Annotated in this window: 72 protein-coding genes, 1 pseudogene and 1 CRISPR repeat array (1 of these 74 running past the window's edge); of the genes and pseudogenes, 29 read left to right on the plus strand and 44 right to left on the minus strand. The window is 53.6% G+C overall.

Translation table 11 applies throughout. The annotated features are described in order from the left end of the window. The 5 genes from ABD931_RS22780 to ABD931_RS22800 form a co-directional block, all read left to right on the plus strand. Nucleotides 1–730: the 3' portion of a helix-turn-helix domain-containing protein gene (locus tag ABD931_RS22780; protein ID WP_345270301.1), read on the plus strand. 1,244 nt of this gene lie to the left of the window's left edge; the window shows 730 of its 1,974 coding nt (coding positions 1,245–1,974); its start codon lies off the left edge, out of view; the stop codon is at nucleotides 728–730. Nucleotides 731–954: 224 nt separating this feature from the next. Next, nucleotides 955–1,935: a right-handed parallel beta-helix repeat-containing protein gene (locus tag ABD931_RS22785; protein ID WP_345270302.1), complete on the plus strand. Its 981-nt coding sequence runs from the start codon at nucleotides 955–957 to the stop codon at nucleotides 1,933–1,935. A gap of 121 nt (nucleotides 1,936–2,056) precedes the next feature. Further along, on the plus strand, nucleotides 2,057–2,494 hold the full coding sequence (locus ABD931_RS22790; protein ID WP_345270303.1) for a nuclear transport factor 2 family protein: 438 nt from the start codon (nucleotides 2,057–2,059) through the stop codon (nucleotides 2,492–2,494). A 118-nt stretch (nucleotides 2,495–2,612) separates the two neighbouring features. After that, nucleotides 2,613–6,299: a choice-of-anchor Q domain-containing protein gene (locus ABD931_RS22795; RefSeq protein ID WP_345270304.1), complete on the plus strand. Its 3,687-nt coding sequence runs from the start codon at nucleotides 2,613–2,615 to the stop codon at nucleotides 6,297–6,299. Nucleotides 6,300–6,410: 111 nt separating this feature from the next. Next, nucleotides 6,411–7,049, plus strand: a complete 639-nt coding sequence (locus tag ABD931_RS22800; protein ID WP_345270306.1) for a TlpA family protein disulfide reductase — start codon at nucleotides 6,411–6,413, stop codon at nucleotides 7,047–7,049. A 68-nt stretch (nucleotides 7,050–7,117) separates the two neighbouring features. Here the strand turns inward: ABD931_RS22800 and ABD931_RS22805 are convergent, their stop codons facing one another. Both ABD931_RS22805 and ABD931_RS22810 read right to left on the minus strand, forming a co-directional pair. Continuing rightward, on the minus strand, nucleotides 7,118–7,825 hold the full coding sequence (locus ABD931_RS22805) for a 3-keto-disaccharide hydrolase (RefSeq protein ID WP_345270307.1): 708 nt from the start codon (nucleotides 7,823–7,825) through the stop codon (nucleotides 7,118–7,120). Between the two features lie 51 nt (nucleotides 7,826–7,876). Beyond that, nucleotides 7,877–10,357 (minus strand): TonB-dependent receptor domain-containing protein, encoded by a 2,481-nt coding sequence (locus ABD931_RS22810; RefSeq protein ID WP_345270308.1) that lies wholly within the window; start codon nucleotides 10,355–10,357, stop codon nucleotides 7,877–7,879. 99 nt (nucleotides 10,358–10,456) lie between these two features. Between ABD931_RS22810 and ABD931_RS22815 the strand changes: the two genes are divergently transcribed. Both ABD931_RS22815 and ABD931_RS22820 read left to right on the plus strand, forming a co-directional pair. Further along, nucleotides 10,457–11,503, plus strand: a complete 1,047-nt coding sequence (locus tag ABD931_RS22815; RefSeq protein ID WP_345270309.1) for an aminopeptidase — start codon at nucleotides 10,457–10,459, stop codon at nucleotides 11,501–11,503. A gap of 30 nt (nucleotides 11,504–11,533) precedes the next feature. Further along, nucleotides 11,534–12,325, plus strand: a complete 792-nt coding sequence (locus ABD931_RS22820; protein WP_345270311.1) for a DUF3108 domain-containing protein — start codon at nucleotides 11,534–11,536, stop codon at nucleotides 12,323–12,325. Between the two features lie 107 nt (nucleotides 12,326–12,432). Here ABD931_RS22820 and ABD931_RS22825 read toward each other — a convergent pair whose 3' ends face one another. The 3 genes from ABD931_RS22825 to ABD931_RS22835 form a co-directional block, all read right to left on the minus strand. Further along, complete coding sequence (locus ABD931_RS22825) at nucleotides 12,433–13,335, minus strand: PorP/SprF family type IX secretion system membrane protein (protein WP_345270312.1); 903 nt, start codon at nucleotides 13,333–13,335, stop codon at nucleotides 12,433–12,435. A gap of 76 nt (nucleotides 13,336–13,411) precedes the next feature. Next, entirely contained in the window at nucleotides 13,412–15,922 is a 2,511-nt protein-coding gene (locus tag ABD931_RS22830; RefSeq protein ID WP_345270386.1) for an ABC transporter permease, read from the minus strand. A gap of 185 nt (nucleotides 15,923–16,107) precedes the next feature. Next, complete coding sequence (locus ABD931_RS22835; protein ID WP_345270313.1) at nucleotides 16,108–16,809, minus strand: ABC transporter ATP-binding protein; 702 nt, start codon at nucleotides 16,807–16,809, stop codon at nucleotides 16,108–16,110. 227 nt (nucleotides 16,810–17,036) lie between these two features. On the opposite strand from ABD931_RS22835, the gene ABD931_RS22840 reads away from it, so the two are divergent. Continuing rightward, complete coding sequence (locus tag ABD931_RS22840; protein WP_345270314.1) at nucleotides 17,037–17,786, plus strand: arylesterase; 750 nt, start codon at nucleotides 17,037–17,039, stop codon at nucleotides 17,784–17,786. A gap of 89 nt (nucleotides 17,787–17,875) precedes the next feature. Here the strand turns inward: ABD931_RS22840 and ABD931_RS22845 are convergent, their stop codons facing one another. From ABD931_RS22845 to ABD931_RS22935, 19 genes are all read right to left on the minus strand, one after another. Next, nucleotides 17,876–18,847 (minus strand): PorP/SprF family type IX secretion system membrane protein, encoded by a 972-nt coding sequence (locus tag ABD931_RS22845; protein ID WP_345270316.1) that lies wholly within the window; start codon nucleotides 18,845–18,847, stop codon nucleotides 17,876–17,878. A gap of 12 nt (nucleotides 18,848–18,859) precedes the next feature. Further along, nucleotides 18,860–24,997: an SdrD B-like domain-containing protein gene (locus tag ABD931_RS22850; protein ID WP_345270317.1), complete on the minus strand. Its 6,138-nt coding sequence runs from the start codon at nucleotides 24,995–24,997 to the stop codon at nucleotides 18,860–18,862. A gap of 441 nt (nucleotides 24,998–25,438) precedes the next feature. Next, nucleotides 25,439–28,666 carry a hypothetical protein gene (locus ABD931_RS22855; RefSeq protein WP_345270318.1) on the minus strand — a complete coding sequence of 1,076 codons (3,228 nt, stop codon included), beginning with the start codon at nucleotides 28,664–28,666 and terminating at the stop codon, nucleotides 25,439–25,441. A 35-nt stretch (nucleotides 28,667–28,701) separates the two neighbouring features. Continuing rightward, nucleotides 28,702–29,769 carry an NAD(P)/FAD-dependent oxidoreductase gene (locus tag ABD931_RS22860; RefSeq protein WP_345270319.1) on the minus strand — a complete coding sequence of 356 codons (1,068 nt, stop codon included), beginning with the start codon at nucleotides 29,767–29,769 and terminating at the stop codon, nucleotides 28,702–28,704. Further along, the gene (gene cmk, locus ABD931_RS22865) at nucleotides 29,766–30,482 is read right to left on the minus strand and encodes a (d)CMP kinase (protein ID WP_345270320.1); all 717 of its coding nucleotides are present in this window, start codon (nucleotides 30,480–30,482) and stop codon (nucleotides 29,766–29,768) included. The genes ABD931_RS22860 and cmk overlap by 4 nt, the downstream gene beginning before the upstream one ends. A 60-nt stretch (nucleotides 30,483–30,542) precedes the next feature. Then, on the minus strand, nucleotides 30,543–31,085 hold the full coding sequence (locus ABD931_RS22870; protein WP_345270322.1) for a GNAT family N-acetyltransferase: 543 nt from the start codon (nucleotides 31,083–31,085) through the stop codon (nucleotides 30,543–30,545). A gap of 66 nt (nucleotides 31,086–31,151) precedes the next feature. Further along, entirely contained in the window at nucleotides 31,152–31,733 is a 582-nt protein-coding gene (locus ABD931_RS22875) for a LutC/YkgG family protein (protein WP_345270323.1), read from the minus strand. 43 nt (nucleotides 31,734–31,776) lie between these two features. After that, on the minus strand, nucleotides 31,777–33,189 hold the full coding sequence (locus ABD931_RS22880) for a lactate utilization protein B (RefSeq protein ID WP_345270324.1): 1,413 nt from the start codon (nucleotides 33,187–33,189) through the stop codon (nucleotides 31,777–31,779). Nucleotides 33,190–33,209: 20 nt separating this feature from the next. Next, nucleotides 33,210–33,410 carry a helix-turn-helix transcriptional regulator gene (locus ABD931_RS22885; RefSeq protein ID WP_345270325.1) on the minus strand — a complete coding sequence of 67 codons (201 nt, stop codon included), beginning with the start codon at nucleotides 33,408–33,410 and terminating at the stop codon, nucleotides 33,210–33,212. Then, the gene (locus ABD931_RS22890) at nucleotides 33,407–33,856 is read right to left on the minus strand and encodes a hypothetical protein (protein ID WP_345270326.1); all 450 of its coding nucleotides are present in this window, start codon (nucleotides 33,854–33,856) and stop codon (nucleotides 33,407–33,409) included. Before ABD931_RS22890 ends, ABD931_RS22885 begins: the two co-directional genes overlap by 4 nt. 75 nt (nucleotides 33,857–33,931) lie before the next feature. After that, on the minus strand, nucleotides 33,932–34,669 hold the full coding sequence (locus tag ABD931_RS22895) for a (Fe-S)-binding protein (protein WP_345270328.1): 738 nt from the start codon (nucleotides 34,667–34,669) through the stop codon (nucleotides 33,932–33,934). Nucleotides 34,670–35,044: 375 nt separating this feature from the next. Continuing rightward, nucleotides 35,045–35,371 (minus strand): L-rhamnose mutarotase, encoded by a 327-nt coding sequence (locus ABD931_RS22900; RefSeq protein WP_345270329.1) that lies wholly within the window; start codon nucleotides 35,369–35,371, stop codon nucleotides 35,045–35,047. Between the two features lie 3 nt (nucleotides 35,372–35,374). After that, complete coding sequence (fucP, locus tag ABD931_RS22905) at nucleotides 35,375–36,661, minus strand: L-fucose:H+ symporter permease (RefSeq protein WP_345270330.1); 1,287 nt, start codon at nucleotides 36,659–36,661, stop codon at nucleotides 35,375–35,377. Between the two features lie 72 nt (nucleotides 36,662–36,733). Continuing rightward, on the minus strand, nucleotides 36,734–37,516 hold the full coding sequence (locus tag ABD931_RS22910; RefSeq protein WP_345270387.1) for an L-fucose dehydrogenase: 783 nt from the start codon (nucleotides 37,514–37,516) through the stop codon (nucleotides 36,734–36,736). 85 nt (nucleotides 37,517–37,601) lie between these two features. After that, nucleotides 37,602–38,426 (minus strand): amidohydrolase family protein, encoded by an 825-nt coding sequence (locus ABD931_RS22915; RefSeq protein WP_345270331.1) that lies wholly within the window; start codon nucleotides 38,424–38,426, stop codon nucleotides 37,602–37,604. A 25-nt stretch (nucleotides 38,427–38,451) separates the two neighbouring features. Further along, a complete protein-coding gene (locus tag ABD931_RS22920; protein WP_345270332.1) occupies nucleotides 38,452–38,859 on the minus strand; it encodes a four helix bundle protein in 408 nt (135 codons plus the stop codon). A 32-nt stretch (nucleotides 38,860–38,891) separates the two neighbouring features. Further along, the gene (locus ABD931_RS22925) at nucleotides 38,892–39,746 is read right to left on the minus strand and encodes a fumarylacetoacetate hydrolase family protein (protein WP_345270333.1); all 855 of its coding nucleotides are present in this window, start codon (nucleotides 39,744–39,746) and stop codon (nucleotides 38,892–38,894) included. Nucleotides 39,747–39,800: 54 nt separating this feature from the next. Next, nucleotides 39,801–40,574: an SDR family NAD(P)-dependent oxidoreductase gene (locus ABD931_RS22930; protein ID WP_345270335.1), complete on the minus strand. Its 774-nt coding sequence runs from the start codon at nucleotides 40,572–40,574 to the stop codon at nucleotides 39,801–39,803. 122 nt (nucleotides 40,575–40,696) lie between these two features. Next, nucleotides 40,697–42,361, minus strand: coding sequence for a UxaA family hydrolase (locus tag ABD931_RS22935; protein WP_345270336.1), 1,665 nt, complete (start codon nucleotides 42,359–42,361; stop codon nucleotides 40,697–40,699). 162 nt (nucleotides 42,362–42,523) lie between these two features. Between ABD931_RS22935 and ade the strand changes: the two genes are divergently transcribed. The 3 genes from ade to ABD931_RS22950 all read left to right on the plus strand — a co-directional run bounded on the left by ade (nucleotide 42,524) and on the right by ABD931_RS22950 (nucleotide 46,275). Next, nucleotides 42,524–44,161: an adenine deaminase gene (gene ade / locus ABD931_RS22940; RefSeq protein ID WP_345270337.1), complete on the plus strand. Its 1,638-nt coding sequence runs from the start codon at nucleotides 42,524–42,526 to the stop codon at nucleotides 44,159–44,161. A 150-nt stretch (nucleotides 44,162–44,311) separates the two neighbouring features. Further along, nucleotides 44,312–44,932 carry an RNA polymerase sigma factor gene (locus ABD931_RS22945; protein ID WP_345270338.1) on the plus strand — a complete coding sequence of 207 codons (621 nt, stop codon included), beginning with the start codon at nucleotides 44,312–44,314 and terminating at the stop codon, nucleotides 44,930–44,932. A gap of 71 nt (nucleotides 44,933–45,003) precedes the next feature. Beyond that, nucleotides 45,004–46,275: a replication-associated recombination protein A gene (locus ABD931_RS22950; RefSeq protein ID WP_345270339.1), complete on the plus strand. Its 1,272-nt coding sequence runs from the start codon at nucleotides 45,004–45,006 to the stop codon at nucleotides 46,273–46,275. On the opposite strand, the gene argC is transcribed toward ABD931_RS22950, so the two are convergent. The 4 genes from argC to ABD931_RS22970 form a co-directional block, all read right to left on the minus strand. Next, nucleotides 46,272–47,258: an N-acetyl-gamma-glutamyl-phosphate reductase gene (gene argC, locus ABD931_RS22955; protein ID WP_345270341.1), complete on the minus strand. Its 987-nt coding sequence runs from the start codon at nucleotides 47,256–47,258 to the stop codon at nucleotides 46,272–46,274. The genes ABD931_RS22950 and argC overlap by 4 nt on opposite strands. After that, on the minus strand, nucleotides 47,251–48,531 hold the full coding sequence (locus ABD931_RS22960) for a glycosyltransferase family 4 protein (RefSeq protein WP_345270342.1): 1,281 nt from the start codon (nucleotides 48,529–48,531) through the stop codon (nucleotides 47,251–47,253). Before ABD931_RS22960 ends, argC begins: the two co-directional genes overlap by 8 nt. Nucleotides 48,532–48,551: 20 nt before the next feature. Next, nucleotides 48,552–49,778 carry an argininosuccinate synthase gene (locus ABD931_RS22965; protein WP_345270343.1) on the minus strand — a complete coding sequence of 409 codons (1,227 nt, stop codon included), beginning with the start codon at nucleotides 49,776–49,778 and terminating at the stop codon, nucleotides 48,552–48,554. A gap of 143 nt (nucleotides 49,779–49,921) precedes the next feature. Further along, nucleotides 49,922–50,626: a GNAT family N-acetyltransferase gene (locus tag ABD931_RS22970; protein WP_345270345.1), complete on the minus strand. Its 705-nt coding sequence runs from the start codon at nucleotides 50,624–50,626 to the stop codon at nucleotides 49,922–49,924. 413 nt (nucleotides 50,627–51,039) lie between these two features. On the opposite strand from ABD931_RS22970, the gene aat reads away from it, so the two are divergent. From aat to ABD931_RS22985, 3 genes are all read left to right on the plus strand, one after another. Beyond that, nucleotides 51,040–51,669: a leucyl/phenylalanyl-tRNA--protein transferase gene (aat, locus tag ABD931_RS22975; protein WP_345270346.1), complete on the plus strand. Its 630-nt coding sequence runs from the start codon at nucleotides 51,040–51,042 to the stop codon at nucleotides 51,667–51,669. 93 nt (nucleotides 51,670–51,762) lie between these two features. Beyond that, the gene (proB, locus tag ABD931_RS22980; protein ID WP_345270347.1) at nucleotides 51,763–52,797 is read left to right on the plus strand and encodes a glutamate 5-kinase; all 1,035 of its coding nucleotides are present in this window, start codon (nucleotides 51,763–51,765) and stop codon (nucleotides 52,795–52,797) included. Nucleotides 52,798–52,809: 12 nt separating this feature from the next. Further along, a complete protein-coding gene (locus ABD931_RS22985) occupies nucleotides 52,810–54,063 on the plus strand; it encodes a glutamate-5-semialdehyde dehydrogenase (RefSeq protein ID WP_345270348.1) in 1,254 nt (417 codons plus the stop codon). An 86-nt stretch (nucleotides 54,064–54,149) separates the two neighbouring features. Here the strand turns inward: ABD931_RS22985 and ABD931_RS22990 are convergent, their stop codons facing one another. After that, nucleotides 54,150–55,658: a gluconokinase gene (locus ABD931_RS22990; RefSeq protein ID WP_345270349.1), complete on the minus strand. Its 1,509-nt coding sequence runs from the start codon at nucleotides 55,656–55,658 to the stop codon at nucleotides 54,150–54,152. A gap of 130 nt (nucleotides 55,659–55,788) precedes the next feature. After that, nucleotides 55,789–56,781 (minus strand): type I phosphomannose isomerase catalytic subunit, encoded by a 993-nt coding sequence (locus ABD931_RS22995; RefSeq protein WP_345270350.1) that lies wholly within the window; start codon nucleotides 56,779–56,781, stop codon nucleotides 55,789–55,791. A 214-nt stretch (nucleotides 56,782–56,995) separates the two neighbouring features. Here ABD931_RS22995 and ABD931_RS23000 point away from each other — a divergent pair, with 214 nt between their 5' ends. Continuing rightward, nucleotides 56,996–57,931: a helix-turn-helix transcriptional regulator gene (locus ABD931_RS23000; protein WP_345270351.1), complete on the plus strand. Its 936-nt coding sequence runs from the start codon at nucleotides 56,996–56,998 to the stop codon at nucleotides 57,929–57,931. A 142-nt stretch (nucleotides 57,932–58,073) separates the two neighbouring features. Here ABD931_RS23000 and ABD931_RS23005 read toward each other — a convergent pair whose 3' ends face one another. Next, nucleotides 58,074–58,379 carry a hypothetical protein gene (locus ABD931_RS23005; protein ID WP_345270352.1) on the minus strand — a complete coding sequence of 102 codons (306 nt, stop codon included), beginning with the start codon at nucleotides 58,377–58,379 and terminating at the stop codon, nucleotides 58,074–58,076. A gap of 377 nt (nucleotides 58,380–58,756) precedes the next feature. Here ABD931_RS23005 and ABD931_RS23010 point away from each other — a divergent pair, with 377 nt between their 5' ends. The 9 genes from ABD931_RS23010 to ABD931_RS23050 all read left to right on the plus strand — a co-directional run bounded on the left by ABD931_RS23010 (nucleotide 58,757) and on the right by ABD931_RS23050 (nucleotide 72,072). Continuing rightward, complete coding sequence (locus ABD931_RS23010) at nucleotides 58,757–59,428, plus strand: CRISPR-associated endoribonuclease Cas6 (RefSeq protein ID WP_345270354.1); 672 nt, start codon at nucleotides 58,757–58,759, stop codon at nucleotides 59,426–59,428. A 12-nt stretch (nucleotides 59,429–59,440) separates the two neighbouring features. Next, a complete protein-coding gene (cas3, locus tag ABD931_RS23015; protein ID WP_345270355.1) occupies nucleotides 59,441–61,702 on the plus strand; it encodes a CRISPR-associated helicase Cas3' in 2,262 nt (753 codons plus the stop codon). Continuing rightward, complete coding sequence (locus tag ABD931_RS23020; RefSeq protein WP_345270356.1) at nucleotides 61,699–62,331, plus strand: hypothetical protein; 633 nt, start codon at nucleotides 61,699–61,701, stop codon at nucleotides 62,329–62,331. The genes cas3 and ABD931_RS23020 overlap by 4 nt, the downstream gene beginning before the upstream one ends. Nucleotides 62,332–62,333: 2 nt before the next feature. After that, nucleotides 62,334–64,055, plus strand: a complete 1,722-nt coding sequence (locus ABD931_RS23025) for a hypothetical protein (RefSeq protein ID WP_345270357.1) — start codon at nucleotides 62,334–62,336, stop codon at nucleotides 64,053–64,055. A 16-nt stretch (nucleotides 64,056–64,071) separates the two neighbouring features. Next, entirely contained in the window at nucleotides 64,072–65,160 is a 1,089-nt protein-coding gene (locus ABD931_RS23030; protein WP_345270358.1) for a DevR family CRISPR-associated autoregulator, read from the plus strand. Continuing rightward, nucleotides 65,157–65,723 (plus strand): CRISPR-associated protein Cas4, encoded by a 567-nt coding sequence (gene cas4, locus ABD931_RS23035; RefSeq protein ID WP_345270359.1) that lies wholly within the window; start codon nucleotides 65,157–65,159, stop codon nucleotides 65,721–65,723. The genes ABD931_RS23030 and cas4 overlap by 4 nt, the downstream gene beginning before the upstream one ends. Before the next feature lie 3 nt (nucleotides 65,724–65,726). Beyond that, the gene (cas1b, locus tag ABD931_RS23040; protein ID WP_345270360.1) at nucleotides 65,727–66,827 is read left to right on the plus strand and encodes a type I-B CRISPR-associated endonuclease Cas1b; all 1,101 of its coding nucleotides are present in this window, start codon (nucleotides 65,727–65,729) and stop codon (nucleotides 66,825–66,827) included. Between the two features lie 23 nt (nucleotides 66,828–66,850). Next, on the plus strand, nucleotides 66,851–67,114 hold the full coding sequence (gene cas2 / locus ABD931_RS23045) for a CRISPR-associated endonuclease Cas2 (RefSeq protein ID WP_345270361.1): 264 nt from the start codon (nucleotides 66,851–66,853) through the stop codon (nucleotides 67,112–67,114). Nucleotides 67,115–67,321: 207 nt separating this feature from the next. Next, nucleotides 67,322–71,728: a CRISPR direct-repeat array (repeat unit 29 nt; unit sequence GTATCAATCGGACCTGCGGGTATTGAAAT). 80 nt (nucleotides 71,729–71,808) lie between these two features. Further along, a complete protein-coding gene (locus ABD931_RS23050; protein ID WP_345270362.1) occupies nucleotides 71,809–72,072 on the plus strand; it encodes a hypothetical protein in 264 nt (87 codons plus the stop codon). 16 nt (nucleotides 72,073–72,088) lie between these two features. Here the strand turns inward: ABD931_RS23050 and ABD931_RS23055 are convergent, their stop codons facing one another. The 11 genes and pseudogenes from ABD931_RS23055 to ABD931_RS23100 form a co-directional block, all read right to left on the minus strand. Beyond that, on the minus strand, nucleotides 72,089–73,168 hold the full coding sequence (locus ABD931_RS23055; protein WP_345270364.1) for a M20 family metallo-hydrolase: 1,080 nt from the start codon (nucleotides 73,166–73,168) through the stop codon (nucleotides 72,089–72,091). Nucleotides 73,169–73,252: 84 nt separating this feature from the next. Next, on the minus strand, nucleotides 73,253–74,146 hold the full coding sequence (locus tag ABD931_RS23060; RefSeq protein ID WP_345270365.1) for a S1 family peptidase: 894 nt from the start codon (nucleotides 74,144–74,146) through the stop codon (nucleotides 73,253–73,255). Nucleotides 74,147–74,357: 211 nt separating this feature from the next. Next, nucleotides 74,358–75,239 (minus strand): DUF937 domain-containing protein, encoded by an 882-nt coding sequence (locus tag ABD931_RS23065; RefSeq protein WP_345270366.1) that lies wholly within the window; start codon nucleotides 75,237–75,239, stop codon nucleotides 74,358–74,360. Between the two features lie 128 nt (nucleotides 75,240–75,367). After that, nucleotides 75,368–76,471: a spore photoproduct lyase family protein gene (locus ABD931_RS23070; RefSeq protein WP_345270367.1), complete on the minus strand. Its 1,104-nt coding sequence runs from the start codon at nucleotides 76,469–76,471 to the stop codon at nucleotides 75,368–75,370. A 570-nt stretch (nucleotides 76,472–77,041) separates the two neighbouring features. Next, complete coding sequence (locus ABD931_RS23075) at nucleotides 77,042–77,932, minus strand: hypothetical protein (RefSeq protein WP_345270369.1); 891 nt, start codon at nucleotides 77,930–77,932, stop codon at nucleotides 77,042–77,044. A gap of 167 nt (nucleotides 77,933–78,099) precedes the next feature. Continuing rightward, nucleotides 78,100–79,182 (minus strand): aminotransferase class V-fold PLP-dependent enzyme, encoded by a 1,083-nt coding sequence (locus ABD931_RS23080; RefSeq protein ID WP_345270370.1) that lies wholly within the window; start codon nucleotides 79,180–79,182, stop codon nucleotides 78,100–78,102. Then, nucleotides 79,179–79,532: pseudogene (locus tag ABD931_RS29295) on the minus strand (DUF5615 family PIN-like protein). Before ABD931_RS29295 ends, ABD931_RS23080 begins: the two are co-directional and overlap by 4 nt. Next, nucleotides 79,529–79,750, minus strand: a complete 222-nt coding sequence (locus tag ABD931_RS23085) for a DUF433 domain-containing protein (RefSeq protein WP_345270371.1) — start codon at nucleotides 79,748–79,750, stop codon at nucleotides 79,529–79,531. The pseudogene ABD931_RS29295 and the gene ABD931_RS23085 overlap by 4 nt, the downstream one beginning before the upstream one ends. Nucleotides 79,751–79,756: 6 nt before the next feature. Beyond that, the gene (gene serA / locus ABD931_RS23090) at nucleotides 79,757–81,661 is read right to left on the minus strand and encodes a phosphoglycerate dehydrogenase (RefSeq protein WP_345270372.1); all 1,905 of its coding nucleotides are present in this window, start codon (nucleotides 81,659–81,661) and stop codon (nucleotides 79,757–79,759) included. An 81-nt stretch (nucleotides 81,662–81,742) separates the two neighbouring features. Beyond that, entirely contained in the window at nucleotides 81,743–82,834 is a 1,092-nt protein-coding gene (locus tag ABD931_RS23095) for a YheT family hydrolase (protein WP_345270373.1), read from the minus strand. A gap of 80 nt (nucleotides 82,835–82,914) precedes the next feature. Then, entirely contained in the window at nucleotides 82,915–84,720 is a 1,806-nt protein-coding gene (locus tag ABD931_RS23100; protein WP_345270374.1) for an acyl-CoA dehydrogenase, read from the minus strand. 148 nt (nucleotides 84,721–84,868) lie between these two features. Between ABD931_RS23100 and ABD931_RS23105 the strand changes: the two genes are divergently transcribed. Together ABD931_RS23105 and ABD931_RS23110 are read left to right on the plus strand one after the other, a co-directional pair. Then, nucleotides 84,869–85,384, plus strand: a complete 516-nt coding sequence (locus tag ABD931_RS23105; RefSeq protein WP_345270376.1) for a DUF2911 domain-containing protein — start codon at nucleotides 84,869–84,871, stop codon at nucleotides 85,382–85,384. A 231-nt stretch (nucleotides 85,385–85,615) separates the two neighbouring features. Beyond that, nucleotides 85,616–88,381 carry an alkaline phosphatase family protein gene (locus tag ABD931_RS23110; protein ID WP_345270377.1) on the plus strand — a complete coding sequence of 922 codons (2,766 nt, stop codon included), beginning with the start codon at nucleotides 85,616–85,618 and terminating at the stop codon, nucleotides 88,379–88,381. Between the two features lie 168 nt (nucleotides 88,382–88,549). Here the strand turns inward: ABD931_RS23110 and ABD931_RS23115 are convergent, their stop codons facing one another. Together ABD931_RS23115 and ABD931_RS23120 are read right to left on the minus strand one after the other, a co-directional pair. Then, the gene (locus tag ABD931_RS23115; RefSeq protein ID WP_345270388.1) at nucleotides 88,550–89,197 is read right to left on the minus strand and encodes an IS630 family transposase; all 648 of its coding nucleotides are present in this window, start codon (nucleotides 89,195–89,197) and stop codon (nucleotides 88,550–88,552) included. A gap of 42 nt (nucleotides 89,198–89,239) precedes the next feature. After that, nucleotides 89,240–89,674, minus strand: a complete 435-nt coding sequence (locus ABD931_RS23120; RefSeq protein WP_345270378.1) for a helix-turn-helix domain-containing protein — start codon at nucleotides 89,672–89,674, stop codon at nucleotides 89,240–89,242. Between the two features lie 174 nt (nucleotides 89,675–89,848). Here ABD931_RS23120 and ABD931_RS23125 point away from each other — a divergent pair, with 174 nt between their 5' ends. The 3 genes from ABD931_RS23125 to ABD931_RS23135 all read left to right on the plus strand — a co-directional run bounded on the left by ABD931_RS23125 (nucleotide 89,849) and on the right by ABD931_RS23135 (nucleotide 91,272). Next, complete coding sequence (locus ABD931_RS23125; protein ID WP_345270379.1) at nucleotides 89,849–90,034, plus strand: hypothetical protein; 186 nt, start codon at nucleotides 89,849–89,851, stop codon at nucleotides 90,032–90,034. Nucleotides 90,035–90,624: 590 nt separating this feature from the next. Continuing rightward, nucleotides 90,625–91,053, plus strand: a complete 429-nt coding sequence (locus tag ABD931_RS23130; protein ID WP_345270380.1) for a hypothetical protein — start codon at nucleotides 90,625–90,627, stop codon at nucleotides 91,051–91,053. Between the two features lie 90 nt (nucleotides 91,054–91,143). Further along, nucleotides 91,144–91,272 carry a hypothetical protein gene (locus ABD931_RS23135; protein ID WP_345270381.1) on the plus strand — a complete coding sequence of 43 codons (129 nt, stop codon included), beginning with the start codon at nucleotides 91,144–91,146 and terminating at the stop codon, nucleotides 91,270–91,272. Nucleotides 91,273–91,381 lie beyond the last annotated feature (109 nt).

Raw genomic sequence — 91,381 nt, forward strand, 5'->3', positions numbered from 1 at the left:
CGCGCAGCAGGCTATCCGGCTCGACAGCACCAACAGCATGGCGTACGGAGCCCTCGGCAGTCTGTATGGCGATCTGTATCAGTGGACACTGGCCGATGCCGCGTTCCGGCAGGCCCTGCTCTACAATCCCAACGATGCCCAGGCCAATTACTGGTACAGTCTGCTGCTGCGGGCGCTGGGCCGTCCCGCTGAAGCCATCCCCTACAGCACCAGAGCCCTTGAACTCGACCCGCTCATGCCGGTCATCGTGGCCGGGCATGTTATCAACTGCGCCTATGCCGGCCGCTTTGACCTGGCCGAACAATGTCTCAACACCAGTAAACCTCTGTTTAACGACTCCTTTCTGTTTCACTTCAGCCAGGGTATCTGCGCCATGATTAAAGGAGACTACCCGCTGGGCGAAACCACGATGCGGCACGCGATACAACTGAATCCCCAATACACCAACCATGTGCCTTCCCTGCTCTACTGCGCAGCCCGACAGGGCAAGACCGACGACGCCCGCGCGTACCTGGCCGCTACGCCCGACACCCCGGCCCGGAACCTGTACCTGAAAGCCGTGGTGTATGCCGGCCTGAACGACCGCGCCAACTGCCTTCGCTCCCTTAAACAGGCCGCCGACGAAGGTTACATCTACAAAGACCTACTGCTGTTTCCGCCCTTCCGGCCCTACCACCGCGAGCCGGTGTTCCAGGATATTCTGCGCCGGTACGGCCTGCCGGTGAGGTAGCCGGAACATTAGACCAACTCTTTGGAACAATAAACTAAGTCCGGAAACAATACGCCAAGTTATTGGCACAATAGACCAACAGCTTTTTTGGACCAGGGACGAAGTTTGTGACAACCAATCAAGTTGTTACAAACACATTTATGTCGCTACGTCTCGCTGCCTTCTTCTTTTTGCTGTTTACCGGCACATTTTTCCAAACGTTGGCCCAACCTAACCCTACACCTATGATCCGGTACGTAAAACCCGGCGGTACCGGCGACGGTAGCAACTGGACCCAAGCCGCCGGTAACCTCCAGCACACCATCAATGCCGTGGCTGCGGCCGGGGGTGGTCAGGTCTGGGTAGCCGCCGGCACCTACATTCCGGCCGGTGCGCCGGCCGACCGGACCGACCGGACCGTGAGCTTCCGGATGCAAAACGGTGTAGCCATTTATGGTGGTTTTGCCGGAACCGAAACCAGCCTGACCGAACGTCCGTTGATTGATCCGCTGATGGGTCGGCCTTCCTCGACTACCCTCAGCGGGGATATCGACGGCGACGGCACGCCGGCCGGCAACAGTTACCATGTCTTTTACCACCCCATCGGCACCGGTCTGGACCATACGGCCGTGCTCGACGGCTTTGTCATCACCGGCGGCCATGCCTGCGACAGTAGCCAGGTTGATGCCACTATGGGCGGAGGCATGTATAACCACGGTTCCAGCCCCGAATTGGTCAACTGTATCTTTGTGGGGAACACGGCGGCCGGCGCGGGCGGAGGCCTCTACAACGACTACTACGCCAGCCCCACGCTGGTCAACTGCCGCATCACGGCGAACTCCGCTTTTGCCGGTGGAGGCATCTATAACCTTTCGTCCTGTAACCCGTCGCTGCTGAGCTGTAGCTTTCTGGCCAATACGGCCACCCTGGGTGCCGGTATGTTCAACAACACCAACGCCAGTCCGGGGCTGACCGACTGCCTTTTCCGGGCCAACTCGGCGCAGACCGGTGGTGGTGTCTATAACCTCAACGGATGTAGCCCCACGCTGGTCAACTGCCGCTTTGTAGGCAACTCGGCCAAAGGTGCCGCCCTGGTCAGCCTCTTTTCTTCCCAACCCAACCTGCTGCACTGCCAGTTCAGCGATAATCAGGGTAAGCACATCATTTTTACCGACGAAACCAGTTCGGTAGGAATATTAAGCCAAGTTTTTGGAACAATAGACTAACTATCCGGAACAATAGACTAAATCCGTGTGGCCGGCACGGGCTATTTTTGGCTGTTGATCAGGTGTCTTTGTTCATTCGTCCATTGGTTAATTGGCTGGCTACGCCTAAACCCTGTCTGCTATGAAACATTCCGTCCTGCTTCTTCCGGCCGGGCCACGCTTGGCCGGGCCACGCCTGGCCGGTATGGTGCTGGCCGGCCTGCTCACGGCCTGTGTGCCCACCGGACCCGCCGATCTCGAAGCGGTTCAGCAGCAAAACATCCGGGTGGTACGGCAACTCGAGGCCGGCCTCAACCGCCAGGACTGGGCGGGTGTGGCCCGGCTCTACGCCGAACGGGTGCGCTACAAAGGACCCCATACCCGCTACCGGGAGGTAGAGCAGACGCCCGGCCAGGTGGTGGCGGCTTACCGGGGCTATCACCTGGAGATTACCCAGCTCTACGCGGCCTATGAACACCATGTAGTAGTGGAGGGGCAGCTCAGCCACGGGCCACCCCAGCCGGTCTGTCTGATTTACACCATCGAAAATGGCCGCATTACCAGGCAATTCACGTATTAACCAACTGAGCACGCTTCATCCATGACTATACCCTTTGGCTTACCAAGTGATGAGGCCGCCTGAATGACCGGCCTCCTGCCCCTGCTATTCTACGTTCATCCGTAAAACCAAAATGATTATGCCCTTTCTTTTCTACGTGCTTACTCTCCTGCTGCTCGGTTCCGCTACGACCCAGGCAGCGGTACCACCCACCACCCAAAACCCTTTGCGGCAACTCATACTGGGCAAACTTGGCCACCAGCCAACCGTCACCCTCGACCTGTATGTGATGAGCCAGTGCCCCTATGGCGTGCAGGCCGAACAAACCCTGATCCCGCTGGTCAAAGAACTTGGTCCCAAAGTCAGTTTCCGGCTGCACTACATTGTAGCCCCCGCTGCGGGTCAGGGCGCTTTCCGCAGCCTGCACGGACCAGCCGAAGTAGCCGAAAATATCCGGCAACTCGTCATTGCCGAACGCTTTCCGGCCCGGTGGCTCGACTATCTGCTGGCCCGAGCCGATAATTACCGGAGCGACGACTGGCAGGCGGCCGCCCGGCGGGTCGGCATTGATGTGGGTGACGTGCAACGCCTGACGCAACTGCCCACGGCCAGCGCCCGCCTGTACCCCCACAGCCGGCAAACGGCGGAACGCCGCATTCGCAGTTCGCCCACGGTGCTGGTCGATGGGGAGCTTTACCGGGATGCCCTGAAGGCCCCGACCGCCAGGGTGGGTGCCAGTTGCACCACCGATGCCGAATGTAACGACGATAACGCCTGTACGAGTGACCGCTGCGATCTGGAGCTAGGAAAATGCACCAATACCCCCATCAACTGCGACGACAGCAATGCCTGTACGCTGGATCGCTGCGATCCATTAACGGAATGCTCATATGAACCCCTGAACTGTGATGATAATAATTCGGCAACCCTCGATAGCTGTGATCCGAAAAAGGGCTGTTTAAATACCCTTGTGAGCCGGGTTTACGTGAATCAGGCCGTTACCGCGAGCGGAGACGGAACAAGCTGGGGGCAGGCCTTCAAAACCCTGACCGAAGCACTAACAGCGGCCAATACCTACGCCAGCATCACCGAAATTTGGGTAGCGAAGGGCCTCTACAAGCCCACCTCCAACACGGCCAACCGGGGGGCCAGCTTCTCGATGAAAAACAACGTAGCCATCTACGGCGGCTTCAACGGTGATGAGAAGAGTCTGGCTGCCCGCCCGGCCATCAACCCCGTAACAGGCAGCCCTAGCAGCACCACCCTCAGTGGCGACATTGATGACGATAGGACACTCAATGGAAATAGTTACCATCTGTTCTACAATGATGGCGTGGACAACACAGCCCTCCTGGATGGCTTTGTCATCACCGGCGGCAATGCGGATGATAGTGGCATCATCAACTCCGGCGGGGGCATCTTCAACTCAAAAAGCAGTAATCCTAGCCTGACCAACTGTAGCTTTGTGGGCAATCAGGCTACTTATAGGGGCGGGGCCATTTACAACCAGGGTATCGGTCTGAAGCTGACCAACTGTAGCTTTGTAGGCAATCAGGCTATCGGTATCAGTAGCAGCACCAACGAAGGCGGGGCCATCTTCAGCGGGGGCAGCCTGAGCCTGATCAACTGTAGTTTTGTGAATAATCAGACCACCGGTAGCAGCAACAGCAACGCCAGCCGGGGTGGGGCTATATTCAACATAAGTAGCCTGAGCCTAATCAACTGCAGTTTTGTGAATAATCAGGTTTCCGGTAGCAGAATCATGCGGGGCGGGGCCATCTACAACCAGAGCGGCAGCAGCAAGCCCAGCCTGATCAACTGTAGCTTTTTGGGCAATCTGGCCACCGGAAGCAGTAGCAGCACCAACGAAGGCGGGGCCATCTACAACGATATCTTTAGCAGCCTGGGCCTAACCAATTGTAGCTTCCAAAATAATTCGGCTAGTGGGGGCGGGGCCATCTACAACAATGGCAGCAGTCTGAGCTTGACCAACTGTATAGTCTGGAACAATGGCGGCAGCAAAGCCTTTTTCAGTAACGGCGGCAGCAGCACGGTCACCTACTCACTTTTTGACAACACCACCAATGTAGGCATTAGCGAACCGGGTAACCTGACCACCGCCGTCTCGCCCTTCTCGTCCACCAGCAGCGTAGCGCTTGCCGCCGGTTCGCCGGCCATCGATGCCGGTAGTGATGCAGCTTACACGGCAGCCAACGGACCCGCTACGGACCTGGCCGGCAACTCCCGCATCAAGGGCTGCCGCATCGACATGGGGGCTGTGGAGTACCAGGATAACAACAACCAGCCACTGGCTTTCACCCAACAGCCGCCGGCGGCTACGGCCGTCTGTGCCGGGGCCGGTGTGTCGGTGCCGGTTAGCATGACGGGGACCGTCAGCGGCTACCAGTGGTACAAAGATGGGGGTGCCGTTACGGGGCAGACCTCGGCCACGCTCACGCTGAGTAATGTACAAACCAGTGATGCGGGCAGCTACTCGCTGGTCGTGACGGGTGCCTGCAACTCGCTCACCTCTACCGCCTTCAGCCTCACGGTAAATACCCCGCCCACCAGTGTCAGTCTAATCGGCAGCGGTCCGCTCACCTGTGTCCAGACCAGTGTTACCCTGACCGCTACGGCCGGCGGAGCCGGTAGTTATACCCTCAGCAACGGGCAGACCAACAACACCGGTGTATTTGTGGTCACCCAGCCCGGCCCTTACACCGTTACGGCCGCCAGCACCAGCGGCTGTTCGGCTACGGCTACTACCACCGTCACCAGCCACACGGCCACGGCCACCATCAGCAACTTTGTGGCGGGCTCCAACCCCCTGGCGCTGGGTCAGCCCTTCAGCCTCACGGCCCTGCTCAGCCAGGCAGCCAACGGTACACCGGCCGTGATTGCCTGGGGCGACGGCACCACCACCGCTGGTAGTGTGAGTGGCGGGCAGCTCACCGCCCAGCGCAGCTACACCTCCGCCGGGGTCTACTCGGTGACTGTCAGCCTGGCGGGCAACTGCCCCACCAGCCGCGTCTACCAGTACGCCGTCGTCTACGACCCCACCGCCGGCTTTGTTACCGGGGGCGGCTGGATCGACTCACCCGTAGTAGATGCGACCATCTGTGCCAGCTGCACCTTCATGCGGGTGGGCGGCAAGGCCAGTTTCGGCTTTGTGGCCAAGTACCAGAAAGGCAAGAGCCTACCCACGGGCGACACCGACTTCAAGTTTGAGGCTGGGGGGCTGGTATTCAGGAGCACGGCCTATGAGTGGCTGGTGGTGGCCGGCAGCAAGGCGCAGTTCAAGGGCACAGGCAGCATCAACGGCCAGGGCGGCTACGGCTTCATGCTGACGGCCACCGACGGTGATCTGGGCAAGGCGAAAGGCCCCGACCGCTTCCGCATTAAGATCTGGCAGACCAGCAGCAACCAGACCGTGTATGACAACCAGTACGGAGCCGACGACACGGCCGACCCTAGTACGCAGATCGGGGGTGGCTCGATTGTGATCCACGACCCCAACAGCAAGAACGCCCGCCAGGCTGCCGGCCTGGAGCCGGTGCTGGTAGCCGATGCGGTACTGCTGAGCAGTGCTCCTAACCCGGTGGCCGAGCGCACCACGCTGCGGTTCATGCTGCCGCAGGGCGGGCGCTACCAACTGGCGGTGACCGACCTGCACGGCCGGGCGGTGGCGCAGTGGCCGGCGAGTGTGGCCGAAGCGGGCGTAGCGTATGAGGTTACCTGGGAGCGGGGCCAGACACCCGGCGGGGTGTATGTGGGCCTGCTCCGTAGTGAGCAGGGTAGCAAAGCCATCCGCCTGCTGCTAAAGTAGTCACCTGAACCGGCGTAACGCCAGAAACAATACCGGACCCGGCAAAAGGCTTTATAACCTGTTGCCGGGTCCGGTAGTTTTACTATACAGCACCCGTAAACACAACAAGCTATGAGCGACACGCCTAAAAAATCGACCCGCTGGCTCCTGTATGCCATGCTCGCAGCATTCGTGCTGGTCTTATTGTTTACCGAACTGGGCACCGCTCTGCGCGGCAACCTTCAGCAACTGTTCCTGAAAACCGGCGTCAACGACGCACCGGCTTCGGGCGTGCCGGTGACGGCCGCTACCGTCAGCCCGGCCGAACAACCAGCGGTCACCGCTTCGGGGCCGCCGTACCAACTGGCCCTTTCTACCCTCGACGGCAAAACCGTTTCCCTGGATGACCTGAAAGGAAAAGTGATCTTTCTGAACCAATGGGCTACCTGGTGCCCGCCCTGCCGGGCCGAAATGCCCGCCATCGAAAAACTGTATCAGTCGGTGGATAAGAGCAAGGTAGCGTTTGTGATGCTGTCGCTGGACGAAAACCCGGCAAAGGCCCGCCGGTATATCGAGCAGAACAAATTCACCTTCCCGGTCTACGTACCGGCCGGCCCCATGCCCAATGACTTTACCACCGAAGCCATACCCACCACGCTGATCCTGGACCCCGACGGCCGCATTGCCCAGCGCATGGAAGGGATGTTTAATTACGATACCGCTGAGTTCAGGCAGTACCTCGACTCGCTCGCCCGATCGGCGAAAAGATAGCTGCGCCGGGGTTGTGATTCAGGGATAAGAACCATATTCTGGCTGTCCATAAACGGCCAACGCGGACGTCACTCGGTAAGCCTGCTAATCGGCGTCAGCATAACCTTCCGGAACTCGACCTCGGCCCCTTCGGCCTGTAGCGCGATCTGGCCTTGCCGGGCGGTGGCGTTGTAGCCGAAATTAACCAGGTCGTTGTTTACCCAGACCTTGATGGAATCGTTCAGGCACTCGATCACCATCGTGTTCCATCCGCCCAGGGGTTTTTCGGAGCCGTCGGTCAGGTTGATCACGCGCCGTTCCTTACCCTCGGTGATACCCCAGTTCTCTTTGGGGCCACGACGTTTCTCCATATCCGGCACGGTAATGTCCTCGACAATGCACCAGAAGTCGCCCGCATTCTGGTGCATCATCTGCACCTCGATCGATTTGGGAAACATCTTATAGAGGGATCGTGGGGTAGAAGCATGCACGAGTACCCCGCAATTACCCGGTTTACCGGCAAAGCGGTAGTGCACTTCGAGCCGGTAGTTCTGGTACGAGGCATCGGTGATCAGGTGGCCGTTGGGCTCCCCCATACTAACCAGCAGTCCATCGCGCACAAGAAACGGATTTTTGACCGACGGGTTATTATCCATCGCCGGTACATCCGCATGCCAGCCGCTGAGATCTTTACCATTAAACAGGCTTTTGGATTGAGCCAATGACGACAGCGGCAGTAGCGGAATGATAAGCAGGAGCAGGTAACAACCCACTCGGGTATAGTTCCGTGAATTCATGACGTAAGGTAGTAAGGGTTTTGGCTAAAGATACGTAAATAGCCGACGCAATCAGAACTTCGCCCCAACCGTCAGGTAAAACGCCCGGCCGTCGGCGGGGATAATGCCGGGACCGGGGTAGGCGTCGGCCCGGCGGGTAAAGTAGTGGGCGTCGAGCAGGTTATTGCAGGTACCCTCCAGGCTCAGCCATTTCCAGCGGTAAGCGGCCGAAAAATCGACCACCTGATAGGCGGGGATAACCCCATTGACGGCCGTGGAGGTACGGCGGGCGTTGGTAGCGTCGGTAAAGTGTTCGCCGGTATAGGCGTATTGCAGCGTAGCCGACAGATCGGCTCCGTTGGCTAAGGTCCGGCGCAGGGTTGAGCCCGTGCGAATCAACACCGGTGGGACTTGTTCCACCCGTTTGTTGCGGATGGTGTTGTCGGTGGTATTGATGTAGCGGGCATCGATCAACGAGACGTTGGCGAATACCGACCAGCCCGTCAGAGCCTCGCGGTTGCCGAACAGTTTCGGGATATCCACCTCCCCAAAGGCTTCGATACCCAGGTTGCGCGAATCGGCGATGTTGGTGCGCAGCCGGTAGTCGAGGTAAAGGGGTGGCTGATCAGCCTTCAGCAGCAGCCCGATGCGGTCTTTATAGGCAATGTAAAAAGCCGTTACGTCGAACGTGAAGAAGTCCTCGGCGCTCCCGCGAATCCCCAGGTCGGCGGTGTAGCCGCGCTCGTCTTTGATGTTCGCATCAACGGCAAAGTTGGGGTTGGCAATGCGGAGGTCGGAGAAGTTGATAGCCCGGTAATTCTGCGACACATTGCCGTATACTTCCAGCTTATCCGTCGGCTTATAGCTCACCCCGAGTCCCAGCAGCGGAAACGAGCGCCGGCGTACCTGCGCATCGTCGATTCGGTTATCCACAATCAGGTTACCGGCAAAGTCAAATACCCGTTGCTTGTAATACCCTTCCGAAAACGTCCGGATGCTTTCAAACCGGATACCGGGCGTAACACTCAGTTTGGAACTAAGATTGAAAATGTTCTCCACAAAAACAGCATCGTTTTTGTTGGGAAAGCGGTAGTCGGAGCCTTCCAGACTAGTTGGGTTCAGAAAGTAAAAGTCGGCACCGGCCTGGTTGTTGGCGTCGCCCTGCCGGGCGGTGGTGGTGCCCCGGTACCAGCGCACACCGGCCAGAAACGTGGCCGGTTGGCCCGCTACCGTATAGCGATGCAGCAGCCGGGTTTCGTTGCCGATATTGGTAAAGCCGCCGTCGATCAGGTTGCGGTTGCCGCCCAGATCGGCCACATTGATGCGTTCCAGATTACCTAAGGCCGAGCGGCCGGCAATAAGCCCAAATGTGCGGGTGTTCAACCGCGTCCGCTCCGACAGCTGGTAATCGGCCGTAACGGCCATCAGGTTCCAGTGCACGCTGAACCAGTTGCGGGTGCGGATCGACTGCCGGGGATTCTGCGCAAACTGAGCGTCGGTGAGGCCGCCGGGCTGCTGCGCCAGGTAATCCATGTAGGTATACTCCACGCCCAGCATCAGCTTCGGCGCTACCTGGTACCGTAGGGAGCCGTAGGCGGTGTTATTGGTAAAGTCAGAATTGGGCCGCCAGCCGTTGCCCTGCTTGCGCTGGTAAAAGGCATAGTAGTTCAGCTTACCGTCGGCCACCGTTCCGCCCACGCTGTTGAACGAGCCGAAAAAACCCCAGGAGCCGATGGTCTGCCGGCTGTTTACCTCAATGGCTTTGTCTTTGGGGCCGCGCTGAAACCGGAAGTTCAGCATCCCGCCAAACTGGGTACCGTATTGTAGCGAAGCCGCTCCGCGCACCACCTCAATACGCTCCAGGGCCTCCATCGGCGGGGTATAGTAGCTTTCCGGATAACCCAGCGCATCGGCAGATATGTCATATCCGTTCTGCCGGGTATTGAAGTTCGATGTCCGGTTAGGGCTGAGCCCCCGCCCGCCGATACCGAGTTGCAGACCGGCTCCGTCGCTCTCCCAGATGTTGAGGCCGGTCACTTTGGCAAAGACCTGCCGGGCGTTATTGGTGGCTTTATTGGCGGTCAGATCGCGCAGCACTACTACTTCGCTTTTCTTGGCCTCGTAAATGGCCGTACCTTCCACCGATTTCAGCCGCGTGATCCCAAACGTCCGCTCCCGTTGTGCCTGCACCACCACTTCATCCAGATTTTTGGCCAGTTCGGTCAGTTCAAAGTTGAGGGTCTGCGGTTCAGTGCCAAATAATACGGTTTGGGTAGTCGTTTCCAATCCCAGCGCAAAGGCCACCACAGTGTAGGTGCCGGCCGGAAGCTTGAGCCGGTACTGCCCATTGGCGTCGGTAAGGGTGCTATACCGGCCGTCCTGCGTGGTCACCACGGCCTCTTCGACCGGTTTCTGGTTGTCGGCCCGGCGGATCTGACCAGTCAGCACGGAGGTTTGGGCGAAGAGCGGACTAGTCAGGACGATCAGACCTGTTACCAGCAGCAGGCGTTTCAGAATTATGATTTTATTTGCGCAGCGTAAAAAGTGGTACACGGTTCGGCGTCGATAATCTTACGCAAATTTAGATCAATTATAAATAAGCCGGGCAACTTTAAACGATTTTGTTGTTATTTAAGTCTAATCAGGTAGTACATGTGGAAAAAGATTATAACTGGGGTACTGGTTATCTGTGTGATTGTTGCGATTTGGCAGCGTGAACTGCTCAGCTACGGCTGGATGCAGGCAAAAGGGCAGCTTAAAATCTTATGGAATACACAACCGGTAGAGAAGGTACTGGCAAACCCGGCCTACCCCGACTCGCTGAAGCGAAAAATTGAACTCATTCAGGAGATCAAGCGTTTTGCAATAGATTCTATAGGCTTAAATCCATCAGGGAGTTACACTACCTATTACGAACAGCACGGGCAGCCTATCCTGTGGGTCATCACGGCCTCAGAGCCGTACCGGCTGGTGGCGCATCAGTGGTCGTTCCCCTTCCTCGGCACGTTTTCGTACAAAGGTTTTTTTGAGAAACCACGAGCCGAAAAAGAAGAAGCAGAGCTGAAAAAGGAGGGATTGGATACACGGATTGGCGAAGTTTCTGCCTGGTCGACACTGGGCTTTTTTAACGATCCGATCCTGTCGAGTATGCTGGAACGGCCCGTTGGCCGGCTGGCCGAACTGATCATTCACGAGCTGACGCACGGCACTCTGTTCATCAAGAACAGCCTGGAATACAACGAAAACCTGGCTGATTTTGTGGGCGAATACGGTGCCCTGCGGTTTATGGCGCAGAAATACGGTAAAGAGTCTACTACGTACAAAGCCTACCTGGCTGAGCGGACGTATGACGAGCGCTACGACGAGCATATTCTGCGTGGCACCCAAACACTGGATAGTTTGTACCGGACGTTTGGCTCACAGACTCCGGTTGCGGAGAAACAGCGGCTGAAAACAGCCATGATTGAACAGATTGTTGAAACGGTGGATACGCTTACCGACGGACAGCCGAAGCTACTTCAGCCGTTAACGAAAAAGCGGAAGAAGCACAGACTAAAGTTGCCCAACAATGCGTATTTTGTTGGGTACCTGACGTACCGGAAGCAGCAAAACCGGTTTCGCGCCGAATTCGAGGAGCGATTTAATGGAGATTTTAAGCGATATTTTTCGTACCTAAAAGAAACCTATCCATCTTTGTAACTGACGATCAACGTCCAACGACGAATCGATATGAAGAAAGTGATTGCAGCCCTTAGTCTCTCAGCGTTACTGGCCTCCGGTTTTTCAGCCCTGGATTCGTACCGACGCGTACCCAATAACAGTTTCGGTCCGGGCGAACATATCGAATACCGGGTTCATTACAGTTTTCTGAATGCAGCGGAGGCAACCGTAGAAGTTAGTCCGACCGTGTATAAAGTCAACGACCGGCCCTGTTACCGGGTCAATGTGTATGGCCGGACGGTAGGAGCCTTTGATCTGGTCACGCGCATCCGTGATACCTGGCGTTCGTACATTGATACGACGGCTATCGTACCCCAGAAATTCTACCTCAATATTCAGGAAGGTAACCACCGGAAAGAAGCAAACGTCACGTTCGACCATCAGAATAACCTGGTCCGGTCGGAGGAAGAGGCCACCAAAGACATTATAAAAGTACCCGATAACGTGCAGGATGTCATCAGCGGCTATTTTTATTTGCGCACTATCGATTTCAATAAACTATCGGTCGGGCAGACGCTGGAAGTACCTGCCTTCTTCGATAAGGAGTTGTACAACATGCGCGTCCGCTACCGGGGCAAAGACGTGGTAAAGACCAAGTTCGGCCGGATCAATGTCATTAAGCTGAATCCGGTAATGCCGCCCAACAAGCTGTTCAAAGGCGAAGAGTCGATCCGCATCTGGGTATCCGATGATACCAACAAAGTGCCCGTAAAAGTGGAGGTCGATCTGATGGTTGGTGCCATGGAAATGGATCTGCGGCACTATTCGGGGCTTAAGCAGAACCTGCGCTTCTTCAAATAAAGAGTTAAAGACTATACCCGCCAACAGCCGACTCACGTCGGCTTTTTTGTTGGAAGCCCCTGCTCATCCGCAATTGTATCGCCAACGAACAAGACGATCAAAACTGTTTAAAATGTAAAGCCTTCGGCGTTGGGTACCCAGCGGAAAATAAATTCGTGAACGCTGGCCCCGAAAGAGTTCGGCGCTTCGGGTGTTTTGGAGTTGAAAATATACCCTGCCCGGATGAATTTAGACAACTGATACTCCCCGATGGCCTGTATGTAATTGATCGAACCCAGGCCGAGGCTGTTCCGGCGCAGCGACAAACCTAAGCCTAGCCGTTCGTTCAGCCACAATTTGGCATTCAGATCGGTTCCGATTGGCCGTCCCGTTAGCTGGGTTACCAGCAGCGACGGTACCAGCACGGCGTTTTCGGCAATATCCAGCCGGGTACCCAGTTGAATAAAGAGCGGCCGGGTATTCTGAAACAGGAAACGGCCCGAAAGCTGATACCCCCGGTTAACCAGCTCCGGCAGGGAAATACCGCCGAAGAACGTTTCGGAGTTGTAATAGATGCCTAGGCCGGCACTGGCAATGGCTTTGTTCAGCCCGATCAGCGTAGTCGGGTCAAAGACCGGCAGGACATGAACGCCCCCCTGCCCACCAATGGCGATATCCGACGTTTCGGACAGCGGGAAGCGATAGGCCAGACTCGCGTAGGCACCCGTAGTCGATAAAATACTCATACGGTCGTTCAGCGCCTGAAACCCCAACCCGACGCGACCACCGCCAACTGCGCCATCAATTGCCAGACTCTGTGTAATAGGCACGTTCCGGAGGCCAAACCACTTACGCCGAAACATGGCCGTCAGGTGCATTTTCTGCCGGCTGCCCGCATAGGCCGGATTAATAGCCAATGGATTGATAAGATACTGGGAATACAGCACTTCTTTCTGGGCAAACAGGTCGGAAGCGCAAACCAGAAAAGTCAGCAATAAGGCAATCTGGCGAAAACGGGCAGCGAAAGTCATAGGGTCATGCAGCAATTCGCCGGTCAAATTGGCTCGTTTTCGGCAGATTTCCTACCATGGAGGCCGAAAAGTAAGGCTATGTCTCCGCCCGCAGCACCTCCAGGGGCGGCCGTACCAATACGCCCCGGCTGTTCAACAAACCGATCAGGATCGTCAGCCCGGTCACGATACCGACAACGGCCAGCAGTGGGGTAAAATTGGGCCGGAAGACGATGTCGAACACATAATGCGCCAGCGCCCAGGTACCTCCCAGCGACAGCACAATACCGGAGAAAGCCGCCAGTAATCCCAGCATCAGGTATTCGATTAGGGTAATCAGCAGGATCTGCCTGCGATTAGCTCCCAGCGTCCGGAGCAGCACACTCTCCTGTATTCGCTGGTACCGGCTGATTACCACAGAGCTACCTAATACCAGCAGGCCGGTTATGATACTGAACAACGCCATAAAGCGAATCACAAACGATACCTTTGCCAGAATCTCGTCTACCGTTTTCAGGATCAGCCCCAGATCGATAGCCGATACATTCGGAAACTGCGTCACTAAATCCCGCTGTAAGGCCGCCGATTGCTCGGTGTTAGGCACCCGTGTCATCAGCACATGAAATTGCGGAGCCTTCTCCAGCACCCCGTTTGGGAAAACAACCAGAAAATTGGTCTGCACCCGGTTCCAGTCAACCTCGCGGGTGCCGCCTACAATGGTCGGGATCAGCGCACCCTGCACGTTGAACGTCAGCGTATCGCCCAGCCCTAATTTCAAACGGTCCAGGTAATTTTTCTCCACCGATATACGGGGCATTCCCCCTTCCAGGTACGGCGCTTCGCCCGAGGCCAGTTTTTCCGAATCGATCAGGGTATCCCGGTAGGTAGCGCGGTACTCTCGGGTCATGGCCCAATCGGGCACTTTTGCGCTGGTGTCTTTCTGGATCGCTTCTATGGTTTTGCCGTTAATTTCGGCCAGGCGCATCGTCACAATAGGCACCTGCTGGATCACCGGCAAGTCATACTGTTCGACCAGTTTCTGCACCCCCTCCCGCTGATCGTTTTGAATATCAAACAGCACCATGTTCGGTTGTTTGCCACTAGCCGAAAGCTGCACCCGCCCCAGCAGCAGCGTCTGGGTCAGGTAGAGCGTGGCAATCAGAAAAGCGCCCAGGCCAATAGAGGTCACCAGGATCAGCGTCTGATTATGCGGCCGGTACAGATTAGCCAGGCTCTGCCGCCAGATGTAGCTCCACGATACCGGAAAGAACGTGCGCACGGTCCACATCAGTAGCCGTCCCAGCAGCGTCAGTATACCAAACGCCACCAACAGGCCACCGGTAAAGCCCAGCGCCAGCCTCCAGCTACGTACCTGCCAATAGGCAAAACCGAGAATAAATACCACAATTAAGCCGTACACCAGCCACCGGAACGGATCCCGGGAGGTTACATCGTCTTCGTACGACGTGCGGAGGGTACGAAGGGGCGATACTTTCCGGACCACCAGCAGGGGTAGCAGCGCAAACAGCACAGCAATGACCAGTCCGGTACTTATTCCCTGTAGTACGGCCTTCGGCGATACGGAAACGGCTACCTCAATGGGCAGAAAACTACCGAACACCTCCGGCAGCAATAACTGAACTACCGAGCCTAGCAGCGCCCCGAGTATAGCCCCCAGCAAACCCATCAGCGATGTCTGAATCAGGTAGATCAGAAACGCCTGCCGGCCCGTAGCCCCGAGACACCGCAACACGGCTACAGACGCTACTTTTTCTTTGATATATAAGTGTACCGAGCTGGCTACGCCCACGCAGCCCAGCAGCAGGGCTACAAAGGCCACCAGGTTGAGAAACCGGGTCAGGTCTTCAAAAGCCCGGCCGGTCTGCCGCTTGCGCTCGGAGACGGTATCATAATTAAATCCCGCTTTATCCAGCCGGTCCTCAATACCTTTTACATAGTTGTCGACATCATACTCCGGCGCAAACTGGTAGTAATACTTGTACTGCGCCCGGCTCCCACGCTGTAGCAAGCCGGTTTCTTTCAGGAGCGGATACGGAATAAATACGGCCGGAGCTACGGTAGTTGCAATAGCAGCCTGACCGGGCGTTTTCATTACCCGCCCGACCACCCGGAACATGAGTTTCCCGATTTTCACCGAATCGCCCGGCTGAGCGCCAAACTGCACCAGCAGGGCATCATCAACCAGGGCTACCCGTTCCGGTGTCTCTCCCGCCTGCCGAAACGCTTTTACGGCCGCAGCCGGTTGTGTCTCCCATAAACCATAATACGGAAACTTCCCCTCAAGCGCCTTGACCTGCGCCAGCCGCACACCACCCGACGTGGGAAAGAACACCATTGAGGGAAACGATACCTCGTAGCTCCGGTCGTCGCCGATGGAGCGCAGAAACTCCTGCGTAGCCGGTTTGCCTTCGCCCCCGGAGGTCAGTACCAGGTCGGCACCCAGCAGTTCGCGGGCCTGATCCTCTACACTAAGCGCCAGATTGTCGCCGAAGGAGTTGATGGCCACCAGGGCTGCAATCCCCAACACAATAGCCGACATAAACAACAGCAGTCGTTGCCGGCTCCGGCGGCTATCGCGCCAGGCCATTTTCCACAGCCAGGGGCTAAACAGCGAAGCCGCCGGCACGTTTATTTTTTCGATGGGCTTGTCCATGGGAGGTGGTTTGAAGGTTGAAGGTTAAGGTCTGAGGTTTAGATGGGGTAACAGACTGTTAGAACAAGCGAAGCAACCGCCGGACGGCCCCGCTCAAACTTCAAACCGTACACTTCAAACTAATTCTTAAAAACCGTAGCGTTATCGCTAATCGTGTCGGAGATGACGGTGCCGCCTTTGATACGGATGATGCGCTGGGTGCGGGAAGCCAGCTCCAGATCGTGAGTGACCAGCACGAGCGTAGTACCGGATTCGCGGTTCAGGTCGAAGATCAGATCGACCACACGGGCGCTGGTATCGGTATCGAGGTTACCGGTCGGCTCATCGGCGAAGAGGATCTTGGGGCGGTTGGCAAACGCCCGCGCCAGCGATACCCGCTGCTGCTCACCTCCGGAAAGCTGGGTGGGATAGTGATGACCCCGCTGCGCCAGGCCTACCCGGTCCAGCAACTCCTGCGCCGTGCGTTTGGCTCCTTTCTCGCCCCGCAGTTCGAGAGGAACCATTACGTTTTCCAGGGCCGTCAGCGTCGGCAGCAGTTGGAAGTTCTGGAAGATGAAGCCAACGTGGAGGTTGCGGACGGCCGCCCGCTGATCTTCATTCAGGTTATCCAGTCTTATCTTATTCAGGTAAACGCTGCCCGACGTAGCCCGGTCCAGGCCGGCGCACAGGCCCAGCAGGGTTGTTTTTCCGCTACCTGATGGGCCCACGATAGAAAAAGTATCGCCCGGCTGTATCTCAAAACTCACATTTTCCAGAACCGTTAGGGTGCGGTCGCCACTCTGATAGGCTTTCGTTAAGTTCTCTACACGCAGAATACTCATAAGGATTCTATAAAAAGAATGCCGGACTGGATGCCGACAACGTATAAACGATTTTGAAAGGATTAACCATACGATTATGTCACTTGTATAACAGGCAGTACGGAGATTGAGTTTACCTATATCAGCTTACTTTATCAAGGATAAGTTAACAAATGGAATAATAAACTGTTGAGCGGGTAATAACCGATTCGGTATATTCGTACTTAACAGAGAATAGACATCTGATTATGAAATCGCTAAACCGATACAATCCCATTCGCTCCTATACGATTCTGCGGCTCAGCCTGTTTCTGCTGGGCGTAATCTGGAGCTGCGACTCCGGCGAAAACCAGTCATCAACCAACCGGCCACGCAAACCCGCCGGTACCGAACGCACCTATACCCAGCAGGCTGCCGAACAGCCAACCGATGAAAGGGTCATCCTGTTTTATGGTAACAGCCTTACCGCCGGCTATGGCATCGAACCGGCGCAGGCATTTCCAGCCCTGATCGGTGCCAAACTTGACTCGGCCGGGTACCACTATAAAGTAGTCAATGCCGGGTTGAGCGGAGAAACCACGGCCGGCGGCCGCAGCCGGATCGGCTGGGTATTGCGGCAACCCGTATCCATTTTTGTGCTGGAACTGGGCGGCAACGATGGACTGCGGGGTATTCCGCTAACGGCCACCAAGCAGAACCTACAGGCGATTATCGACACCGTCAGGGCCAAAAGCCCCGAGGCCAAAATTGTGCTTGCCGGTATGCAGATCCCCCCCAATATGGGGCCGGAGTATACCTCGCGATTCCGCGAGCTTTATAAGGAACTGGCGACAGAAAACAACCTCGCTTTAATCCCCTTTCTGCTCGAAGGCGTGGGCGGAGTTCGTCGGCTCAACCAGCCGGACGGTATTCACCCTACCCCCGAAGGCCATAAAATTGTTGCCAAAAATGTCTGGCAGGTGCTGGAGCCGCTGTTGGAGAACGATACGGAGAGTTAACGGTACTGCTCGTACCCTGTATTGATTAAGCTCTGTTCATGGCTAGTTCACTGCTGTAGGCCACCACTCTCCAAACAAAACCAAGCGATTTAGAAGTAGCGCGGAGTCAGGATACGATTCTTGGTGAACCCAAATTCATACCGCACCATCAGCTCGTGTGAACTGGGGATAACCATACCAAGGCGATTGAGCGTACGGTCGTAGGCATATCCCATCCGGAACTGATCCGTCAGTTGCAGTTCAACCATGCCCACGATAGCATCGGTTGTTTCTTTCGTCCAGGTATAAAACTGGTTCTTACGGACAGACGCCCCAATGCCTACCCGTTCGGCAATCCACAGGTTCAGGTTACCGTCGAATCCCAGCGGAGCACCTTCCGCGTATTTCACCAATACCGAAGGCTTCAGTTTCAGGCTAGAACTAATGCCCAGCACAAACCCCGCCATCCCATAGGCATGACGACGCTGAACCGCCTGGTAGTTACCATACTCGTAATCACTCAGCCTATTTTTGATCAGCCGCGGCACCGATACGCCGATATACGAGCGATCGTTGCTAAGGAAAATGCCCGTCCCGAAATTCGGTAGCGCCTTATTCACATTGGCAGAAAAAGCCGGATCAACCGGCCCCGCATTACCCGGAGTAAGCTGCACGCCCATCAGATTCCGAACCAGCCAGGCCGCTCCGGCCTGTAAGCCCAACGCCAGCGTCGTACGCTCACCTACCTTGACCCGAAACGCGTAGGAAGCAAACAGGCCACTTTCGTTGTCGACGCCGGCCCGGTCGTTGTAAATCTGTAAACCAACGCCGATTCGCTCCCGGTTCAGCGGCATATCGGCCGTAAAGGTAGCCGTTTGCGGAGCGCCCTCCAGGCCCATCCATTGCGAACGGTAAAGAGCCGTTGCACTCAGTACATCACGACTTCCGGCATAGGCGGGGTTCAGCGCCATCATGTTGAACATGTATTGCGAGAACATTTTGTCCTGCTGGGCCAGAACCCGGCCGCTGCCGGCCAGCAACGTCAACATTACGAATGCGCCAAGTACAAATAGACGTTTCATTACCATACACTATCAGCGGTTAATCGTCAGGTATTTCACAAATTCACGCCCGTCGCTCAGTCTGACGACGTAATAGTACGTGCCTTCGGGCAAGCCGCCGGTAGTGGTCCCCACCTGCATTCCCGTATTGGACGTACCATCCCAGTCATTCTTGTAGTCATCGTTTTTGTATACCAGATGGCCCCATCGGTTGTATACTTCCAGGCTCACGATCAGCCCTGCCGTACCGCTGATAACGAAGGTATCATTGATGCCGTCGCCATTGGGCGAGAAACCGCCTGGTATAAATAGTGTGCCTCCGGTGGTTGCCGGCAACGAAAGCGGTGTTGCTTCGCTTTCGTTAAACTCTGTTGGGTCTCCGTTGCCGTTCGGATCCGGATCAAGTCCATTGGTCGAGACATCAGCTACGGTTCCGGTTCCTGATCTGGCTTCGCCGTATACTGTATTCAGGAAGGTATTGCTGCGGCCATCGGTCACTACATTAACCGTAAACAGCACGGTATCGGCGCGGCCGGCGGCCAGCATACTCAGACTATCGTTAATTACCAGCCGCGGATCGGTCGTGCCGTTGAAGCCGCTGTTGGCAATCAGCTTACTGTCTGAAGATGCCTGTGGCGGTCCAATTACCGTAAAGGTAGCACCACTTACGGAATTAAACACGTTATTCAGGCTATCGGTGAGTTGCACATGCGTCAGCTCACTGGTCCCGTAGTTCTTCACAACAATCTGGTAGGTCACATTGTAGCTACCGTTCGCCTGCCGGACTGTATCTTTCACCGCTTTGGCTACACCCAGACGGGAATCCACCGGCGATCCGGACAGCACAATCTGTGTCGGCTGGGTGTTGTTTCTCGGATCGAGGTCATTGTCAGGATCAGGGTTAGAGCCGGCCGTCGATGTATCCCTAACCATAGTGCCACCGGCCGTTTGGGCCACCGCAATGGCCGTGTTGTTAAAGGTAGTCCGGTTTGCACCACTTACGTTAATTCGGACACGGAACCGAATGGTTCGGGTAATTCCCTTCGGCAGCGTACTCTGGTTACTGTTGAGCATATCGATCAGCAGGCCCTGACCGGTAAAACCAGCATTGGGTGTAAAGCCCGCATCGGCTGAAACACTAATCGGATTGCTCACAATGATTACACCACTGCCGTAGTTCTGCGCCAGATTATCGCTAACCTGCACATTGCTCAAATCGTCGGTTCCCAGGTTAGATACCCGAATGGTGTAGGTAAGATCATACACCCCAGGACTACCCGGTACCGGCACTGGTGTATCTACAGCTTTGGCAACTCCCAGCATAGCGGTTGGCACATCAAAGCGTACCGGTGTCGGCGTATTTCCGACCGGGTTGGGATCAAAGCCGTTGTTCGACTGATCCTGCACCAGGGTTACGGGACTTTCCGTATAGCCGGTTGCCAGCACACTGCTGAAGAATGGACCGGGATTATTGGCCAGGATCACATTGACGGTGATGAATACCGAATCGCGTTCGCCCGGATTCAGGCGGCTGGCGGGCAACAGCATCTCCGTGCCGGCGGTCGGCCGGCCGCTAAAGGCAGGATTGACAACCAGATTACTACCCGCCCGCACCGTTGGTGGCCCCACTACAGAGAAGGACGTGGGCGCAGCAAACGAATTGGTCAGATCTCCCATGAGCTGGACACCCGTCAGCGGTACCGTACCAAAATTCTGAACGGTGATTCTGTAACGCAACTGATGGGTATTGGTCGACAGTTGTTGTCTGGACACCAGCGCCATTGCTACTCCAATAGAAGCACTCTGATTCTGCGGCTGCGTTGTTCCGCCCCGTACCGATATAGCCACACTGGCCGAAGCCTGGCCCAGGCAACCCTGAGACCGGCAGAAAGCCACAAAGCTCTGCTCTATCTGCAAGGGTACGACAATAGAACTTCCCGTCATGCCGTTTGACCAGGTTACCGTTCCCGGACAACCGCTGGCAGTCAGCGTAACACTGGAGCCTGCATTAACAAGGGTAGATGATGCGGTAATGGTCGGCCTTGGCGTCTGGATCACCGCAATGGTATAATCCTGCGAGCGGTCGCTCACGCACTGTCCGTTCCGGCATACTACATTATAGGTAGTGGTTGTAGTAGGTGATACCACAATGCTGGCGGTCGTCTGCCCGGTATTCCACTCCGGCACGCCATCACAATTCTGAACAATCAGGGTCAGGAACTGTCCCGGACAAATGGATTCGGAGCTACAGATAACGGTTGGCCGGGGCCGGGTCGTGACGGTAATCTGAACGACGTTGGACGGAGGGCTACCGCAACTGTTACCTACCCGGCAAACCGCCGAGAACTGATTCTGCTGCGGAGTGGGCGATACGGTTATGCTGGTCCCCGTCTGTCCATTCGACCAAATGACTGTGCCGGCGCAGTTGGCAGCATTCAGCGTGACGGTCCCACCATTACATACCGTCAGTGACGAGGCCGTTACGGTTGGTGGCGTACCGGTGCTGTTCACGTTGATGCTAATCCGGTTAGATTCGCTGCTCCGGCAGCTTCCTACCTGACATACAGCAAATACCTGCTGGTTGGCTGAGGCTACAAGGCTGATGTTCTGCCCGGTAGCCCCGTTGCTCCAGACAATGGTGCCGCCCGGACAACTGCTGGTTGTTGACAAATTCACTACATCACCGGCACAAACCAGCGTATTACCCTGCACCGTTATGGTCGGGGTAGCCGGATTAACAACGTTGACGGTGACTACATTGGAGGGGTTGCTCAGACAATTGCCGACCTTACATTGCGCATAAAACGTTTGGTTGGCGGCAAGTGTCACGTTTATCACGGCTCCGGTCTGCCCGTTTGACCAGCTAACGGCTCCCTGACAGCCCGAAGCCGTCAGCGATACCGTCCCTCCTACGCAAATGGTGCTGGAACTGGCCGCAATTGCCGGCACTACCGGATTAGCTATGTCAATCACATAATTATCGGAGCGTGGGCTGGTGCAGTTCCCCTGCCGGCACACAACCGAATACGTATTGTTGCCTGGGGTGGGTATAACCGTTATATTGGTTGTGGTTTGCCCAGTGTTCCAGATGGGTGTTCCCACACAGCCGACTGCCGTGAGCGTCAGTTCTTCACCCGGACATACCTGCGTGGCGCTACAGACCACCGTTGGCTTAGGCAGTTCAGGCACAATTGTAATCTGTACCGGATTGGATGGCCCACCGGGACACGCCCCAACCCGACACACGGCCGTAAACTGGTTCAGTTGCGCGGTCGGTGTCACCACAATACTCGCACCGGTCTGCCCGTTGGACCACACTACGGCTCCGGCGCAGTTGGCCGCCGTCAGCGTGACGGAGCTACCCACACATACGGTCAGAGAAGAGGCCGTTATGGTGGGCGGGGCACTCGGTGGCACTACATTTAGGGTAACTGGGTTAGATGCAGGACTTGTACAGGCCCCAACCCGGCATACGGCCGTAAACTGCGTCTGCTGGGCGGTTGGCGTTACCACAATACTGGGCCCGGACTGCCCATTCGACCAGAGTATGGTACCGGCGCAGTTGGCCGCCGTCAAGGTTACCGAATTACCCGCGCAGGTGGTTAACGACGATGCCGTTACAGTTGGTGGGGCAACAGCTCCATCGGTTATCGTAATAGTGACGGTATTAGAGGCCGGGCTGCCGCACGTTCCGGCCCGACACACTGCCGAGAACTGATTCTGCTGAGCGGTGGGGGTTACTACAATACTCGCTCCGGTCTGCCCACTGGACCATATAACCGATCCGGCACAGTTGGCGGCCGTCAGCGTCACCGAACTGCCCGCGCATACCGTCAGCGAGGAAGCTGTTACTGTTGGAGGGGTACCGATGGTGTTGACGTTAATCCGAATCCGGTTAGACTCTGCGCCCCGGCAGCTCCCAATCCGGCAAAATGCAAACACATCCTGAGTGGCTGACACTACTAAACTGATACTCTGCCCGGTGGCCCCGTTACTCCAGACGATGGTGCCGCCCGGACAGCTGCTGGTAGTCGACAAATTAACTACATCGCCCGCGCATACCAGGGTGCTTCCCTGCACGGTAATCATGGGCGCATCCGGCGTCACTACGTTAACGGGAGTCCCGGCCGATGGATTGCTCAAACAGTTTCCAATCCGGCACTGCGCCGTAAAGCTCTGACTGGCGTTCAGTTGCGGGCTGATAACAGAACCAGTCATTCCATTTGACCAGATTACGGTTCCGGCACAGCCGGTGGCCGTCAGGGAAACGGTGCTGCCTACACAAATCGTTGCCGAACTAACGGTCACTGTAGGTACAATCGGATTGGCAACATCAATAGTATAGGTATCCGAGCGTGGGCTGACACAATTTCCCCGCCGGCATTCAACATAATAGGTATTGTTGCCAATGACGGGATTGACGGTAATGGACGAGGTGGTTTGCCCGGTACTCCATACCGGCGTACCATCGCAGCCAAGTACGCTCAGCGTAACATGGTCGCCGGGGCAAACCTGTGTCAGGCTGCATACTACCGTAGGCTTGGGAAGACCGGCATTAACGTTTATAACAACCGTAGCCGGAGCGCTCAGACAATTTGCCTGTCGGCAGATTGCCGTATACGTGGTGTTTACCTGAGGGCGAACCAGGATTGAGCTGCCTGTCTGGCCCCCTTCCGACCACTGAACCACTCCTCCCTCACAGCCCAGGGCGGTCAACCGTACTGAATCTCCCGAACATATGGCGGTGGCGCTGGCTACAATGGTAGGCGGCCGTGGATTCAATACATTGATGATAACGAGATTAGAACTGTTGCTGACACAACTGCCAACCACGCAGCTGGCTGAGTAGGTGGTAGTCACGCGGGGAGATACCGTGATGGTTGCGCCCGTCTGGCCGTCTGACCATCGAATGGTCCCGTTGGCACAGCCAATAGCGGTAATCTGCGTACTGCCACCTACACATATATTAGGAACAATGCAAACGATAGGCGGTGACTCTATATTGCAGGGACCCGTTACCGGACGAATTCCGGCATCAATCGTAGTATTATTGCGGGCGATACTAGTAGCCGGCTGCTCTACATCAATTGTGATCAAACCGGTAAAACCATCGGGTCCGGGATCACTGTCGATGGCCCGGTTGGCCCCAACCCCCTGCGTGGTAAACTGCTGACCGGAAGGAGCAATAAACCGAATCCGGTAAGTCCCTGCCTGTAAGGAATCAAATACGTAAAACCCATTGGCATTGGTGACCGTCGTTCGAATCGGGTTTGCCCCCGTTGCCGAATACAGGGCTACCTGAACGCCGGCAACTCCGCTGTTGGGGCCGTCGTCCTGTAAGCCATTCTCGTTCTGATCCCGGAATACAAAGTCGCCAATGGAGCCATACGGCCCCTGTATGATTTCTATATCACAGCAATTACCCGAAACACAACCGTTTCGGGTCGTTTGAAAGGTATAGGTACCAGGGCTTCTGATAAGCAGCGAGCTATCCGGATTCATCATAGCCAGCGTGGGCGACACGGCGGCCGTTCCTACCTGCTGGCCATTTCGAAACCAGCGAATACCGGTATATCCGGACGGTATGCTAATCGTAAATTCATCGCCAGGATACCAGAAAACAGGTACGGAGAAGCAAACAGAAGCGTAGTCGTCTTCCAGAATATTTCCGTTGCCGGGCTGAGAGTCAATATCCGACGGGCTGGCCGTCATCACCTCGGCTGTATTAAACCAGACACCCCGTCCGAGTACACGGGCGTTGATCACCAGCACGGCCGAATCATTGGCGGCTACGGAACCCACTGTCCACATACCGGTGGCCGAATTGAAAGAATTACTGCCCCGTAGCGCGGTACTCGACACAAACTCGGTACCCCCCGCCGGCAACTGATCCCGCACGGTTACATTCGTAGCTACAGCGGGACCACCGTTCCGAACAACCAGGGTGTACGAAATAATGGCAGAAAGCTGGGGACGACTGTTGCTGATGACTTTGCGCAGACTCAGATCAATGGTGGCGGCCTGTCCCATAGCGCCAACCGAAAGCAGCGTTCCAATAAACGCGGCAAAGCAGAATACTATCGACTTCAGGTACATTGCCGGAAAACGGGCAAAGGAGCCGTCGGCTGGCATACGATGAGGGACAATGTTCAGCGTAGAAGTTTCTTTCATCTGCAACTGGTTTGCGATATATAATCGATAAAACCTGCCTTTCCTGCAGGCAAAAAGCAATCCTGTTTTCTGGACAGGTGCGCGAAAAACATATACACACAGGAGGCCCAATAGTAGCCTTAAAAAATTATCTAAAACTATGCCAAACAGGCTAGCTTACAGTCTCAACCGAGGGCTAGCCTTGCAAACGGTTAAATATGAACGAATTATTCGTAAAACTACAAAAAAACTTTACGCTGGAAGCAGGTGACGCACGCGTATACCTACCGGGATGTCCGGCTAATTCAAGCATCCCAAGAACCACCAAAACTATGCCAAACTCTCTATTACTGCTTCTGCGGCCGGTGGTTTTAACCATAGCAGGTAGTTTTGCCTACACCAAAAAGCCCTGGCAATATCGATATTGCCAGGGCTTTTTGGTCAATTCTGTAACCATTGTTCCTAAAAATCGTACCCGAGCGTCAGGTACGGAATGGCCTTGCTCACCACATTGTTTTCCAGGCCCCAGGCATAATCAAACTTAACATAATAGCCAAACAGCATAGTACGCACACCAGCCCCATAGCCAATCAGGAACGGGTTTTTAAAGTTGGTGACCGTAGCCCGGAACGGCAGATTTCCTCCGCCTACAATTTCGGTATTGAGGCTGTTCTGGCGGCTGAATGGCCCTTTGCCGGTCCAGGCCGTTCCAATGTCGGAGAAGGCTACCAACTGCAGATTTCGCAGGAAGTTGGAGGTGATTGTTCCCCGGTAGAGATACCGGACCAGCGGCACACGCAGTTCGGCATTTAGCAGAAGGTGGCTGTTGCCGGTCAGTTTACCAAGCTTGAATCCGCGCAGCGGAGCCGCAAAATCCAGGAAGAATACATCGCGGTAATCGTCCCGGGCATCCTGCAGCGGATTTGGCACCTGCACCGGATTGGTTGCCGACGGCTCAAACTGCCGGGCAATCCAGTTCTCCATACCGCCCAGGGTACTTTGCTTGGGAGCCGCTCCGCCCGACTGCCCGTACGACACCCGCACGGCCAGCATCAGGTCGCGGTGCAGCTTTTGATAGTGCCGCAGATCGAACATAAACCGGTTGAAGCTCTCGCTTAAACTACGGACACCAGCATACTCATCGTAACGCGCCTTAAACCGTGTTCCTTCCAGCATGTTCATGCCGTTGACTTTGGTGTTGTCATACACAAACTCACCCCGCAAGCCCGCATATTCGGAGGTACGGTCCGGCTGACCAATAAACGACAGATCGAGCAGGCGGGTAACAGTATAAGAGGGCGATATGGTAAAGCGGCTGGTCACCGACAGCGGATAGGAGGCCGAAGCCGCCACCCGATTGTACCGGTACTTTTGGCTCAGCCCGCCATTGTCCAGAAATAGGGTCTGCCGGTCAATCCGGGCACCGTAGTCGATCCGGTGAGTCAGGTTAGTATATTCGGCAAACAGGTCACTGTTGCGCAGGTTGGTGGTGATAAACAAGCCGGCTTTGATGATGTGGTTCTCCAGCAGATCATTCATCGTGATGGTTTGCGTGTAGCCAAACCCCCGGACCGGGTCTACCCGCCAGGCAGAATTAGCGTCGTTGGCCACAAAAAGGCCCTGATAATCAAAAGGTCCACGAATGGTGATGTTCTCCCGACGGCGGTTGCGCGGAGGAGTTATGCTGGTGGGTGAGCTGGCAATTGCCCGGCGCTGACGGTACTCAGCGGCTTTCAGCACGTCTTCGTCGAACTGGTAATTGTCGGTATTCACCTCACCCGGCTCTAGATCAGTACGCCCCCCGGAATCGGGCTGGGATGCCTGCGTTACTGTTCGGTTTGTACTATCTGTACCGTTGGTTGTGCGCTGGGTCGGAGCAGGCTCCGCCGAAGGCGTAAAGCCCAGGGTGATGTTTCGCTGGGTTGGTACAGCCTGTACCGATTGGTTCAGGTCCAGCCGGCTCCGGTAGCTAACGTATATATTGCCATCCTGAATAGTACTGTACACAAACCCGCCATTGGTGGGATTGAGATCATACAGGTGAATACCGTACGGGAAGGCGGTAATCTGCCGAATCTGCTGGGCTTCGGTATCGACCCGGTAGAGGTTGCGAATACCATTGGCATCACTGAGGTAAAAGACGGTGTTTTCGCCGGATACTACCGGTTGTACAGCATGGCGCAGTGAATCGGTCAGTCGGGTAACCGCAGTGGCGCGGGGACCGCCTTCGTGCAGAAACAGGCTCATGCGGTCCCGTATGGTTTTGTACGAGCCTTTGTCGGCACCCAGCGTATCCTGCGAGCGGTTTGAGGCAAAGACAATACTGCGCGTGGTGCGTCCGACAAATTTCGGTGTTAAATCGTCGTACAGGTCGTTGGTCAGTTGCTGATAGGTTCCCCGGCCGATGCTGTAGAGATACAGGTCATTTTGCCCTTTCCGATCGGCGCTCATAATCAGGCTGGAACCATCCTCCGACGCATCCATAGAAACCACCTGGGTAAGTCCCTGAATAACTCTCCGTTCTTTGATTTTAGGTCGTTTGTCCAGATTGGTAAATACGTAGAGGTATGATTTGCCTTTTTCGTTGCTGACCACCGCCAGACTGTTTCCCCGCTGCCAGGCCACCAGCGGTGTTGTGGGCCGAATGTTCTGATCATCCTGCCGGTAGCCGCCATTCAGCACCGAGAAGCGCTTGCGGGTAGATGTATTGACAACTTCAACGTTGAATTTACCTTCCCGAACGGTGGTGTACGCAATAAATTGCTTATCCGGGCTCAGCTTGAGACTGTTCAGCAGGAAAGGGGCCCCTACAGAACTTAGTTTAATCCGGAAGTCATCCTGCCCCTGCTGATACGACTGCGTTACCGTTTTGGCCATACCGGCATAGTACTCGCGCCAGTCGCGCAGAAACCGGTTGTAAGGAACACCCAGGGTGCTGGCAATACTGCTTTGTTCATTCCGAATAATGCGGGTCAGGTTCAGGATATTGGAGATATTATCCCGACCGTATTTCTGGGCTATGTAATTCCAGATAGACTGGCCAATGCGCTCAGCTTCTTTGCCCATCAGCAGCGATGGCTTCCGTACAGGATGGTTCAATGCTACGTCCCGCATGTAATCGTCCAGATCGGTACTCCAGCCTTCGGCGGCATAGGCGGCAATCCCCGGCATAAACCAGTCGGGCAGGGTCAGCAGCAGGGAGCTTTGCAAGGCGTCTTTCAGGCTGCCGCCGTAGAGCATATCGTACACAAACAGCATGGTAATATCGTGTACGAGCTGCCTCCGAAAGCTGATCTGATCGCCGGTAAAAGCGATCTCCAGGCGGGATTTGGCCAGATCTACTTCCCGGCCGTTAAGGTCGCCCGTAGTACTGAGGCCGATATTGCTCTGGGCCAGTTCCTGGGGAGAATTAAAAAGAAAGATCTTGATCCGGTTATAGGGCGTATAGCCCAGCAGTTCGGTAATGCGGTCAAACTCCGATTCGGCATACTGAGCGGCCAGGTTGGCGAGTGGATTGCCGTCCTGATAAAAGTAAATTTCGAAGTTGGCTGTTTTGACAAATTTCCAGTCAAACTGCCGGTATTGAATCCGGTTTTTGCCAAACTGTTCCATGGAGGGGTAATTCTGTGCGGTAGCTGCCGACAGCACGCCCAACCAGGCCATAAAGAAAAGAATGTATTGCTTACGCATAATAATGCAACCGATACCCGAAAAAAGACTAATAACTACGTACGGAAATATAACGAAAGATGTCGGTTTATATTCACTTCGGCCGGTAATTCTTCGTCATCGAGCAAAAAACGCTTAAACTGATAGGCCAGGTACGGAGCCAGCGAGACGCCTTTTGTACCCAGGCCGTTGAAGATACCCACCGCCGGATGGTCGGGATGCAGGCCAAGAAACGGCCGCCGGTCGCTGGTCGACGGGCGGATACCGGCCTGTTGGTCGATTACCTCGTACGGCACCTTCAGCATGGCCCTCACCTTTGTTTCTAAGAACGAACGAGCCTCGTTGGATGTTTGCCAGTTCAGGTCATGCCAGGTGTAGGTAGCCCCAATTTTAAGCGTCTTATTATCAAGCGGTAAAATGAACACGCCCTGGTTAACCACATTCCGGATGGGGTAATCCGCCACGCGCACCGTCAGCACCTGCCCTTTTACCGGCGCAAACGGCAGCCACGACCACAACTGATTTTCCTGCGCCTGCACGCCATCGCAGAAAATTACCTTCCGGAATTGCCGGCCGGCCCAGGTAACGCCATTGGCCGTGTACGTTAGGTCTTCAGGCAAAACGGCCCGTTCGATATACTGATTTTTCTGCTGAAAATAATCCCGGATGGTCGCTAGAAAAGCATTCAGATCGACCCAGCCGGCCTGCGTTACCTCAAGGCCCCCGTAGGGATTATGAATATAGGGTGCGTACTGCTCGTTATCGGCATTCTCCCGAACATATTTGCCGATGGATGGCTCTGCCGTCTGGGCAAGGTAGGAGTTTTGCTCTTCGATAGAGCGGAACGGGCGGTAAATGTCCAGCGGAAAGAAGAAGTGATTACCCAACTGCTGCTCAATGCTCGTGTAGAACTGATACAGAAAGGGAAACAGCTCCTCGGCTTTCCAGGTGCGCACCAGTTTCCGGCCAGTCAAGGGATTGACGATACCGGCCGCTACCCGCGAGGCAGATGGTAACTCAGTGGCGTTGGCAACGATGCATTTACAGCCAAGCTGGTCGAGTGTCCAGGCCAGTACAGAGCCGCCTACCCCCTGCCCGACAAGCAGGAAATCGGCGGTATTCATGCCTTTTCTTTTTTGAAGTGCCCCTCGCGGTGGAGTTCCGCGATGCGCCGGTCGATGACTTCGATGACCCAGTCGACCTGCTCTTCAATGGTCATGTAGGAGGTATCCAGCACTTCGGCATCGGGTGCCTGCACCAGCGGGCTCTCGGCACGGGAGGTATCAATCCGGTCGCGCTTTTCAATATTCTGGATGATTTCGTCGAGGTTGATGAGTTCGCCTTTTTCGAGGAGTTCCTGCTGCCGGCGCTTGGCCCGGATAAAGGTTTCTGCGGTCATGAATACCTTCACCTCAGCGTCCGGAAATACTTTAGTGCCAATGTCACGACCGTCCATCACTACCCCCCGCCGGCGGCCCATCCGCTGCTGCTGCGCCACCATCGCCCGACGTACCTCCACGATAGCACTAACCTCACTGACCATGTTGGAGATATACATCTTCCGGATTTCTTCCTCCACGTTTAGGCCATTCAGGCAGGTTTCATTTTTGCCGGTGCGAGGATTGAAATTGAAGGAAATCTGAATGCGCTCCAACGCGGCCGATATTTCTTTTGGATTGGTGAGCGACACATGATTTTGAAAAAAATACAGGCTGACTGCCCGGTACATGGCCCCGGTGTCGATATAGGCATAGCCCATGCGGGCAGCCACTATTTTGGCGGTCGTACTTTTCCCGCAACTCGAATACCCATCTATCGCAACAACTATATTCGGCATGACCCTTCCGGCAAAATTTCGGCAAAGAAACAGCAAAATGGCGGCATAACCAACCTGGAATTATCCACGGCCCGGCCCGGTATACTCCTCGCGCAGCAGGCTAAAAATGTGTTCGTCCATCGGCTGATTGTTTTTCACGGCTGCCTTCCGGAGCACTGCTTCGGGCCGGAACCCGCTCTGCTCAAGCACCCGCATCGATGCGGTATTTCCCTCCAGCACACAAGCGTAAATACGGTTGACCTGAAAGTTTTTAAAGATATAGTCCACCATAACCGGAATAGCCTCCGACATAATGCCCCGCCCCCAGTACTCCTCCCCCAGCCAGTAGCCAATTTCGGCATTGTAGCGGTAAATATCATCCTTTATCGTGAAACCGATGTTGCCCACGGCTACACCATCCACCTCAATAGCGAGGTTGGTTGGGTTCTGGTACGAACGATTGGAACGCACCCACGAGTGCGCATCGCGAATGGTGTACGGGTAGGGAAAGAAATCCCGGACGTTGTTCCAGATGTTACGGTTGCTGGCGTGCCTGGACAAAGACTCCTCGTCTCCTTCGCGCCAGGGCCGAAGTCGGCAAGTAGTGAGTTGAAATGTAGTCAAAGGAGGGTATTTGTTTTTCGCGAAAACTAACAGTTTTTACCGAAAAACAACAGATGACCGATTTTGTTAGCGCACAAGTACGGTCAGGCTGCGGGCTCCGTGGGCCCCCACCACCAGCGATTGCTCAATATCAGCCGTCTTGGACGGACCCGCAATAAATACGCCGTAGCTGAGCGAGGTTTTATCTATCTGCCGGTACGCTTCGTGCATGTTGGGGACGATGGTGTATCGGTCGATGACCAGCACCAGATGCTGCGCAATAAACGGCAGCGACCGGTGCGGCATATTGGCCTCGGGCACCCAGATAGCCGCGTTTTCGCCTACGCCAAACACGCCCTGTAGCACCGCTACGTCCACCTGTTCGAGTGTCTCTTTAGGCGTCTGGGCATCTACCGGCATAAGCGGAATACCCGCCAGCGGCACCGAAGCCGCAATCCGCTGCGCATCCGGAAACCGCTCGCGCACCACATCGGCCACGGTCTGACCAGCGGGCAATTCTACCAGCTGCCCCCCCACAAAGGCGAGCGAGTCGGAGAAGCGCGTGAAGGTTTGCGCCGGGTCCGGCCCAAAATCCGGTATCTCCGGCAACGGCAGCGCCTGGGGCTTATTCGCTTTTACGTTGGCAATGATCTGATCTCGCGACGACATATCTATTCCCGACCCGAAAGTCGGCCTTATATTGGATTTACAGTTAATTTGGATCAACTACCGGTGTAGGAGAAACAGGCGTCTCCATTTCCTTAGCTGCATTCTGTGCGTACCAGTCCCGGAAACTCTGCTTCGGCGGCTCCGGCAGCTCCCGCGCAATAGCCCAGGGATTGATGGCCCCGGCATGGCTGATGGCGTAGGGTGTCAGGCTGAGCACTTTCCGGGCCACACGTCCCAGGCGGGCATACAGCGACGGTCGGGCCAGCACATTGGCCAGGACTTTCATGCTGAGACGTTTGCCGGCCGGCATCACCTTTTCCTTGCTGATAATCTGCCGCCACTTATACAACTGCACGTGAATGTCGATCTTTACCGGACAGACATCCGAGCAGGAGCCGCAGAGGGTAGAGGCAAACGGCAGGGTGCTGTGCTTCTTCAGGTCCGTATTGGGCGACAGAATCGAGCCGATGGGGCCGGGTACGGTATAGTCGTAACTATGCCCGCCACTCCGGCGGTACACCGGGCAGGTATTCATACAGGCCCCGCACCGGATGCACTTGAGCGAATTCCGGAAATCGGGCCGGCCAAGCTGCTCCGTACGGCCATTGTCAACAATAACAACATGCAACTCCTGCCCCGGCCGGGGTTTGTGGAAATGTGAGGTATAGGCTGTGATTAACTGACCGGTAGCACTGCGGGTCAGCAGGCGGGTAAAGACGCCGAGATGTTCCAGTTTAGGGATAATTTTTTCAATACCCATGCTGGCAATGTGAACGGGCGTTAAGGTCACCCCCAGGTCGGCATTGCCTTCGTTGGTGCAGACGACAAACCCACCCGTTTCGGCAATGGCGAAGTTGACACCGGACAGGGCGACTTCGGCCGCGACGAACTTCTGTCGCAGGTGTTGTCGGGCCGTTTCAGTCAGGAATTGCGGGTCACTGGCATCGGCCGGGGTGCCCAGGTGTTCATGAAAGATCCGCCCAACCTCTTCTTTCTTGAGGTGAATGGCCGGCATTACAATATGGCTCGGCGGCTCGTGGCTGAACTGAATAATCCGCTCACCCAGATCGGTGTCTACTACCTCAATGCCGTGCTTTTCCAGAAACGGATTCAGGTGGCACTCTTCCGTGAGCATGGATTTGCTCTTGACCATCCGCTTCGCGTTGTGCTTTTGGAGAATAGACAGTACAATGCGGTTATGCTCCTCAGCATTGGCGGCCCAGTGTACCTGGATGCCGTTCTGCTGCGCGTTCCGCTCAAACTCCTCCAGGTAGTCGTCCAGACGGCTCAGCGTGTGGTTTTTGATTTGCGAAGCCAGTTCGCGCAACTGCTCCCATTCGGGAACCTGGTACACGGCGCGATCGCGTTTCTGTCGCACAAACCACAGGGCCTTATCGTGCCAGGTGGTGCGGTCAATGTCGCGGTTAAACTGTTCGGCGGCTTGAGGGTGATTCATATGTTTTGCTTATGCATGTCCTAGTCCGTTTCTTCCAACTGGAATATCTCTTCGACCCGTTTGGCAAACACCCTGGCCATTTTCAGGGCCAGCACGGTCGACGGCACGTAGCGGCCTGTTTCTATCGAATTAATGGTCTGACGACTTACCCCAATCTGATCGGCCAGTTCGGCCTGCGAAATATTTTTTTCGGCCCGTTCTACTTTAATGCGGTTCTTCATAGCGCCAGTACCCGACTGTTCCTGTACAGCAGCATGTTGAACCGAATCACAAACACAATCAGCATGGTAAACATATTGTAAATCAGCACGTCGAAGAACCGCTCGCCGTGGACAAACAATATGGCTATCGCCAGCACAATATAATTGACGTAAATGCTCCATTGTAGCGCTTCCAGCCGCATCTGGCTCACCATTTCGTCTTCGATCGTCTCTTTCGAGAAGCCGATCATCAGCAGCCCAGCTATGACACCCAGCGCGGCCACCTCATCCGTCAGGTTAATGGCAAGGTCTGAACCCAGAAACCCTTTTCCCTTAGCAATGCTAAGGGTCAGAAATTCAAAATGAAACTCAGCGTACATATACGCCAGCCCGAGGGCCACCGACGGAATCAGAATCAGCCAGCCAATCAGCCGGAAGCGGTGCGGAAATAACCATTGTGTTTTCATAAGCTTATCAATTAAGTTTGCTTTACCAAAAGTAAAGTAAACTTTACAAAAAGACAAACTTAATTGAGTAAACGGTCATTGGCTACCGTTCAGAATTTCGGCCACGTGCATCACCCGCAGCGGTAATTTACGCCGACGTACAATCCCTTCCAGATGCATCAGGCAGGACACGTCGCCCCCGGTGAGCACCTGAGCCCCGTTTCGCACATGGTCATCCACCCGGTCGGTACCCATCCGGGCCGATACGGCGGCTTCCGTCACGCAGAAGGAACCGCCAAAGCCACAGCACTCATCGTAGCGCTCCAGTTCCACCAGTTCAAGTCCTTTTACTTTTTTCAGCAGGCGGCTTATCTGCCCGTCGCGCACCGGCGTCAGTTCCGAATCGGTAGCCAGGCGCATACCCCGTTGTCCGTGACAACTCAGGTGCAGGCCCACCCGGTACGGAAACTCCGTCGCAATTTCGGTAACGCCCAGGACGTCGGTCATGAATTGCACCAGTTCGTAGGTACGCTCCCGCACGTGCCTGACCTCCGGTGTCTGCTCGATAATGTCGAAATGCTTGCGGACGTGATACACGCAACTCCCCGACGGAGCCACGATGTAATCATACCCGGCAAAGGTCTGCACGAAGTTATGGTAGACCGGTACGGAGTCCTGTTCACAGCCGGAATTGGCCATGGGCTGGCCGCAGCAGGTTTGTTGCATCGGAAACTCCGCTTTCACCCCCAGTTTCTCAAGGAGTTGCAGCGTAGCAATGCCGACCTTCGGGTAAAACTGGTCAACATAACACGGTATAAACAGTGCGACTTTCACGGTCAGAAAACAAGTTAAATGAGAGCAAACACCGGCGGTATGTGGCAGCAGCCTGTTTGCCCATACAAGAATACATAACGCAGTCGGAATAGGTATCCCGTAGGCTCCTGCTCGGAAAGAATTATTAGTGCTGTTTATCTCTTGGCTTGCCCCTACAGGGCAGAGAATAGAGCACGCTTCGGCAAGGGCTATAAACCGCTGACCCCTCTCCGGGGTAATTGATAAAATATTTATACCCCGGAGGGGTCAGCGGTTTATAGCCCTATCACCAATCCCGAACGCTCACTGCCCTGTAGGGGCAAGCCTATTTTGTACGTTATTTTATTAGAATTTATCCAAGGGGTGGGGTGAAATACCAAAAGCAGCTTCTATACCCTACAACTTAAAAATCCGGTCCATCAGCAGCCACTTCTCACCGGGTTTAGCTAGGGGCAGTGCCTGCTGATACGTCCACATGAGGTCCTCCCACTCCTGTACCTTCGGGTTGCCGGCGTCCATGCTGGATTTCCGCTCGAAGGAAAAATCGTCAGTGGTTTCCATAATCATAAAGAGCCGGTTACCAATCCGGTAAATCTCCATATCGGTGATACCGGACGAACGGATGCTTTCTTCGATTTCGGGCCAGATTTTCTCGTGGTACTGTTCGTACTCGGCAATTAGCGCCGGGTCGTCTTTCAGGTCAAGGGCCAGACAATAGCGCATGGATTAACGAACAGTTTCAGTTTTCACCTCATACCCTTTCCAGCCGTAGTAAGCCACTACCAGAAAACACAGCAGCGGTACGATATACGACACCTGAATGTTGCTCTGGTCGGAAATCCAGCCCATAATCAGCGGAAACAGCGCCCCGCCCGCAATAGCCATCACCAGCAGCGACGAGCCCAGTTCCCGATCCTCATCAACTTTGTCGATAGCCAGTGCAAAAATGGTTGGGAACATAATGGACTCGAAGAACGGCACGGCAAACAGCGCCCACACAGCCAGCTGCGACTGCACCGTCAGGGCCAGCGCCAGCAGTCCCATACTGATTAGCGAATAGATCATCAGCAGCCGGTTGGCGGCTATATACCGGGTTAAAAACGTACCCACAAAGCGGCCGATCATAAAACCGAACATAGCCATACCCAGCCAGAAAGCGGCTTCTTTTTCGGGCACATCGCTGGTATATTTGGCAAAGCGGATGAAAAAGCTCGTGACGCATACCTGCGCCCCAACGTAGAAGAACTGCGCCAACACGCCCAGGCTCAGGTGCCGGTGCTGCAAGGCCGTTCGTAGCGACGATTTACCGTTACTACCTCCCTCCCTGAACTCCGGCATTTTGGTAAACAGAAACAGTACCATCACCCCCGTAACCACCAGGCCGATGATGAGGTAAGGCGTTTTTACCAGATCGGCCTCGTATTGCAGGTACTGATCCAGTTGCCCGGGCGACATTGCATTCAGTTCAGCCTCGGTATGTTCAATGCCACTCAGGATAAACTGCCCGCCTAATATGGGAGCCAGAAACGCGCCCAGCCCGTTAAATGACTGGCTAAAGTTAAGCCGCGTCGTGGCCGATTCAGAAGGCCCCAGGATTGTAACATACGGATTAGCGGCTGTTTCCAGAAAGGCACAACCGGCCGCGATAATGAACAAGGCACCCAGAAAGAACACGTACATCCGGGTGCCGGCGGCCGGTACAAACAGGAACGCACCAATGGCATACAACAACAAACCGGCAATAATGCCCTGCCGGTACCCGTACCGCTTCATGATCAGCCCGGCCGGCACCGCCATCAGAAAGTAGCCCAGGTACACGGCTGAGTCAATTAACGCCGATTGCAGATCGGTGAGCCGACAGGCTTTTTTGAGGTGGGGGATCAGAATGGGTTCGAGGTTATGGACAAACGCCCAGAGGAAAAACAGGCTCGTCACCAGCGCAAAAGCCAGCTTGTAATTGCCGGTAGACCCGGCCGTGGCTTTTGCCGCCGGAGTAGTTGACACAGACGCCATACGGTATGCGTTTAGGAGTTGTTCTGTTGTATAAAGGCATTTTCGCCCTGCTTTACCCTATCAGACAGAAAACTACGTCAGGGCCCTATCCATATGCACATACCCACCATCTACGTGAATGAGCTGGCCGGTGGTATGGCTCGACTTATCAGACAGCAGAAACACCACCATATTGGCAATCTCTTCGGTGGTTGTCATGCGCTTCTCATACGGTATTTTTGAAACGATCGACGCCAGCTTCTCCTCCGGGTTCGGCAGGGTTTGAATCCATTTTTCATACAGCGGTGTCCAGCACTCCGCCACAACCAGACAGTTGACACGAATGCCATAGGGCAGCAGTTCTACCGCCCACTCGCGGGTCAGCGCATTCCGGCCACCGTTGGCTGCTGCATACGCTGAGGTATTCCCCTGCCCGGTTTCGGCCACTTTGGAGCCAATGTTGACAATACTGCCTTTTGACTCCTTCAGCGCCGGCAGCGCGTGGTGCGCCATCAGGTAGTAATGCACCAGGTTGCGGTGCAGCGACGCCATAAACTGCTCATACGACCCTTTCTCCAGCCCTACGCCATCATTCACCCCCGCATTGTTGACCAGCCCGTCAATGCGCCCAAACTGCGCCAGCGTCTGCTCCACAGCGTTTTTACAGTCGTCCGGCCTGGTTAGCTCGGCAACAAGCTGAAAGGCACGTCCGCCTGATTCTTCAATCCTGGTTACGGTTTGCCGGTTGTCCTCTTCATTCCGGCCGACAATGACCGGGACCGCACCCTCAGCCGCCAGCGTGGTAGCAATGCCTTCGCCGATGCCCTTGGCACCACCGGTTACAATAATGATTTTGTCTTGCAGATTCAGGTTCATGGTTCTTCCGGTCAGCCTGCCGGAGCGGGTGGTAATCAGGTTGGTAATTACAATGAATTTAGCCGGCAGCAATCGCCGGCAGGCATTACAGGTTATAAAACGCCACAGCGTTTCCGCCGAATACTTTATCCCGCACTGCCGGCCCCCACGGCTCTACGTATTCTTCGATAAGGTTTTTGACCTGCGTGTAGTTGGCCGCTACCAGACAAACCGGCCAGTCGGAGCCGTACACCAGCCGGTCGGGGCCGAAATGTTCGAATAGCACATCCAGGTACGGGAAAAAATCTTTTTTGCTCCAGTTATGCCAGTCGGCCTCGGTCACCATGCCCGATACTTTGCAGTACACATTGGGGCTCTTGGCAATTTCGGCCATGTAATTCGACCAGGTATTAATTTTCTGCTCTTTGATGTACGGCTTAGCCAGATGGTCGATGATAAATTTAACTTCCGGCACGGCCTGCACCAGTTGCAAAGCCGCTTTTAGCTGGTTGGGGTAGATGAGAATATCGTAGGTAAAGTCGAAGGCGGTAAGCTGCCGGATACCCCGGATAAACTCCGGGCGGGTCATGAAATCCTCCGGCTCCGCCTGCACCACATGCCGGAAGCCTTTAATCTCTTCTATTTGCGAGAAAGCCTCCAGCCGCTCGTACACCGTCTCCGACCGCAAATCGACCCAGCCCACTACGCCTTTGATAAAACCATACGCCTGCGCCAACTGAGCCAGAAACAGCGTCTCCTCTTCCGACTGAGACGCCTGCACAGCTACGCAGCCGTTGATGCCGTTCTCCTGTAGCACCGGCTCCAGATCGGCCGGCAGAAAATCGCGCCGAATGGCCTGCATCTCTTCCGTAATCCAGCTATCCCGCTCCGGATCATAAAACCAAAAGTGCTGATGCGCGTCAATGGTCATTGAGTTAAGAATTAAGAGTTAAGAGTTAAGAGTTAAAGAGTGGGGTCAGGTAGTAGGGGTCGTCTTCGCGGGCGATGGGAGGGCTTCCCTGGGTGGTTAACAGAATGGAACTGAGGATGCGCACTAACTCTTCACAATCATTGAGCAGGGAATTGGCCATACGTTCATCCAGATAATTGGTACTCTGTAATAATCGCAGCCAATAGCAGGACGCTCTGGCTTCTTTGTACGCAATGCTCATCTTGGCCGTGAAATCCTTACGGGAAAAGCCACCGGTTGCCTCCTCCACGTTAGCCCCAATTGAAGTGCCACTTTTCAGGAGTTGCTCGGCAAGCTTATACGGAGCTCTATTCTCAATCAGCCACTTAAACAGATTCACTATCCGTATGCTGAAGGCAAACGACTTCTCCTGTATAACACTCTTACGCTCCATAACCCTAACTCTTAATTCTTAACTCATAACTCTTAACTGAAAGCGACTGCTTTCTGGCGTTGAACCCCTAAGTTCTCAATACCGAGTTCTACTATATCGCCGGGCTTCAGGTAACGGGGGGGCTTCAGACCAAGACCAACGCCGGAGGGGGTACCCGTCGAGATGACGTCGCCGGGGAGCAGGGTCATAAACTGACTGATGTAGCTGACCAGCGTCGGCACGTCGAAAATCATGTCGTCGGTATTGGAGTCCTGGAGCAGCTCATTGTTTACCTTCAGCCAGAGGTTCAACTTGTTGGGGTTGGAAATTTCGTCTTTTGTTGCCAGAAAGGGCCCCAGGGGCGCAAAGGTATCGGCACTTTTACCCTTTACCCACTGTCCACCCCGCTCTATCTGGAACGCCCGTTCGCTGTAGTCGTTGTGCAGGGCGTAGCCGGCGATGTAGTCAAAAGCCTCGTCTTTCTCTACATAGGTAGCTTTTTTGCCGATTACAATAGCCAGTTCCACTTCCCAGTCCGTCTTTTCGGAGCGTTTCGGGATAACGACATTATCATTGGGGCCGCAGAGCGCCGTCGTGGATTTGAAAAACAGAATCGGCTCGGCCGGAATGGGGGCATTGGTTTCGGCTGCGTGTTTGGCATAATTCAGCCCAACACAGACGATTTTGGAAGGACGCTTGATACAGGAGGCCGTACGCTCATTCGGGCCAACTTCCGGACAGAAATCAGCATTGCCCTTGAGCCAGTTCGCCAGGCGCTCGATGCCATTAGTGGCAAAGAACTGCTCGTCATAATCCTGACCAAACGAGACTACATTAATGGCTTTGCCATTGGGGAGAATAACACCAGGATGTTCATTATCGGCGGGACCGAAGCGGAAGAGTTTCATTTTATTTTAAGACGTTAGAGATTAGACATTAGATTTTAGACTTTCGCAGCAAGTTTAATTATTCAAGCGTGTGAAGCCACCATCAATGGGGTAGTCGCAGCCGGTGATGAAGCCGGCTTCGTCGGAACAGAGATACAGGGCCAGCGCACCGATTTCCGAGGGCTTCGCCATGCGGCCGATGGGCTGGGTGGCCGCCAGTTTGGCAAACATCTCCTCCTCCCGGCCGGGGTAATTCTTAGCCAGAAAGCCATCGACAAACGGCGTATGCACCCGAGCCGGCGAAATGCAGTTACAGCGGATGTTGTGCTTCAGGTAATCTTTGGCGACGGATAAGGTCATGGTCAGTACGGCTCCTTTGCTCATGGAGTAGGCGAACCGGTCGGGTATACCTATGGTAGCCGCCACCGACGCCATGTTCAGGATTACCCCGCCCCCATTGGCTTTCAGGTGAGGAATAACGGCATGCAGGCAATTATACACGCCCTTGATGTTGACGCTCACAATCCGGTCGAAATCGGCCTCGGTCGTGCTCTCCGCCGTTCCGATATGCGCAATACCGGCATTGTTGACCAGTATGTGTATTGGCCCTTCGGCCACAATCTTCCCGACGACCTCCAGCACATCCGCCTGCCTGGAAATATCGACCGCGTGCGCAAACGCCCGGCCGCCATCGGCCGTAATGGCCTCAGCCACCTGCTGCGCCTGACTGGCGTTGATTTCTAAAATATGCACTGTGGCACCGGCTTTGGCAAAGGTCTGCGAAATAGCCAGCCCGATGCCGCTGGCCCCGCCCGTAACGAGCGCTGTTTTTCCGTGTAGGGTGAACATAAGTGAAAGAGCGAAAGAGTGAATGAGCGAAAGAGCGGGGGGCGTAGCCTGAAAAAGTGGCAAGATACCGTACGGTAATCGCTCTTTCGGGCTACGCGCCCCGCTCTTTCACTCTTTCACCATTAAAGTGAAACCCCCCGCTTCCAGGGGATAAAATCGTCCTGGCCGAGTTGTTCGGCTTTGGTGAGGGCTTCGCCGTTGGCTACCCGGATGATGTATTCCAGCAGCGCTTCGCCGTTTTCCTCAATGGTTTGCTCACCGTCTATGATCGGGCCGCTGTCGAAATCGATGACGTCGGGCATGCGCTTTGCCAGGGCTTTGTTGGTCGAGATTTTCACGACGGGGCAGACCGGATTACCGGTTGGCGTACCCAGGCCGGTGGTAAACAGAATGACGTTGGCCCCGGACCCGGCCATACCGGTGGTGGCTTCTACGTCGTTGCCGGGTGTACAGAGCAGGTTTAAGCCAGGGGTGGTAGCCGGCTCGGTATAATTAAGTACATCTGCCACGGGGGCCGTGCCGCCCTTTTTAGCCGCGCCCAGCGATTTAATGGCGTCGGTAATCAGGCCGTCTTTGATGTTGCCGGGCGATGGGTTCATATCGAAACCGGAGCCGACGGCCTCAGCCTGGGCTGAGTAGGTTTGCATCAGGTTGATAAACTTCTCTGCTTTTTCGTCGGAGGTAGCGCGGTTAATCATCTCCTGCTCCGCTCCGCACAGCTCCGGAAACTCGGCCAGTATGGTTTTGCCGCTAAGCGAAACGATAATATCCGACAGATGCCCGATGGCCGGATTGGCCGAAATACCGGAGAAGCCGTCGGAGCCGCCACACTTCAGACCGACGGTCAGTTTGCTGAGCGGAGCCGGCTTACGCTCCAGTTTATTGATCTCCACCAGGTGCAGGAACGTATCTTTGATGGCCTGCGACATCAGCGCGAACTCCGTACCAGCCTGCTGCTCATACACCAGCAGCGGCTTGTCGGCTTTCGGATTCTGCCGCTTCATTTCTTTTGCCAGCATATCGCCCTGGAGGTGCTGACAACCCAGACTCAGCACCGTTGCACCGGCCACATTGGGGTTATTGATAAACCCAGCCAGCAGGGAGCAGAGTGCCTGCGAATCCTGCCGGGTACCCCCACAGCCCATCTCGTGGGTAATGAACTTGATGCCATCCACGTTTTTGAACGGCCGGGTTTGGGTATGGGTAAACGTCTGGAGTTGCGAGGGATCGGCAAAGGGCTCAATTTTTTTGATGATGTCCAGTTCACCCGCCTGGTACAGACTCAGTAGCTGGTGTACCTGCTCCCGGTACATATCCGGCTGGGCATAGCCCAGTTCCCGCTCAAAGGCTTCTTTCAGAATCAGCACGTTCCGGTTCTCGCAGAACACCAGCGGCACCACCAGCCAGTAGTTGCGGGTGCCAACCTGCCCGTCGGCGCGATGATAGCCCATAAACGTTCGCCCCTGCCAGGATGTTACATCAGGCGGCTGCCAGCTATGCGGCTGCTTTCTGTCGAGGCCGTAGCGATCCGAATCATGCTTCAGGTTGAAGGTAGTAATGGGCTCCCCCCGGCGGATGGGCTGCGTAGCCTTCCCAACCAGCACGCCGTACATTATTACCGGGTCGCCGGGCTGCAAATCCATGGTAACAAATTTATGCTTGGCGCTGACGGTATGCGGCAAGTCGTACTCGGTATGGTTAAACTCGATGTGTTCTCCGGCGCTGAGGTCGCGGAGCGCCACAATCACATTATCATCAGGATGAACCTTGAGAACTTTGGCGGACATGGAGGACTGTTTTTTACATAAGTCGGTTCGGAAAGCGATATACCCTTACCGTTTACCAAAATCTTTGCGGACAAAACTTGTTAATTTCCCCTCCAATCTCAACTTTTGGTGATCCGCTCGTTACCAATCGATACCCATAGCTTAGCTGCCAACCTTTCATTCATGCTGACTGCCAACATTATTGACCTCTTTGATCAAACAATTTACTTCGGGACCCTTGAACTGGAAAACGGCCGCATTGCCCGTATCGACCGTCAGGGAGCGCAGCGGCCGGGCGAACCCTACATTCTGCCGGGGTTTATAGATGCCCACGTCCACATCGAAAGTTCATTGCTAACCCCGGCGCAGTTTGCCCGGCTGGCGGTATTGCACGGCACCGTGGCCACCGTCTCCGACCCGCACGAGATTGGCAACGTTCTGGGTATTCAGGGAGTGGAGTACATGATTGAAGACGGCAACCGGGTGCCGTTCAAGTTCAGCTTTGGCGCTCCCTCCTGCGTACCCGCTACTACCTTCGAGACGGCCGGGGCCAAAATCAGCGTACGCGACGTGCGGAAACTGCTCGGCATGAAAGAAATCGGCTATCTGGCCGAGATGATGAACTTTCCGGGCGTGCTGCATCTGGACCCCGATGTGATGGTGAAAATTGCCCTGGCTAAAGCCTTTAACAAACCCATCGACGGCCACGCGCCCGGTCTGCGGGGCGACGATGCCCAGCGGTACATTGATGCCGGTATCGAGACCGACCACGAATGCTTTACCTACGAAGAAGCCCTGGACAAAGCCCAGCGGGGTATGCACATCCTGATTCGGGAAGGCAGTGCCGCCCGGAATTTCGACGCGCTCATTCCCATTCTGGCCGAGTACCCGGCACAGGTCATGTTCTGCTCCGACGATAAACACCCCGACACCCTGCTGGAGGGGCACATTAATCAATTGGTGATCCGGGCCTTAACTAAGGGGCATACGCTCTGGCATGTCTTACGGGCGGCCTGCCTGAATCCGGTCCTGCATTACAGACTGCCGGTAGGCCTGCTCCGCGAAGGTGACCCGGCTGATTTTATCTTGGTCAATAACCTACAGGAGTTTCGTATTCTGCGGACGGTAATTAACGGAGAAGAAGTTGCTAAAGATGGCCAGTCTCATATACCCGACCTGCGCAGTGAACACGTCAATCAGTTTGCATGCAGCCTGAAAACGCCGGCCGATTTTGTTGTTGCGGCTGCGGGGATCGGTAAAATCCGCGTGATTGAAGCGCTGGACGGGCAGTTGATCACCAATGAACTGCAGGAAGATGCTAAGGTGGAGAATGGGCAGATTGCACCCGATGTTGAGCGGGATATTTTGAAAATAACCGTAATTAACCGGTACCAGGATGCGCCCCCGGCGGTGGCGTTCATCAAAAATTTCGGCCTGAAACAGGGCGCAGTCGCTTCGTCAGTCGGCCACGATTCGCACAACATCATTGCGGTGGGCTGCGATGATGCCAGCATTTGCCGCGCCGTAAACCTGGTTATTGAAACCAAAGGTGGCTTAAGTGCCGTAAGCGGAGACCCGGCGGCATCGTCGTATATACTTCCGTTACCCGTTGCCGGTTTAATGACCGATACAGACGGATACCTGGTAGCTCAGCAGTATGCGGCTATTGACCGGTTTGTGAAAAGAGAATTGGGCAGTACCCTGGCAGCTCCTTTTATGACCCTATCGTTTATGGCTCTGCTGGTTATCCCTGCCCTAAAGCTGAGCGACAAAGGATTGTTCGACGGAAGTCACTTTCAGTTTACTAATCTGACCATTTAAATGCCTGTCTGCTACCTTTTTGGCTGAAATTGGCGAAATTTCGCTATTAGTATTAAATTTTCTTCACTTTTTTCTAAGATCGTTTCAAATGCAATATTTTGTTGATAAATTTACAAACCCTAACCAACAAAACCCTCTCCAGTCTAACTTATGCCCCGTCGTCGCACATCCTTTGGTCTTGACGAGGAAACGCTCTGGGATCAATTCCGTGGTGGAAACGAGAAAGCGTTTGCCCAACTCTATCAGGAATACGTACAGGTGTTGTATCACTACTGTACACACTTCGCCAGCGATAAGGCGCTCATCAAAGATTGTATTCACGATCTGTTTGTAGAACTCTGGAAACATCGCCAAAACATTGGTCCGACTACATCGGTCCGGTTTTACCTGATGGCTTCCATTAAGCGTAAACTGGTACGGCACCTGACGGCCGAACAGAAATTCAGCAGCCAGGATGACGCCCGCCCCGGCGAACTGCTGACCGGCAGCGACCCTTCGTACGAAAGCACCCTGATTTCGCAGGAAGAAGACCTGCACATGAACGACTGCCTGCAAAAGGCCATTGAGCGCCTGCCCCGCCGGCAGCGGGAGGCCGTTTACCTGCGGTACTATCAGAACATGTCCAACGAGGAAATCTCGGAGTTGATGCAGATCAACATCCAGTCGGTATATAACCTGATCTTCGGGGCCCTCAGCAATCTGAAAAAATACATCTCTCCCGAAAAAGTTGTTTTAGGTATTAGTGTGCTGCTGAGTGGTCTCCTGATGTAAGCCTGCCCTACCAGACAATAAACCTTTTCTTCCGGGTTGCAATACTCCCCGTAGGCGGATAGTTTCGCCTTATGAATCCTGCTATTACTCCTCTGGCCGAGCGGATGCGTCCACGCAACCTGGACAACGTTATTGGCCAGCAGAAACTGATTGGCCCCAAAGGTCCATTGCGTCGGGCGGTTGAGTCGAACCGATTGCCGTCCATGATTTTCTGGGGACCGCCGGGGGTGGGTAAGACTACGCTGGCGCAACTCGTTGCCGAAGGCACCAAACGCCCGTTTGTCAGCCTCAGTGCCATCAGTGCTGGAGTAAAAGACATCCGCGATGTACTGAACCGTCCCTCCGGACTGTTTCCGCCTGTCGTTTTTATCGACGAAATTCACCGTTTCAATAAGGGTCAGCAGGATGCCCTGCTGGGTGCGGTGGAGAAAGGGCAGATAACGCTGATTGGGGCCACTACCGAAAACCCGTCCTTTGAAGTGAACTCGGCCCTGCTGTCGCGCTGTCAGGTCTATATCCTGGAATCACTCGGCCGCGACGAACTGGTTCAGCTCGTGAACCGGGCGCTGGAGCAGGACACCTACCTCAGCCAGAAGAAGATCCGGATGGAATCATACGACGCGCTGCTGCGGCTATCGGGCGGAGACGGCCGCAAACTGCTGAACCTGCTGGAACTGGTAGCCACCTCGCACGTCAGCGCTGATGAACTGGTGATTACCGATGATCTGGTCACCGAAGTAGCCCAGCAGAATATTGCCCGCTACGACAAATCCGGCGAGCAGCACTACGACATCATTTCGGCCTTTATCAAATCCCTGCGCGGCTCCGACCCCAACGCGGCTCTCTACTGGATGGCCCGCATGATCAACGCCGGCGAAGACCCGGAGTTTATTGCCCGGCGCATGCTGATACTGGCCTCCGAAGACATCGGCAACGCCAACCCTACGGCGCTCATCATGGCCCAGAACGCCATGCAGGCCGTCCGGATGATTGGCTACCCCGAATCCCGCATTATCCTGTCGCAGGTAGCCGTTTATCTGGCCACCTCCTCCAAAAGCAACGCCAGCTATGTCGCCATCAATGAAGCTATGGCGTTGGCCGAAAAAACCAGCCACCTGCCCGTACCGCTGCACCTGCGCAACGCGCCTACCAAACTGATGAAGCAAATCGGCTACGGCGACAACTACCAGTACGCCCACGACTTTGCCGGTAACTTTGTCCAGCAGAACTTCATGCCCGAGGAGCTGAAGGGCCACAAACTCTACGAACCCGGCCAGAACGCCCGTGAAGCCGAGATTCGGAAGAACCTGCAGAAGTGGTGGGGAGAGTGGTATGAGTATTAAAACCCAACCGACTTCAACCGCAGCCCCGCATCTTCGGGTAAGCCGAAAATCAGGTTCATATTTTGCACCGCCTGGCCGGAGGCCCCTTTGGTCAGGTTGTCGATGGCGCTGGTGACGAGCAGTTGGCCGTCGTGTTTTTCCAGGTGAATCAGGCATTTGTTGGTGTTGACTACCTGCTTCAGGTCAATGGGCGCGTCGCTGACGTGGGTGAACGGGTGAGTGGCGTAGTACTCATGATACAGCGCTTTGGCCTCTTCCCGGCTCCCCGAAAACGTGGTGTACACATTGGCCATGATGCCCCGTGTATAGTCGCCCCGGTACGGCACAAAATTGATGGCCTTGTCGAACCCGGCCTGCAAGGCGGCAACGCTTTGCCGAATCTCCTTCAGGTGTTGGTGCGTAAAGGCTTTGTAGATCGAGATGTTGTTGTTGCGCCAGGTGAAGTGCGTGGTCGGGCTTAGCGCCTGCCCCGCACCCGTTGAGCCTGTAATAGCACTGACGTGTACCTCATCCTGCAGCAAACCGGCGTTCGCCAGCGGCAACAGGGCCAGTTCTATACTGGTCGCAAAACAGCCCGGATTGGCAATTTTGCCGGCCGACTGAATGCGCTCCCGCTGGAGTTCGGGCAAGCCATACACAAATCCGTTGGACTCGTCGCGGAAGTCGGTGCTGAGGTCAATGACCTTTACCGTTTCCGGCACCAGGTTCTCCGCCAGAAATTTAGCCGATTCGCCGTGGCCGGAGCAAAGGAAAATAACGTCCAGGTCCGGCTGGGCCAGCAGCGCAGCCGGTTCGTCGCCGGAAAACAGCAGGTCGGTATCGCCCAATAAATCGGAATGGGTGTTATAAACCGGCTTACCGGCCTGGCTTTTGCTGTGGGCAAAGGCAACCCGTGCGTTGGGATGATGGATTAATATCCGGAGCAGTTCACCGCCTGTGTAGCCGGCTCCGCCGATGATGCCGATGTTTATCGTTTTACTCATGTGCAATTCGTTTGTACAAATCTATGTGTTGCGCCGTATGCTTGTCCCAGGAGAAGCGTTTGGCCTGCTCCAGCGCCCGAACCGCCAGTTCCTGACGTTTGGTTTCTGAGTTAACCAGCGTCAGCATCGCCTGGCACAACGCATCCTGATCCGTAGGCGCTACCTGAATGGCTGCGTCGCCAACCACTTCGGGCAAGGATGATACGTTCGACGTAATTACCGGCAGCCCGCACTGCATGGCTTCCAGCGGAGGCAAGCCGAAACCCTCGTACAGCGACGGATACACAAACGCCACCGCTCCGGCATAGAGGGCGGCCAGGTCTTCGTCCGGTACAAATCCGGTAAAAACAATCCGCGACTGGAGTGCCGGTATGCGGCTCAATTCAGCAGTAATTTTCTCAAATTTCCAACCTTTGGTACCCACCAGCACCAGTTTCACCTCCGCCGGAATGGCCTTTTCCTCCACCAGCCGGCTAAAGCAGCGAATCAGGTGGTCGATGTTTTTGCGGGGCTCCAGCGTAGCCAGACTAAGCAAATACGGTCCTTCGCCCAACTGGTACTTCACCCGTACCGCCTGCTTCCGGGAGGCATCGCTTACCGGGTAAAACAGGGAGGGCGAAGCTGCCAGGTGGATCGGTACGACCCGCTCCGGGCGGATGTGCGGGTAATGCGTACACAAATCCACTTTGGTAGCCTCCGATATGGTGACCACCCAGCCATCGGGCGGAATGGCCGCAATGGCTCGCTTTACCGAGTCTTCACCCGATAAAAACCACTCCGGGTGGATGATGGGAATCAGATCGCTGACAGTCTGCACCGTACGTACCCCGCGCATTCGGCCGATGGCTTCGGGAATGGCGTAAAAGGGCGCGTGATAGATGGTTCCGTGCGGCAGATTAACTCCACTAAAGTTGGCCTGCTCCGCGTTGAGTCGTTTGCGTGCCTGGTAAAACAGTTGTCGAATGCCTTTGGTGGACAGGCTGCTCCGCCCGAACGGCCGGAGCAAGGTATTCTCCAGCCCCGCCCAGAACTGTTCCTGCCGCCGGTTGACAAAGGGAATTGTCTGATCCGGGTAAGATTCACGGACATACCGCGTAGTCTCTGCCAAATGGCTGGGAGCCGCTAAGGACAGCGCAACCTCCGGCGACTCCAGCAGCCCGCGAATCAGATATTCAACGATTCGACTGATACCCGTTTTCGACTTATTGTAGTAGAAACCCATGCCCTGCGTACTGGCATCGATCACTACCGACAGTGGTTTTGTAGCTGGCAAGTCTGTACAGTTATTCGTGTTTATTCGGCAGCGGCACCGTTGTTTTTACGGTCGGCCAGTTCCTGAACTTTCTCGTAAATCATTACCTGATTCGACATCACCTTCGAGAAACCGCGTACGTCATCGCCGGTCCAGGCGTTGTTCATTTCGCCGTAGCTGCCGAATACCGACGACATCAGGTCGTAATCCGATTCAATACCCAGCACCGTAAAGCGGTACGGTGCCAGTTGCACATGCACCTTACCGGTTACGTGCGCCTGCGTCTCGGTCAGAAACGTCTCGATGTTGCGCATCACGGGGTCGATAAACTGGCCTTCGTGGAGCATGGTGCCGTACCAGTTGGCCAACTGGTCTTTCCAGTACAACTGCCATTTGGTGAGCACATGTTTTTCGAGCGTATGGTGGGCCTTAATAATAATCAGCGGAGCCGGCGCTTCAAACCCAACGCGGCCTTTGATACCAATAATAGTATCCCCCACGTGGATATCCCGCCCGATGCCAAACGGACCGGCCAGTTCCGTCAGCTTTTTGATAGCATCGACGGGGTTGGCAAAGGTTTGGTCGCCAATACCCTTCAGTTCGCCCTGCTCAAAGTGGAGCGTTGTGGTTTCCGGGTCGGTTTTGGTCACCTGCGTCGGCCAGGCCGATTCGGGCAGGTAACCGTTGGAGGTCAGCGTTTCTTTGCCGCCGACGGAGGTTCCCCACAGCCCTTTGTTGATAGAGTAAGCGGCTTTATGCCACTCCTGATCTACCCCTTTGGCTTTGAGGTAATCGATCTCGGCTTCGCGCGACAGCCGCAGGTCGCGGATGGGCGTGATGATTTCGGCCTGGGGCAGTATAATCCGGAACGCCATATCGAACCGCACCTGGTCGTTGCCGGCGCCGGTGCTGCCGTGCGCAATGGCGTTGGCCCCGATGCTGCGGGCGTACTCACCCACCGCTACAGCCTGAAAGATACGCTCGGCGCTCACCGACAGCGGGTAAGTATTGTACTTCAGCACGTTGCCGAACACCAGGTATTTCAGGCATTGCTGGTAGTAGTCGTCGGTTTTGGCGATGGTGGCATGGTGGGCAACGCCCAGGGAGTAGGCACGGTCTTCAATCGCCTGCAACTCGGCATCCGAAAAGCCGCCGGTATCGACCAGGACTGAGTGAACTTCGTAGCCTTTATCTTCCGATAAATACTTTACACAAAACGAGGTATCCAGCCCTCCGCTGAACGCCAAAACTACTTTTTGCTGGGCCATTTACTGTATAAGCTCGAATAAGAAAAAATAAGGTAAAGCGTAATTCTGCTGCAAACATAAAAAATCCCTTCCGACGAACCGCCGAAAGGGACTTGATTATCAATCCAAACTATTAATTCAATCGATAATTCACCCAGGCAGCATCAGGCGGTTTCCAACTCCCGCTCCTGCTTCCTGGCGCGCTGCCGGTCCTGAATACGCAGCAGTATCCGCTGCTTCAGGCGCATCCAGCGTTCATATAATTTAGACTCCTTGAGAAAATTCCACTTCTCCTTCTTGCCGGTCTTTTTCTTCTCTTCAGGGTCGTATAGCATACCTGTACACAGGCAGTGTTTACGATTGGTCCGGGTCAGCACATCGTAATTCACGCAGCTCGAACAGCCTTTCCAGAACGCATCATCGGCCGGCAGTTCGCTCAGCGTAACCGGCTCATACCCCAGGTCGGAGTTGATTTTCATCACCGCCAGGCTAGTGGTCAGGCCAATGATCTTAGCGTCGGGATACTTGGTGCGCGACAGTTCAAAAGCTTTGGCTTTGATACGGGTAGCAATCCCGCTCTTGCGGTGATCCGGGTGGACAATCAGGCCCGAGTTGGCCACAAATTTGCCGTGTTCCCAGGTTTCAATGTAACAGAAACCCACCCACTCGCCGGCGGTGGTTGTCGCGACGATCGCTTTCCCCTCCAGCATTTTCTCCATCAGGTAAATCGGCGAACGCTTGGCAATACCGGTCCCCCGGGCTTTGGCGCTCTGCTCCATTTCCTTACAGATAGTATCCGCCAGCCGCAGATGGTTTTCGTTTGCTACCTGAACTATATATTGGTCGTTTACTACTTCTTGTGTAATCATCGTCGTTTATTGAGAAACGAGTATCACGATTAACGTTTAACTCAAACGGAGACGTTTTTATCCGCGTTGTTGTGACGAAAAAGATTTGATTAGAGAAACAAATACGAGCGAGAAAGTTTTGCCCCGTAGGCAAAAACGGATTATATGGTCCTTTCGGACCTAAACCAGAATGGCGTAGTGTGGTAAAAAGTCGGTATGTTAACTTGATAGGCCATTGTATTGGTTTACCAAAGGAAGTGTTTTCGTTGAAAACGGAGGCAATGTTAGGTAAATTACCTGACCTGTGCAATGATAAAACAGCTTTTTTTTGGAATAGTTCAGGTGTTTTGTTTTTATTTTTTGAAAACAACCGCCTGATACCTATCCTCGTTTTTTTGTATAAATTTGTCTATGTAAGTCTGGCACCCACATTCATGAACAAGCTAACCGCCGACGACCTGATATACGGCTACATCAACGGCATCTTCCCGATGGCCGACGCTGACGGTACGCTATACTGGTACTCGCCGGACCCCAGAGCTATCATTCCGATCGACACCTACAAACCGTCCCGTTCGCTCCGTCCGGTCCTGAATAAAAAAGAGTTTGACATCCGGGTCAATTCCGAATTCAGTCAGGTGATGCGGTACTGTGCCGCCCCCCGCAGCTACGGCGACAGCACCTGGATTTCCGATGAAATTATTACGGCCTATACCGAACTGCACCGCATGGGGCTCGCCCACAGCATTGAAGCCTACCAGAATAACCGGCTGGTTGGTGGCCTGTATGGCGTGGCATTAGGCTCCGCTTTTTTCGGAGAATCGATGTTTCACCTCGTCAGCAATGCCTCTAAGGTAGCGTTCCACTACCTGATGGTCATGCTGCAGGAGAACCAGTTTGATCTCCTCGATACGCAGTTTATCAACGATAATGTCAAGCGGTTCGGGGCCATTGAAATCCCGAAAGCCGAATACCTGAAACGGCTGAAACAGGCACTCCGCCGAAAAGCCCGCTTTACCGAACCCATGCTGGAACACCTCTTCCGGCACCAGCCCAACGATTAATACGGCCATTTCTACCGTAGACTCACTACAACTTTTGGGTTTTACCAATTCAAGTAGCGGCATAAACGCGCTAAACCATGTACCTTTGCGGGCATGACAAAGCCCATTTTGGTCATTAAGTTTGGGACAGCGTCCATTACCAAACCCACCGGCGAACTGAACGAGACCGTCATTGCCGACATTGCCCGGCAGGTAGCCGCTCTGCACCCACATTACCGCATTGTCCTGGTATCATCGGGGGCCGTCGGGGCCGGCAAATCGTTTATCCACAATTACCGGGGTGATCTTACCCAGCGCAAGGCAGCCGCAGCCATCGGCAACCCCCTGCTGCTCAGCGTCTACAGCCGCTACTTTGCCGCGTACCAGATTCCGGTAGCGCAGAGCCTCTGCGAACGCCACCACTTTGCCGACCGCAACCAGTTCCTGCAACTCAAGCAGACCTACGACGAACTCTGGACCAACGGCATCATTCCAATCGCCAACGAAAACGACGTTGTCAGCAGCCGGGAGTTAAAGTTCTCGGACAACGATGAACTGGCTACCCTAATCGCCGTAGGGTTTAAGGCCGAACTGTTGATGCTCTGTACCTCTGTGGGTGGGCTATTGGATAGAGAAGGCCGGATTATCCGCCACGTCACGGAGCTGTCTGAAGAGGTCTTCGGTGTTGTGCGTACTGATAAATCGGCGCTGGGACTTGGCGGCATGAGTTCCAAGCTGACGTTTGCCAAACTGGCGACCCGCATGGGTATCCGGGCAGTAATTTTCGGTCTCAACGAACCTGATGGTATTGTCCGGGCGCTTCATGGCGACACGGGTACGCTGTTTACCGCCCATACCAGTTCACTATCGGCGCGTAACCGGTGGCTGGGAAGCGGGAGTTTGGTAACGGGTCGCCTGCAAGTTGACGCGGGTGCAGTGAAGGCGCTACAACGCCGGAGCAGCCTGCTGGCCGTGGGGGTGCGGGCCATATTAGGCGAGTTTGAAGCGGGGGAGGTCGTCGAGATAATTGATGCTGACCAGACGGTGGTTGGCGTGGCGCGGGCGCGGCTGTCATCGGCCCGGCTAACCGAGCGACTTAATCAGCAAAATGTTGAAGTGGCGAATGCCAATGATATTGTACTTTTGTAAAACACACTCCGTATGTCAACCGTGATAACGCCCCTGTTACAGCAGACCCAACGGGCTTCGGCCGTAGTTCGGCGGCTGAACGCCGGCCGGAAAGCCGACCTGCTCAACCGGCTCGCCGACGTACTGACCGAACACACGACTCAGATTCTGGCCGAAAACCAGAAGGATCTTGATCGTATGCCGGACGACGATCCTAAGAAAGACCGGCTGCGCCTGACCGACAGCCGGGTAGCCGGTCTGGCCGCCAGTCTGCGCGACGTAGCCAAACTGCCCGACCCTACGGGTGAAGTCTTGCTGCAGCGCACGATTGAGCAGGGCTTATCACTGCGCAAGATCGCCGTACCGCTGGGAGTCGTAGGCGTTATTTACGAATCCCGGCCGAACGTGACGATCGATGTGGCGGCTCTTTGCCTGCGCTCGGGCAATGCCTGTGTGCTAAAAGGCGGTAAAGAAGCCGACCACTCCAACCGATACCTGGTGAAGCTTATTCAGGGCGTGCTGGAAGAGTTTGGTGTACCCAGGGCCGCCGTTACCCTGCTGGCCCCCGACCGGGCGGTGGTCAATGAGCTGCTCAAAGCAACAAAATACGTCGATATTATTATACCCCGCGGCTCGGAATCCCTGATTCAGTACGTACGGCAGCATTCGCTGGTGCCGACGATTGAAACGGGGGCCGGTGTCTGCCATTCGTACGTGGAGAAAACGGCGGATCTGGAGAAGGCGAAACACATAGTGGTCAACGCCAAAGTATCGCGGCCATCGGTCTGCAACGCCCTGGACTGTCTGCTGGTCGACGCCGTTATTGCGGAAGCCTTCCTGCCCACGCTTAAAGATGATTTTGCGAAGTGGAACGTCGAGGTATTTGCCGATGATACCGCGCATCGTATTCTGCACCAGGCTGGGTATTCGCCCCTGAAACGGGCTCGTCCCGAAGACTACGGCCGCGAGTTTCTGGATTATAAATGCGCCATTAAAGTAGTCTCCGGTATTGACGAAGCCCTAGCGCATATCCAGATGTATTCGTCGCGACACTCCGAGGCTATCGTTTCCAAAAATCAGACGCTGATCGACCGGTTCCTGAACGAGGTCGATGCAGCCGCCGTGTACGCCAATGCCTCTACCCGTTTTACCGATGGGGGCGTATTCGGCTTAGGAGCGGAAATAGGTATCTCCACCCAGAAACTGCACGCCCGTGGTCCCTTCGCCCTGGAGAAGCTGGTGACGGAGAAATGGGTAGTGGTGGGTGATGGTCAGGTAAGGTGGTAGTAACACGGAGTTGTACTCCGTGATGGTTACCCGGCGTGTACCTCCGGGGTTTAATGCGACGCGGCTGCACGGAGTACAACTCCGTGCTACAATGCGACGCGGCTCCCGGAGTACAACTCCGTGGTACAGGCAGCCTGAAACCGCTTAAAGACGTTCCGGTACACCCGATGATGGTCGGGGTTTGGGTCGAAGGTCTGGCCGAACTCTACGCGCCGGGCGGCTTCGGCCAGGGAACCGACGAGTCCCTGGGCTTTCATCGCCAGCAAAATAGCGCCGATAGCTCCGCTCTCGTTGCTGGCGTTCAGCCGCACGGGTACACCGAAAATATCAGCCAGCATTTGCACCCAGAACCCGGATTGGGCAAAACCGCCGTTGGCGTGAATAACCCGCGTAGGACCGGTATGACGGGCCAGCATCTTTTCGATACTGAGCAGGTTAAACATCACGCCTTCGAGGGCGGCCCGGATAAAGTGCGCCCGCGTATGCTGCCAACCGACGTTCAGATAAGCGCCCCGAACGTTGGCATTCCAGAGCGGAGCGCGTTCGCCCTGCAGGTACGGCAGAAACAGCAGGCCATCCGACCCGGCCGGGGCTAGTTCGGCTTCGGCCAGGGTGTCGGCTACGTCCTGCCGTGTCAGGCTCTCGGCCAGCCATTGCAGCACGTTGGCCCCGTTGTTGGTCGGTCCACCCACCACAAAATAGGCATCCTTACCGCCTTCATCCACATCCAGAATATAGCTGAACAGTCTGCCCTGCCGCTCCCGCAGGGGCTTGCCGCTGGTCCGGCGAATGGCCCCGCTGGTGCCGATGGTCAGCGTGGTGATGCCCGGCTCAATGGCCCCCGCCCCCAGATTAGCCAGGCAACCATCCGACGCGCCGATATACAACGTAAGCCCATTGGGCAGCGCCGTTTGTCCGGAAACCCGATCTTTCTGATACAGAACGCAGGTGGTGGTCGGCTTAGGCTCCGATAATTGGTCGGCCCGAATACCGACATGCGCCAGCGCGGGAGCGTACCAGTCTCGGGCCTGACTATCGAACAGGCCCATTGCAGTGGCGACCGAATAATCAATCCAGTAGTGCCCCGTCAGTTTATGCCAGATATACTCTTTAATGGAAATGAACCGGGTAGCCTCCTTCAACAGCCGGGGCTGGTTGTCGCGCAGCCAGGCCAGCTTGCACAGGGGTGTCATTGGGTGAATGGGCGTACCCGTGTGCCGGTAGATGTCGCGGCCAATGGGCGATTGATCGGGGCGTAGTGCCTGTGCCTGCCGCTCGGCGCGGTTGTCGGACCAGATGATGGCGTTGGTCAGCAGTTTTCCGTCGGTGTCTACGGCCAGCAGACTATGCATAGCCGAGCTGAAGCAAACGGCCTCAATGGCAGAACCCTGTCTATTTATCTGCCGGACCAGCTCATCCAGCACCCGGCACAGATCCTGCCAGATGCGTTCGGGGTCCTGTTCGCAATAGGTAGGCTTAGGGAAATAGGTAATTACGGGGGCAGATGCCTGCGCTATTACGCTGCCGTCGGCAACCGACATAGCCAGGGCTTTTACATTGGTAGTGCCGATATCAACGCCTACAATACAGTTCATGAACAGGAGGGCTTACGATGGCTGCAAAGAAACGGCAAAGCCCGTAATCTGCCAACTTCAACCGTTCGTCGGAGTACGAAAAAGCCCGTCAACAGGTGACGGGCTGTGTGCAGTACACTATTGGTAAAGCTTAGGGAACATACGACTCCAGCAAGGTCATATCGCCGTCGGGGACCAGCGTTACCTGCTTGACGGCGGCCGGAATCAGGGCACATTCGCCCAGTTTCAGCGGGACGTTATAGCCCCCTTCTGCCTGAATGGTTACGGCACCGCCCACGCAGACCAGGATAACAAACGAGTCGAGGTGGGTGTAATCGTGCATCACCTCCTGGTCGAAATTCAACACGTTGGTAACGAAATAATCGGAGGTAACGGCGTTGACGCTTTGGTTACGCTTCCGCTCATACGAGGTTTTGTATTGATCGTAGTGCTTGTAATCGATGGCGTCGACGGCCTGCTCGGTATGCAGTTCTCGCTTTTGGCCTTTATCATCCACCCGGTCGAAGTCGTAAATGCGGTAGGTGATGTCGGAAGTCTGCTGAATTTCGGCCAGCAGCAGGCCCTTGCCGATGGTATGCACGCGACCGGCGGGCAGAAAAAACACATCACCCGCTTCGACCGGCTCCCGGTTCAGGATGTCGGTGAGGGTGTTGTTCTGCACGGCATCGATGTATTCCTCCCGAGACACTTCCCGGTTGAAGCCGGAAATCAGCGATGAGCCGGGATCAGCCTGGATGATATACCACATCTCGGTTTTGCCAAAACTCTGATGCCGCTCGTGGGCGAGTTTGTCGTTGGGATGAACCTGGATGGAGAGATCCTCGTTGGCGTCGATGAATTTGACCAGCAGCGGAAACCGGTCACCGTATTGCTTGTATACATGTTCTCCTACCAACTGCTCTTTATACTGGGCCAGCAGTTCCTGGAGCGACTTGCCTTTGAGCGACCCTTCTTTGACTTCCGATACCTCACCCGCTACACCGGAAATCTCCCAGGTTTCGCCACAGTTGGGCAGCAGACCATCCGGGCCTTGAGGAAAATCTTTACCCAGGATGGTCTTTATTTTCTGGCCACCCCAGATCTTGTCTTTGAAAATGGGTTCGAAGGTCAGCGGATAGAGCATGAGCGCGGGCGTTTAGTCTGGTGCCAAAAATAACGGATTGTTCCTGTAAGTAATCGGCGCAGGATAGAAAGGCCGGTTTAAAGTTGATCATCGCTTATGTATGCCTTGCACAACCTAATAATAAAAAGATCATGTGTTCTTTACCAAAAGCTGATTAGTTTGCCAACGCATGATTAGCAAAAGACATCAGCATCCAGAACCCCTTGCCCCTTGAATGAATCAATTTGAAACGCTTAGCCGTCGACTCCACATCATTCGGTTGGTCGATAAGCCCTTTCGGTATCCCGCCAAACAAACCATTGTCGAAAAGCTGAAAGCAATCGGCTTAAAAGCGGTCTCGCTCCGATCCGTCGAACGCGACATTCAGGGCATACGCGACGAGTACGGCATTCACATCAAACCGCGCAGACGGGGTGGCGGCTATTATCTGGACCGTCCCGCCGACGAAGACCCCGCCGATTTTGAGCAGATGCTGCAACTGCTGGAACGACGGGAAAAAATCCGCTTTTTGTCCGCTGCCGTTGCCGATACGCCCCACGCCAGCCGGTACTTACAGTTGGAGCAGGCCCCGCCCGTTGCGGGCACCGAGCACCTGCCCACCCTGCTGGAAGCCATGCGGCTTTCTGTCTGCGTACAGTTTGCCTACCAGAAGTTCGACAATTCGGCAACGGAGCAAATCCGGTTGGTGGAGCCTGGTATGCTGTTCGAGTACCGCAACCGCTGGTACCTGGACAGCTATGATCTGACAAGCAACGGACCGCGAACATACGGCCTCGACCGGATTACCAGCCTCCAGTTGACCCGGCAGCCCATACTACTCGGCAACCGCAGCCGTACCGACCGGCAGCACGTCATTGGCGTAACCGCACCCGAAAACGCCCGGCCCGAACGCGTCTTGCTCCGCTTTGCCGCCGGCGAAGCCAACTACCTGCGAACGCTCCCGCTGCACACCAGCCAGCGTATCGCACATGAAACCTCAGCTTACGTCGATTTCGTGTTGCATGTAGTCATCAACCCGGAGCTAATCCGGGAGATTCTGGCTTATGGAAATTATGTGGAGGTATTGGAACCGGCCGATTTGCGGGCAACGATTGGAGAGCGAGTGCGGGAGGTGGCAGACCGATATGCACCAGCCAAAAAACGGCTATGACTGTTTATTCTTATTTTGCTCTCGCGCAGCGCGAACCGATTTTATATGACGAATAGCTTCGGTCTGTGTCATGGGTTGACCAGCCAAACTAAATATTTCACTCCAGGTCATCTCACGAATACTCTTACCGGTGATGCTATTTTTAACGGCACCAAAATCTTTTGAGTTCTTCTCCATTTGCCAGTCCTATATTTTGGTAGACATAACTGTTTTGCTCAGCATCATAGTATAAAACTACAAGTAAGGGACGAAAATCACAACTAATGCCTATAACAAAGTGGTAAGATTCGCGTAAAGAAAAACCCTCCAAATTATACCAGCGCGAGAGATTGTTCTGATGAGTGACGCTTTTAATTTCTTTATGATTGGTCTTGATGGCTCTTAATTCATCAATGGATAAGTATCGAAAATCATCTCCTGGCTCTGCTAACTCGAAATCTTCTGGCATAACTGTAAGCAGTTTGATCTGCAAATCACGGGTATATATGGTGCGTATAAGTCGGCTATTATTAGTAGACAGTCCAAAAATCACATGAATAAATGTAAAAACCAAATTAGCAAACCGATAGTATGGGATGTAAACCAAAAATCATACCTTTGTTCACAAGTGCTTAGAAAAACCTATCGACAAAAGAAACTCTAAGCAGGGTTAGAGTATTCTTGCCCGTATCTCAATCAATCGCACCTATAGGGTATTGAAATATAGTGTGGGATGTAGTTGGTAGGGGCTCTACTAAGTATCAATCGCACCTTCGGGTATTTTTTTACTCCGCCAACTAATGGCGAGCAAGTCACTTTCCTTTGTTACATCCAAACCACAACTGTATGCGACTTCAGCTACAACTAACTCCCAATACCGAACCCGTTCCCTACGATCACCTACACCGGCTAACGGGTGCCTTGCACAAGTGGCTCGGTCCTAACAATGAACAGCACGATGGTTTGAGCTTGTACAGCTTCGGCTGGTTACGAGGTGGACAAAGCCGGGGCGGTGCCTTGTGTTTCCCCAAAGGAGCTCAATGGAATATATCGTTTTTCGATGATGCTGTAGCACAGCAATTAATTCAAGGAGCATTGAAGGAGCCCTCTATTGCCTTCGGAATGCGAGTGATGGGGCTTCAGGAAATGCCAACCCCGGCTTTTGGAGAAATGTATCATTTTAGAACGGACGGTTCAGCAATCTTGGCCCGCAAAACTCGTCCTGATGGAACCAGAGCCTATTTGCTTTGGAAAGACCCAGAAACAGATCAAGTGCTAACCCATATTATGCGCCAAAAATTATCGAAGGCAGGACTTACGGATAATCATATGGATATCCAAGTTTGCTTTGATAGGACTTATATAGACGCTCGAACGAAGTTGGCTACTATCAAAAATATTCAGCATAAAGGGAGTGAGTGCCCAGTCATTGTATCTGGTACTCCCGAAGCAGTTCAATTTGCCTGGCTGGTAGGTATTGGCGACTTAACAGGAAGTGGTTTCGGAGGTGTTCGATAAAATCAAAGCATTATGATTCACAACTTTGATCAGGCTTTATCTCTAGCTGGATTCGAAATTGAACGAGAAGGACAAAGAGCGGTATTCAATGCTTTTCGAGCTGGCAAGCATGTAATTCTACGCGCTCCAACGGGGTGGGGAAAAACATTTGCGGTAATGGCTGCTTTAGGCGAAGGCCATGCCATCTATTCGCTACCATTGCGAGTTTTAGTTGACTCATTAGCTCACGAAGCTGCCACATGGAAAATTCGGCATGTAAAGGCACATCATGGTAATCGACGTGAACATGCGTTTTTAGATCAAGGTAACGACATAACAAACCCTGTTAATTGTGTATTTACAACCCTCGATCAGTCGCTAAGTGCTTATTTGGGCATCCCGGTAGGAGTCAGTATGCGGCAAGGAAACATTTTACCGGGTGTAATTGAAGCAAGCCATCTTGTTTTTGACGAATTTCATTTATTTGAAGCTGCTAAAAGTTGGAAAACAGCCTTACATGCACTGGTGCACAGCCGACAGAATGGCATTATCCTGACGGCCACCTTGAGCGATGCAATGATTAGTTTCTTGGAAGAAACTCTCTATAATACACCGCATGGCGTAAAAGTCATAGAAGCGAAGCGTCCGTTTGTGAATGCCAAGAAAATTACAAAAGGTGACGGTTTAGACAGCTCGGACAGGATTACACTTGGTGAACGAACGATCATTATTCGGAATCAGATTGAAGCAGCCAAAACAACAGCAACATTACTCCGTAACAACCCCAATGTACCAGGTAAAGTGTATCTACTCCATTCCGAACTGTTAGCCGCCGATCGTCAGCGCATTGAACAGGAAGTCAGACAAGTATTCGGAAAGTATGGAAAGGGACCGGCAGTATTGGTTGCTACGCAGGTTGTGGAGGCTGGAATTGATATTACCTGTGATGTATTGCACATAGACCTTTGTCCGCCATCGTCATTAATTCAAAGAATTGGGCGTTCGGCGCGGTATGAAGGCGAAACGGCACAAATCTTCTGGCATCCTGTAGAAACCACAAGCCCTTATACGTACAAGTGCGCTAAAGAAGAAACAGATAACCTTGAAAGCTATTTAAGTGGCATTACCGAATTAACGCCCGAATCTGAACACTTCATTACAAATCTGTCATCTAAACAAGACTTACTTGATATAGAAGAGTTCAAAAAGTTCAGGGATAATGAGTGGGTGTATGACATTCGGATAGGACGTGAGTACACTAAATACGCTGAACACATTCGAGATATTGACAGCGTAAACGTTGCTATTGGCGAATTGTCGGAGCAGCCATACCATTTTTTAAGTCTTGCACCTTCAAAGTTTCACGGCAATGGACCGTATGCGAACATCCCGGCAAGGTTTATAAAACTTGACTATGACCGTAAAACCAAAAAGCAAATCCCGCAGGAGATCAGCAACATACGCCTGGCTGATTATATACTACTGCACCCTGAAAACATCGGCTATGACCCTGATTTTGGTCTGACCCAGACCAATATTGGTGGAGAAGAACTATTCCTAAAGAACGTAGCAAAGAGTTATGAAAAACACCGCTATGAAGGTAAAGCCGAGAAATACCGCGAACATATTGAGCGGTTACAGAAATATCGTCCCGTTTCGCACTGGATCTTTAAGCGGTTGGCAGACCGATTAGGAAGCCTGCAAAGGGCAATTTATCTAGCAGATTTTGTAATATGGGCGCATGATTTAGGTAAACTAGATATAGAATGGCAAGCGGCTCATGGCGTGCCCGAAAATGGTATACCAATCGCGCATTCTGGTGAAGAAGATTTTCCTCGACTTAGACAACCTCCTTCCCATGCTTGGGTGAGTGCTTGGGCGGTTGCAGATTTCCTGTGGTATAGTTTATTCAAAACGGATGACGGTAAGAAGATTGCTCGTCCTGTTTTCTGGGCGATTGCTGATCATCACGGCTATCGGTCTGAAATGGCTCGTAGTTCAATGCAGCCTTACAGACTGGCTTACTTTGACCACCTGGACGGTATGCAGGACATGGCTCCGTGGACGACCAGAGGATGGAATAGTTCTATTCTAACGACTAAGGTAAGTGCCAGTGAGTTAGAAATAATCAATAGGCAAATGATCAAAGAAGGTATGAAGTCCTCAGACTATCTAGACGTATATTATTTGCTAAGTTATATTCTCCGACGTAGTGACCAGTTAGCAACCGCTGAAGTAAGTACAACATTTAGCGAGGAAAGTAAAAACATCACCCAACGGGACAATTTTTTATGATTAGAGCCAGATTCTTGAGTTCAACGCCGTTTAGCCATCGACAGGAACGAGCCACTACTAAGTTAGCAATAACGTATCTCTGTCCGCCACCGTACACGGTAAAAGTTGCCTTTATAGTGGGGGCAATTCGAGCTGGTAAAGACCCTAAGGAGTTTACCAAACGAATTCGCGGGATTAAGTTAATTCCGCACCCTTGGGGAGAGGGTGTAGTAAACACACATTTAGTTAAACATTGGGAGCCACCCCATTCAGATAGTGCCTGGAAATATCCGCCCACACATCTCAGTTCAACGGTGGTTTACCGGGAGTTTGTGTATTTCGAAGGTGGAGTAGATATCTATTTGCCCGATGATACCGAATCGTGGCTAGTTCCAATATTGCCCTTCATAAACTCATTTGGTAAACAAGGTGGCTTTTTTTCCTTCCACTCCTTTGAACAAGCTGAACCGCCTAAGCCTACTACTCACTTGGTAGCCAGTGATATGAAGCCAAATGCAACATGGGAGAAAGTCTCAAACTTTAGTGGAGAATCTAAAAAACCACGTGATACCGATGCTTGGCTCAGCTTTCGGGCAGAATTAGTAAGTGCAGGCAGTACATACAAATACTATCGCTTTGACGAATTGTAATTATGGCTTCATCAAACCAATTTACACTCTTCGATGACTTTGGCGAGGGCCCCAAACCGTCTGTTATACCAAAAACACATCAATTGCCCGTATGTGATGGAGGCTATTTTGATGCGTTAGCTGCTATTGGGTTAGCTGTGCTTGTCGATGCTTATATTGATACGGGTGGCGTGTCCCCTTTGATAGTATGGACACCCGATGGCTTTGTTGTCAGCTATAAAGAAGTTGGGCATCGGCAAGTTCCTAAGCTGCGCGATTTGAAGTATTCAGTAGCAGGAGCATGGCGCAAAGGCGATAAAGACTCTTGGAAAGCTGCAGAAGGTCATACAAAGAAATCGCCCGGCTGGGATAATACTCCTGTTATCAATACTGATAGTGCTGAAGTGGACGTTTCACAAAGCCCCGAAATCCCTATCACAATTGGGGAAAGAACACTAAAGATGCTGAACCCAGAGCGTCAGCTTTATGGAGTTGCCAACAAGTTGGGTTCGCCTGAGTGGTTTAACCTTTGCGTATATGCCTGCCGTGTACGGGGGTTGGAGCTTTTGGATGGTAGTTTTAACGAGAGTAGTATCACGGTAAATAGCATGGTACTCCCGCAAGCATCGAAAGGAGCTTTTGCATCAAGCAGTTTTTCAATTGAAAATAAAAGCCTACCCGGAACGATCACTACATCTTTAAGTCGGCTGACTTGTTTGGCAGTGGCAGGATTCATATTTGCAGCCAAAGGTCAGAGTCCGCAAAAATCTGTCCAGGGTTTTGCCATACCTGTACCGAAACATCTCCGTTTAGAGACTATAAAAAGGATAGTTAAACAGAACAGAGAACGTTTATCCAACGGCGGCTTCTTTTTTGCCTATGACAACTATTTAGCTCTACTCAAATCGCTGCTTGAGTATCAAGAAGATGAAAAACCGTTAGGAGAAGATGCCACACTGTTCAGTGTAGCGGGAGCAAGCTTTATTCCATTAGGCAACAGTTCTTCGCCGAGTGGCTCATGGCAACTAGCGATTCCAAAACACCGATACACGATTGAATCTGTCGAACGGCTACAAAGACTGCTTATAAGCTGGAAGAGAGCTAAACAAACAGGTAAAGATAAAACCATTTCAATTGACCGTTCGGCAGTCGCCAAACTTATGCGGGGCTTTGAATACAGCGACCCGAAAGAAGCGACCGAGGGCTATTTAGAGTACGTGTTTGACGTGGGTTTAGTCACTACCAGCAATAATAGAATATACTTCTTAACGCAAAATTTTTTCAAAGAAATTATGGCACACAAGTATCAACCATTACTTCAGGAACTACTTGAAGGCGACCTAAAACCCTTCGTTAATTTAGTTCGCCAGGAGACCTACCACGCAGCTTTTCCGCCGAAAGGGCAAGCCGAAACACAACCGAATTATCAAATGATTCGGAGTTTACGTGAAGTGCAAAATTCTGACGACTTAATTAAAGCGATTACTGAAATCGCTATTGAGCGCGGGATAACTAAGATTGCTACAGTAAATAGTTCAAAAAGCAAAGCAGAAAGATGGCTCAATCCTTATGAGCCCGCTCTTAAACGGCTAATTGAACTAGCCGAATCCGATTACTCTCCAAAACTGCTCGCAAACCTGATTCTATCTTTCGCTTTATCTAAACGGCCTTATGAACAAGTAGATGGCGACGATAACGCCGAGAACTTGCTTGATGCATTACAAACAGAAGAAACTAACGACTAACACACGCAACACAACCATGAACCTTTCAGACATTAAACACTTATCAATCGTCGGCGAACTAACCGTCAATCTGGCTAGCCTTAACAACGAAGGCACCGAAGGCTCGGCTACTCAACCCCGTACTGCTGTTGTTGTGCGTGATAAGAAGCTGTACACTGTTCCTGCTATTTCGGGCGATATGGTGAAACACTGGCACGCTCAGCACTTGGCCACCATTGCCCAAGAACGAAACTTACCACTGTGTGGCTATGCACAGGGAAAATACATGAATCCTAACCGGTTAAAGGGTGAGTTAGCAAGCCGGGACTGGCTTATTCAACGTTTTCCCGAAGCCACTGCTTGGACAGGTGAGTTAAAAGGGCAAAGCGCGGCTGTACAAAAACAACAACTTGAAGCAACACTATATCGTTTGTTGGCATCAGAATGTTTGGTAACAGATGCACACGGCCTGTTACTTACAGAAGTAGATAACCGAGACAGAGGTAATGGTTTCTCGGCTTCGGTGGCTGTTCCCCGAACAGGTCGGGTACAATTCGGCATTATGGCGGGTATTCCAGAGGTTAGCCATATCCAGCATTATTTTCATGCCAAATTTGTAAAACACCGTTCGGGAATTCAGTCACGGGAAAATACGGCGAACGAAGGGCAGAATATTTTTACTCGTCCCGCTTCCAGTGCTGTATTTGCGTTCGTTTGCGTCATTGACTTAGCCGGACTTGGGTGGGATGATGCAGCCAACGCCTATGCGATTAGCGATGCAGTAATGCGAAATAAACGTAAACAGGCCGTAATTGACGCTCTCAGCTATACGCTGATGCACCAACCTGGTGCTAATACTAGTCAGCAATTCCCACATGTCATGGATTTTCAGGGAGCCATTGTTACCTCAACAAGCCGTTGCCCCGCACCGACAGTCAGCCCCCTAACAAGAAACTTTAAGACGATTTTGACCGGTCTGGTTGAGAATATTAATCGAATGAACGGTAACCAGGCATTAACCTATCAAGAAGCCACTGGCATCGGCGATGTAGTTGAGAAACTGACTACAATTGCACATGGCCCCAAAACAGAAAATAAGGATTCTGAGGTAGAAGCGAAATCATGACCTCCCCCACCAACCTCCGCGTCGGTGGGATGCTGGTGGGGTACTACCGGCTGTGCCCGCGTAAGGCGTGGCTGTCGATGCGGGGCATCTGGATGGAGCAGGAATCGGATACGGTCGCGCTGGGGCGGCTACTCGACCAATCCAGCTACGACCGGGCCGATAAACACCTGACCATCGAAGCGGTAGCCCCCGACGGCACGGCGCTTATCGGTAAAATTGACCGGGCTAACCTGCGCGAAGGCGTCCTCCACGAAACCAAAAAGAGCCGCTCCTGCGAAGAATCCCATATCTGGCAGGTGCGGTTCTACCTCTGGCTGCTGGCGCTGAACCGCAACAATGGTCCGGACGATACCCCGATCCCGGGACCGGGCTTCCGGGGGCAGTTGGACTATCCGCTGCTGCGCCGGACAGAAACGATAATTCTCGACGAGGAACACGTTGCGGAACTGGCCGGCACCGTTGCGGCCATCCGGGACCTGGCTACGCAGGCAACGCCCCCGCCGAGACTCGCCAAACGCTCCTTTTGCAAACAATGCGCGTATGAAGAACTCTGTTACGGTTAACCGATGAAAAAGCCTTACTACCTTTTCTCCAGCGGGCGACTTAAACGCCGGCATAATACCCTCGCGCTCGAACGCGCATCGGGCGACCGCAGCCCGGACACCCGCATCGACGGCCCCGACCCGCACGACGAGGGCCTGCCTTCGGTGGAGCCGGATGGCAAAACGCAGTCGTTTCCCGTGGAGACCGTCGACAGTCTGTACCTGTTTGGTGAACTTGACCTGAACACCCGGCTCGTTACTTTTCTGGGGCAGCAAGGCATACCTACGTTTTTCTTCGATTACTACGGCTACTACACGGCCACACTGTACCCGCGCGAAGCCCAATTGTCAGGGCGGCTGCATATTGAGCAGGCCCGGCATTACCTCAGCGCCAAAAGGCGGCTGGTCCTGGCCAGGGCTTTTGTAGAAGCCGCCCTGTTTAACATTGAACGGGTCGTGAAGTATTATCAACCCAGACTGGAGAGGGAGGCCAGGGTGAGTGTCCAAACAACCCTGACGGACCTGAGCCGCGATCGGGACGATTTGCCCCTGACGACAAACATTCAGACGCTGATGGCGGTGGAAGGCCGAATCCGGAACCGGTACTACCAGCTATGGCCCTATTTTCTGGGTCCTGAGGTAGCGGCCCGGTTTCCGTTCACCAAACGCGAACGGCAACCGCCCTCCAACGAGTTAAATGCGCTGATCTCCTTCGGGAATTCGCTTTGTTACACCACTGTTTTGCGCCAGATATACCGCACCGCCCTGGACCCGACCATTGCTTTTTTGCATGAACCTGGTGACCGACGGTTTTCGCTGTCGCTCGATTTGGCGGAGGTGTTTAAGCCGCTGCTCGTCGACCGGATGATTTTCCGGCTGCTGAAAACCGGTGAAATCCAGCCAAAGCACTTCTCGGCGCAACTCGGCGGGTGCTACCTGACCGAAGCCGGCCGGAAGGTAGTGGTTGCCCATTGGGATGAACGGTTGAGCCAAACCGTGCAGCACCGGACGCTGAACAAGCGCGTTTCGTATGAGCGGCTCATCCGGCTGGAGTGTTATAAACTGGTGCGTCATCTGTGTGATCCGGTGGGTGAGCCGTATCAGGGCCTGCACATGTGGTGGTAGCCATCAACCTGTTCTTTGACATCATGCCTTATGTAATTGCCGTATACGACGTTAATCAGAAGCGTACGGGTAGAATGCTGAAATTATTCCGGCGCTACCTGACCTGGGTACAGAACTCGGTGTTTGAGGGTGACCTGACGATGGCCCAGCTCAAGCAGTTGCAACAGGAAGCAGAATCGTTGATGCAGGACTCCGACGGCGTTGTTTTTTATCAGCTTCGCGACGAGCGGTACAGTGAACGTATAGCCATCGGCGTTGACAAAGCTGAGCGGAGCCGTTTCCTGTAAGTCGTCGGCCGGTTGCATTCAGACCGGCCGCTCAGGGGAGTCATTACCAATGTTGCCGGCTCAACCCTGTTTACGGGGTATATTGCCTAGTTTAGCGAGTCGTCGGCCTGCGGGGTATTTTGCACTACCGCAGGCCGACGATTTTTTCTTTTTTTTTCGCCCCAAAAAAGACCCTCAGCGCAATTTGAAACGTATTTTTGTGCTGGTGTATCAATCGGACCTGCGGGTATTGAAATGTAAAGACCGGCATGAGGATGCGTCTTAAAACGAAAACACGTATCAATCGGACCTGCGGGTATTGAAATTTCAGGTCGGAGTTGACATCGGCTTTACCGTCCGGAAGTATCAATCGGACCTGCGGGTATTGAAATCTGGATGAGTGACGTCAGAAAGGTTTACGCCAACGAGTATCAATCGGACCTGCGGGTATTGAAATAGAAGCTCAAGGCCTGGAAGCGCGACCAGGCTCTGCGTATCAATCGGACCTGCGGGTATTGAAATATGGATAACCTGCTGATCAACACGTATCGGCAGAAGAGTATCAATCGGACCTGCGGGTATTGAAATTTTTTTCTTGGCAACCTCAACGTAAGCCTCGTTGAAGCGTATCAATCGGACCTGCGGGTATTGAAATGTGAGCTGGAGGAGCTGGCCGCGTTTGGCAGTCTCGTATCAATCGGACCTGCGGGTATTGAAATGGGCTACCGGATGGCTTCTGAACTGTTACAGGGCAAGTATCAATCGGACCTGCGGGTATTGAAATCTAACTCAAAATCTGATTACCCAGGGCGAGGCAGAAGCGAGTATCAATCGGACCTGCGGGTATTGAAATTGCACTTTCGGCGTGGTGGTCGGGAAACTGCACAAGGTATCAATCGGACCTGCGGGTATTGAAATGGTAACCAAACCGGCCCAGGACGATCCGCCCACCGATGCGTATCAATCGGACCTGCGGGTATTGAAATCAGGGGGAATGCCGCCTGTCGATCAACGCCAAAACGTATCAATCGGACCTGCGGGTATTGAAATCCCGGCGTTTTCCTCCAGCGACCGGCAGAGCTGGCGTATCAATCGGACCTGCGGGTATTGAAATCTGAGTGATCTGATTGATTTTGGGGGAAAAGTCGGCCGGTATCAATCGGACCTGCGGGTATTGAAATTTGATTTTCTGGCAAACCTGGCCACGGTTCACGCTGTGTATCAATCGGACCTGCGGGTATTGAAATTGGAAGCTTATCAGTGTCATTGTGAAGCCTGGTTGGGGTATCAATCGGACCTGCGGGTATTGAAATACGCATCTATCAGCTTGGAGCATCCGGCCTGACCTAGTATCAATCGGACCTGCGGGTATTGAAATCAGCTAAGCCCGCCATGAACACCCGCAACAGAATCCAGTATCAATCGGACCTGCGGGTATTGAAATGTGATTACTCCAGTGAATGGCTGCTGATCGGCTTCGTATCAATCGGACCTGCGGGTATTGAAATGGGCGCTTGTCGGTATGGAAACGCTTGCAGCGTGGTGTATCAATCGGACCTGCGGGTATTGAAATAAGCCAAACGCAAACAGGAGGAAGCGGGCCGGCTGGTATCAATCGGACCTGCGGGTATTGAAATAGCTGGAACAAGATTGCGGGCCTTGCGTTTGCGCGGTATCAATCGGACCTGCGGGTATTGAAATACGATCTTTTTCAGTTCGTCCTGTTCGGCTTTCGATTGTATCAATCGGACCTGCGGGTATTGAAATACGTGGCCGGGAGCCGGGGGTATAACCTCCAGTTTGCGTATCAATCGGACCTGCGGGTATTGAAATTTTATACTGGGAAGCCCAACAATATCCAGGCCGGCGTATCAATCGGACCTGCGGGTATTGAAATATGACGTCCTGTTTGCCATCGCGCACGTCGGGTGTGGTATCAATCGGACCTGCGGGTATTGAAATATGTGCTCATCACGCATGGTCCGCCTTACGCCATTAGTATCAATCGGACCTGCGGGTATTGAAATAGGGCCTTCTGCTGTATGTGACCGACACCAACGCCACGTATCAATCGGACCTGCGGGTATTGAAATGAGGCTCCCCGATTGCTTTACCTGAGGAGCGCTGTAAGTATCAATCGGACCTGCGGGTATTGAAATGCGAACATCGACAGCATGGGCTGGGAAACCCCTATGCGTATCAATCGGACCTGCGGGTATTGAAATTGGCGCTGGTGGTCTACTCCTTCGGCAACGCCCGCGGTATCAATCGGACCTGCGGGTATTGAAATTGGAGCGGGCGATTGGCGAGGTGGTGCAGGCGTACTTGTATCAATCGGACCTGCGGGTATTGAAATAGGTGAAGGCGGGGAACGAAACTGTCTGCCCCGCCTGTATCAATCGGACCTGCGGGTATTGAAATAAGGGCAAAACAGGATCGCAACTGGTTCGGCATGAAGTATCAATCGGACCTGCGGGTATTGAAATGCAAAGTACTTTGCAAGCGAAAGCTACAGAAAATCAAGTATCAATCGGACCTGCGGGTATTGAAATAGACAAACGCCATGCACCAGTATTCACCCTGAGCTAGTATCAATCGGACCTGCGGGTATTGAAATCAGCTAAACCGCCATGAACACCCGCAACAGAATACAGTATCAATCGGACCTGCGGGTATTGAAATGGGAACACATATTCGGTAATAGTGCAGTCGGTGCGGTATCAATCGGACCTGCGGGTATTGAAATCAACGTAGCGCCCTACAGCGACGCACCGGCTGAGCAGGTATCAATCGGACCTGCGGGTATTGAAATTTACCTTTGTTAGCGGCTAATGGGGGTATCGGCAGAAGTATCAATCGGACCTGCGGGTATTGAAATGTATACGGGTAATGCCTAGTTCGTCTTCATAGGCGTCGTATCAATCGGACCTGCGGGTATTGAAATTCGAAATAGATGATGTCGTATTCGGCCTGTAACGGCGTATCAATCGGACCTGCGGGTATTGAAATATGCCACATTCACCGATCAGGCCCGCGCCATCAAGTGTATCAATCGGACCTGCGGGTATTGAAATAAGGTTCTCGTCCGAATACACCCGCAGCAGCGTAGGTATCAATCGGACCTGCGGGTATTGAAATCTATTCCCAATGCCGCAATTCTGACCACGCGCAACGTATCAATCGGACCTGCGGGTATTGAAATATAAACACCCCCTGGGCGGCATTCCCTCCGCGCTGCGTATCAATCGGACCTGCGGGTATTGAAATGCGGTCGCAGCGGATATAAACGATTAACAGGAAGAGGTATCAATCGGACCTGCGGGTATTGAAATTTGAAAAACCAGGCTGCGTCGCCGGCCATTTCGCGGTATCAATCGGACCTGCGGGTATTGAAATGCGGGGAATAAAACGATGTCCATCGGATCGGGGGTGTATCAATCGGACCTGCGGGTATTGAAATTGATCGTGGCCGGCCTGTTTGCCGTCCTGCTGCTTAGTATCAATCGGACCTGCGGGTATTGAAATGTTGTTGCGTCTGGCCAGTATGCCCAGCATGGCGTCTGTATCAATCGGACCTGCGGGTATTGAAATCTAATGGCGATGTGTATACAGCGGTCAATATTATCAGTATCAATCGGACCTGCGGGTATTGAAATCTGAGTTCCTGAACATCGACATCCCTGATCCAACGGGTATCAATCGGACCTGCGGGTATTGAAATACGAATACCAGGCGATGACCACCCAGCAGGTTCCGCGTATCAATCGGACCTGCGGGTATTGAAATGTTTTGTGGTAAACCTGGTACGGGCTGGCTACCTGGAGTATCAATCGGACCTGCGGGTATTGAAATGTGTCTACATCGAGTATTCACGCGCTTTTCTACGGTGTATCAATCGGACCTGCGGGTATTGAAATTTGTCCACAGATAGATGCTGTGGGGCGAATCGGTCAGTATCAATCGGACCTGCGGGTATTGAAATACAACTTCAAAAAATTCATCCGGCATATCTTCGTAGGTATCAATCGGACCTGCGGGTATTGAAATTATTGTCCATCAGTTCCGCGCAGTCATACAGGCCCAGTATCAATCGGACCTGCGGGTATTGAAATGACTTCGGCATAGGCTTCGGCGGGCGATGACAACAAAGTATCAATCGGACCTGCGGGTATTGAAATCGCTTCAGGCGCTGCACCTAAGCCCACCCCCGCCCGAGTATCAATCGGACCTGCGGGTATTGAAATGTCGACCTGTTGAACGGCCTTCTCGGTCATACTCAGCGTATCAATCGGACCTGCGGGTATTGAAATTTGGCGTCGATGTGACCCCTGTTGTCTGGCAGTTTCGTATCAATCGGACCTGCGGGTATTGAAATCCGGTTATCTGAAGTGGCAAACTTCTTTCAGTCGATGTATCAATCGGACCTGCGGGTATTGAAATGGGTGCGGGCGCTGATTCAGGATTACCTCGACAAGGTATCAATCGGACCTGCGGGTATTGAAATTATTGTCTAGTAGTTCGGCGCAGTCGTATAGCCCCAAGTATCAATCGGACCTGCGGGTATTGAAATTGGTGTAGTTCGGTGGTACCCAGATCCGCCACTATAGTATCAATCGCACTTTCGGGTATTGAAAGGTGATGACTGTCTACCTGCACGGCACCCGGTCTGACGTGGCCATTCTTGTTTCACCCAATTATTCTTCAATTTTTAAGTTATGGAAAAAGAAAAGCTGGATTTGGATTATGAGCTGCAAAAAGCGCAGCAGGAACTAGCCGAGAGCATCAAGGTCTTAACGGCTCACGGGTTCGTTGTGGATACGACCGAGTGGCTAACCTTAAAGCGGTATGCCAAAAAGTACGGCGTTTCTATTCAGGTAGTGACCAACTGGATTGGCCGGGGCATCATCCCCAAAGATTGTACGATGGTGCTGCACGAATTTAATGACATTCGGCTGGTGAAGGACCGACCTTATAAATAGCAAGAGATTGGACGCCTTACACCACGCCTTCCAGCATCTGAATATACAGCCCTATCCCCTCTTCAATTTCGCGCAGGTAGATGAACTCATCGGCGGTGTGTGAGCGGCCGGAGTGGCCGGGGCCGCATTTGAGCGAGGGGCAGTCGAGCAGGGCCTGATCGGAGGTGGTGGGAGAGCCGTAGGTAGAACGACCGAGGGCGATGCCGGCCTGAACAATGGGGTGGTCGACGGGAATGCTGGAGGGTTTCAGCCGGATGGAGCGGGGCTTTACCTCCGATTGGATGTGCTGCCGGATGGTTTCGGTCACCTCTTCCAGCGTGTACTGCTCCGTCACGCGTACATCCACCGTAAACGTACAGGCATCGGGTACGACGTTGTGCTGCGTGCCGGCATTGATGATGGTTACCGACATTTTGATCGGTCCCAGCGTTGGAGAGACCTTCGGGAACTGGTAACTGGTGATCCAGTTGATGTCCTGAATGGCTTTGTAGATGGCATTTTCGCCTTCGTTGCGGGCGGCATGGCCCGATTTGCCGTGGGCGGTGCAGTCGAGCACCAGCAGGCCCTTTTCCGCTACGGCCAGGTGCATCTCGGTGGGTTCACCCACAACGGCAAAGCTGATGGGGGGCAGTTCCGGCAGGATCAGTTCCAGCCCTTCGCGCCCGGAGATTTCCTCCTCCGCCGTGGCCGCCATCACGATGTTGTAGGCCATATCGGTCCGGTCGTAGAAGTAGCAGAAGGTAGCCAGCAGGGAAACCAGACAACCGCCGGCATCGTTGCTGCCGAGGCCAAACAGTTTGCCGTCACGCTCCAGCGGCTCAAAGGGGTTCAGCGTCCAGGATTTGTTGGGCTTTACGGTATCGTGGTGCGAATTGAGCAGCAGGGTCGGTTTGGCCGGGTCGAAGTAATGGTTGAAGGCCCAGATGTTGTTTTTCGTTCGCCGGAGGGGAATCTGTTGCTCCTGAAAAAAAGCCTCGATCAGCCGGGCGGTCTGATCCTCCTCGCGACTGAAGGAGGGTGTTGCTATTAAACGCCTGAGCAATGCAATGGCTGATTCAGTCAGTTCCGCCTGCCGGGAAGTATTCGTTACGGTCATACACACAAATCAAAATCACAACGAAAATCGCGAAAACACCCCTAAAAACCAAACTATCCCCTACTCCTTTCCTCCCATCTCCCCTTACTCCTCGTAATACCTGACCCCCTTCTCCTGCAAAAACTGCTTAATCACATCCACGTGAACGCATTGCCCGACATTGAGAAATGGATAATTGGAAACCCTCGTTTTACGGCCGTTGACAATCACGTCCCGGTCTTCAATATCAAAGCCCAGGTGCAAATGCCGGGTGGCACTCTGCATACCATACACGGTGCCGTTGACGTCGAACAAGGGGGCACCGCTTTGACCCCGCAAACCGGGGGTACTCAGTTCAATGCCGGTGATCTCGCCGTTGCGGGCGTTATCGCTCATCAGCCGGGTCACAATGCCGTCGATGGGAAAACGGGGCGAGTGAACACGGCCCTCATTGGTCCACTCAATATCGTCGGTATCTTTGTTGTAGCGGTAATTGGTAAACTCGGGGAACGGATAGCCCAGGCGGCACAAACTCCGCCCGGATTTGATGCGGCTGCTGTCGCGCAGGAAGGTGGCATAGGACCGGTACAGAATACGGTTATACCCTTTGAACTGTAAAAGGGCCAGGTCCTGCGTCGGGTGGGCATCAATCCGCAACTCGGTAAACTGGTCGACGCAGTTCAGGAAGTTGTTCCGGATGCGAATCATCGTTTCTGCCCGAAACTGGTATTTTTCCTCCAGACGCTGCAGGTGCTGCCCGTAGTTTTTATGGCGTTGAAAGGGATGGCGCTCAGCCAGAAAATTCCGGTGGTGCCTGTAAATATCCTCGGCGGTGGAGATAAGGTCGGCTACGTGCTTACAGGTAACGGCGCAGGCCTGCTCATTCACAAAAAACAGCGTAGCGCTACCGGGCAGGATTTCGCTGTGACCATACATCCGGATAATCGAGTGAATCGGCCGGGTAAACAGGTCAACGCGTTCAATCGCTTCTACAAACATTGACAATGGACAAAAGGAGGAACAAATTAACGAAATTTTGGTCGGTTATCGGCAAAAACAAAAGCAGCCCTCCGAAGAAGACTGCTTTGTTCAGGTCGACAGCGCTTAACAGTTCAACCTAAAGTCTGGACGCCGGACGTTAGATAGTAAACGCTGGACTTTGACTTTTGTCCAATGTCTGCCATCCGGTGCCTAAAGCCTACCGGAATACTTACCGCCGATCGAACGGACCGGCTGCGGTATCGCGGGTGGAGCCCTGGGCGTCGTCGATATTTTGCCGGGTCGATGGGGAGGTATCCTCTACCCGATCCGGCTCTGCGCGTGATGTAGTATCGGTATAAACTCCGTCTGTACCCGTCTGATTCTGTCGGCATTTCTGGACAATAAAAAACAAAACGATGGCGGCAACCACGTAAAGCACCCAACGTAGCCAGGCTATGTTTTCGCGCCGACGCTCTACATGGGTACTCAGCGGTATATCCGGACTAACCGGCGTACTCGTCATCGTAGTGGTGCCCTGAATGCTTTCGCCATCTTCCGTACGCATTTTATCCAGATTCAGCACGCTGGATAAGGAAGCCAGCCCTGTTGGGATACTCGCGCGGATATAATTGGCCTGACCGGCCAGCAGCGTCGTCAGATTAGTGGCTGATAAGCCTTTATCCTGCGCCTGCCGACCCAGAATACCCATGAGCACCGAGCCGGCCAGTCCCATCAGGGTCAAGGCCGACGGTCGCTGAACGCCACTGTGCAGGGCAATAGCCCCGGCTACTTCGTCGGTATTGTCCCCAAATATCCGGTCGAGCAGGCTACTGCCCGTGGCGGCTGCGGCCTGTTCGTCCCCACGGGAGCCCATAACCTGCGATATATCGAGGGGTGTATTGCCGTAATTGCCGTCTTTGAGCAGATCAACTATATCGGAGGCACCGCCCGATTCCTGTACGCGCTGCGCCATACCGCCCAGTACCGCCGGCAGAACGCCTGCTACTGCTTTTCGGGTGTTATTGGGAGTTTCGTTTAAATGACTGCTGAGCTGGTCAACAACCGAAGGCGTAAACTGCTCTTCGAGATACGATAGAAGGTTAACAGCCATGTCCATAACGTTGGTTTATTCATACATAAAACCGCCTGTCAAGCGGAATGTTCGATAAAGTTAGCAGGATAGCGGATAAGCCAATGAGGCAAATCCAAAAGAGCCGCCCGTTAAGCGGCTCCCTAGAATCAGGTCCAGTAAAGAATGGGAGCGCTGGGAAAGCGCTGCTGCCACTCGCGGAAGAAGAACTGCTTCAGTGTCTGCATATCGGCTGGTTTGTAGACGTACTTGGTGCCGCCAAACTTATTGCGCTTTTCGGCACGGCCGGCCTTGTCCATTTCCAGCGACGTATTCGGGTACCACTGCAACAGCACATCTTTGGAGCCGGGCGTAAAGCGATGGCTGATAAACTCGGCGTTGAGGTCGCAGGAAAAATCCAGCGTATCGGCCAGCCGGTCGAGCAGGTGAGTGTAGTGTTCCTGCCAGTCGGGAATAGGCATAATGGGGGCCAGCACCACGCCAATGGGGTAACCACCGCCACCAGCTTCGCGGGGTAAAGCCAGCTTGCGCAGGGCCTGCAACCGAGCCTCTACGGATGCAGTACCACCTTCGAGCCGCCGGGCCACGGCTTCGGCGTTGAGGCTGACGCGGGCACGGGTCTGGCAGTGGTGCGGCAGATCCAGCAGCGAATCTACCTGATCGTACTTAGTCACGAACCGCAACTGAGCCTGCTCCCGCCTACCGAAGTACCGAATACATTCGGCCAGGCTACCGGTGAGGTGTTCAATGCCGATGACGTCGGTATAACAGCTTACCTCAAATGTGGTTAGTTTACCCGGCTGCTCATAGCCGGCGGTAGCTTCCAGCATCTTCGGCAAATTGGCGTAGGCCCGGACAACAGGCGGTCCCTGCAAACTACCCGCCAGGTAGCAATACTGGCAGTGGGCCGGGCAGCCTTCGGCCAGGTTCATCTGCCAGTCGGCGGAGGGCGGAATGGGTTGCAGCCGGAAGGCACTCGGCGGGGCACTCACCACGGCGAGGGTGTTTTTGGCAATGCGGTAGGTCTCCCGCTCATCGGCTCCGCGCAGGCCGGTGATGCGGTTGTTTTTCATTACCTCAATGGGCAGATCCAGCGCCGAGACCCGCTCGTAGATCTGCCGGCCAAACGGTTCATTGAGCGCATCGGGCGTAAACACCACGCGCTTCGGCATCCAGAGCCGCGCCGACCGCAGCAGCGGAGCGGGCGTAATACCAGAAGAGGAGGGTGAAGAATCGGAAGTTTCAATGATCATAATTGATGAAGGAAACGGGTCGACAACGCGCAAACCACCAGCACACCGCTCCTATAGAATAACACCAAACTGCCCTTTATAAATCCCTTTACCAAAAGACCGAAGTGGTGATAACAAACTCATTTTAAAAGACTTACATAAGCAACAAAAAATATTTTTGCCGGTTTACTTGACCGGATAAAAATTCTGAATAATTCTCCTGTAGTTACATTATTTGTATATACATATTCTTTAAATCCTGCTCTACACTATATGCAAACGTCGACTACTTCTATTCAGCCCCGAAAGATTTTATGGGTGGCTCCGCTGGCCGGCTTTGTTGCCGCCATCCTCAACACGATCCTGTAATTTATCGGTAGTTCAACCGGCCTGTTACAGGATAATCTGGTAATGCCCTCGGGCGACTCCTTACGCTTGCCGCAGGTTATATTTATGTCGATTATGCCGGCGCTGGTCGCCGGGGTGGTGGTTGGTATGCTCACCCGGCACACGCGTTAACTAAACCTGTGACTGAAAACAAAAAATGCCGGCTGAGTTGCAGTCCGGCATTTTTTGTTGGTCAAAAAGCCTTTACGGATTAGCCCGGCTGAAATAATAATTGAAGCCTAAGCGGAAACGACCGCCCCGGTTACGGCCTGCCAGCGGATTTGCCTGGTCGTAGTAGTTGTTCTCCAGCGAGATCTCCCCACCTAAGTTGGGCAAGAGCCGGAACATGGCACCCAACTCCAGATTTATGCTATTAAAACGGGCGCGGGAAGCGTCGCCTACATTACTGGCATATTCCTGGCCAACATTATACCCGACACCCCCAAAAGCGCTGAACCGGCCTCTCAGCGGATAATACCGGACAAAGCCACCGAACTGATTGGCCCGGTAACTGGTACTTAGCCGGTTCTCGAATCCATACCGCAGACCCGCCATTACGCCCGGCAGGAAGAAATAGCCGACTCGCGGGTGAAAGTTCAGATAGGTACCGCTGCCCCGTCCGAGGCCAAAACCCAGCGACGCACCGATAAAAATGCTACCCGGCTGAAACCACGACAGCTCATTCCGACGAAGCTCCCGTACTTCCTGGCGCACATCCTGGCTTACCTCCTGCGCCGTTTCTTTGACCTCTTGTGTCGCATTAGACACACCCTGTTTCACATCCTGCACCGTATTTTTAGTAGCCTCCTTTACATCCTGCACGGTATTCCGCGTAGCATCCTTTACATCATCTACCGTATTTTTTGTGCCTTCTTTCACGTCCTGGGCGGCATTCGATACCCCCTGCTTTACATCCCTCGCAGCTTCTTTGGCATTTTGTTCTGCCCGATTTACACCCTGACGAACATCCTGTTTCGTGCGCTCGTCAATAACGGGTCGATTTTCGTTGGTTCGCAGGGTGTCATTCGTTGTCTGTGCATACGACGCTGTCGAGAGCAACGCCAGCAGTGCCGGCATGATTAGTAATCGTCTCATAGTCGTTAAGTTGGATAAATAAAACATACTCTTTTCTTTCAGTAACGTAACTCAGGGCAACCCATAAAGTTTATAGACTTTTAGCCTATTACTCCCGAAACAGCCAAAAGGCGGAGGGGATCAACAGCATGTTGATCCCCCCCGCCCTGGCTTTATGTCCCTGCCGATTACCCGATTTTTTTTAATTCATCAATCAGCACACCGATCTGCCCGGCAGAGGTAGCCGGAAAGTTGGCGATCCGTATCTGCGACTCTTTGAACTTGCCATAGCCGCTGCCGACCACCATACCCGCCTGCTTTACAGCGCTGATTACCTCGGCGGAGGGTTTGTTCGTTTTCGCCACAATGACAGTTTGCGACCGGTGCCGCTCCTCTTTCACAAACGGCTCATACAAATCACTGCTCTCCAGAAACTTGTACAGCATCCGGGCTTTTTCTTCCGTCTGCCGCCGGAGGGTGTCAATACCGATGGTGTTCATGTCTTCCGCAATCTTACCCAGCAGGCAGATGCCCAGCACATTGGGCGTAGCGGGTGTTTCAAACGTCTGGTAATTTTTCCAGAGTGCCGGCAGCGTATGGTGGGCCCCGATAACGCTGCCTTCGTACCGCTGCAGCCGTTCGGCCTTCTCCAGGCATTTGTCGTTCACAATCCAGACGCCCAGGCCGGCGGGCATTCCAAAGGCTTTCTGCACCGAGAAGAAGGCGGAATCAATCACGCTGAAATCCAGATCGGGATACGGTGCCGACGATACCATATCGACCGCAAACAGCTTCTTGCTGTATTTCCGCTTCAGCTTATGAATTTCCGGGGTTCGCATCTGTACGCCCGACGATGTTTCGTTATGCGTCACACACACCAGTTCAGCATATTCCGGCACCTCTGCGTCGGCATAGTCGAACCCTTCGCCAAACGGTTTTTCGGCAATATGTGCGTACTTGTGCAGGGCTTTGGCGTAATCATAAAACTTGCGCGAGAACGAGCCGTTGACCAGGTGAAAGCTTTCGTGCTCCACGCAGTTCAGCAGGAGTCGCTCCCAGACTTCGGAAGCCGAGCCGGTAAACAGAATCGCGTGCGAGGCCGGGATGTTGAGCATGGCCCGGAGTTGTTCGTCGGTGAAGCGGTATATATCGCGGAAACGCTGGCTCCGGTGCGAAATAGACCCAATCTGCTCATCCAGCGCCGTTTGCAGGTGCTGGTAAAACGTCGGATACAACTCGGCCGGGCCGGGAGTAAAGTAAGTTTGTTTCATGCTGGCAAATTGTATATCTCAAGACAGCCTCTAGGGGCATCTAGCTCCCCGAATAAAAATGCCTTAATAGAAGGCTTATGATTAATCAGAAGTTCAGCTACTTCATCATTAGTCAGATTTCCCGTACGCAGCCAGATTACCAACGGAGGAGGACCGTAGAGAACGTTAAGGTTGTAAAAATCTTCGTCGAACGTACCAACAGCAAACCCTTTCTGACGAGCAAACTCCCAAACTTATTTATCAAGCTTATTGATTAAGAAGTTTTGTTTGACACTCGCTACCTCCTCAAAATGCGCTCTGATTTTCCTGACTACGCGGTGGGAAATGTTCTGATCCAATAGAATTTTCATAAAGCCCGTCGGACACCGTTTTCTTTATCGGCGACAAATGCCGGACAAGCCTGGATGTCTTCCCGGCTCAGTTCCGGGAAGTCATCCAGGATTTGCTCAAAGGTCATTCCCGACGCCAGCCAGGCCAACACATCACCAACCGTAATTCGCATCCCGCGAATACAGGGTTTGCCGCCACGCTTGCCGGACTCTATGGTTATGATATGCTGATAGTTCATTTGTCCTCAGTACAACAGCCTGAACTTAATCGTATGCTCGATCCGCTTCAGTTCCTCCACTACTTCTTCGGAGTAGTTTTTGGCGATGTCGGTAATCACATAACCGATACTCTCGGTAGTTTTCAGATACTGGCCCTGAATATTAATGTCGTGCTTGGCAAAGATCTGGTTGATCCGGCCCATGATACCCGGCACGTTGGCGTGAATATGCAGCAGGCGATGTGAGTCTTTCAGCAGCGGCAGTTGCAGTTCGGGGAAGTTAACGCTACCGTAGGTGCTGCCGTTGTTGATGTACTCCAGCAGTTTGCCCGGTACAAAGTTGCCGATATTCTCCTGAGCCTCTTCGGTACTGCCACCAATATGGGGGGTCAGAATTACGTTCGGGAAACCGCGCAGTTCACTCACAAACTCTTCCTGATTGGTCTTCGGCTCGTGCGGAAATACATCAAGGCCCGCACCGGCTACTTTACCACTTGTCAGGGCCGCTACCAGCGCCGGTACATCCACTACATGCCCACGGGCGAGATTCAGAAACAGCACCCCGTTTTTCATCAGGTCGAACTCGCGCTTACCAATCAGGTTTTTGTTAGCGGGACGGCCGTCGACGTGCATGCTGATGATGTCGGCAATGGCCAGCAGTTCATCCAGCGATTTGCACTTGCGGGCATTACCCAGCGCGAGTTTGTCCACTACATCGTAGAAGTACACTTCCATACCCAGCGCTTCGGCTACCACCGATAATTGCGTACCGATGTTACCGTAGCCAATCAGGCCCAGTTTCTTACCGCGCACTTCAAAGCTGTTCCTGGCCGACTTATCCCATACGCCCTGGTGCATCTGGTTGCTCTTCGGCACGATATTCCGGATGAGCATGATGATTTCCCCAATGGCCAGTTCGACCACCGACCGGGTATTGCTGTACGGCGCATTGAACACGGCAATACCACGCTCCATACAAGTCTTCAGATCAATCTGGTTGGTACCGATGCAGAACGCACCAATGGTCATCAGTTTGTTGGCGTTTTCCAGCACCCGGCGGGTAACCTGCGTTTTGGAACGGATACCCAGAATAGAGACATCACGGATGGCTTCGATGAGTTCATCCTCATCCAGCGCTCCCTTTCGGATCTCTACCTTAAAGCCCTCCTGCTCGAACAGATTCACCGCCACCGGATGAACATTCTCCAGCAGCAGCACTTTAATGCGGCTTTTGGGGTACGACTGGCTCCGGCTCAGTTTATTATGGTACAGAAACTCATCGAGCGAGGGGGCAATATGATCTGCTTTTTCAATCACGGTTGGACGCATAACGTTTTCGGTAAACGCATAGAACCGGTTGGCCAGACCAGCTTCTTTAATTTCGTAATCGGTGTAGCCGTCTCCAATAACGTACACGTCACCATCGAGGTTCAGGTCGCGGATGAGCTGCACTTTCCCCTTGTCCATCGACAGCGGATTGGTACAATCACAGCCGATGATGTTACCCGCTTCGTCAAATTCGAAGGTATTGGCAAAAACATGGTCTTCTTTAATGCCCAGAGGTGTAACAATAGGCACTATGAATTCTTTGAAGCCGCTGGATATTACGTAAATCTGATCGGCATGATCGGTCAGGAACACCCGGTTGCGCTGGAAGGAATCGGATACTTTGCCGGTCAGGGTTTCAATCAGCGCGGGAAGGTGGTCGCGGTGGGCGTTGAGCAGTTTCAGCCGCAGCCGGAGCGATTCGGCCACGGAGATTTCGCCCGCCATGCCGCGGTCGGTAATGGCCTTGATCTGGGCCAGAATGTCGTTCCGGTCGGGGCGGGCCGCCAGAGAAATTTCGCCCAGCACATCGAGGGCTTCAACTTTGGTAAACGTACTGTCAAAGTCGATGACGAAATACGTTTGTTCCAGTGGTTTGGTTAACATAAAGCGTAAGTTTCCAATTCAACAAAAGCCGCGTCACTAATCATTTTTCAGAAGATCTTCTATCGTTTGTTGAAGATGTGCTTAACTGGTCAAAAAGGCCAAAGCCCGCTGCTCCGACCAGTACACGCCGTTGATGGGGTCGCTGGACGGAAAGCCGCAGTGGCCACCCTGCTCAGGAAACTCCATATATACGTTCGGTAGTTCCCGGGCGAGGTCCTCCGGATAACATTCCGGAGCCAGTAACGGATCGTTTTTAGCGTTGATGATGAGGGTCGGTATGGCAATACTCCGCAAAAACCGGATAGAACTGTTTTGCTGATAGTAATCCTGCGCGTCGCGGAACCCGTGCAGAGGTGCCGTATACCGATCGTCGAAGTCCGCAAAAGTACGAACCCGGCGGTAGTCTTTGGAAGATATTTTTTCGGGAAACAATTTTTCTTTGCCTACGACCTTCTCCTGCAGGTGTCGGAGGAAGCGCCTGAGGTACACGCGGGAGAAGCCCCGGTCGATCATCACACTGCTGGCTGCCAGATCCATCGGCACCGAAAACGCCACGGCTTTTTTAACTTCAGCCGGCAAATCATGCCCCCGCTCCCCTACGTACTTCAGCGTAAGGTTACCGCCCAGGCTATAGCCGATCAGCGAAATATTGGTGTACCCTTTCTCGATGGCATACTGTACTACATGGTCGAGGTCTTCGGTAGCCCCGCTATGGTAAAACCGCAGTTGCCGGTTCATCTCCCCGCTGCATGACCGGAAATTCCAGGCCAGGCAATCGAACCCATGCTCCGTCAGATGCCGGACCATTCCTGCCACATACGGCCGGCTGGAATCGCCTTCGAGGCCGTGGGAAAGAATAGCAAGGGGCTTTTGCGCAGGGGGCTTGGGGCGTGGGGCTTGGGGTAAAAGGCTACCGCCTGTCGTTATAATCTCGTTTACACCTGGCTCCGCATTTCCTCCGCTGTCCCCATCGACCCCACGACCCAAGCCCCCTGCCCCTTGCTCAAAAGCATGCGCCCAATCCAAATCCAGAAAATCATCATCGGGGGTGTCAATGCGCTCGCGCAGGTAGCTGACCGTTACGCGCCGGAACAGCGACGGGACGATGGTTTGCAGGTGGCCGTTCCAGAGACGGGCAGGCGGCCGGTAGCTTGACGGCTGAATCAGCGGCATGGGGGCAAAGTTAAGAATTAAGAGTGAAGAGTTAAGAGTTACCGGTCTCCCAACAACTCTTAACTCTTAATTCTTAACTCCTAAAGGGCAAGCTCTTTTTCCGACACGATCGTCAGCACTTCGGTGTCTTGCAGGCGTTTGGCTAGGCCGAGGGTTTTGGGCACTTCGTAGTGGAAAAAGTACTTCATGGTGTGCAACTTACCTTCGTAGAAAGCCAGTTCGTCGCCCTGTGGGTTTTGGGTCAGTAGCGCCTGCTTAGCTACAACGGCCTGCTTCAGCCACTGCCAGGCAATGGTGACAATGCTGTACAGCTCCAGGTACAGCGTGGCATCGGCCAGGAAGCGCTCGTAATCGCCTTGACCGGCAAACGGCAGCAGGCTCATCGTTACGTCATGGATGCGCTTTAACTCCCCTTCGAGCCTATCGGCGTAGGGCTTCAGGTCGTCGTGGGTGGAGGCTTCGGCAATGATCCTGCGGATTTCGGCGAAGAGCAGTTGGGTAGCCTTCCCGCCTTTCATGGTCACCTTCCGGCCCAGCAGGTCCTGCGCCTGAATGCCCGTAGTGCCTTCGTAAATCGGCGTAATGCGGATGTCGCGGTAGAGCTGCTCAATCGGAAAATCTTCGGTATAACCATAGCCGCCGAGCGTCTGCATACTTTGGCTGACCGACTGCACACCCATCTCCGACGGATACGTTTTGGCAATCGGCGTCAGCAGGTCAAGGAGCAATTGGTAAGTTTCCCGCTCTTCGCCTTCTGTTACGTGAATCAGGTCTGACAACCGCGAACACTCCAATAAGATAGAGAGCGACCCTTCCACCACCGCCTTCTGGAACAGCAGCATCCGGCGCACGTCGGGGTGGTTGATAATCGGCGTCTGGGGAGCATCCAGCAGGTTCTTTTCGTTTAGCCGGCGGCTTTGCGGCCGTTCCTTCGCGTATTGCAGCGCGGCATAGTAAGCCGCCGTGGCAATGGCAGCCGCCGTCATTCCCACGCCGATCCGGGCTTCGTTCATCATCTGGAACATATACGGCAGACCCTGATGCGGCTGACCAACCAGCCACCCGATGCAGTCGTCGCGCTCGCCCATCGTCAGGTGCATGGCCGGTACGCCCTTCTGTCCCATCTTGTGGTAGACGCCGGTCGAGGTGACGTCGTTGTCGGTGAAGCCGCCATTGCCGTCGGGCCGGTATTTGGGCACCACAAACAGCGAAATACCCTTGGTGCCTTTGGGAGCGCCTTCGATGCGGGCCAGCATCAGGTGAATGATGTTGTCGGAGGCATCGTGGTCACCGGCGGAGATAAATACCTTCTGGCCTTTGATTTTATACGAGCCATCCGGCTGTGGAACGGCGGTGGTCATCACATCCGATAAGGAGCTACCGGCCTGTGGTTCGGTCAGCGCCATCGTCCCCTGCCATTTGCCGGACAGCATATTCGGTACGTAGGTCTCCTGCAGCTCCGGTGTGCCGAATGACGCGATCAGGTGGGCCGCGCCCGAGGTCAGGCCGATATACATCATGCCATTATTAGCGGCCATCAGGATAAAGCTGACGGAGGCATTGATCAGTTCAGGCAGTTGCTGCCCACCGTGTTCAAACGAGAAACCGGCACCGATGAGGCCCGCTTCGCCCATGGCCGTGAGGTATTCCCGGATTTTGGGGTGAACGGTAACCTTGCCATCCTTTAGTTCGGGCTGGTTCTTATCAATATCCCGTAGGTACGGGTGCATCAGCGTATCGGCTATCTGCGCGGCCGATTCCAGCACCAGATTAAAGGTTTCGCGGTCGTGCGCTTCAAAATACGGATAGTGGGTCAGTTGCCCGGCATTGAACACTTCGAACAATAAAAACCGAAGGTTCCGCTTGCTGAAATAAGGAGTCGTCATACGATGTGGTCTTTTTTGCAAAAGGTATGCATGCATACCAATGCCGGTAAAAATACTTTTTTTGCGCCATAAAAGTATACCTCACCCAAAAAATTATCGTTTACTTTGCGTGTCTAATTGCCACGTAACCATTAATCAAACACGTAACATGAAAAAACTGAGTGCAATCCTGGTCGCTCTTTTCCTCACCGTTTCGTTTGTCTATGCCCAGGGTAACAAGCCAAGCCCGGCGGTAACGGCGGAAAGCCCCAGCAAGAACATTAAAGTGAAGTACGGCCAACCGTCAAAACGAGGACGGGTGATCTTTGGTCCCGAAGGCTCTACCAGCCTCGAAAAATACGGTAAAGTATGGCGTACTGGTGCCAACGAAGCTACCGAAATCACCTTTGCCAAAGACGTAAACTTCGGCGGCAAACCGGTTAAAGCAGGCAGCTACACGCTGTTCACTATTCCCGACGAGAAAGAATGGACCGTTATCCTGAACGGCCAACTGGGTCAGTGGGGGGCGTATGACTACGAGAAACACAAAAGCAAAGATGTTGCCAGCGTGAAGGTTCCGGCTAAAACAACCAACGACGTAGCCGAAAAGCTGGTGATCACCCCAACCGACAATCAGTTGACCATCGCCTGGGACAAAACCATGATTGCCGTTCCGATTAAGTGAGTTTGAACTTTGTAGGTTGAAGTCCGAAGTTTGTACGAGGCCGCCCGGCGGTTGAAAGGAACCCGGTATTAAAAGGACGTCAGCCAACTATAGACTTCAACCCAAAATAGCCCGGTCACTACAATGGCCGGGCTTTCTTTTTTTGTGAAATTTGCGCGTGCCGCTTTACAGGCACGAGCCTGCTTGTTTTCTTTGCGCGTACTACCGCCACTACCCATTACTCCACCCACTATGAAAAAGCTCTTCCTGTACTCCTTTCTTTTCACGTCAGGCTTCTCCCTACAGGCGCAGCCGAGCTTCCTCATTTCAGCCCCGGCTGCCAGCGAATACACCAAAATCGATAAAAGTGGCCGCACCGTACTGCCCAACGGCCGGTTCATCACCCCAAGAGGGCAGCAAATTACCACGGCTCCACACCCCTATGGATTAGCCATCAGTCCTGATGGTCAGACTGTGGTAACCGCCAATTCCGGCATCTCGCCGTTTTCCATCTCCATTATCCGGTCTATTCTGGCCGCCAATCCGCAGGTGCGGCAGGTGCCTGAGGGGGCCAAAAACGACAAAGGGATTCTGGAAGCCTGCTTTATGGGGCTGGCCATTACGCCGGACAACAAAACCGTGTACGTGGCCGGTGGCGAAACCAACAAGATCTTTGCCTTCGATCTGACGACCGGCAAACGCACCGGAACCATCAACTGCGCCGTAAAGAACGGCGGCACCGACTACTCACATGGCTACATCGGCGATATGGTGCTGAGCCGCGACGGCCGGACGCTGTACGCCGTCGATCAGATTGGCTTCCGGATGCTGGTCATCGACGTAGCCGGCCGGAAAATCCTGCATAACGTACCCACCGGCCGCTACCCATTCGGCATCACGTTATCGCCCGATGAGCAAACGGCCTACGTGGCCAATGTGGGCGTATTCGAGTACAAGCCCTTCACCGACCTCGACCGCAAGAATCTGAAGGAAACCGCCCACGACTACCCGGCCTCCAAATACGGCTCCAAAGAAATGAAGGAAGGCGTACCCGAGAAAGGTATTCCGGCGCTGGGGGACCCCAACGCGCCCGAAGCGTTTTCGGTCTGGCGTATTACGCTGGGCAGTCGGCCGCAGGTTCGGGCGAAAATCAAGACCGGCTTCCTGGTGGGGCAGCTAATCGAAGACTTTCCGGCCATTGGCGGCTCCAGCCCGAACTCGGTGGTGGCAACTGACCAGTACGTCTTTGTCAGCAACGGCAACAACGACTGCATTTCCGTCATCGACATCAAAAAAGACACGGTGGTGCGCAACATTCCGCTTTCGTCCGACCCCCGGCTGGGTAAGTGGCGGGGGGTTATTCCGTTCGGGGTGGCGCTCTCGCCGGACGGTAAGCGGCTCTATGTGGCCGAAGCGGGTATCAATGCCGTGGGGGTGATTGACGTACCAACCATGCAGGTGATCGGCCACATCCCGACCGGCTGGTTTCCGTCGAAGCTGAAGGTGAGCCTGGACGGCAAAAAGCTGATTGTCGCCAACGCCAAAGGTTTCGGTAGCGGTCCCAACGGCGGCAAAAACTTTCAGATAGGACCGGAAGGCAGCTACATCGGCGGCCTGATGAAAGGAACCGTCTCCGTCATCGACATTCCCGCCGATGCCCAACTGGCTGCCGAAACCCGGCAGGTGGTGGATAATAACTTCCGTTTCTCACCCGTTCCCACTGGTCGCCATACCAATCCGATTCCGCTGTACCCCCGGCACAAAGAATCGCCCATCAAACACATTGTTTTTATCGCCAAGGAGAACCGCACCTACGACGAGATATTCGGGCAGGTAAGCGGTGGGCAGGGTGATCCGGCGCTGGCCCGCTACGGCCGCGATGCTTCCTTTACCAGCCGCGACAAGGCCCGGTCGGTCAGTAAAGTCACGGTGATGCCCAACCACCTGGCGCTGGCACAGCGGTTTGCCATGTCGGACAACTTCTACTGCGACGCCGACGTTTCGGCCGACGGGCACCGCTGGATGGTGAACACCTACCCCAACGAATGGGTCGAAACCGGCACCGCAGCCGCCTACGGCGGTCGGCGCAATATGCGGGATAGCTCCAATGCGCCCGGTAACCTGGCGTTCTATGGCTCGGCCGGTTCCATTTACCCGGAAGATTACAACGAAGCCGGCTCCATGTGGGAGCACCTGGAGCGGCACGGCAAGGCGTTCTTCAACTTCGGTTTTGGCGTAGAGATGGCGGGGGCCTACAGCGACAGCACCATGAAGTACATCGGCGAAAAGTACACCATCAATTACCCCCTGCCCGCTCCGCTGTACGACCGGTCGTCGCGCATCTTTCCGACCTACAACATGGCGGTACCCGACCAGTTCCGGACGGATATGTTTATCAAAGAATTCAACGAACGGTGGACGGGTCCGGGCAAAACGCTGCCGTCCCTGATTACGCTGATGCTGCCCAACGACCACGGCACCCGCGAACGCCCCAAAGCTGGGTTCCCGTTTACGGAAAGCTATATGTCGGATAATGACCTGGCACTGGGCCGCGCCATCGAGTTTCTGTCCCAGACCCCCTACTGGAAGAACATGGTTATTGTGGTGCTGGAAGACGACCCGCAGGGGGGCGTAGACCATATTGATGCGCACCGGAGCCCGCTGCTGGTGATTTCGCCCTACGTCAAAAAGAACTACGTGGGGCATGGGCATTACAGCTTCGGCAGCGTGTTCAAAACGTTCTGGCACATTCTGGGTATGCCCTACCAGAACCAGTACGATGCCGGAGCTACCGACCTCGCCGACCTCTTCACCGACCAACCCGACTTTAACCCCTACCACGCCGTACCCGTCGACGCCCGCGTGTTTGACCCCCAGAAAGCCCTCGACCCCTTCGACGAGAAATTCGACTGGAAAGCCTTCGCCGAATCCGAAGAACTCGACCGCACCGAAACCATGCAGAAGCGCCGGCAGGAAGATGACGAGCAGGCAAAGAAAAAACGGAAGAAGAAGCAGTAAGCCTTTACAGCACTATGCTATATACTCATTAGCGATACAATCGCGAACGAGCAAGTGCAATTTGAAGAGTCGAAAAACATGTTTTTACAATTTAGCTGATATAGTGTAGGTCTTCGATGAATAACTAAAGCTGCTGGAGGAGGCATCTAAACTAGTGTTGCTTAAAGGTTAAATAGTCGGGTATAGCTTATGTAGCTTAACTCGGGCATCCTTGGTGGTAAACTGCCAGTTGGCCTTCGCTTGCTGTTGATTCCGGCGCTCCTGCCAAGCCGCCACTTCGCTGATTAGCCTCTCTTTAGTAGCCATTGGGCGACTCAGGCAGTCCCGCTGTAAGATGGACAACTCTATCTCGGCCATGTCCAGCCAACTGCCATGCTTTGGCGTGTAGACAAATTCTAGCCGATCCAGATACGCTTTGGCCTTTTCGGCTGTAAAGTTCGCGTAAAAAGCGCTAGGCTTATGAGCACTCAAATTATCACCTACCAGTGTCATTCTGGTGCAGTTGCGGTAAGGGCCATCCAGTAAAGTAGCGATCACACCTACCCAGGTGCGGGCGGTATGGTCGTCTTGGATGGACACATAACGCTTACCCGCCAAAGGCTCAAAAGCCATATATACCTCGCCTACGCCATGGCGGATATATTCTGAATCCTGTAGGCGAGTACCATCAGCGGCCCGGTATTCGACTACTTCCAGAAACTGTTTGGGCGACTCATCCAGACACACTACTGGATACTGCTGCTCATAAGGACGCTCATAGACGGCTAATACTTGTTCCATACGATAGACAAACTCGGCATTCTGCTGGGGTGGAATTACGGCTGCGGCCGACCGTCCAAGCTTTCACCCGCCAGGGCTTCAACTCATTTTTTTTAGCACAGTAGCCACACTGGTGTGCGAGAGCGAATCCACCACCTGTAACGCCACGAGCCGATCGGCGATGGCTTGCAATTTCCAGCGGCTTTCGCCCGCCGGCGGTTCACTACAGGCAATGGCCACCACATGGGCCTCCACTTCACCAGTAAGTTTTTTGTCGGAGCGGGGTTGGCGAGGCTTCGGCTGAAACACAGCCATACCCCGCTCACAAAAGTCTTTACGAATCCGCTCGATGCTGCGGGTAGAGAGATGGTAAGTCAGGGCAATGTGGGTCTGACTTTGCCGTTCAACCGCTTCATCACTGGCCAGCAAGACCTGAGCTTTTTGGATGGCTTTGGCCGAAGCTTTCCCTTTTTGTACTTTGGCCAGTAGTTCAGCCCGTTCAGTGGGTAAGAGGCAGATTCGGTGCTTGGTCATCGTATAAAGAGTTTAATGACAAAAGCACAGAAAGTCGCCATAATACTCTTTAAGCAACACTAGTTAGAAACTTCCAATCAAAGTAAGAAGTTTTTTTTCCCAGAACTTAAATCCACAAAAAGCTCTTGACAAAGAAAAGATATGGCCTGAACTTTGTAGAAAAAATTAAATACTATGAAAAATTATAATTTAACCGCCGTTATAGAAGGAGCAGATGGCTTTATGCATCACCAATACATGAAATTGTTATCATCTAATTCAGAGCAAGCGAAGGAAGAATTTGTTAGAAAGTGTGAAGAAGTTTACGCTAGCCATGGTCCAATTAAAATTGGGCTTATATATTGGTATGTAATTGGCTAAGTTTAAGGAAAGTATTAACAAGATTAATGTGAAGTGGCTTTGTTGTATGGCCCATTTGGTAGGTTCACTAGTCGTGTAGCGACATTATGTTTGTAGCATTCAAGTGGCCAGACAGTGTTCAGCGTGCCGTAGGTACGACACAAACAAGCCTATTTAGGTAGCATACCTACGGCACGCTTGGTGCATTTCAAAGCAATTTGCCTACAACTATGATGTCGCTATGCGACAAAACGCTAACTACGCCTGGTAAGCTTATTAATTTGAGCCATGCAACAAAGCCATGTGAAGTGGTAGAATACAGTTGATACTAAGATACTCTCAGAGTGTATAAATAAGTGCTTTTAAATTGCTAAGTGTTCGAGATAAGTCAAGAAAGTAGAACGTTTTAATTGATAATATATGTGCTTGAGAACTTTTATAGAGGAGTGAATAAAGCTGTAACTCAACAACCGTCGTAACAATAGCCTCGTAGCCGCTCGGTTGATAGAAAATATTACAGAATAACGCTCTCCTCTATAAAGGCTTCTTTGCTTAGATCATAAGCTTGTAATTTGTATAGTTTTGAAAATCTTTAATAGACCTTTTACATTATGACTACCATTTTATCTTATTTGTTAATCTTGTCGACCACTTTTTTTAGTAATCTTGGTAATAAAGACCATGATATTGAACAGGTTCTTAAAGCTTTAAATTACCAGTTTAAAAACTTCTGCCGTGCATCAAGTAGAATTACCAAAGTTGATTTGGATGATACTAATTTGATACTTGTATACGCGGATAAACGAGTTGCAACTATTAACCTTGCCATGGTTAAGTTAAAAACCAGATACGAACAAGGGAAATCATATGTAGTATTTGTATGTGAAGGAAGAGATGATTGCTATGATGTAGGAGAACCTAAAAAGGAGACACCGGTATTCTTAGTAAGAATGAGTTTTTTGATTCCATTTGATAGCTATAATCACGCTCTTTCAATAAAAGGGAATCTAGTAAAGCTTCAGGAATCAATAAACAATTAACGAGTTTCATTAGCTGTATTAGTCAAATATTAATCTGACAAATAGTTTAGATTAATTTCATCTTTATCAGGTCAAAGTTACAAAGTCCGCGTGTTTGACCCACAGAAAGCCTTCGCCGAATCTGAAGAACTCGATCGCACCGAAACTACGCAGAAGCGCTGGCAGGAAGATAACGAGCATGCGAAGAAAAAACGGAAGAAGAAGGAGAGTGTTCAGTAAAGTGTGTCAAGTAAGAATGTCTTAACTTGACAACAAAATGGGAAAGGGGAAAAAAGACTTTGATTATGCCAGCTTCCGTCAGGAAGCGATTCAACGCCTGATGGCAGGC

Source organism: Nibrella viscosa (assembly GCF_039541875.1).
GTDB lineage: Bacteria > Bacteroidota > Bacteroidia > Cytophagales > Spirosomataceae > Nibrella > Nibrella viscosa.

Coding starts and splice junctions, on each gene's coding strand:
- ABD931_RS22995 (WP_345270350.1), bottom strand. CDS start 56,781: ATGCTCTATCCGCTGACCTTCGAACCCATTTTCAAAGACAAGATCTGG.
- ABD931_RS22805 (WP_345270307.1), bottom strand. CDS start 7,825: ATGAATTCACGGAACTATACCCGAGTGGGTTGTTACCTGCTCCTGCTT.
- cas4 (WP_345270359.1), top strand. CDS start 65,157: ATGACCTCCCCCACCAACCTCCGCGTCGGTGGGATGCTGGTGGGGTAC.
- ABD931_RS23005 (WP_345270352.1), bottom strand. CDS start 58,379: ATGCCAGAAGATTTCGAGTTAGCAGAGCCAGGAGATGATTTTCGATAC.
- serA (WP_345270372.1), bottom strand. CDS start 81,661: ATGTTAACCAAACCACTGGAACAAACGTATTTCGTCATCGACTTTGAC.
- ABD931_RS23110 (WP_345270377.1), top strand. CDS start 85,616: ATGAAAAAGCTCTTCCTGTACTCCTTTCTTTTCACGTCAGGCTTCTCC.
- ABD931_RS22845 (WP_345270316.1), bottom strand. CDS start 18,847: ATGAAACGTCTATTTGTACTTGGCGCATTCGTAATGTTGACGTTGCTG.
- ABD931_RS23125 (WP_345270379.1), top strand. CDS start 89,849: ATGAAAAATTATAATTTAACCGCCGTTATAGAAGGAGCAGATGGCTTT.
- ABD931_RS22900 (WP_345270329.1), bottom strand. CDS start 35,371: ATGCGCTATTGTCTGGCCCTTGACCTGAAAGACGACCCGGCGCTAATT.
- ABD931_RS22920 (WP_345270332.1), bottom strand. CDS start 38,859: ATGGAGCGTAAGAGTGTTATACAGGAGAAGTCGTTTGCCTTCAGCATA.
- ABD931_RS23055 (WP_345270364.1), bottom strand. CDS start 73,168: ATGACCGTAACGAATACTTCCCGGCAGGCGGAACTGACTGAATCAGCC.
- ABD931_RS23050 (WP_345270362.1), top strand. CDS start 71,809: ATGGAAAAAGAAAAGCTGGATTTGGATTATGAGCTGCAAAAAGCGCAG.
- ABD931_RS22830 (WP_345270386.1), bottom strand. CDS start 15,922: ATGGCCTGGCGCGATAGCCGCCGGAGCCGGCAACGACTGCTGTTGTTT.
- ABD931_RS22850 (WP_345270317.1), bottom strand. CDS start 24,997: ATGAAAGAAACTTCTACGCTGAACATTGTCCCTCATCGTATGCCAGCC.
- ABD931_RS23020 (WP_345270356.1), top strand. CDS start 61,699: ATGATTAGAGCCAGATTCTTGAGTTCAACGCCGTTTAGCCATCGACAG.
- ABD931_RS22825 (WP_345270312.1), bottom strand. CDS start 13,335: ATGACTTTCGCTGCCCGTTTTCGCCAGATTGCCTTATTGCTGACTTTT.
- ABD931_RS22950 (WP_345270339.1), top strand. CDS start 45,004: ATGAATCCTGCTATTACTCCTCTGGCCGAGCGGATGCGTCCACGCAAC.
- ABD931_RS23065 (WP_345270366.1), bottom strand. CDS start 75,239: ATGGCTGTTAACCTTCTATCGTATCTCGAAGAGCAGTTTACGCCTTCG.
- ABD931_RS22915 (WP_345270331.1), bottom strand. CDS start 38,426: ATGACCATTGACGCGCATCAGCACTTTTGGTTTTATGATCCGGAGCGG.
- ABD931_RS23105 (WP_345270376.1), top strand. CDS start 84,869: ATGAAAAAACTGAGTGCAATCCTGGTCGCTCTTTTCCTCACCGTTTCG.
- aat (WP_345270346.1), top strand. CDS start 51,040: ATGAACAAGCTAACCGCCGACGACCTGATATACGGCTACATCAACGGC.
- fucP (WP_345270330.1), bottom strand. CDS start 36,661: ATGGCGTCTGTGTCAACTACTCCGGCGGCAAAAGCCACGGCCGGGTCT.
- ABD931_RS22790 (WP_345270303.1), top strand. CDS start 2,057: ATGAAACATTCCGTCCTGCTTCTTCCGGCCGGGCCACGCTTGGCCGGG.
- ABD931_RS23075 (WP_345270369.1), bottom strand. CDS start 77,932: ATGAGACGATTACTAATCATGCCGGCACTGCTGGCGTTGCTCTCGACA.
- ABD931_RS23100 (WP_345270374.1), bottom strand. CDS start 84,720: ATGACGACTCCTTATTTCAGCAAGCGGAACCTTCGGTTTTTATTGTTC.
- ABD931_RS22840 (WP_345270314.1), top strand. CDS start 17,037: ATGAAATCGCTAAACCGATACAATCCCATTCGCTCCTATACGATTCTG.
- ABD931_RS22800 (WP_345270306.1), top strand. CDS start 6,411: ATGAGCGACACGCCTAAAAAATCGACCCGCTGGCTCCTGTATGCCATG.
- ABD931_RS23120 (WP_345270378.1), bottom strand. CDS start 89,674: ATGACCAAGCACCGAATCTGCCTCTTACCCACTGAACGGGCTGAACTA.
- ade (WP_345270337.1), top strand. CDS start 42,524: ATGCTGACTGCCAACATTATTGACCTCTTTGATCAAACAATTTACTTC.
- ABD931_RS23130 (WP_345270380.1), top strand. CDS start 90,625: ATGACTACCATTTTATCTTATTTGTTAATCTTGTCGACCACTTTTTTT.
- ABD931_RS22910 (WP_345270387.1), bottom strand. CDS start 37,516: ATGAACCTGAATCTGCAAGACAAAATCATTATTGTAACCGGTGGTGCC.
- ABD931_RS22880 (WP_345270324.1), bottom strand. CDS start 33,189: ATGAATCACCCTCAAGCCGCCGAACAGTTTAACCGCGACATTGACCGC.
- ABD931_RS23025 (WP_345270357.1), top strand. CDS start 62,334: ATGGCTTCATCAAACCAATTTACACTCTTCGATGACTTTGGCGAGGGC.
- ABD931_RS22885 (WP_345270325.1), bottom strand. CDS start 33,410: ATGAAGAACCGCATTAAAGTAGAACGGGCCGAAAAAAATATTTCGCAG.
- ABD931_RS22820 (WP_345270311.1), top strand. CDS start 11,534: ATGAAGAAAGTGATTGCAGCCCTTAGTCTCTCAGCGTTACTGGCCTCC.
- ABD931_RS22965 (WP_345270343.1), bottom strand. CDS start 49,778: ATGGCCCAGCAAAAAGTAGTTTTGGCGTTCAGCGGAGGGCTGGATACC.
- ABD931_RS22945 (WP_345270338.1), top strand. CDS start 44,312: ATGCCCCGTCGTCGCACATCCTTTGGTCTTGACGAGGAAACGCTCTGG.
- ABD931_RS22785 (WP_345270302.1), top strand. CDS start 955: ATGATCCGGTACGTAAAACCCGGCGGTACCGGCGACGGTAGCAACTGG.
- ABD931_RS22990 (WP_345270349.1), bottom strand. CDS start 55,658: ATGAACTGTATTGTAGGCGTTGATATCGGCACTACCAATGTAAAAGCC.
- ABD931_RS23010 (WP_345270354.1), top strand. CDS start 58,757: ATGCGACTTCAGCTACAACTAACTCCCAATACCGAACCCGTTCCCTAC.
- cas3 (WP_345270355.1), top strand. CDS start 59,441: ATGATTCACAACTTTGATCAGGCTTTATCTCTAGCTGGATTCGAAATT.
- ABD931_RS23000 (WP_345270351.1), top strand. CDS start 56,996: ATGAATCAATTTGAAACGCTTAGCCGTCGACTCCACATCATTCGGTTG.
- ABD931_RS22985 (WP_345270348.1), top strand. CDS start 52,810: ATGTCAACCGTGATAACGCCCCTGTTACAGCAGACCCAACGGGCTTCG.
- ABD931_RS23080 (WP_345270370.1), bottom strand. CDS start 79,182: ATGAAACAAACTTACTTTACTCCCGGCCCGGCCGAGTTGTATCCGACG.
- proB (WP_345270347.1), top strand. CDS start 51,763: ATGACAAAGCCCATTTTGGTCATTAAGTTTGGGACAGCGTCCATTACC.
- ABD931_RS22925 (WP_345270333.1), bottom strand. CDS start 39,746: ATGAAACTCTTCCGCTTCGGTCCCGCCGATAATGAACATCCTGGTGTT.
- ABD931_RS23030 (WP_345270358.1), top strand. CDS start 64,072: ATGAACCTTTCAGACATTAAACACTTATCAATCGTCGGCGAACTAACC.
- ABD931_RS22855 (WP_345270318.1), bottom strand. CDS start 28,666: ATGCGTAAGCAATACATTCTTTTCTTTATGGCCTGGTTGGGCGTGCTG.
- ABD931_RS23060 (WP_345270365.1), bottom strand. CDS start 74,146: ATGTTTGTAGAAGCGATTGAACGCGTTGACCTGTTTACCCGGCCGATT.
- cas2 (WP_345270361.1), top strand. CDS start 66,851: ATGCCTTATGTAATTGCCGTATACGACGTTAATCAGAAGCGTACGGGT.
- ABD931_RS22815 (WP_345270309.1), top strand. CDS start 10,457: ATGTGGAAAAAGATTATAACTGGGGTACTGGTTATCTGTGTGATTGTT.
- ABD931_RS22795 (WP_345270304.1), top strand. CDS start 2,613: ATGCCCTTTCTTTTCTACGTGCTTACTCTCCTGCTGCTCGGTTCCGCT.
- ABD931_RS22935 (WP_345270336.1), bottom strand. CDS start 42,361: ATGTCCGCCAAAGTTCTCAAGGTTCATCCTGATGATAATGTGATTGTG.
- argC (WP_345270341.1), bottom strand. CDS start 47,258: ATGAGTAAAACGATAAACATCGGCATCATCGGCGGAGCCGGCTACACA.
- ABD931_RS23095 (WP_345270373.1), bottom strand. CDS start 82,834: ATGCCGCTGATTCAGCCGTCAAGCTACCGGCCGCCTGCCCGTCTCTGG.
- ABD931_RS22875 (WP_345270323.1), bottom strand. CDS start 31,733: ATGTCGTCGCGAGATCAGATCATTGCCAACGTAAAAGCGAATAAGCCC.
- ABD931_RS22890 (WP_345270326.1), bottom strand. CDS start 33,856: ATGAAAACACAATGGTTATTTCCGCACCGCTTCCGGCTGATTGGCTGG.
- ABD931_RS23070 (WP_345270367.1), bottom strand. CDS start 76,471: ATGATCATTGAAACTTCCGATTCTTCACCCTCCTCTTCTGGTATTACG.
- cas1b (WP_345270360.1), top strand. CDS start 65,727: ATGAAAAAGCCTTACTACCTTTTCTCCAGCGGGCGACTTAAACGCCGG.
- ABD931_RS22860 (WP_345270319.1), bottom strand. CDS start 29,769: ATGAATACCGCCGATTTCCTGCTTGTCGGGCAGGGGGTAGGCGGCTCT.
- ABD931_RS23085 (WP_345270371.1), bottom strand. CDS start 79,750: ATGAACTATCAGCATATCATAACCATAGAGTCCGGCAAGCGTGGCGGC.
- ABD931_RS22970 (WP_345270345.1), bottom strand. CDS start 50,626: ATGATTACACAAGAAGTAGTAAACGACCAATATATAGTTCAGGTAGCA.
- ABD931_RS22930 (WP_345270335.1), bottom strand. CDS start 40,574: ATGTTCACCCTACACGGAAAAACAGCGCTCGTTACGGGCGGGGCCAGC.
- ABD931_RS22835 (WP_345270313.1), bottom strand. CDS start 16,809: ATGAGTATTCTGCGTGTAGAGAACTTAACGAAAGCCTATCAGAGTGGC.
- cmk (WP_345270320.1), bottom strand. CDS start 30,482: ATGCCGAATATAGTTGTTGCGATAGATGGGTATTCGAGTTGCGGGAAA.